A 112671-nucleotide genomic window follows, 5' to 3' on the forward strand; every position below is an offset into this window, starting at 1 on the left:
TCGCCAAAATGTGCGCCCTCGGCTCCCCAGTCCACGACCTGATCGTCCCCGGCGGCCACGACGCCCCAACCCCTGTCGCCGACCGCTGGCAGGCCTGGATCGGCGACCTATTCGCCGGTACCCCATTCCAATCCACCTGCGCGAGCTGATCGGTTTGTCGTCCTAGCGCCTTTTTTCGAGTTCACTCGTGACCAAATGACGCGCAGGCTCACCGTACGCCGCCTGGTCAGCCAGTTCGGCGAATAGCTTGCCGTACAGCGCGATCTCGCGAGGTTGGTTGATCGTCAGCTCCGCGCTCACCGTCTCCACCAGCACCAGCCGGTTGTCATACATCACGAATCCGTTGATAGCCGGACCGCCTAGAGCAAACCGCTCCGGCACGATCCCGATGACAAGGCGCGGCAAGGACATCACGGCGAGTAGATGCTCCAACTGCCCCGCCATCACCGAATCGTCTCCGACCGTGGTCCGTAGGGTCTGTTCGGCGATTATGAACGAAAACCTGCGGTTGCCTTGGTGGAGAATCTTCTGACGATCCAACCTGGCAGCTACACCCTCGTCCAAGTCATTCGGGATTCCATAGAACCGAATCATTCGACCCAGCACTTCCTCGACGTATGCAGGTGTCTGGAGCAGTCCAGGGACGACTATTGGCTGATACGAGCGCAATTGCGATGCGGCGCGCTCGGTCCGGCTCACAGCGTCTACGTAGATCTCATACTGTCTGCTGTTGGTAGGGCAGGAGTGCGAGATGTACGTGTGTCACGGCTACCCCCGCCACGCGGTGGCAGGGGTTTGACCGTGTCCCACACCGACGCTTGGGGTGCAGGAACAGGCTGTTTCGGGTTCACCCCCACCCGGGGTGTAGTCGCGATGCTGTGCCGGACCCGCCGATGGCGGGGCGGGCGGGACGGGGTCGGGCCAGTCTTGTCGCGGCACGCCCGCACGGGGGCGTGCAGGCTGGTGGCGATCGCGGGGAGCCGGTCGCGTCGACGCCGGATCGCCCCTCTGCCGAGTAGAGCGCGTTTGGCCAGGTTCACTCCGGCGATGTGGTCGCGGTTGCCGCCGATCGCGCAGGTCGAACACCAGGCATCGTGGTAGCCGCCGGGACGCGAGAGAGCTTGGTCGCAGCCCGGACATTGTGACGAGGAGCCGCGCGCGGGCACGGTGACCACGGTGACCCCGGCCTCGGCGGCGGTGTGCGCGAGCGCGGACACCGTCTTGTGGCGCGCGGATTGCGCGGCCCGATTGTTGTTGACGCGACCGTGCCCGCGGTGTTCGAGGGTGGTGAGGTCCTCGACCGCGACCAGACCCGCCCCCGCTGACACGGCGTAGTCGGTGACTTGTCGGGCGAAGTGGAAAGCCAACTCGCGGTTGATCCTTGCGCGTTTGGCTCCGACCGCGGCGCGGTGCGATTCCAGGACCGCGATCTTGGCTTCCAGGTGCGCGCGCACCACCGGGGTGGCGGTCGCGGCCAGGCGGGTGAGGCGGGCGGCTTTGCGGTGCAGCAGTTGTCCTTCGGTTTGCAGGCGCGCGAGTTTGACCCCGATCCCGCGATCGTCATACGTGAAGCCGCGATAGTCCGAGGTGAGCCCGGTGGGTTCTTCGGTGGTGATCGCGGCGGCACCCAGCGTCGCCGGTGACCAGTCCACCCCGACCGCGACGGTCGCCGCGCCTATATCGTTGGCCGGGACGAGTTCGGTTGCTGCGCATCGCCACAACGCGCCCCGACCGTCTAAAACCAAGGTCGGTAAATGCCAATCGGTGACCGTTCGAGCCGACAGGTGCGCCGGAATCGCCGCCATGAGGCGGACGTTGCGCCACTGTCCACGCCCGGTCGGGGTCGCGCTGGTGGGCAGCTTGACCGTCAACACCATTGCCCCGCCTGCCACGTGCAGGTGCGCGAGCTGGCGATCGGCGGCCGAAAGCCGCGCCTGCGCCGTGGTGCGGGGCGGGTCTTGCACCTCGGTGATCCGCACACCGGCGATGGAATAGTCACTGCCGGTGCGGCGATGATGCGCGGTGAGCTGACGTCGCACACCCCGCGCGAACCCGGCCGGAACACCATCGGCTGTGGTGCCGGGTGCGGTGAAAGTTCCTGTGGCCGGATCGAATCGCAGCGAGCACGCGGTGAGCGCGGTGTCGCGGAACGCCGACGTCCGCAAACACGCCATCGTCTGCGCCATCACCACCCGCGACACCCGCGACGGCACATACACACCCGCCGGATAGATCGGAGTCCAGCCCAGGCGTGCCGCGGCGACATGCCCCTGCACCGGTAGTTTGCGGCCGAGAGGATCGCGCCCGGCGGCGAGCGCATCGAAGGTGTCCGGCCGCCACAACCGTGACAGCAGTTCTGTTTCCGCGCCGGTCACCAGGTCCAGGAGCCAACCGATCCGCACATCGACGTCGTCGAGCCCGACCGGGTCACCGGTCGCGTCATCCACCGCCCGATACGGGCGGGTGGTGAACGAAAACTGGCGCGCCACACCCGTTCCCGAACCCGACACCTGCATCGGTGAACCCTTCACCGGCCACTCCCGACCCAGCCGAGCGGCGGCGTCACGTAATCGCTGGTGATTCCGTGTCGACCACCATCAACAGAACCGGCCCGACAACCAGGGCGGCAACGCCATGAAGCCAACTCCATCAGCTCCTCGACCATCGAGTTGGTGCGGTGTCGTATAGGGTTTCGACCGTAACAGCGACCTATGACAGGTCACCGTCGATCCACGCGACCGAACCGTCATTCGTGAACGCGGAGCATCGCACCGGTCGCGCTGTCCCGCAACATCTTTTCCCGATCGACCAGCGACGATGTTTGCCCTGCCGAACCCGGCACCCGGCGATACGACGCCTGCACCCATACCCCCGGCGCGCTCACCGCCGCCGCCCTACGCACCCCGACCACCACACCCCGGATACGCCGCCGCCTCACCAATCCCACTGACAAACAACATCAGGTAATGACAGGAAGTATCAGAAACTACGACAACAGTCGGGAGCCTTCTGCTTACGTCGGGTGCCGAGGCCAAGAGCCCTGCGCCACTCCATGTATGCGGATTCGATGTTCCTCAGCGTTGCAATCAGATCCGGCAGTTGATCATCGCTACCCGTGTGCTCACACCAGGTTCAGCCACCTGCCTGAGTAGGTCGTGAACACACGCTATTGCCGAATTCTGGGCCATCTTGGATGGCGGAAGTCCACTTCTGACACGGTCGATTTGTGTCATGGCGATTCGTGGCCAAGTATCACGTTATGCACGAAGGTGGAGAGCCTGCGGTCGATCTTGCTGCCGTCGCGGCCGATTTTGATTGGACCTGGTCAGAGACGGATGTCGGTCGATTCGCAGCGGTGATGGGATGGGACCTGGGGCCATGGTCCCCAGATTCGGGGTCCTCTATCCGTACCCACCTACCTGTTGCGTCTCCGCTCGCACGGCCGTTTGTGGACGGCAACCTCAAGTACGTCCACATTGGTGTCAGCGATAGATTCGACACTGAGGATCAAGCGGGCAAGGAAGCCCTGTATGAGCGTTTCAAGCAGTTGGGCCGAGGCATGAAGGACAGGCTCGGGGACGCGAGGATCGAAGTTCTGAGAAGAGGATTCGGACTTCGGTTCTGCTGGTCGAGACCTCTGGTTTTCGTTGAACTCGTGGGCTATTCGCGGCAGGGTATCCACTTGCGGCTGACGAATCCGGAGTACGAGGCATGGATGCAGATGGTCACTGCCGACGACGATGACGATGGATGGGTGTACGGCTACGAGCGCTAGCCCTGGCAACCGCCCAGCCTCGAATGTGCACCACGGGACCTCAGCTCGATCACCCGAATCATCTGAATGGCCGCTCATACCGCTGATCGCACTGTTTCGACTGGCAACGGCGGGCTGTGCCAGGTCTCGTCTCTCGGCGTGGTTTCGTAGCCGGGTGAGCCTACTTGTCCATACCTTCTTGCTCAGCGCTGACGGCAGCAGAGATGTCGTCGGTGAAGTGCTCGATACGCCGGATGGAGTCAGCGACTCCGCGGGCCCGGAACGCTGGCGCACCGAGGTGTGGGGGTCGCAAGGCATGCGCTCACTGGATGCCCAGTTCTTCCCGATCCTGGCCGATCGGAACAGGCCCCGTGGCGATCTCATCGTCATGCCTGACGAGATCCCCGGGCTCCTCCAGGAATGCCGTGTCGTCCGCGAGTATCTCTCTGAGCTCATACCGGCAGGCCTGGACGCAGCCGACGCCGCACGACTGAGATTGGGAATCCTGGACCGCTTGGCGAACATTGAGATCGCGGCTGGTCGAGCTCTGGGTGTGGGCGGCGGTGTGCTGATCTGGTAGTCCCCGGCGGCCACGACGCCCCAACCCCTGTCGCCGACCGATGGCTGGCCTGGATCGCCGACCTATTTGCCGCTGCCCCATTCCAATCCACCTGCGCGAGCTGAGATCGCGACGACTTCATCATCGAGGTCTGCCAGTTGGAGGGTTTCCACAAAAACTCGCCTGCAACTCCATGTCGGTTCCCATCGTCTGATGCCAGCCGACCTATATACCTTTGACGGCGGTAGGGAGTGAAAGGCACTGAACTGCAACATAGTTCAACGGAGGGTCTCCCGCCGACGTCACGATGGCATCAACGCAGGTCGCCGATCGCTGACGCGTCCTGCCTTCGGCCGACTGTTCATTCTGCTGAGAAAGGGTGGGCAATGGCTGCCACTGGAGTACCTCGTCAAGATTCCGGATCAGGACCTGACCGTCCTGCGAATGGTGGACTACGTGATTAATCCTTTCAGCGTGGATGGGGCTTTCCCTGCTGTCGTGGTCACGAGTCTGGCTGCGACAACGTCGATTTCAGGTGACGTCGACGCGACCTGGAAGGGTCTGCTGAACGGCGAGAGTGGGATCGATTTTCTGACCGACGATTTCATCGAGGACTACAGTCTCCCCGTTCGGATCGGCGGACACCTGAAGGTGTCACCGGATACGTTGTTGAGCCGGGTCGAGATTCGGCGCATGTCGTATGTCGAGCGGCTCGCCACCGTGCTCGGCCGTGAGGTGTGGAAGAACGCCGGTAGTCCGGAGGTCGATCCGCTGCGACTGGGTGTGGCCATCGGTACCGGTCTCGGTGGTGCGGATGCGCTTATCGACTCGAACGAGAAGATGAAGAACAGCGGCTACCGGAAGGTTTCGCCGTTGGCTGTTCAGATGATCATGCCGAATGGGCCCGCCGCCGTTGTCGGGCTCGAGCTTGGTGCGAGAGCTGGTGTGATTACGCCGGTTTCGGCCTGCTCCTCGGGTGCCGAGGCGATTGCCAATGCATGGCGGATGATCGTGATGGGTGACGCGGATATGGTTGTGACCGGAGGTGTCGAGGGCTATATCGATCCTCTTCCGATCGCGACGTTCTCGATGATGCGTGCCATGAGTACGCGTAACGATGATCCGAAGGCGGCGTCGCGACCGTTCGACAAGGACCGGGACGGTTTCGTGTTCGGAGAAGCGGGTGCGCTCATGGTCCTCGAGACCGAAGAGCATGCGAAGGCACGCGGAGCCACCATTCATGCTCGGCTGCTGGGCGCGGGGGTGACCTCCGACGGATTCCATCTCGTGGCCTCGGACCCGGAAGGCACCGGTATCGCCCGTGCCATGCAGCGTGCGATGCAGACCGCGGGACTATCCACGGGCGATATCACACATGTGAACGCGCACGCGACGGCCACTTCCATCGGTGATGTCTCGGAGGCGAAAGCGATTCATAAGGCTGGTGTTTCGCATGCTTCGGTGTATGCGCCCAAGTCCGCCCTGGGCCATTCGATCGGTGCGGTGGGTGCGCTCGAGTCGGTGCTCACGGTCCTCAGCATTCGAGATGGGATTGTCCCGCCCACCCTGAATCTGGAGAACCAGGATCCGGAGATAGATCTGGATGTCGTGCACGGCGAGGCACGCCAGCAGAGCATCGAGTACGCGATCAACAACTGCTTTGCCTTCGGCGGGCACAATGTCGCGCTCGTATTCGGCCGGTACTGACAGACCGTGTCGCGCAGTGCGTGTCAGGTGGGGGCGAGTATGACGTCGTCGACCAGGCGGAGGAATTCGCGGTCGATGGCGGCGGGGTCTTCGGCGGTGAAGTAGCGCATTACGAAGCCCTGGAGGGCGGTGAGGCCGACTATGGCTCGGGTGGCGGCGATTTCGGGGGGCATGCCTACGGCTCGGAGGCGGATTTCGAAGTTGTGGATCAGTTGGGTGAGGGTTTGGGCGGTGTAGGTGGCGTAGGGGCTGTTTTGGGCGCAGGCGGCGCCGAAGACTTGTTCGAGGATGCGGACGCTTACGCGGCGCTCGCCTCGGGTGATGGAGTGCCAGTCGGCCAGGATGTAGGCGCGGAGGTCGGCCATCGAGGAGGAGACTTCGGGGTCGGGGGTGAATTGGCGTTGTTCGTGGGCGAGGACTTCGAGGATGAGTTTCTCCTTGGAGCCGAAGTAGTAGATCAGCATTCTGGCGCTGGTGCCCATCTCCGCAGCTAGAGAACGTAGGGATGTTTCGACCACGCCTGTGCGGGAGAGGATCTCGCATGCTTGGCTCAAGAGCTCCTCGCGCCTTGGCGAGTCGGTCGGCCGACGTGTCACGGCTTGACTGTAACAAGTGTTTCAACTAGATGTTGCTTGGTGACCAGACATGGGTGGCGTCGAATTGCTTTGGTAGCCGGGTTGATCGGCGCTGTGCTGGCTGTGCTGGTGCCGTTTCTGCCTGTGCGCCAGGAACAGGCGTCGTTGTCGTGGCCACAGGCGGGGCAAACGGGCAGTGTCACAGCGCCATTGGTGTCGTATTCGCCGACCAAGGTGACGGTGTATGTCCCGTTGGCCGCTGTGTCGAGGCTTGGTGAGCATGGCGGGAATGTGGTGTCGACCGTGCCGCCGCAGTCCGGGCAGTCGTGGCATTACGGCCTGAATGCGGTGGTCACGCCGGAACAAAGCGGTAGCCGGTTGCAGGTGGTGCTGCGGGATCGGACGCTGCTCGATACTTCGACGGTGGGCCTGCCGCCGGACGGTCGGGTGGTGATCGTGTCCGACAGTGCCCGCACCAGCGTGGATATCGGTGTCAGTGAGCCTGTGACGGTGGAGGGGGATTTCCGCCCGCAGTTGGTGGGGCTATTCACCGATCTCGCGGACCCCGTGGCGGCGGGTGTGCGCGCCGAGGTGGTGATCGATTCGCGGTTCACGACCTCGCCCTCGGTGTGGAAGCTGTGCGCGATCGTCGGAGCCTTGCTCGCGACCGCGCTGGCATTGTGGGCGCTGCATCGGCTCGACGGTCTCGATGGCCGCCGCAATCGGCGGGTGCTGCCGCGGCGCTGGTGGAAGCCGCGGCTGGCAGATGGCGTGATCGTCGGGACCTTGATCGTGTGGTACTTCATCGGTGTGGGTACCGCCGACGATGGCTACATCCTCGGCATGGCCCGAACCGCTTGGCACGCGGGCTATCTGGCCAATTACTTCGCCTACTTCGGTGTGCCCGAGACACCGATCGGGATCCCGTACGACTACCTGTTCGGAATGCTGGCGGAAGTCTCCACGGCGAGCATTGTGGTGCGATTGCCGGAACTGATTCTCGCGATCGTGTGCTGGCTGCTGATCAGCCGGGAAGTGCTGCCGCGACTGGGGATCGCCGCGCGAACCGAGCGGGCCGCGATCTGGGCAGGCGGCCTGCTGTTCCTTGCCTTCTGGCTGCCCTACAACAACGGTCTACGTCCCGAACCCGCCGTCGCCGTGGGAGTCTTGCTCACTTGGGTATCGATGGAACGCGCATTGGCGACCCGGCGGCTGACACCGGCCGTGCTCGCGCTGCTGCCCGCCGCATTGGCGGTGGTCACCAACCCCTCCGGGCTGATCTGTTTCGCCGCGCTTTTGGCCGGTGCCCGCCCCTTGATGCAGATCGTCGTCGACCGTGCGCGCACCTACGGTTACGCAGCGGTGATCGCACCCGCGCTGGCGACTGGCCTGGTGGTCCTCACGATCGTGTTTGTGGGCCAACCGATTTCGGCGATCGCACCGATGCTCGAGGCGCACAAGATCGTCGGCCCGCAGATGCCATGGCAGGACGAATACCTCGTCTATCAGAATCTGTTCCAGGCGATCCCGGACGGCTCGCTGGCACGACGATTCGCGATGCTGACCTTGTTCTTGACCCTCGGCGTGGCCCTGCTGGCGCTCCTGCGGCGAGGCGGCCGAATCCCGGGTTTGGCTGCGGGACCGACACGGCGGATCGTGGGCACCACGATCGCCGCGATTCCGCTCATGACGTTCTCGCCCACGAAATTCACCCATCACCTGGGTGTATTCGCCGGGTTGGCCGGGGCGGTGGCCGTGGTCGCCGCCGTCGCGGCAGGCCCTCGGGTAATACGGTCACCGCGAAATCGTGCGCTGCTGGCCGCCGCGGTACTCGCGGTGCTGGCACTGTCGTTCGCCAGCTCCAATAGCTGGTGGTATGTCGCCAGCTACGGAATACCGTGGTGGGACAAGCCGATTTCGATTCACGGAATCTCCATCGGCACAGTCTTTCTCGCCTTCTCGTTCCTGGCTGTTGCGGTCACGGGGTGGCTGCATGTCCGCGAACCCTTCCGCCGCACCGAACCTCCGGCACGCAGACAACCTCCGATCCTTACCGCAGCGATAGCGCTGGTGGTGGTGTTCGAAGTGGCGTCGTTCGTGAAAGCCGCCATCACCCAGTACCCGGCGTACTCGATCGCGAAATCGAACCTGGCCGCGCTGGGTGGCAGCTCGTGTGGGCTGGCCGATGACGTACTCGTGGAATCGGACCCGAATGCCGGTGTACTCCAGCCCTTTTCCGGCGACCCCGCCACGGCGCTGGGCGCCGGGGCCGATGACGGCTTCACCGCCAATGGACTCAATCTCAACGACCTGACTCCCGATGCCTCGGATGCCGCCGCCGCATCGGTCGGTCAGTCACTGGGCAGCACGGGCACGACGACCAAGGCGGAGACCGACAGCACCAGCTCCGGCGATACCGTCCGGACCGGCATCAACGGCAGTAGCATCCCCCTGCCCTTCGGCCTGAATCCGGCGATGACACCAATGCTCGGCAGCTACGGAAGTCCCGGTGCGAAAAAGGATCTGATCTCGGGCTGGTACCGGCTGCCCGAGGCGCAAGCGGGGGGTGGCCGCGGCGAGATCATCGCGATCGCCGCCGCCGGGCGCGTCGCCTCGACCGATCTCGACAACCTGCCTGTGGCAGGGCAATCCGTCCAGGTCGAATACGGTGTCGCGGACGCCGGGGACGTACAAGCATTGGGCCGGATCACGCCCGAGGACGTGAATGTGCTCCAGCCATCCTGGAGAAACCTGCGAATTCCGTTGAAAGACCTACCGATTCAGGCGAACGCCGTCCGTATCGTCGCCGCCGTCGACAGCTCGGATCCGGAGCAGTGGGTGGCGGTGACCCCGCCACGCGTCCCGGCCTTGCAAACACTCGATTCACTGGTCGGGCATTCCACCCCGGTCTTGATGGATTGGCTTGTCGGCCTGCAATTCTCGTGCCAGCAACCCATGCGGCACCGCTACGGAGTGGCCGAAGTGCCGAAATACCGCATCACCCCGGAGTTCTCGGCCGCCATCATGACCACCAACTGGCAGAGCCACAACTCCGGCGGCCCCCTCGGCTACATCGATCTGCTTACCCGCGCCCAGGTCATGCCGTCCTACCTACGCGACGACTGGAAACGAAACTGGGGCGAGATCCACAAACTCATCCCCTACGACCCAGCGGCCACCGACGCATCGCTGAACACCGCGACCGTGCAGCGCACCGGGCTGTGGAATCCGGGACCGTTGAACTTCGAGATTCGGTAGAAGTCGGCCTGGAGCGGTCGGCCGCAGGGTCCGCGCAGTCAGTTGTCGTTGGCCGTGCCGTGGTCCCCGTCGCACCATTGGTCGGCGGGGACCACGGCACGGACCTCGGCGATGTGTTCGCCGCAGCCTGCCCAGGTGATCTTGGCGCAGGTTTCGCAGGGGACGGGCTGGCACATAGGGGATTCCTTCTTTAGAGGTGTGGGCTGACGCTTGCCGATTCGACGGCCTCGGCAAACTCGCAGAACGCATCATATGCGCGCCCTTGCGGACGGCTGCGAGGGCTCGCTCTCAGGCGTCGAAGTCGATTGGACGCCCGACAAGATGTCGCTCTTCGTGGAGGGTGCGGCTCGGGCCGCGAAAAGGCTGGGCGTTACCGCGCTTCCGCCGCTCACGGGGATCGGCGTTGCGGCCTTGGCGGAGCCCGACCTCCTGGTGGAGATCGAGGCAACCGCGATTCTGGATTGAGACGACCGGGATTCGAAGATGTGCTCAGGCGGCGAGGAAGTTGATGATGACTCGGTTTACTTCCTCGGGGCGCTCGATGTAGCCGTAGTGGCCGCAGTGCTCGATTTCGGTGTACTGCGCGCCGGGGATGGCTGTGGCGACCTCGCGGCCGAAGACCGGGGGGACCATGCGGTCATCGGCGAAACCGACGATCAGGCTGGGGACGGCGATTCGCTGGTAGGCGGTGAGACGGTCCTGGGAGCGGTCCATACGCAGTTGGGCGCGGACGCCCGGTGTGGGGGTGGCGGTGGCGGTGTACTCGAAGATGTCGAGCCATTCCTGGGCTCGGGCGGGGTCTTCGAGGGTGTGAGGGGAGAGGTTGAGCATGGCCTTGATGGCCGCGGCGTACTCGGCGGGGAGCTGGATGCCCTTGTCGGCCAGGGCCTGCTCGCCTCGATTGAGCATGGACGAGAGCGGGTGGGGGCGTCCGGTGGCAGCCATCATGATCGCCTTGCGGACCAGTTCCGGTCGTGAAAGGGCCAGTTCGGCAACGACTCTGGAGCCCAGCGAGGTGCCGACGACATGAGCCGGTCCGCCGCCGAGGTGCTCGATCAATCCGGCGGTATCGCCGACCAGATCGGCGATGCTCATGCCCGCGGCGCACTCATCCGAGGGCGCGATGCCGCGATTGTCCATGGTCACGACCCGGAATCCGGCCTTGACCAGCGCCGGTACCTGGTACGACTTCCACACCCGCCCGGGGCTGCCGGTGCCCATGACCAGCACCACGAGCGGACCGTCACCGGTGACCTCGTAGTTGAGCCGGATCCCATTGACGCTGACTACGGGCATGAGCCTTCTTTCGAGTGGCACGGGCGGACGGAACCGCGAGAACCGTATCCGATGGCGAACCTGGGCAAGACATCAAGCTGGCCCGGATCACCTGCCTGGCGGCGGGATGTGCGGCGGGGTCACCGGTTCGTGATATCGCCGTTCGATTCGATCCCGTTGAGGGCGTTGCCGAGGGCGGTGACCTGGGCGTCGAAGAATGCTTGGGAGACGGGTGTTTTGGGTTCGATGTAATCGAATCCGTGATAGGCGCGGGGGACGACCTCGAGGGTGCATGCGACACCCGCCTCTTGGAGCCGCCGCGCATAATCGACATCTTCATCGTGGAAGAGGTCATGGGTGCCGACGCCGATCCAGGCTGGCGGTAGGCCCGCCAAGTCGTTGTGGCGGGCCGGAACGGCGAGTTCGGGTGCGGTGTCGCCTGCCGGTGGCGTTCCGAGATAGCTGGCCCAGCTGAAGCTATTGCTGGACGGGCTCCAGATGCGGAGCGTGCGCGGGTCGATATCGGTGCGGGCGCAGGTGCGGTCGTCGAGCATCGGATACACCAGGAGTTGAAAGATCGGGTGGAACTCGCCCCGCTCGCGCGCGAGGAGGGCGAGCGCGGCGGCCAGGCCGCCCCCGGCACTCGGCCCACCGATGGCGATGCGCGCCGAGTCCACGTCGGATTGGGCTGCGAGCCAGCGCAATCCGGTGTAGCAGTCCTCGAGTGGGGTCGGATACGGGTGTTCCGGTGCGAGGCGGTAGTCGACGGAGACCACGACTATGCCGAGCCGGTCGGCGAATGCCCGGCATTGGGTGTCCTCCATGGCGGCCCTGCCGACGACCGTGCCGCCGCCGTGCATCCACAGCAGGCCGGGCATCGGGCCGCTGTGTCCGGCCGGTCGGAACACTCTGACCGGGACATGCGGACCAGACTGTGCGACAACAGCGTTCGCGCGTGGGTCCAGCGGCGTAAGGCCGATGAGCCGTCGGATCAACCGCAATCGGCGCGGTCCGACCACGGTCCGCGGTAGGTACCGCGCCATGCGCAGGTCGGGGTGAAAATCGGGTGCCGGCATTCGGGCTGACCTCTCCATCGGTCCGTGCTGTTCAACGGAGTCCTCGATCAGCATGCGGGTCACATCGCTTGTTCCGCTTGCCAATTCCCGCCGATCTGTCGGGATGGAGATGATGTGTGGGCCGCCTAGTCGGCGGCGTGTTTGCGAACCGCGTCGAGTTGGGTGGGCGTGCCGAGGACGATCAGAACGGTGTCGACGTGAAGCGGGCTGTCGTCGGCCGGGTTGGCAATGAAGTGACCGGCGGGGGTTCGCAGCGCTATGACGAGTGCGCCTGTGGTGCGGCGCAGGTCGGAATCGGTGAGGGAGCGGTCTATGAGGGGAGATCGGGGGCCGATGGTGATTTCCTCGATGCGGTATTCGAGGGTTTCATCGTGCATGACCACGTCGAGGAATTCGGCGACATTGGGTTGCAGGGCGAAGGCCGCCATGCGACGCCCGCCGATGAGTTGGGGATTGACCGCTCGATTCGCGCCCGCACGAAGGAGTTTGGATTTGGAGCCCTCGGTGCGTGCGCGGGCGATGATCACCAGATCCGTGCGCAGTGCCCGGCTCGACAGGGTCACGTAGACATTGTCGGCGTCGCTGTCGAGGGCCGCGATCAGGGCTCGGGCGTGGGTGATTCCGGCCGCTTCGAGAACGCTGTCATCGGTGACATCGCCGTGCACGCTCGGAAATTCGATGTCCTGCAAGCGTTGTGCGTTGCGGTCGACGACCACGATGGTCTTGCCGAGGCTGGCGAGGTATTGGGCGGTGGAGCGGCCGACTCTGCCCCAGCCGCACACGATGATGTGCCCGCGCATGCGGTCTATTCGGCGGTCCATTCGTCTGCGCTCCAAGTGGTTTCGTAGATGTCCCTCGATGAGGGCCTCGAGCAGGACGCCGAACATATAGAAGACGGTGCCCGCGCCGACCAGGATCAGCGCCATGGTGAACACCTGGCCCGTGGGACTGAGCGGATGCACCTCGCGGAATCCGACGGTCGTGATGGTCGTGACGGTCTGATAGAGCGCGTCGATGAGCGCGAATCCCAGGATCACGTAGCCGGTGGTGCCCACGAGCACCACCGAAAGGAACGCCAGCGCCACACGGGCGAGGCGTCGCAATGGGTTCACCTCAGGATTGTGGCACCGGCCCAGGCTCGCGCGGACGATCTTGCTTCATGGCGTGGCGGATGACCATGGTGATCTCCCACCGGTGCGAATCGGTTTGCGTGAACGGGTTGCGCCGGGTTGGCTGGGGGAGTGGCCCACATTGATATCGCGGACGTCGACTATTTCCTGCCCGATGGGCGGCAGTTGCTCAGTGGTGTCGGGTTCCGGATCGGGGAGGGCGTCAAGGCCGCGCTGATCGGGCCGAACGGGACCGGTAAGACGACCTTGCTGCGGATTATCGGTGGTGACACAACTGCTGATGAGGGGGCCGTGACGCGGTCGGGGTCGCTGGGGATCATGCGGCAGTTCGTGGGGCAGGTCCGCGATGAATCGACCGTGCGGGATCTCTTGCTGATGGTGTCCCCGGCGCAGGTCAGGGATGCGGCGCTGGCTCTGGAGGCCGCCGAGAACGCGCTCATCGAGAATGATGAGGAGCGGACCCAACTCGCGTATGCGCACGCGCTCTCGGATTGGGCGGACGCGGGCGGGTATGAGGCCGAGGCGTTTTGGGACATCGTGACCATGTCCGCCCTCGGCGTCGAGTTCGATCGGGCGAAATGGCGGGCCGCGAACACGCTGAGCGGAGGCGAACAGAAACGCCTGGTGCTGGAGGCCCTGTTCGCGGGACCGGATGAGGTGCTGCTGCTCGACGAGCCGGACAACTACCTGGATGTGCCCGGAAAGCAGTGGCTGGAACGGACCATCGCGGAATCCACCAAGTCGGTGCTGTTCGTCAGCCACGACCGGGAGCTGATCGCGAACGCGGCGACCCGCATCATCACGCTCGAGCCCGGCGTCAGCGGCGCGACCTCCTGGGTGCACGGCGGTGGCCTGAAGACGTATCAGCAAGCGCGAGAAGACCGCAACGCCCGATTGGACGAGCTGCGCAGGCGCTGGGAGGAAGAGCAGGTCAAACTGCGCGCGCTGGTGCTGCGATTGCGGGAGAAGGCGAAGTTCAATGACGGGATCGCCGCCCGCTATCAGGCCGCCCAGACGCGGCTGGCCAAGTTCGAGGAGGCCGGGCCGCCCGAGGCAATCCCCTTGCGGCAGAACGTATCCATGCGACTGCACGGCGGCCGCACCGGTAAGCGCGCGCTGGTGTGCACGGACCTGGGGCTCACCGGTCTGATGAAGCCGTTCGACGCCGAGATCTGGTACGGCGATCGGGTCGCGGTGCTCGGCTCCAATGGTTCGGGCAAGTCGCACTTCCTGCGATTGCTCGCGGCCGGTGGGACGGATCCGGATCGGGAGCATCTCCCGGTTCAGGCCCTGGACCTCGCTCCGGTTCCGCACACCGGCACCGCGGCCCTCGGGGCACGGGTCCGTCCCGGGTATTTCGCCCAAACCCACGGCCGTGCGGACCTGACCGGCCGCACGCTGCTCGAGATCCTGCACATGGGCGATGAGCATCGCAATGGCATGGGCCGCGAGGCCGCCACCCGCGTGCTCGACCGATACGGCCTCGCGCGCGCCGCCGAACAGCGCTATGACGAGCTCTCCGGCGGCCAGCAGGCGCGGATTCAGATCCTGCTGCTCGAACTCTCCGGCGCGACCATGCTGCTATTGGACGAGCCCACCGACAACCTCGATCTGCACTCGGCCGAGGCTCTCGAGCAGGGCATCGACGCATTCGAGGGAACGGTCATCGCCGTCACCCACGACCGTTGGTTCGCACGGGGATTCGATCGATTCCTGGTCTTCGGTTCGGACGGCGGCGTCTACGAATCCGATACCCCGGTGTGGGGCGAAACGCGGGTGCAGCGGGCTCGCTGATCGGTCGGCGGCGCTGACCGACGAGGCTCGCGGTTCAGCCGCGTCAGCCCCGCGGGTTCAGCCTCCGTGCGCGCCCAGCTTCTTGCGTGCGGCGGCGAACCAGGCCTGGGTGCCGACCAATCCGGCCTTGAGGTCCTTGGCGGCACCGTGGAATCCATACAGCTCCCCGGCGTACCGGGTCAGCACCGAGCCCTCGCGTTCGTCGAGTTCCTCCAGGAGTTCGACGTCCTCCAACAGGTAGGCGACCCCCGCCGTCTCACCATTCGTCCAGGTGGCGCGGTAATCCGCCCAGCCGTGCTCCCGGACCGCGCGGGCCCGCTCGACCAACTCCGTTTGCAGCGCGGCTCGATCGGCATCACTGGGCTCTCGCGGCGTGCGCTTGGCCCAGGCATTCGGTTTCGCATCCGGCATGTCCAACAGTCTGTCAGAGCGGGGCAGCCGGATTGCCCGGGCTACCTGGGCTGCGTCGGCTCTCCCGCGCGGTAGGCGCTGAGGATATGCCGGATCGAGGAGGTGACCGGCGGGTCGGTGTCGAGCGGAATCCATCGGTACCCGGCGTAATTGCTGAGCCGGATGGGTCCGGCAGCGGCCACCTCGACCGCGAAATGCTCACGGCGCACCGGCTTTCCGGCATTGTCCAGGTAGTCGAAATTGCCCAGGTGACGGACGATGTCGACCACCCTCAGACCGGTTTCCTCGAGCACCGCGCGCGCCACGGCGTCGGCGAGCGGTTCCCCCGGGCGCACCGTGGTGCCCGGTAAATTGAGCGGTCTGGGCCCCGCCGAATACTCCTCGCGCGCAAGCAGCAGCACCGCGCCGTCGTGTTCGAGCACGACGCCCACGCGCAAGGCCACTCCCTCCGCGGTGGCGCGCTGCTGTAAATCGGCCAATGCCTGTTCGCCGATGGATCGCCCCGGCGAAATCCCGTAATCCCACACGTCACACCACACATCCCGTACCGTCGGTCGCCCTCGACCGATAATGTCAACGCTACCGATTGAGAAGCACTGCGCGGCAGTGACATCCACAAGATTCGGCGCTTCTCCGCTGTACCACCGAGTACGCCGGAAAGTTTCGCGATCAGGCTCGTAGGCTCCCACAGAACTCGTTCCATGTAACTGTGCCGAACCGCGGTCGCGACCAACCCGTAACACAGCACACCGCCTGGGCGGCGCGACTGTGCGTGCGCAGGCCGGGCTGACCGTGCGTTCCACGAATTCTCCACAAATGCACCATGATTCGTTCGCATCGGTCGGTTACATGTGCGGCTGTGTCGAACAGTGCTGATCATGACGGCAGGCTGCGACGAGCTTTCGCTGTTCCGGGATCATGCGGAGGGCTGATCATGGCTGACGTCCGCGCACGGGCTCGGTGTGGCCAGTGCGGCAGTAAGCCTGCTGCTACCTAAGTCTCGATCGATTCGGGCCCCTGACCGGGCCGAATAGCCTCAAGCGCCGAGCATGAGTGGGCGGTGCGGATGCAAATGCACGACCGCGACCAGGTCACCGTAGGGAACCGCGCCGTTCGCCATGCGATGGGCCATGCGTGCCAATGCCCTTCGGGCACCGTATTTGATCCGCATGCCCTCTTTGGTCCGGTCGGCCAACTGACGGTCGTTGACGACGAACGCGGTGCCGTAATGCTGACGGGATCCCAGAGCGGGCCGACCGCGCCAATCGCCGGCCTGGATCACCACCCGGCCGTCCCACGCGAGCTGCTGCGCCTCGGCCCCGTGCGAGGAGAGCAGGAACGCGAGCCGGCCCTCTTCGAATGGCACCACCAGGTGTGGGGTGGTCGCGATGGAGCCCGGGGCGATGGCGCGGGTGACCACCACGGACTTGGCCTCCCACCACAGCGATCCTTCATGCCAGGTGCCGGAACCGCCGCGACCGCCGGGTGAGCCGGGCTGCGAGTGGAATGTAGCGTCAGGTGCGGTGCGGGTCATAGCTGGTCAATCTCCACAATCGTTGTCGTGCAATGCCTTTCGAAACGAGTCACGCTCCGCCGGGGGCATCGCAACTCGGCTCACCTTGCCGTGTCGGCCGAGTGCCGCGAACGCCCCAACTCGACGGTAGCGTCCTTTTCAAACCTGTGCCACGACCGCAGCCCGCGCGTCCACCTGCCGCCTGTGCTGTCTGTGTGCTCGTAATGATCAGTGCCGGAACGCTTCTGGCCTCGCACCGAGCTTGTCGGTATTGCGGCAGGTGACAGCGCGGGATGCCCTGAGCCGCAAGGTGTCTGGTGCGTAAGCCCCCTGGCGGCCATACTCCCTCGCGGTGATCTGCGTCACGGGCGGGTCAGAAGCGTTCGGTGAATTGGTACCAGGGGCCGTCGAGGTGTTCGTAGTGATAGTAGGGCGAAGGCGGTGGGGGATCGGTGGGGTAGTGGGCGAAGCCGATGGAGTTGATCCAGCCGCCGTCGGTGTACAGGAAGCAGGCGTTATTGCGTCTGCTGGTGGAGGTGATCGTGTAAACGCCGATTCGGCCGGTTCGGGTGCAGGTGGCGGCGGCGCTGTCGAGGCTCGATTTGGAAAGTTTCCACCCGACGGCGGCCGGTACGTCGGTGAGGTACAAGCCGAGGGTGATCAGGACTATCAGGGGAGTCAGGAAGACGAGAGGGAGCCGGGGGTTCCCGCCGCGCGCGCCGAGGACGATGGTGGTGATCAGCCACGCTATTCCGCAGATGGCCAGGCCCAGTCCGGCCAGGAAGAACAGTTCGAAGTCGCCCGCGGACATCGAGTACCAGAGCAGCACGCCGCACGGGAGCGTGGTCAGGACCGCGATGGCTGTGAGGATGCGGGAACCGGCGATCGGCCCGCGAGTGGGCGAACTTTCAGCTACCTCCATGCCTGTGATGATGCCCGAACGGGGGCTCGACACCCCGGCGAAGCGCAAATCAGAGGTACGAATGTCGGTGTGACGGTGGAACCTGTGAGCTGACTTCCGAGGTTGATCGCAACCGGGTGCGGCAATCGCGGCGGATACCTGGAATAGTTGGTGCGGCACGCACAGAGACCGAGGCGAAAGCGGGGATGTTGGTGACTTCGACTGAAGGTGTGAGCACGGTAAGCACGGTGAAGGAGCCGGCTCCGGCAACGAGCACCCTCGAGCGCGATGTCCAGACCCTGGAAAAGGCGATCTACGAAGTCAAACGGGTGATCGTCGGTCAGGATCGACTGGTCGAACGGTTGCTGGTGGGTGTGCTCGCGCGGGGCCATGTGTTGCTCGAGGGCGTGCCGGGTATCGCCAAGACGCTCGCGGTGGAGACGTTCGCAAAGGTGGTGGGCGGCAGCTTCTCCCGCGTCCAGTTCACCCCGGACCTGGTGCCCACCGACCTCGTCGGTACGCGCATCTACCGTCAGGGCCGCGAGGAATTCGATACCGAGCTGGGCCCGGTGGTCGCGAACTTCGTGCTGGCGGATGAGATCAACCGCGCCCCGGCGAAGGTGCAGTCGGCGCTGCTCGAGGTGATGGCCGAGCGGCATGTGTCGATCGGCGGCAAGACCTACCCGATGCCGAATCCGTTCCTGGTCATGGCGACTCAGAACCCGATCGAGAGCGAAGGCGTGTACCCGCTGCCCGAGGCGCAGCGCGACCGCTTCCTCTTCAAGGTGGTCGTGGACTACCCCTCGGTCGAGGAAGAGCGCGAGATCATCTACCGGATGGGTGTCACCCCGCCGGAGCCCAAGCCGATCCTGGATCCGGCCGAGGTGGTCCGCCTGCAGCAGGTGGCGGCTAATACCTTCGTGCACCACGCCCTGGTCGACTACGTCGTCCGCGTGATCGCCGCGACCCGTAAGCCCGCCGAGTTCGGCATGCACGATGTGGCCGGTTGGATTTCCTACGGCGCTTCGCCGCGTGCCAGCCTCGGCATCATCGCCGCGGCCCGCGCGGTGGCGCTCATCCGCGGTCGCGATTACGTGGTCCCGCAGGATGTCGTCGAGGTGATCCCGGACGTGCTGCGTCACCGCCTGGTGCTGTCCTATGACGCCCTGGCCGACGAGGTAAGCCCGGATGATGTCATCCGTCGCGTGCTTCAGACCGTCGGACTGCCGCAGGTGGCTCCGCAGGCGGTCGCTCCCGGTGCCGCCCCGGCCGCGCCGATGCCCGCTCCCGCCGCCGCACCGGCGATGGGTCCGCACGGCATCCCGCAGCCCCCGGCCGCGCCGCAGCCGCAGCCGCAGAGCATTCCGCAGCCGCCCAACGGCCAGATGCCCGGGGTGCCCGGCCAGCCGCAGCCGAAGTAGGGCGGGTCCTGGATTAGGTTGCGCCAGTGACGATGTCATTCCCCAGCGGTCCCACCCACGCCCCGCCGTCCTTCGACTCGGGGAACCTGAACGACCCCCGCTTGGCCGCGGCGTTGAAGACGCTCGAACTGACCGTGCGCCGCCGTCTCGACGGTGTACTGCACGGTGACCATATGGGTCTCATCCCCGGCCCGGGTTCCGAACCCGGTGATGCGCGCATGTATCAGCCGGGCGACGATGTGCGCCAGATGGATTGGTCGGTGACCGCCCGCACCACGCATGCGCATGTGCGGCAGATGGTCGCCGACCGCGAATTGGAGACCTGGCTGGTGGTGGACCTGTCCGCCAGCCTCGACTTCGGCACCGCCGACTGTCAGAAGCGCGACCTGGTGGTGGCGGCCGCGGCCGCGGTCACCCATTTGACCAGCGGCGGCGGTAACCGGATCGGCGCGGTGGTCGCCAATGGCGAACAGCTGATCCGGATTCCGGCCCGCAGTGGCCGGGTGCACGCGCAGACCATGCTGCGCAAGATCGCCACGACCCCGCACGCCCACGACGGTGTGCGCGGGGACCTGCGTGCCGCGGTGGAGGCCTTGCGGCGACCGCAGCGTAAACGCGGTCTGGCCGTGGTCATCTCGGATTTCCTCGGCGATATCGATTGGCAGCGCAGCCTGCGCGCCATTTCCGGCCGGCACGATCTGCTGGGGGTGGAGGTGCTCGATCCGCTGGATCTGGCGCTGCCCGATGTCGGTGACGTGGTCCTGCATGATCCGGAGACCGGGCGTACCCGCGAATTCAGCGTGACCCCGACTCTGCGTTCGGATTACGCGAAAGCCGCTCAGCAGCACCGGAATCAGGTCGAAGCGGCATTGCGCAGCTGCGGCGCCCCGGTGATGGAGCTGAGTACCGATCGGGATTGGATCACCGATGTGGTCCGATTCGTGTCCACCCGGCGCCACACTTTCGGCGCCTCGACGGCCGGGCGGGTGCCGCGACAGTGAGCATTTCGCATTTCACCTCGCAGATCTGGCTGGGTTTCCTGGCCATTATCGCGCTCATGGCGCTGATCTATGTGCTGGTGCAGCAGCGCCGGCGCAAGCATGTGCTGCGCTTCTCCAATATGCAGATGCTGGAGAAGGTCGCGCCGAATCGGCCCGGCGCGTTCCGGCATGTGCCGATCGCTTTGATGCTGGTCGGTTTGACGCTGTTGACCATTGCGGCCGCGGGTCCGACCGCGGCCAAGAAGGTGCCGCGCAACCGGGCCACGGTCATGCTGGTGATCGACGTGTCGCTGTCCATGGAGGCGACCGATGTGCCGCCGAGCCGAATTCAGGTGGCCAAGAAGGCGGCCAAGGAATTCGCCGATGGCCTGACCCCGGGTATCAATCTGGGTTTGGTGACCTTCGCGGGGACGGCGGCGGTGCAGATGTCGCCGACCACCAATCGTGAAGCGATCAAATCGGCCATCGACAATATGAAACTCGCCGAGCGCACCGCGACCGGTGAGGGAATTCTGACGGCGCTGCAATCCATCGACACCCTGGCCTCGGTGCTGGGTGGCGCGGAAACGCCTCCGCCCGCACGCATTGTGCTCATGTCCGACGGTAAGCAGACCGTTCCGGACGATAAGGATGTCGACAATCCCCGCCACGGCTTCACCGCCGCGCGTCTGGCGAAGGAGAAAGGCGTTCCGGTGTCGACGATTTCCTTCGGCACCACCTGGGGCACCGTGGAAATCCCGGACCAGGACGGTAAGGGCTCGCAACGGGTGCGGGTGCCGGTCGACGACGATTCGCTGCGTGAGATCGCGAAGCTGTCGGGCGGCGATTTCTACACCGCCTCCAGTCTCGAAGAGCTGAATGCCGTGTACGACACGCTCGAACAGCAAATCGGCTATGAGATGACGATGGGCGATGCCAGCCGGCCATGGCTGCTGCTCGGCCTGCTGGTGACCGCCTCGGGTGTGGTGACCGCGCTGCTCTATCGTCAACGCCTGCCGTAAATCGGTACCGCGCGCCGAGTCCCGAACACGAACAGATAGGTTTGCTTCTATGTCGAACATCACATCCCGGTCGGTACTGGTGACCGGTGGTAACCGCGGCATCGGCCTCGCGGTGGCCCAGCGCCTGCTCGCCGACGGACATAAGGTGGCCGTCACCCATCGCGGTTCCGGTGTGCCGGAGGGTCTCTTCGGCGTGAAATGCGATGTGACCGATTCGGAGTCGGTCGATCGGGCGTTCTCCGAGGTGGAGGCGCACCAGGGTCCGGTCGAGGTCGTCGTCGCGAATGCGGGCATTGTGGACAACACGCTGTTCATGCGCATGAGCGAGGAGTCGTTCACCAAGATCATCGACGCCAACCTCACCGGCGCGTGGCGAGTTGCCCAGCGCGCCAACCGCAATATGTTGAAGGGCCGTTGGGGCCGCGTCATCTTCCTCGGCTCGGTGGTCGGCCAGATCGGCGCGCCCGGCCAGGTCAACTACGCGGCGGCCAAGTCCGGTCTGATCGGTATGGCGCGCGCCATCACCCGTGAGGTCGGCAAGCGCAATATCACCGCGAATGTGGTGGCGCCGGGCCTGATCGACACCGATATGACTCGTGAGGAGATGACCGAGGAGAACCGCAAGGCCGCTCTCGACTTCATCCCGGCCGGCCGCATCGGTCAGCCCGAGGATGTCGCCGCGGCGATCAGCTTCCTCGCCTCGGACGACGCCTCCTACATCTCGGGTGCGATCATCCCCGTCGACGGCGGTATGGGCATGGGCCACTGAGCCTGTCGCTCAGTTAGTCTGTGCGCTCGAACTCCCCTGGCCATCAGCTTTTATCAACGAGGAGAACCGACCAACCCATGGGTGGATTGCTCGAAGGCAAGACCGTACTCATCACCGGAATCATCACCGATTCCTCCATCGCCTTCCACGCGGCCGCGGTCGCGCAGCAGCAGGGCGCGAAGGTGATCATCACCGGTATTCCGGAGCGGCTGCGGCTGATCGACCGGATCGCCAAGCGGTTGCCGCAGGAGGTTCCCCCGGCCATCGGCCTCGATGTCACCAATGAGGAGAACCTCGGCGAGCTGGCCGAGAAGGTTCGTGAGCTCGCGCCCGAGGGCGTCGACGGCGTACTGCACTCCATCGCGTTCGCGCCGCGCACCCTGATGGGTCCCGAGGCCATGCCGTTCCTGGACGGCCCGGGTCCGGACGCCGCCAAGGCATTCGAGATCTCGGCGTGGTCCTACGCCTCCCTCGCGCGCGCCGTGCTCCCCGTCATGAACGAGGGCGGCTCCATCGTGGGCATGGACTTCGATCCGCGCACCGCGATGCCGTACTACAACTGGATGGGTGTGGCCAAGGCCGCGCTCGAGTCGGTGAACCGGTATGTGGCGCGGGAGGTGGGCGAGGCCAAGCGGATTCGCTCCAACCTGATCGCCGCGGGTCCGATCAAGACCCTCGCCGCCAAGGCCATCGCGGGCACCGCCACCGATGACGCCAAGCAGCTGAACATGCTGAACACCTACTGGGACGGCGCATCCCCGATCGGCTGGGATGTCGACGACCCGACCGTGGTGGCCAAGTCCATCGTGGCCATGCTCTCGGATTGGCTGCCGGGCACCACCGGTTCGATCATCTACGTCGACGGCGGCGCCAGCCACAACACCTGGTTCCCCGCGGACGGTTTCCCCAACTGAGCCGAATTCGACTGAGCTGAAGGAGGAGTGGTGGCCGCGGAGCCCGCTCTGGACCCGGTGCTCGATACCGAGTCCGATTCGGATACAGCGGACGCGCTGCTACTGCTCTCGTTCGGTGGCCCCGAACGCCCCGAGGACGTGATGCCGTTCCTGGAGAACGTCACTCGGGGCAGGGGAGTACCTCCGGAACGCCTCGCCGAAGTCGCGGAGCACTACCTGCACTTCGGCGGGGTGTCGCCGATCAATGCGTTGAACCTCGACATCATCAAGGCGATCGAGGCCGAATTCGCCACGCGCGGAATCGATCTGCCGGTGTATTTCGGCAATCGCAATTGGCATCCGATGGTGGAGGACACCGTCGAGCGCATGCGCGATGACGGAATCCGTTCCGCCCTGGTGTTTCCCACCTCGGCGTGGGGTGGGTATTCGGGGTGCAAGCAGTATCACGAGGACATCGCCCGGGCGCGTGCGGCGGTGGACGATGCGCCCGAGATGGTCAAGCTGCGACAGTATTTCGATCATCCGCTGCTGATCGAGGCGTTCGCGGACGCCATACGCGCGGCCGTGGCCGAGCTACCCGGGGACCGCCGGGATCGTGCCCGGCTGGTCTTCACCGCGCATTCCATCCCGATCTCGGCCGACAATGCCTCCGGCCCGCCCGATGAGCTCAACCTCTACAGCCGTCAGGTCGCCGAGGCGGCCCGATTGTGTGCCGCCGCAACCGGTTTCGCGGACTACGACCTGGTCTGGCAGTCCCGTTCCGGTCCGCCGCAGGTGCCGTGGCTGGACCCGGACATTGTCGATCATCTCGACGCGCTCGCCGGGCAGGGCGTGGATTCGGTCGTGGTCTGCCCCGTGGGCTTCGTCTCCGATCACCTCGAGGTGATCTGGGATCTGGACAATGAGGCGCGCGAGCGTGCCGCCGAACTCGGCATGGCATTCGCCCGCGCGGCCACGCCCGGCACCGATCCGCGTTTCGCTCATCTGGTGGCCGATCTGGTCGAGGAACTCCGCACCGGCGCAAAGCCGTTGGCGCTGAGTTGTTTCCCGCGTCTGGGCTGCACCGCCAATGGTGAAGTGTGTGTGCCGGGATGTTGCGCCACACCATCTTCGGGTCGCCGTCCGGCGCGGTGAGCGGTCCGGTAACCTTCCGCCGGTGAACAGAGACAATAGGGCTCCGGTCCGGCGGGAGCAGGCCGGATATTCGGGTGGTTCGCGCAATGGCGCGGCGGCACGGCCGAAGCGGATGTTCGGTCGCCCGGACTGGTGGGTGTGGATTCCGATCCTCGGAATCCTGGAGGCCGCCTATGTGCTGGCGACACTGGCCGCCTCGACCTTGACGGCCGGTGTCCTGATCGCGATCGGCGTCGTCCTGGTGATCGCCGACTGCTGGTTCAATCGCTGAAAGCTGTTCCTATTTAAGAACATTCACTGCGCGGGCGATGACCAGGCTCACCGTGATCAGCGAGATCCCGGACTGCGCCATCATCGCCAGCTTGGCCCACCGCGACATGGGCATCACATCGGTGGGGCTGAACGCGGTGGCATTGGTGAACGACAGGTACAGGTAGTCGACGAAGGACGGCTCCCACTCCGGATCGGCCAGATCGGGATTCTGCATCTGCACGAACAGGAAATCGGGGAAGGGTTTGCGGCCGTGCGCCCGCGCCGCAGGCCCGCCTCGATCGAGCTCCCAATATCCGAGCGCGAACACCAGCACATTGGTCAGCCACACCTCGACCCCGGAGCTGAGCAGCCCGCGCGCATTGTCGCTGACAGTCCCGTCGATCAGCCCGAGCACCAAGTGGTACACCGACCAGCTCATGGCGAACGCCAGCAGCACCGTCAATGCCAGGCTGCACCGCCGTAGCCACGACTCCTCACGGTCGATCCGAATCGGATTCCCGATCCACAGAATCACCATGAGCACCACCCCCAATGCCGGAATCAGCCACGCCGGATGCGGCGTGAACTGATTCGGTAGCAGAAACTGAAACGCGATAATCCCCACCACCGCGCCCGTCGCCAGCCACCGCGATTCCCCGGTGGTCCGCCGCGCCCACGCCGGAACCTGATCATCATCCGTCGGGTCATTGCTGCTCAGCGCGTCGCTGCCCTGATTGTCGGAGCCGGTCACGCGGCCAGTATGCCTCGGCTTGCCGCCCCTGCCCGCCAGCGACGCAGTCCCATTCGGCGCCGATCGCCCGCAGGCCCGCGATGAATCTGCCTACGGTAGGGCGTCTGCATCGGTATCACTCGCACCGCAAGGAGGAACCATGCTTCCCGACCCCATCGAGGCCACTGACCTCAATATCTACGGCGATGCCGAACTCCCCTGGAAGGTCGCGCTCGAAGCCGCCTCCGCGGGCATCGGCCGCGCCGAAACCGCCGCATTCCTGGCGACGGCGGGAAGTGACGCCCGCCCCCACTCCACCGGAATCGGCGCGATAGCCCACGGCGGCACCCTGTACTTCACCAGCGGCCCCGGCACCCGCAAGTCCCGCAATCTTGCCGAAAACCCGGCCTGCGCCCTCTCCTTCCGCCTCCCGGAAGTCGACCTGGTCTTCGAAGGCGAGGCCCACCGCACCACCGACCCCGCCGAACTCGACGAGTTGGCCGCTGCCTTCCGCGAGGGCGGCTGGCCCGCCGAACGAGCCGACGACGCCCTCACGGCCCCCTACAGCGCCCAATCCGCAGGCCGCCCCCCGTGGTACCTCTACCGCTTCACCATCCACACCGCAGTAGGCCTAGGCCTGGTCGAACCCCACGGCGCAACCCGCTGGCGCTTCGCCTGACCACCCGCATGCACGTAGCCACCGAGGGACCTGTGGTGGTGGAAATTCGAAGCGATTTCCACCACCACAGCTCCCTGATCTTGATCCTCGCTTAGGTGAAGAGACCGGCACGGGCTGCGGTGATCGCCAGAGTGGCTGCCGCGTCGGCGGTTTCGTCGTTCACCGGCTCACGGGTGATCAGTACGCGGAGATAGATCGGTGCGACAAGGGTTTTGACGAGTTCGGCGGGGTCTGTGCCGGAGGGGATCTCACCGCGGGTGGCTGCGCGGGTCACGATCGGTAGGGCTCGGCGAATGCGGTCGCGGAAGACGTGACGGGTGGCGTCGGGTGGTGAGGGCAGGTCCGCGGCGGGGGACAGCATGACCGCGAGCACCGCCCGACCGGAGGGGCTGTTGATCCATGCGACCAGGCTGCGTGCGAGGGCACGCAGGTCGTCCTCGATCGAACCCGTATCGGGCATGGGGATTTCAGCGGCGACGCTGTCGGCCAACGCGTCGGTGATGAGGCTGTCGCGGTCGGGCCAACGGCGGTAGACGGTGGTCTTGTGCACCCCGGCGCGCTGGGCGACATTGTCGACGGTGAAGGCGGCGTATCCCCGTTCGCTCAGCTCATCCACGGTCGCGGCGAGCACCGCCGCGCGAACCTTCGGCCCTCGTCCGAGGGGTGCGGCGAACTCATTGCAACTCCTTGTTGCGATATCGGCGACGACTGGGCATGCTGACAATATCGCAACTCGGTGTTGCGATGCCGAGATGGGAGTCCCGATGCTGTCGAAATCCGTCCAAGGGGCGGCACTAGTGTTCCCTGGCCTGCTGGCCGGGGCGTTCGGATACGGCGCGGTGAACGTGCTGTACGCGTTTCGCGAAGTGCCCCTTGATGTTCGGTTCACGTTCCACACCGCGCTGATGCGAGTCAACGGCCCGGTAATGCAGTCCCTGATGGGCCTGGCCGTGCTGAGCACACTGCTTTTGGCGGTGAGTTCGACGTCGTGGCCCCGGTGGGTCGCGGCAACCGCCTCGGCACTGACCTTCATCTCATTCCTGGTGACCCGTTTCGGAAACGTGCCGATCAACCACCAGATCAAGCGCTGGGCGGTAGGAACGCCACCCGCCGACTACGCCGATATCCTGCGCCGCTGGGAGCTCTTCCATTTCACCCGAACCGGTTGCGCCCTGATCGCATTCATCCTGGTGATCACGGTCGTAGTCGGAAGGTCGAACCGGTGAAGACACTGTCCACCAAACACAAAGACGCCATCACCGCCCCAAAGCGCCGGCCCCGCGTCGAATCGTCCTGCGATTGTTGGGGAATAGGTCGATGTTCGAGGCGCGCCGATACTCCGGTGAACCTCGGGCGTGTCTTGCGGTGACCGACTTACCCTGTAATGCAGGGGGTTTCGGCGATCGGCTACCACTGAGGAGCTCGCGATGGCGAAACGATATGGCGTGACGGGCCTTGAGAATGTGACTAGTGAGACGCAGGCCAAGACGTTCCGAACCGAGCTCGAGGGGCAGGGTTGGAAGTTCATCGCGGCTGCGGAGCCGGGGTACACCATTTTCGAGGTGCCGGACTCCGTGTCCAATGCTCAGGCACGGGAAGCGTTCTCGGATGAGTCGGCGGTGGTGATCGGGGTGCCCGTCGACTACCCGAGGTAGATCAGTCGCTGGCCAAGGAACGGGCGATGACGAGGCGCTGGATTTGGTTGGTGCCCTCGAAGATCTGAGTGATCTTGGCTTCTCGCATGTAGCGCTCTACTGGGAAGTCTTGGGTGTAGCCGTAGCCGCCGAAGACTTGGACGGCGTCCGTGGTGACCTTCATGGCGGCGTCTGTGGCTATCAGTTTGGCGACGCTGGCTTGGCGGGAGTAGGCGAGGCCTGCGTCTCGGCGGCGGGCGGCGTCCAGGTAGGTGGCTCGGGCGGAGTCGACGGCTGCGGCCATATCGGCGAGCACGAAGCCCAGCCCCTGGTGGTCGATGATGGGGCGGCCGAAGGCTTCTCGGTCCTTGGCATAGGCGACGGCGTCGTCGAGGGCGCGCTGGGCGATGCCGGTCGCTACCGCCGCGATACCGAGGCGGCCGGAGTCGAGGGCGCTGAAGGCGATGGAAAGGCCCTGGCCCGGTTCGCCGATCAGGCGGTCGGCAGGCAAGTAAGCGTCGTCGTAGGCGGCTGTGGTGGTGGGGACGGCGCGGAGGCCCATCTTCTCTTCGGGCTTGCCGAAGGAGAGACCCTCGGTGTCGGCGGGGACGAGGAAGCAGGAGATGCCTCGGGAGCCTTCGCCGGTACGGGCGAAGAGGGTGTAGTAGTCGGCCTTGCCGCCGTTGGTGATCCAGGCCTTGGTGCCGGTGATGCGGTAGCCGTCGTCGGTTTCGGTGGCTCGGCAGCGCAGGGCCGCGGCATCGGAACCGGCGTGCGATTCGGAGAGGCTGTATGCGCCGATGAGGTTGCCGGACAGCATTTCTGGGAGCCATTGCTCGTGCTGGGCGTCGGTGCCGTAGGCGAACAGGGGGTGGCAGGACAGGCTGTGCACGCTGACCGCGACGGCCACCGCGGCCCAGCGGGCACCGAGCTCCTCGAGTACCTGGAGGTACACCTCGTAGGGCTGGCCTCCGCCGCCGAATTCCTCCGGGTACGGCAGGCTCAGCAGCCCGGCCGCGCCGAGTGCGCGGAATGCCTCCTCCGGGTAGCGCTGCTGCTTCTCGTATTCGACGACATTCGGTTCGAGGACTTTGTCGGCGATATCGCGGGTCAGCTCGATGAGGTCGCGAGCTTCGGGGGTGGGCAGCAGGCGGTCGACTGGCATGGCCGACACGTTACGACCTGCACCCAATTGCGTGCAAGGCAGCACGCAATTTTGATGGGCCGATAGACTGTCGCGGTGGTATCCGGCCTGCCCCCGAACAAGCATCAGGAGAAGAGTCTGCGCACGCGGGCGCTGCTCTTGGATGCCGCTATCGACAGCCTCGCGGAGGTGGGGTATGCGAGTGCGTCGATTGCCGATATCACGGCGCGGGCCGGGGTGACCCGGGGTGCGCAGTTGCATCACTTCCATACGCGGCAGGAGTTGTTCGCGCAGGCCATCGAGCATTTGACCGGGCGACAGCGGGAGGCGTTGCAGCGGCGGACACGGAGTCTGGCGGCGGGAGCGTCGGCGGGGGAGGTCTTGGTCGAATGTGTGACCGCGCCGTTCGCGGGGAAGCTGGGCAAGGCGGCGGTCGAGCTGTATGTCGGGATCGCCAATGATCGAGAGCTGCGGCGCAATATGTTGCGCGTGCAGCATGATCTGACGGTCGAGCTGCTCGATGCCTGCGCCGCGCGCATCGAGGCACCGCGCGAACGGGTGGAAGCGGCATTCTGGATGACCATCAATCTGGTGCGCGGAGCCACCCTCGACGAGATGGTGGGCCGGGATCGTCTGCGCCGCAAGCAGGTTCTCGCCGATTGGGCGCGACTGGCCGATGACATGCTCGCCTGAGCTGGACTCCCGCCCCCGTCTGCCCCGAGAATTGAGGGCACGTCCCGGCCGAAACGGCGTTGTCGCACAACGCGATACAAGTCTGTAGGAAGTTCTCGTCGATGCCCGGCCCACTCGCGGTGTGCCGGGCATCGTCGGTGCGAGATGGCGACTTGGCCTCGGGGCGGGGGTGCGGTAATGGCGATTACCCGGCGGAATATGCTGCGTGCGACCGGGCTGGGGGTGGGTGCGGCGGCTGTGGCCGCACTGTCGTCCGGATGTTTGCCCGCGGCGGGATCGGAAGTGGGACCGCCGGATTGGGAGGCATTGCGGAAGCGGCTGGCGGGCACGCTGACCTTGCCTTCCGACTCCGGTTACGCCACCGCGAAGCAGGCGTACAACCCCGACTTCGACTCACGGCAGCCCGCCGCGGTGCTGCGCTGCGCCAATGCCTCCGACATTCAGGCTGGGATCGAGGCGGCGCGGGGACGAGTGCCGATCGCCGCGCGCGGCGGCGGGCACAGTTACGCCGGGTACTCGACACCCGACGGCGGCCTGATCCTCGATACGGGAGATATGAAATCGGTGCAGGTCCGGGCCGATGGCACCGCCGTGATCGGCGCGGGAGCCCGGCTGATCGACGTCTACACGAGCCTGGCGCAGACCGGACGCTGTCTACCGGGCGGCTCCTGCCCGACGGTCGGCATTGCCGGGCTCACGCTCGGCGGCGGGGTCGGCGTGCTCGCGGGCAAGTACGGATTGACCTGTGACAACCTGATTTCCGCGCAGGTCGTCACGGCGGACGGCGTGCTGCGCACGGCATCCGCCAACTCCGAACCGGATCTGTATTGGGCGCTACGCGGCGGTGGCGGCGGAAACTTCGGAGTCGTCACCGAATTAACGTTCCGGACGGTCGCCGCCCCGCAATTGGGAGTGTTCCAGATGAAGCTCGGCGGTCCGGTTTCTGCGGTATTGAATGGCTGGCAATCGTTCACCCACACCGCGCCCGATGAATTCTGGTCCACGCTTGCCATTCCGGTCGGCCTCTACACCTGCCGGATCACCGGCTGCTACGTCGGCACCGAATCGAACATGAGGGCACAGATCGACAAACTCGTCGCCGCGATCGGCGTGCAGCCCAGTTCCAGCTACAAAGACAGCATGGAATACCTTCCGGCCATGCGCTATTTCGGTGGCTGCTCGAATTACACGGCCGAGCAATGTCGTCCGGAAGCGGAGGGTGGCGTGTTACCCCGCGAAACCTTCACCGCTACCTCCCGCGTCCTGACCAAGCCCATCGCGGACCCCGACCGCTTCAGTGAAGTGCTCGCCAATCGCAATGGCATGGACATTCTGCTGGATAGCCTCATGGGCGCACCGTCCCGAATCGGTGCGGCCGACACCGCATTCCCGCATCGGGGAGCCCTGGGCACTGCGCAGATCTATTACGGAAAGAGCGCACAGGATGCCCGGACAGCGGTCAGTGAGCTGCGCGATGGCCTGGGTGAGCTGACCGGCAATACCGGCTTCGTCAACTACATCGATCCGACCCTGAAGGACTGGGGGACCGCGTACTACGGCGGCAATGCGCAGCGTCTGCGCGGCATCGCCAAGCACTACGATCCCGATGGCGTTTTCAGCTTCGCGCAATCGGTCTCGAAGATGTGAGTCTCAGAACGAGACGGGCAGCCGGGTGTAGACGCCGGGATAGCCCGGCTGTGCGACACCGCGTCCCCATGAGGTGAGCCCGGCGAGCTTCCCGTCGACCAATAGCGGCCCGCCACTGTCGTATTCGCCGGTATCGGCGGTAGTGGATCCGGCGCACACCATTTCGGTGGCATTGAAGGCAGCGGGGTAGGCCCGCGCGCAGTCGTCATCGGACACCAGCGGCACGGTCGCGGTGTGCAGCCGGGTATTGGAGGTGTCGCCGTCCGAGGTTCCACCCCAGCCGAGGATGGTTGCGCTGCCGCCGTGTGCCGCGGCGATCTGCACGGTCGGCCGGGACTGCGCCTGCGCGAGCGTCAGCACGGCGACATCATTGTGATAGACGTCCACGCCGTCGACGGTCTCCTCCCGGAAGTCCGGATGCAGGCGCACCGCGGTGACGCCGACCTTGGTTCCGTCTTTGACGCTCAGATCGCTGCGATCGAAGGTGACCGTCAGCGCCTGCGGCACCAGCCCCGCCAGCGAAACGCAGTGCGCGGCGGTCAGCACCTGATCCGGTGCGATGAGCGCGCCGCCGCAGAACTGCCCCGAGGCCCGGGTCAAGAACAGCGGGCTGCCGACCGCGGCCAGCCACGGATAGTTCGCGGCCTGCACCTCGGTCCCGCCGACCACGGCGGTGGCGGGCGTCGCGGCGGGTACCGCGCATCCGATGAACACCGCACTGAGCGCGGCGATCCGGCGGGAGACAGTCACAGCACACCTTCGCAATCCGTCGATCGAATCCGCCCATTCAAACAGACTTCCGGCCGCTCGACCGCCTGAAACCGTCGTACCTCCGGAGTACCGTCGCGACCATGACTACGTGGACCGAATTCGCGAAAGGCGCACCACACATCTCGGATATCTTCATTCGTCGGCTCGCCGCCACCGGCAATCTGTGCATGCTCGCCACGCTGCGCGCGGACGGGTTCCCGCGCATCAGTCCCCTCGAACCACGCGTTTTCGAGGGTGAACTGGTGGTGGGTGGCATGCCCGGCACCACCAAGTTCGCCGACCTCGCCCGCGACCCGCGCTTCTGCCTGCACACCGCCACGGTCGATACACACGTCGGCGATGGCGACGTGAAACTGTTCGGCACCGTCCACAATGTGCGGGACGAGGCGCTACACCAGCGCTTCGCCGACGCACTGTTCGAGGAAACCGGTTTCGACCTGCGCGGGCAGAAGTTCGACCCGTACTACGCCGCCGACATCACCGGCGCGTCCTCGGTGGAGGTCATCGACGGCCATATGGACATCACCATCTGGAAGCCGGGTCGGCCGGAACGTGTGGTGCGCAAGCACTGATGGGCACCAGCACTGTCCGGCAGTCTTTGCATGGTTGCAGCGACTGCAACAATGCAATGGATGCATGCGTGCACGAACCGCCGAACAAGGCCCGTCCCAACGCCTTTCGCCCGCATACACCGGCCTCCAGTATGTCCGACACTGTGGAAATCCATCCGCCACAGGGATATCGGGAGCGTCCCGCGCAACTCGCAGGTGCCGTCCTATGGACTCGCGACCCCGCAGCCGACCTGATCACCCCGGTATTGCCCGACGGCTCCATGGACTTGCTCTGGATTGACGGCCGATTGTTCATCGCGGGCCCGGACACCCGTGCCTACCATCCGGCAGCCGGTCCATCATCCCGAATCGCAGGCATCCGCTTCTACCCCGGCACGGCCCCCGCCTTGCTCGACGTCCCCGCGCACGAGTTACGCGACCGCCGTGTGGAACTCGCCGATGTGTGGACTCGAGCAGACGCGCACCGCGCATCCGCCCTCATTACCGCAGCCCCCACCCCGGCCCAAGGTCTGGAGTCGATCGCACAGTGGCGAGCCTCCAGTTCCGGCCCCGCCGACCCGATCCTGTGCCACGTAGTGCGGGAACTCCGTTCCGGCGCTCAGGTATCCGCAGTCGCCGAAGCCCTCGAGCTGGCCCCGCGCCGCCTACACCGAATGTCACTCTCAGCCTTCGGCTACAGCCCCAAAACGCTGGCCCGAATCCTCCGCATGCAACGCGCCCTCGCCCTGGCCCGAGCCGGAACCCCCTTCGCCGACACCGCCGCCCGCACCGGCTACTCGGACCAAGCCCACCTCTCCAGGGAAATCCGAGCCCTGGCCGGAATGTCCTTGACCCAACTACTCCACACCTGACCCGTCCCGGCTGACTTCACTCACACTGGTGTCTCTTCACCCGCGTGTCACCGCACTGAAACACGGGTGAAGTGGCAGGAATGCCGGTGGAGTCGGAGAACCGCAGGCGCGCACCGCCATCAGCTGAGGGCCGCGTAGAGGTCCACACTGTTGCCGTCCGGATCATGCACGGTCGCATACCGCTGTCCCCAGAACGCGTCGAAGGGTTTCAGCGCGACGTGGCAGCCCGCCGCGGTCAGTTCGTCGAACTTGGCATCGACCTCGCCGGGGCTACCGCACTCGAATGCGATTCCAATCCGTCCAGGCCCAGCCTTGGTCACACCTTCGGGATGGAACGACCGAATGGTCTCCTCGGTATCGAACGTCAGCCTCATCCCGCCGCCCAGAGCCGCTTCGACATGCGGCTCACTCTCGGCCCCGGCCGCGAACTCGATCCCGAGCCGCCGATAGAACGCAATGGACGCAGCCATATCGGCCACGACAATCCCTAGAACATTCAATTGCACTGTCATACCCCGACCCTAGGCACCCCACCCCACCCCGGTCTTGAACGAATCGGACACTGCCGACGCCTGGACAGTCAACGTTCCAGCGATCTCCTTGCCCGCCGTCCACCAAAGGGCGAACCCCTGAATTCGCAGGCCTTCTCGACATCTGCATGGGTTGTAAGGCCTGCAACTGTCGAGAAGGCATGCAACTTTCGGAAGCGGTCGAGCGCCGTGTGGTCAGCGGGCGTGGACTGCGGCGAGGCGGGCTTCGCGGATGGCGTTCCAGAGGGGGCGGAGGAGGGATTCTTGGGCGGCTGCGGCGGTGGCGGAGCTGGGGGCGGAGGCGGGTTCTCGTTCGGCGACGGTGAGGATGGCGGCCACCTGGTCGGCGATATCGAGGATGCGGCGGGCGCGCAGGGGCATGGAGTCGGGGTATTGGTGGCGGGAGTGGGCCTCGAGTTCGTCTTCGACGAGGTCTCGGGGGGAGGGGCCGCCGGAGTCGAGGCGGGTGGTGTGGAGTTGTTGGAGGGCGTCGGCGGCATCGCGGACGGCCTCGCGCATGGTGAATTCGGCTTCGCCCAGGGGCATATCGGGGTGGGCGGCCGGGGGGATGGGGGTGGCGTAGACCCGCCATTGGAGGCTGTCGTCGTCGGTCCAGACGGGGACCAGTCCGGCTCCGTCTGCGCCGGGGCTGCCGACCAGCAGGCCTTCCCCGGCTTCGGTTGCGGCGGCGGCGAATTCGGTGCCGACCGGTATGCCGCGGACGTCGCCGGGGACCGGCAGCACCAGCCGGACCTGCGCGCCGGGGCCCACCAGTGCCTCACGGATGAGCTTGAGCAGCACCATGATTCCCGCGCCGGGCGCGGTCTCGGCGGTTTCGTCGGACGCCCACGGCAGTCCGGTATGCCCGCCCGTGACGGGGTCCCCGGCGGCGACCGACTGCTGGGGAGCCCAGGTGCGCAGCGCGTCCAGCACATCATCGGGAGCGCTGTGGCCGGCCAGCCACGAGCCGGCCCAGACCGTCAGCGTGGCACTCGGGGTACTCATGTAAGACAGGATAACTGGCGGGCTACTGCTGTTCGGTGACGAAATCGATCAACCGTTCGACCGCGCCGATGAGGGGGGTTTCGAGATCGCGGTAGGAGTCGACGGCGGTGTAGACGCGCCGCCACCCGTCTTGTGGTGTGCCCCAGCGCAGGCGGCGGCAGACGCCGGTCTTCCAGTCCTCGCCGCGCGGGACGTCGGGCCAGGCCGCGATGCCGACGGCGGAGGGCCGCACGGCCTGCCAGACGTCGATGTACGGATGCCCGGTGACCAGGACGTTGGGGCCGAGCCCTGTGGTCAGATTGGTTTCCTTGGACCCGGTGACGAGATGGTCCACGAGCACGCCGACGCGGCGGCCGGGTCCGGGCCGGAACTCGGTCAATCGGTCCGCGAGATGGTCCAGGCCTTCGAGCTGCTCGACCACCACGCCCTCGACTCGCAGATCATGACCCCACACCCGTTCCACGAGCGCGGCATCGTGCACGCCCTCCACCCAGATCCGGCTGGCCTTGGCCACCTGCGCCTTCAGCCCTGCAACCCGAGTGGATCCGGAGGCCGATCGAGTCGGCGCTTTCGCCGGGGCGGTGGTGGGCCGCACCAGCGTCACCGGCTGCCCGTCGATGAGGAATGCGGCCTCGCGCAGCGCGAACAGCCGGACCCGCCCCTTGCCGTCCTCGAGCTTCACGAATTCGCCGTCGTAGCTGCGGTCGAAACCGACTACCGCGCCGCAGAATCCGGTCGCGGCATCCTCGGCGACGAGGTCGCGCTCGGCGACCACCCGGGGGATCTGTCGCGGTTGTTTGCGCGTATGCCCGGAGAAGATGTCGCCGTACCCTTGGTGCCCGCTCACGGCGTCGAGGCTACCGGCGCTGTGCGGGAAACACTCTCTCGCCGCGCCCATTACGCGTTCTGCTGTGGGCCGAACCGCATTCGGCCGATGCGCGGCATGGCTGTCGGAGGTGCGTGGTGTGGACCGTCGTCGGCGCGCCGTGTGCCCTACCCGAGTACGACCGCATGGCTCGGCTGCGACCCGTGCGGCGTCACCGCGATGACCACCCGAGCGTGCCGCACAAGACGTGTCCGGAATGCCCGCCCGTCGGGTGCAAGATGATCACGAATGACGGCCTCGAGCCGCCGAGACGTCTACTGTTGATGGCGTGGCCGCAATCATTTGGCTGGTCGCGGGGATTCTCCTCGCGGCGGCGGAGATGCTCACCGGTGATCTCACGCTGCTCATGCTGGGCACGGCCGCACTCATTACCGCGGGAGTGGGCGGCCTGACCGGTGCGCCGATGGTCATCGATGCGGTCATCTTCGGTGTCAGTGCGATCGCCCTGTTGTTCTTGGTCCGTCCATTTCTCTTGCGGCGCTACGCGATTCCGCCGCCGCATCAATCCGGAGTAGACGCGCTGCCCGGTAAGACCGCCAAGGTGCTGGAGACGGTCGACGAGCAGGGTGGCCGGGTGAAGCTGGACGGCGAAGTCTGGAGTGCGCGTCCCTTCGATGCGGCGGATTCCTATCCCGTCGGCTCGACCGTGTACATCATGAAGATCGACGGCGCCCACGCCGTCGTCTGGAAAGGTCCATGATGGCCGTACTCATAGTTGCTGTTGTTCTCATCCTGTTGGTCGTGGTGGTGGTCTTCAAGTCGGTGGCCCTGGTGCCGCAGGCGGAGGCCGCCGTCATCGAACGATTAGGCCGGTATTCCCGCACCGTGTCCGGGCAGTTGACATTCCTGGTGCCCTTCGCGGACCGGGTGCGCGCGAAGGTGGATCTGCGCGAGCGGGTGGTGTCGTTCCCGCCGCAGCCGGTGATCACGCAGGACAACCTGACCGTGCAGATCGACTCGGTGGTGTATTTCCAGGTCACCAGTCCGCAGGCCGCGGTCTACGAGATCAGCAATTACATTGCCGCCGTTGAGCAATTGACCATCACCACGCTCCGCAATGTGGTCGGCGGCATGACCCTCGAAGAGACGCTGACCTCCCGAGACCAGATCAACCATCAGCTGCGTGGCGTGCTCGACGAGGCCACCGGCCGCTGGGGTCTGCGGGTGTCGCGCGTGGAGCTCAAGGCCATCGATCCGCCGCCGTCGATTCAGGAATCGATGGAGAAGCAGATGAAGGCCGACCGCGAGAAGCGGGCCATCATCCTCACCGCGGAAGGTCAGCGCGAAGCGGCGATCAAGACCGCCGAGGGCTCCAAGCAGGCGCAGATCCTCTCGGCGGAAGGCGCGAAACAGTCCGCCATCCTCTCGGCCGAGGGTGAACGGCAGGCCCGCATTCTGCGCGCGCAGGGTGAGCGGGCGGCCGCGTATCTGCAAGCTCAAGGCCAGGCCAAGGCCATCGAGAAGGTGTTCGCCGCCATCAAGAGTGGCAAGCCGACGCCCGAACTGCTGGCCTACCAGTACATGCAGACCCTGCCGCAGGTGGCCAAGGGCGATGCCAACAAGGTGTGGCTGGTACCGAGCGATTTCGGCAAGGCCTTGGAAGGTTTCGCCCGCAACTTCGCCGATAAGGGCGAGGACGGCGTCTTCCGCTACACGCCCGCCCCGGACGGTGATTCAGCCGAACGCCCCGAGGACGATTCCGACGAGGTCGCGAGCTGGTTCGACACCGCCACCGACCCGGCGGCCGAACGCGCGGTGCGTGCCGCCGAGGCCGATGCCCGCAACCCGATCGACCCGGCGGGGGCCTTGCCGCCGACCACCGGTATGCGCCCTCGCCAGGAGCCCCAGGCCCCGGCTCAGCAGCAGCCGCAGTACCGCCAGGAACCGCCCGGCGGGGACCGTTGGCAGCAGCCGCCACAGCCGCCTCGGCCACTGGGCCGCTAGCACCGAATGATGCGGGCTCCCGACCATGGTCGGGAGCCCGCATCATTCGGTGTGTGCCGATGTCAGGCGCTTGCGCCCCCGAACCGCTCGCCCTTGATGGATCGCGACGGCTCGCCGTCCACGCCGACCGGAATGTCACCCTCCAGCGTGGTGCGGTAGAGCACCCGCGTCACATCCAGGTGGTCGAGATCGCTCGGCGCGAGGTGCGCGGTCGCGCGATTGTCCCAGAACGCGAGACTGCCCTTCTCCCACCGGAATCGGACGGTGTAGGCCGGATCGGATACCTCGGCGTACAGCAGTTCCAGCAGCGCGTCGCTCTGCCGCGGGCTCAGTCCGACAATGCGGGTGGTGAATCCGGGATTGACGAACAACACCCGCTCACCGGTCACCGGATGCACCCGGACCACCGGATGTTCGGTCACCAGCGGGGCCTTGGCGACCTTCTTCGCGTAATCGCTGTCGGCATCCCATGCGGGCAGCCGCCCGCCGAACCGGTGCTCGGCCCGCAGCCCGTCGAGGAAGGACTTGAGCGAGTCCGGAAGCCCCGCATAGGCGGCGGCCAGATTCGTCCACTGGGTGTCGCCACCGCGTTCGGGCGCGATCTCGGCGCGCAGCAGCGACGCGGCGGGCGGGTTGATCAGTGGCGACACATCGGTGTGCCAATGATTGGTGTAACTGAATTTCCGGATCCCGAAACGCTTTTCGTACAGGCGGCTGTCCACCGCGAGAATTTCGGGGAATTCGGTGGGTGCGTCGTCATCGTAGGGATGCGACGGGGTCACCGTGCCGAAGCGACGCGAGAACTCGATCTGCTCGGCGTGACCGATCTCCTGATCGCGGAAGAACAGCACCTTGTATTCGTGCAGGGCCGCGGTGAGCGTGGCGATCTGCGCCTCGGTGAAATCATCGCGCAGGTCGATATCGGAGACCTCCGCGCCGATATGACCGGCGACCGGTGTGATTCGGAATGCGACGGTGCCGATTTCGGTGACGGCGGGTTCGGAGACAGTGGTCATGATCGTGCCTTTCGTGCGGAATTCGATTGCCGGATGGTGGTGCTCAGGCCGTGGCCTGAATATCGGAGTGCGCGAACTGGCTTTCCACGGAGTCGAGTCCGTAGTGCCCGCGCAGGGTGGTGGCGGTGTATTCGGTGCGGAACAGCCCGCGTTCCTGAAGGATCGGGACCACGCGGTCCACGAAGTCGTCCAGGCCGCCGGGCAGATACGGCGGCATGATGTTGAAGCCGTCCGCCGCGCCCGCCTCGAACCAGGTCTGGAGTTCGTCGGCGATCTGTTCCGGGGTGCCCGCGAAGGTGCGGTGCCCGCGTCCGCCGCCGAGCTTGCCGATCAGCTGGCGGACGGTCAGCTCCTCCTTTTCGGCGAGCTCCTTCACCAGCGTGAATCGGCTCTTGCCGCCCTCGATTTCGCTCTCGTCGGGCAGTGGCGGCAGCGGTGCGTCCAGGGCGTGCTCGGTGAGATCGACGCCCAGTAGCGCGGACAGTTGCCGCAGTGCGTAATCGGGGGAGATGAGATCGGTGAACTCCTGCTCCAGGGCCCGCGCCTCCGCTTCGGTGTCGGCGATGAACGGAACGAGTCCCGGCAGCACCTTCAATTCGTCGGCGGAGCGCCCGTACTTCGGCAGGCGGGACTTCAGATCCCGGTAGAACTGCTGCCCCTCCTCGACCGTGCGCTGTGCGGTGAAGACCGCTTCGGCGTAGCGGGCGGCGAATTCCTTTCCGCTCTCGGAGGATCCGGCCTGCACGAGCAGCGGACGGCCTTGCGGGCTGCGCGGAGAATTCAGCGGTCCGCGCACCCGGAATCGTTCACTGTTGTAGTCGATGGTGTGCACCTTGTCCGGATCGGCGAAGACGCCCTCCTCCGGATCGAGCACGATCGCGCCCGATTCCCAGCTGTCCCACAACTGCACCGCGACATCGACGAACTCCTGGGCCCGCTCATACCGCCGGGCATGCTCGGGGATGGCGTCGAACCCGAAGTTGAACGCCTCCTCCTCATTCCCGGAGGTGACGATGTTCCAGCCCGCCCGGCCGCCACTGATGTGGTCGAGCGAGGCGAACTTGCGGGCCAGGTTGAACGGCTCGTTATAGGTGGTCGAGGCGGTGGCGATGAGCCCGACGTGTTCGGTGGCGGTGGCGATGGCGGCGAGCAGGGTGACCGGTTCGAACACCGCGAGGGTATTGCGCTTGATCCGCGGCCCGACCGCGAGCCCATCGGCGAAGAACACCGAATCCAGCTTCCCGCGCTCAGCGATGCGGCCCAGCTCCTGGAAGTGCTTCACATCGAGCACGCGATGCTCTTCGGTGCGCGGATGCCGCCAGGCGGCCTCGTGGTGTCCGACGCCCATCAGGAAGGCGTTGAGGTGAAATGTCTTGCGGGGGTGCGACATAGGTATGTGCCTTTCGAAGGAGTTACTGCGCCGGTTGGGTACGCCACCGCGACAGGCGGCGCTCGACGGCGACGAGAATGCTGTTGAAGGTCAGCCCCACCAGGGAGATGGCGACAATGCCCGCGTACATGTCCGGAATCGCGAAGTTCTGCTGCGCCGCGGTGATCAGATAGCCGAGACCGGCACGCGCACCGAACATTTCGGCGGCAATGAGCACCAGGATCGAGGCCGAGGCCGCCATCCGCAGACCGGTGAAGATCGACGGTACGGCCGCCGGAAGAACGACCTTCCGGAACAACTGAAGCGGTGAGAATCCCAGGGAAACAGCCGATTTGATGAGCAGCGGATCAACGGTCCGGACGCCGGTGATGGTATTCAGCAGAATCGGGAAGAACCCCGCATACACCACCAAGGCGATCTTGGACGTCTCCCCGATCCCCAGAATCAGGATGAACACCGGCAGCAGCGCCAGCGCCGCCGTATTGCGGAACAACTCCAGGACGGGATTCAGGAACTCGGCGACGGGCCGATACCAGGCGATCGCCACGCCGACCGGCACCGCGACCACCAAGGCGATCGAGAATCCGATCAGAGACCGGGCCACACTGGTGGAAACGTGATCCCACATCTGCCCGTTCCGGATCAACTCCAGCCCGGCCTCGATCACCGCCGAGAACGGCGGCAGAAAGACCTCATCCACCAGCCCCAGCCGGGGCGCGCTCTCCCACAGCCCGAGGAAGAGCCCGATCACGAGCGACGGCTTGATGATTCGCCAGGTCAGCCGCCCTGTCGCCCGGCTCACCCGGGAAAGCAATGCAGCGGCTGGCACCTTTGGGGTGGCCGCAACATCCGGGGCAGCGGCGGATGTACCTCGAGCCGCACCGGGCGAACTTGAAGTGGCGAGCCCAGCCGGAGTGGCAGCGGAGGCAGTTCTGGGTGGTCCCGGAATGGTGATTTGCAGTGCGCTAGACACGGGTCGACCTCCTGTCGGTGGCGGCGAGCGCGGCTTGTTCGAGGCCCTGGGCTCGGGCGACTTCGCTTTGCAGCTGGGTCCAGATGTGATGGCGGAGTTCGCGGAAGCGTTCGCTCGAGCGGATGTCTGGGTCGCCTTCGCGGTCGAGGTCGATATCGACTACCGCTTTGATTCGGCCGGGGCGGGAGGTGAGAACCGCTACCCGCTGGCCGAGGTAGACGGCCTCGTCGATGCCGTGCGTGATGAACAGGATGGTTTTGCCGGTAGCGCGCCAGATGCGCAAGAGCTCGTCCTGCAACGATTCCCGGGTCTGGGCGTCGAGTGCGGCGAACGGCTCGTCCATGAGCAGCACCTCCGGATCGAAGGCGAGGCTGCGGGCAATGGCGACGCGCTGTTTCATGCCGCCGGACAGTTCGTGCGGGTAGCGGTCACCGAAGCCGCCCAGCCCGACCAGTTCCAGGTATTCGTCGGCGATCCGTTTGCGTTCACGCCGTCGAATTCCCTTGGCTTCCAATCCGAATTCGATATTGGTTCGGGCGGTGCGCCACGGCAGCAGGGCGTACTGCTGGAACACCACGCCGCGATCGAGTCCCGGTCCGGTGACGGGCGCGCCATCGAGGAGGATCTGCCCGGCGGTGGGTTTGCCGAGTCCGCCCAGCAGATCCAGCAGCGTCGACTTCCCGGAGCCGCTGGGCCCGACGAGCACGAGGAACTCCCCGTCCCGCACGTCCACGGTGATGTCTTCCAGCGCAGTGAACGCCGCCCGCTCGCCGCGTACCGCGAATTCCTTACGCACCCCGCTCAAGGCGAGTTTCACCGCGGCGCTCATTTCGCCACCGCCTCGCCGCTCGGGCCACTGTCGTTCGGGTAGGTGCCGTTCGAATACGGGTTGTCCTTATTTGTGAAAAGGTCCGTGGCCTTGAGCTTCCCGGCCGGTAGTTCACCATTGCGCACCAGCCAGTCGATCCAGATCTGCAATTCGCGTTCGGCGATCACTCCGCCCGGCACCGGAATTCCCGAAGTCTTGTAGTACTGCAAGAGATTGGTGTTCTCATTGCGTCCGCGCTTGGTGATGATGTCGGCGAACTTGGCCACCACCTGATCGCGCGGCGTCACCTGCAACCAGCGGGTGGCGCGGGCGGTGCCCTGTACGAAGTCCGCCACCGCCTCGCCGTGCTGCTTCAGGTAGTCATTGCGGAAAACGTAGGTGCCGTAATCGAATTGGCCGAAGAGATCCTTATCGGAATACAGCGTGTGCAGCCCGCCGCGCCCGATGGCGGTATCCCGGAACACCGAGCCCAGCGCCGCCACGTCGATCTGCCCATTGCGCAGGGCTTCCTCGGTATTGGCCGGTGGCAGCACGATCAACTGGACCTGCTTGATCTCGGCTTCGGTCAGGCCCTGCTGATGCAGCCATTCCCGGGTGATGAATTCGCCGTGCGCACCGAGGGTGTTCACCCCGACCTTCTTGCCGATCAGATCCCGGGCGGAGGTGATGCCGGAGTCATCGCGGACGAAATAGCCGGTGTAGTTGAGTTCGTCGGCCCCATAGGAGCTGAGTACCGCCGTGACCGGCGCGCCACCGGCGATCAGCTTGACTACCGCGCCATTGAACGCGCTGCCGAATTCGATCTGCTTGGTGGCGGCGGCCTGGATATTGGCGGGTCCGCTGGTGGTGTCACCCTCCCAATGCAGGTCGATCTTGGAGAAGTAGCCGAGTTCGGCGGCCAGTTCGTAGGGCTGGACGAGGCCGGTCGAACCCTGGTAGCGGACAACGGTTTTACCGTCGGCGGTGGTGCCCGCATCGGTTTTCGCGCAGGCCGTGAGCGTGACGAGCGCGGTGGAGACGACGAAGGCGGTGGCGAGCGCGCGCCGCCATCGCGGTGGTCGGGAGGCAGAGAACATGCGGGATTCTTTCGATGAGCGCGCTGATCGCACGGCGTGATACGGGCATGAGTCGACCGCAGGCGAGCCGATACGACTCCTTGAGCTGTGAGAAGCCGCCGCTGTGCCCGAATCGGGGAGTGGGCGCGGCGAAGAATCAAGCGCGACAGATGCCGGGCGGAACGCGCATCAGGTCGAGCGCGCGCCGCCGGGTGAGGACGGTGAAGGGGCTCATTCGAAGACCTTTGCGGGAGTGCCGAAGTGGCGGTGATTGGGTTGATCACATGGTGCGGTTACCGGGGTCTGCCCGGCAACCGCCATTTCACGATGTGGAAATCAGCGTGAGCGCAATTCACAGGATCGAATCCAGTGGCGCGGAATCGGTTTGGAAGAGCGGTCCGATCCGGCCCGCGGCGGTGCGCATGGCGGGCAGAATGCGCCGGATCAATTCATCGTTCAGCCTGGCCGAGCGCGCCTGTACCGCCAGCGCACCGCGCACCTGCCTGCCCGGCCCGACGATCGGCACGGCCACCGAGCGGATCGGATCCTCGGTGGGGATCAGCTCACTCGCGAATCCGGTGCGGCGCACCCGATCCAGATGTGTGTGCAGCCCGCCGGTCCGGACCGGCCGGGGATCGCGCTGGTCGGCGTGCTCCTCGACAATGGTCGTGGTGGGGGAGAAGGCCAGCAGCGCATGCCCGACCGCGCTCGCGCGCAGTGGTTGGCGGGCGCGCGGCACCTGATTGGGGCAGAACCACTCCGGCGGCCGGGCCTGGAACACGGTCACGGCATCGCGTTGTTCAACCACGCCGACGCTGACCGTGATCCGGATGCCCGCGGCCAGCGCATACAGGTGGGGTGCTGCCGAGTCCAAGCCCAGCCGGGTGAGCGCGGGCCGGGCCAGCGAGGCCAGCCCGTGCCCGATTCGGTAGCGATCATTGGCCGGGTCCTGCTCCAGCAATCGCCCGCGGACCAGGGCCTGGGCCAGTCGGTGCGTGGTGCTGACGGGCAGTGCGGCCAGCTGGGCGAGCTCGCTCAGCGACAGGGCCGGATCATCGCCCTCGAAGCAGTTCAGCACCTCGATCGCCCGATCCACTGCTCGAGCGCCGGAACGTGGTTCTTCTGTCATGAGGTCCTCCTGCGGGCACACCGAAACCTGTGGTCCGGGAACTATCGCGATTTGCCCACGTCACGGCAATGGTTCCGCGCACTGCGATCCGATAACGCCCGGTCACCGCATCGTTTTGTCATGACTTTGTATTACGCGATGGGAATCACGAATTTCCCGTGACCTCCGTCACTAAATGCGCTACAAATTCCAGAATTGTAATTCGCCCCGCTTCCGACGCGAACTGCGCTAATACGAGATTTCGAATGAATTCCCATTTGTCAACCAGCTGTGATTGCAACGTGATTAGACGTGATTGTTCCGTTACGTTGGCTCTCGGCTCGGATCAGACCGAGCTCGTACTCGAATCGCCGAACACCGGCAACTCCGTCCCGCGGTTCGAGAGCAACCGACATCCCTGGGGACGGGGACCCGGAGACGTCATCCCGGGCCGGACGGGCGCAGGCAGGGAATCCCATATGCATCGCAAGTTCAGCACCCGCATGCTCGTTGCCACCGCCATCACCGGCGCCATTGTCTCGGTCCCGTTCGCGCTGTCCACCGCGACCGCCTCGGCCGCCGGCAACTGGGACGCCGTCGCGCAGTGCGAGAGCGGCGGCAACTGGAACATCAACACCGGCAATGGCTACTACGGTGGCCTGCAGTTCACCCCGAGCACCTGGGCCGCCAACGGTGGCGAGGGCAGCCCCGCCAACGCCAGCCGCGAAGAGCAGATCCGCGTGGCCGAGAACGTCCTGGCCACCCAGGGCCCCGGCGCCTGGCCGGTCTGCGGCGCCAACCTCTGAGGCTGAGCCCCGCTCCAAGAACATAACGATGGCCCCGGCCCGCAATGATGCGGTCCGGGGCCATTGGCATATAAGGGAGAGCTCGGGCCGGGAGCCGGGCGTATAGGACGGTGAGTGGGCGTCCACGCCGCGGCAACGCTCACGGCGATTCGAACCGGTGACCACACCCGCCCCCGCGCCTACCGTCGATCGGGTGAGCGAACTCGATCATCTGGTGCTGGCCACGCCGCACCTCACCGAGACCGTCCGGACCGTCGCCGACCTCCTGGGCATCGAACCCGTCCCCGGCGGCCAGCACGTAGGCCGCGGCACCCGCAACTACCTCCTGGGCCTCGGCAATGGCGGCTACCTCGAGCTGATCGGCCCCGACCCGGACCAGCCCGACCCGGCCCAGCCACGCCCCTTCGGCCTGGACACTCTCGCCGAACCGCGCCTCATCACCTGGGCCGTCCAAACCACCGACATCGACGCCGCCATAGCCACCGCCCGAACCGCCGGTTACGACCCCGGCGATGCCTCGAACCTCTCCCGAGCCACTCCGGCGGGTGACCTTCTGAGCTGGCGCTTGACCTACCCGCGCGTCAACCTCGGCGAGGCCAGCCTGGTCCCCTTCCTCATCGACTGGGGCACCACCCGCCACCCCTCCCTCGACCTCCCACAGTCAAAACTCTTGTCCCTCACCGCGATTCATCCCGATCCGCACCCCACCCGAACCCACCTCGAAGCCCTGTCCGCCACCCTCGAGGTGCGCCCAGGCCTACGCCCCACCCTCATCGCCACCCTCGACGGCCCCCAAGGCCCCGTCACCCTCCTCTGATCCGCAATCGCCGCGACTCCACTCACGAAACCTGGTCCTCACCCACGCAATTGGATGGGTGAAGACCGGGAAACGTGGGGGAAGTGAGCGGTGGCAGACTGTTGTATGCGGTAGTGGCGATGGCCTGGTTGAGATCGGAGCGGGTTATGAAGGCAGTCCGGTTCAGTCGGTTCGGGGGGCCTGAAGTGCTCGAGATCGTGGATCTCCCGGATCCGCATCCGGGTCCCGGGCAGGTTCGGATTGCGGTGCGGGCGGCCGGGGTCAATGCGAGCGACTGGAAGAAACGCAAGGGCCTGATGGATCCGGAGCTGCCGCAGACCCTGGGGTATGAGGCGGCGGGCATTGTCGATGAGCTCGGCGAGGGTGTGGTGGACGCGGCCGTCGGGGATCGCGTGTTCGGCTTCTCTACCGAGGGTGCGGCTCAGGCCGAGCTGGCGGTGCTGTCCTACTTTGCGCCGATTCCGCCGTCGCTCGATTACCCCGGCGCTGCCGCGGTTCCGGCGGCCCTCGAGACGGCCACGCGCGCGCTCGACCAGCTCGGGGTTCCGGGCGGTGGGACGGTGCTCATCAATGGCGCTTCCGGAAGTGTTGGGAGCGCGGCGGTTCAGCTCGCCGTGGCGCGCGGTGCGCGGGTGATCGGCACCGCGAGTCTCGCCAACCATAAGTACCTGCACTCGCTCGGTGCCGAGCCTGTCAGTTACGGCGAGGGCCTCGTCGAGCGGGTTCGCGCGCTCGCACCCGAGGGTGTCGACGCCGCGCTGGATGTTGCCGGGAGCGGTGTCCTGCCCGAGCTGATAGAGCTCGCGGGTGGTCCGGAGCATGTTGTGACGATCGCCGATTTCGTTGGGGCGCAGGAGTATGGAGTGAGGTTCAGCCGCGGGGATTCCGGCCGCGCGGTCCACGCGATCGCCGAGGTCGGCGAGTTGATCGAGTCCGGGCGGTTTTCGCTCCCGGTTGCGCTGACCTTCCCGCTGGACGAGGTCGCGGAGGCACAGCGGATCAGCGAGGAAGGGCATGTGCGCGGGAAGTTGGTGTTGGTGGTTGGGCCTCTGGCGCTTTAGGTGTGGGCCTCGTAGATGGCTTGGGCCAGTTCGGATTTGATGGACTGGAATTCGGGGGTGGCGGTGACGGTGAGGGCGCGGACATGGTCGGGGTCGTCTCCGGGGAGATCGATGCGACGGTCGACGATCACGCGGCCGGGGCGGGCGCTCATGACCAGGACGCGGGTGGAGAGGAAGACCGCTTCTTCCACTGAATGTGTCACGAAGACAATGGTTTTCCCGGCCTGCCGCCATAGGCGCAGGAGTTCGACCTGGAGGCGTTCGCGGGTGAGTTGATCGAGGGCTCCGAACGGCTCGTCCATGAGGATGATGCGGGGATCGTTGGCCAGGACTCGCGCGATCTGGGCGCGCTGCTGCATGCCGCCGGACAATTCGTAGGGGCGCTGGTCGCCGACATCGCCCAGGCCGACCAGCTGAAGCAGCTGGTCGGCTTCTGCGCGGCGGGTTTTGCGGTCCACGCCACGGCATTTGGGGCCGAATTCGATATTGCCGCGGACCGTGAGCCAGGGGTAGAGGGTGGGGGATTGGAAGACCACACCCCGTTCCGGGCTCGGACCGGCGATGCGGTCGGGGCCGACCAATAGCGCGCCGGTGGTGGGTTCGAGGAAGCCGCCGAGGAGCTGCAGGAGGGTGGTCTTGCCGCAGCCGGAAGGTCCGACGATGCTGACGAATTCGCCGGGCTCGATGGTGAGATCGGTGGGGGAGAGCGCCACCGTGGGGCCGATGGCGCTGTCGTAGGTTTTCGAGACGTCGGTCAGCACGACGCGGTCGCGCAGATCGAGGGCCGAGGTCACTTGGCGCTCGCCTTGGCCGCGGCATCGGAGTAGACCGCAGTCGAATACTTCTCGGGAGCGGCCAGACCTTGAATCTCGCCCTGGCTCAACAGGAATTGCGCCGAACCGTTCAAATCCGCGCCCAGCTGCTTGCCGAGATACGGGGACCCCGCCTGGGTGGCGGCATCGAGGAATACATAGCCGCCGAGCTGCTTTCGCACCTCATCCACCGAAATGCCCAGCTGTGCGGCAATATGCGTGGCCGCACCCTGCGGATCGCTGGCGATCTGCTGTACGGCCCAGTTCTGTACGGCCGTCCACACCTCCAGGAATTTCGGATTGGCGGCGACGAAATCGGCGCGTGCGCCCTCGAGGTCGTAGGTCGGCTTGCCCGCCTTGGCCGTCTCGGCGGCGGTGGTGACCACATGCCCGTTCTTCAGTAGCTCTGACAGGGTCGGATCCCAGACGAAGGCCGCATCGACGCCGCTGTCACGCCAGGCCCCGAGAATGGCGTCGGGCTGGAGGTTCACCAGGGTGACGTCGCGCTCGATCCCGGCGGCGGACAGCGCCGCGAGCAGGCTGTAGTGCGAGGTGCTCGCGAACGGGACCGCGATCTTCTTGCCGCGCAGCCCGGCGACCGAGGTGATGGCCGCATCCTTGGCCACCAGCGATTCGGACGCACCGATCACATCGTGAATCCACACCGCCTTCATATCGATATTCAGCGGAGCCGAAACCGCCCGCGCCGCAGCGGCACTGCCGAGCAGGCCCAGGTCGAGGGAGTTGGATCCGAACGCCTGGATCACCGTCGCCCCCGAGGCGAACTTGGACCAGGTGATGGTCGCCTTGGGCAGGCAGGTCTGTAGGAGCCCGGTGTCCTTCACGATCAGGTCACCATTGGGAATGTCCTGATATCCGAGTCGCACTGTGCCGGTGACGGATTCGTCCACAGGTACCGGGCAGGCGACCTGGGCTTCCGTGCTGCGCGACTGATCGGTGCGATTGGATTCCACGCATCCCGACAGCGCCACGGTGAGTGTGCCTGCCAGTGCCAGTACCGCGAAACTGCGCTTCATGCCTTGCCTTTCCAAGGGGCGGCGAGCACGCCGATCCAAGTGATCACCGCGTCCAGAACGAGTGCGGTGAGACCGATTACGAGAATGCAGGCCATGGTCAGCGGCGTATCGAGCCGCTGCCCGGCCAGATAGGCGAGCCCGCCGATGCCGGGAATGCCATTGTTGAGTTCGGCGGCGACCACCGTGGTCCAGGCGAATCCGACCGCCACCCGAATACCGCCGATGACCTCGGGCAGGGTCGCGGGCAGCAATACCCGCGTGATCACCTGCCGTCGATTCGCGCCCAGCGATCGCGCCGCATTGATCCGATCGGCCGAAACACCTTGCACCCCGGCGACAGTCGCAATGACCATCGGCGGAAACGCGGCCAGGAACAGCAGCCAATCCTTGGAGGTGTCACCGATCCCGAACCACACGATCAGCAGTCCGATATACCCGAGCGGCGGCAGCATGCGCAGGAAATTCAGGTACGGCTGGACGATCGCGCTCACGGTCCGCGAGGTGCCGAGCACGAAACCCACCGGGGGACCGAGCAATACGGCCGCCCCCGCCCCGATCCCGATGCGTTGCAAACTCGCGACCAGGTGCTCCCACAGGAAATAGTTCTGCTCCCCGCGCACCTCCCGGGGCACCCCGGGCGCGAGCTGATGCCAGCTATTGGCGCGCACGAACGCCTCCCACACCGCGTGTGGTCCGGGCAGGAATTGCGCGTCGACCAGTTTCGCCGCGCTCACCGCCCACCACAGCGTCACGAATCCGATCAGCGACACCACTCGCACCGCGATCCCGCGCCACCGCACCGGGCCGAAGCCGAGTCGGCGTCGCGTGGTGCGTGCGGGCGTCGCGGTATCGCTGATGGTCGTGACCGCGGTCGATACTTGCGTCACGCGTGCGCGCTCCCGTCTCTGCCTCGAGGGTCCTGTGGTCCCGGGCCGGGACCATCCGGGAAGATCCTCGCGGCAGAATCAGCGCACGAACAGGGACGCGATCACCGTGATTCCAATGCCGTCAGGCAGGGGTGAGCCGCCACAGCGAGGTGACCTCCGCGCTACGCGCGGCATACAGGGGATCGCTCGCATCGCTGGCCTTGGGATGCTGTGGCGCGGTATCCAGCTTGCCGACCACTCGCAGGCCCGCCGCGGCGATCTGCTCCAGCAACTGTTCACGGCTGCGCAGGCCGAGATGCTCGGCGAGATCCGACAGCACGAGCCAGCCTTCGCCGCCGGGATTCAGATGCTCGATGAGGCCGTCCAGGAAGCGTTGCAGCATGTCCCCACCGGCGTCGTACACCCCGTACTCGAGCGTGGAGGTGGGCCGGGCCGGAATCCAAGGCGGATTGCAGACGATCAGATCGGCGCGACCCTCGGGATATAAAGCGGGGCCGAGGAATTGGGTCCGATCCGCGAAACCGAGGCGAGCGGCGTTGTCGCGCGCACAGTCCACCGCCCGCACGCTGATATCGGTACCGATGACACGCTCGAACCCCCGCGATGCGAGCACAGCGGCGAGCACACCGGTCCCCGTGCCGAGATCGAAGGCTATCCGCGTATCGGCCGGGAGGGGCGCGTTCGCCACCAGATCCACGTATTCACCGCGCACCGGCGAGAACACGCCGTAGTGCGGATGGATGCGGGCATGCAGGGCAGGAATCGGCACGCCTTCCACCCGCCAGCCGTGCGCCCCGATCACCCCGAGAAGTTCGGTGAGCGAAACAGCGACCGGCCGGTCCGGGCCATCGTGTGCCTCCATCCAGGCCTGCCGGACATCGGGGGCCCGGCGCAGTGTGAGGGCATGGGTCTCGTCCAGAACCACCACCAACCTGCTCAGCACCCGGGCCCGATGCCCGCGCAGCTTGCGCTGGGCGAGAAACGCATCACGCGGATCAGACTGCGGCGGTGGCGCTTTCCGATCGATGCGGCGTCCCATGGCCTGCAACAACTGCCGGGCATTGTGATAGTCGCCGCGCCACAGCAGCGTGGTTCCCTCACACGCCAGTCGATACGCGGTGTCGGCGCGGGTGCGGTCGTCGGCGAGCACGATCCGCTCGGGCGCGGGAGCGGAACTCTCGGAATACCAGTCGGCGGACAGCTCGGTATCGGCTTCGGTCCAATGAATGGTGGACACAGTGCTCTCCTGGGAGTCGAACGTGCGTTTGGCATTGCAGCGCTTCGACGAAGAACATGAGACGACCGGTGATCAGCACCGGCTCAGCCGAAGGATGAAGAGTTACTCCATCGAGCCTGGCATAGATCGCCATTGCCGGGCAAACTGCCTGAAATTTCGGACCCGGGCGAATACTCTGCCAGGCAGGGGAAGGGCGACGCCGCAGGACCGACGTCGCGGGAGGCGACCGAGTCGATGGTTACGCGCAGGGCGGCATTGCGGGCAGGAGTGATCCTGCCGCTGCTGGGAGCCTGCGCGCCGGATGTCCTGCTCGGTGATCGGAACAAGGTCCGAATCGCGGTGCCGTGGAGCGGATTCGAGCGCCAGGCCTTCGACGCGGTGGTGCATCGAACGCACGGTTCCTCGGAACTGAGTGAGGTACAGGTGATTCCGCTCGGCGACGATATCGACACCGCGTTCGCCGCGCGCGGCTCCTCCGCACCGGAGATCGTCATGCTGGCACCCGTGGGACGGATCCGCGAACTCCTCGATGACCGGTACCGGCTGCAAACCATGGACACGAGCCTCTGGCAGGACGCCGACGGGCAACGGTATTCCCCGCAATGGCCGAGCCTGGTGGGGCGCGGTAGCGCGCTCTACGGTGTGCCGTTCAAGCTCAGCCTGAAATCCCTGATCTGGTACGACAGGCAGACTTTCGACGAACGAGGATTACCGGATCCGAGTACCTGGCCGGTGTCGGAGTGGCCGCAGGGGATGGCCAAATTGGCTTCGACTTCGGTGCGGCTGCTGGCCTTCGGTGCGGCGGACGGGTTCGTGATCACCGACTTCTTCGAGAACGTCCTGCTGGCGGCATCCCCGGATGTGTACGCGGAGTTGGAGAACGCGACCGGCGACCGCAAGTGGGACCGGTCCGAAACCAAGACGACGCTGCATCAACTGGGGGAGTTGTGGGGGCATCCGGCCGCGTTCCCGGGTGGTGCCGCGGTGGCCATGACCCGGCAGTTCCCCGATGCCATCCGGGAGGTGTTCGAGCACCGGCGCGCCGCCATGGTGGTGGCCCCGGATTTCGCGGAATCAGTGGTTCGACGGTGTCTTTCGGATGCGCGCCGGGGTTCGGAAGTGGTCGGAATCGCCCGGTTCCCGCCGCTGTACCCGGGTGGTCCGCAATCGATGATCGCCGGTGCCGATGTCATGGTGCTGACCGAGCGTGCGGGAAAGGAAGCCCGGCAGTGGCTGGCCGCACTGGCGGCACCTCAAGCCCCTGAGGTGTGGATCGATGAGTACGGCGGGTTCCTGTCACCGAACCGGCACACTCTGCACCGGACGTCGAAGTTGCTGGAATCGTTTGCCTCCGACTTGGATTCGTGGTCGCGGTTCGATCTGTCGGACCGGATCAGCTGGGGCATCGGTCGTCTGGGCTTGCAGCGCACCCTCGCCGATTTCCTGGTCGATGTCGCGGGCGGAAAACAACTGGATGACGCGGTGGCTGACACGCTCACGAGCCTCATCGAACTGGAGCGGAGGCGGCCCCGGTGACAGCGTCCCGTTTCGATCCGCATGACCTGGAAGCCAACGGCCTCCGGCTCGAACTCACCACGCGCAGGCTGGCGGGTCCGCTGGTGCCCGGTCGGCCACCACAGCGCTGGTTCTGGTTCGCGCTGCGAGTCCCGGGCCTGCTGCTTGTTGCGATTCTGCTGGTGGCCCCGGTGTGCTGGACCATCTGGCAGGCCTGGACGGTGCGGCCGCTCTTGGTGTTCGGGTGCCTGCTCGCCTCGGGTTGCGCTGCGGTCGTGAAACTTCGGCCCGGAAGCCCTCGGGTGCTGGTGCTGGTGGCGGGCTGGGCCGGACTCGGTATCGGCCTGGCGCTGATCGTCCTCGAGGTGTGGGATACCGACTGGGTGGGCGGATATCTCCGAACCCTGGCATGGGTGGTTTTCAGCGCGGTGCTGAGCGGGCTCGCGCTGATCATCGCCTGGTGGGGCAAGGATTCACGCTGGCTGTGGTGGCCATTGCTGGTGCCCTTCGGGATATCGGCCTTCGTCTCCGGCATTGCCTTCCGGCTGATCTTCGAATGGATAGCGGACCGCATGCACTTGGGCGGCATCGTCGAATATCGGATCTGGTTCGCCGCCATGCTCGGTTCGGCGTTCCTGTGGACCTGGCTCGGTGTGCTGATCAGCCTGTGCCGCGCCGCGATTCTCGCCATCGACGCCGACTCCGTGCGGGCGGCTTCGGTGTATCGCGATGATCCCGAGCCGAATATGTGGCGGCACCTGCCACGCATGATTCCGCTGCTGCGCCCGACCCTGCTGATCTTCGGGCTGGTCGTCGGTGTCGCGGCGGCCCGGGTCTTCGACGTGGTGCTCGTCGGTGTGCCCGCCACCTTGCAAGCCTCGGCGGACAGCGCGACGGTGCACTGGTGGAATCTGGCCACCGGCAGCAGTTTCGACAACCCCGACGCCTCCGCGTATGCGCTGGTGCCGGCCGTGCTGATCGGCCTGCTGGCCTGGGCCCTGCAACCCGATATGCGGCGCTACCGCCGGCCGTGGCTGGAAGTGCGGGTGCCGCACCGAGATTCGGCGCGCACGCGATTCGGTCCGACGGTCGTACTCGGCACGGTCACGGTACTGACCTTCGTTCCGATCGGTGTGCTGGTGTGGGTCACGGTGCGTGCGCATCGCGGATTCGACGGGGAGGCGTGGCGCTGGTTGTGGGGGGACGAGGCGCTGAAGCGTTCGCTGGAGACGACGGCGTTGGTGGCGGCGCTGGCCACCATCGTGGTCGTGGCCGCCGCGGTGCCGGTGGCCTTCCGCTTGGCCGCGCTGGCCACCGATCGCCTGGAATCGGCTGTGGCGCTGCCGATTCTGGTGGTTATGACGGTCATGCCCGCGCAGCTGTACGCCGGTCCGATCCGTGCGGTCATGGATAGCGTCGGACTGTCAGGAACGCGGATTCCGCTGATCTTCGTGCACGCGGCGGCCGGTCTGCCCATGGCGATCCTGGTCCTGCGTGGGGCCCTGCTGGCTCCGCCGGACAGTCCCGCCGCCGATGCGCTGCACGGATTGACCAGTTCGGCGACGGCCGCGCGGCGTTTCATCGGCGTGGCCGGTCCGGCGCTCGGTGCGGTGGCGGTGCTGGAGTTCATCCAGGTGTGGAACGACTTCTTCATCGGGCTGCTGGTCAGTGGTGCGGGCGGTAGCCCGTGGTCGCTGCTCCTGTGGGGTGAGGCCCGCCAATTCCATGAGAATGCCGGGCATCTGGCCGCGGGTGCGCTGCTGTCGGCGGTCGTGCCGGTCGCCATCCTGCTCCTGACCTTTCGGCCCTGGCTGGTGCCGGGCTTGACCGGTGGACGCGCGCGATGACCGAGCCTGATCGCGAGGACGCCTCACTCATCGCCGCACCCAGATCCTCACTGTGGCGGGGCTTGCTGGGCACGGCATCGGCGGTCGCCACCGCGCTCATCTACGAACTTGCCCGCAATCTGATCGTGAATTCGCTGGGCGAGGACGCCCACGTGAAGGCGGTCGTCGAGACCGTGCTGTGGGCGCCGGTGGCGGTCCTCGGTGTAGTGGCGGCCGGATACGTGGTGTACCGCCTCGCCCATGGCTGGCGTGAACAGCGTTACGCCGCACGGGAATCCGACCTGATGTCGACGCTGGCCGAACCCGGCCCGCTCATCACCCCGGATACCGGTGTGCGAGTGGCGGTGTCGCAATCGGGTGCGCCGGGCCGAGTGGACGATGACACGCTGGTCGCGGCTACCGCCGTCATCGACGCCCTCCCCATCAGCGCGTACCGGACCGCCGCCCTGCTGTACATGCTGGCGGCCATGGTGGACGCCCCGCATCGGCGGCCGGATGTGGAAGATCCGCCGAACGACCGGGCCGGTCAGCTGCTGGCGGCCCTGCTGGGGGAGCGGATCACCCTGCTCACCGCCGACCGGTGTGAACGCCGCGATCCGCCCGCCGGTTCGACCCCGCCGGTGCTCGATGCTTCGGGCCCGATGTGGCCGGCCGCGCTACCGGCCCTGCTGCGCTATCACGCGGATCTGGCCGAGCGCTGGGCGCTGGCCCTGGGCCGTACTGCCGCGGCGGCCGCAGCCCGCCGCTGGTTCGCGGCCGAAGCGCCGTATCTGCATGGACTCGTCATCGACTGCGTGACAAGGCGATTGGAGCCGCCCATGCGCATGCTGCACCGCGCGATCATCCCGGATCTGGCCCGCCTCTGTGACGCCCTCGACGCCTGGTATGCGATCGTCGGCCGGGACGAGGACACAGCCCGCCCCGGCGACTCGATCGGTGTGGCGCAGGCGATGCGCATGCTGACTCAGCTGGGGGACAATATCTCCGACCCGTTGGACGCGACACCCACCGGAGCCTCGGAGCCGGGGCTGCGCCCCTACTGGCAGCTCGCCCGCATTCGTACCGGTGAGGCCGCGGTGGCACCGGGCGGTATTCGCCACCGGCGGTTACGGTTTCGTCGACAGCAACGCCAGCTCGAGACCAGCCTGCACGCTCGCGCGGTTCATCGCATGGCACTGCTGCGTTTCGCCGGGCTGCGTTCGGCCGACCCCGCGCCCATCCGCACCGCCGCCTTGACCAGCGTCGAGCAGGACCTGGAACGCGCCTGGCGGCGGCTGCCCCGCCCGGATATCACGGGTGAGGTATCGGCCCTGGTGAATCTCGCCGTCGTCCACCTCCATCAGGGCCGCCTCGACGCGGCCGCCGACCGCCTGGAACTTGCCGAAACCCTCACCCGCGCCGACCACGACCCCTACGGCCGCGCCCACACCCACGAAATCTCCGGCGCGGTGTGGTGGGCGCGCGGCGAACCCGCCCAAGCCATCCGCTGCTGGCAGTTCGCCCTTCGCGACTACCGGTCCCTGAACGACACTCTCGGCATCGCCCGCAATCTCCAGCACTTGGGCGCGGCCGCGGTCGTCGCTCCCGAATACGGTGGGCTGCTCCTTACCGACTCGTCACCCGCGACCACGGTCGAGGTCCTGAGGCAGGCCATCGGCTGGCTCGACAAGGCCATCACCCTCAGCACCTCCGCCAACGATCGGCATAGAGCAGAAGGTTCGACACCGGTAATTCGATACGCGCTCGAGTATCGCGAGAAGGCTCGGCAAGCCCTACACGGCGCACCCGGCCCACTGAATCCCCCAGGGGAACCCCAGGATTGGCCCCTCCCGGACGCGTGAACCTCAGGCCGAGAGATCGGCGGGTGGGGTGTTGACCAGCAGGGGATTGGGGTCGCGGGACATAGCGAGTAGGCCGCGGAGCGCTCGAATGACCAGGGGCCAGGTGCGGGGGTCGCGGAGGTTCAGGCCGCCGATGAGCTGCTTCAGCATCGAGAGTGTGTCGAAGTAGATTCGCTCGACGACCAGGTTCTCTTGCTCGTCGAAGACGAAGTACGCCGTCATTCGGGTGCGATGTCGGGATCCGGTGGGCGGGATGCTTCCTAGTGGCCCCAAATGCGTTCCCAGCAGCCAGAATTCGACGATGACAGCGTCGGCGCTGTGCCGCATGGCGATGATCTCGTGATCCTGGTCGGGGAACGCGATCCGGGTGTCGTGGTAATAGTCGCGCACCGCGGTATCGCCGTCGTGGACCGTGAGGGTCGGGATGATCTCGTAGTGCGGGTGCGGGAAGGTGGCCAGGACGTCGTCCCAGTCCTGGCGGACCTCATCGTGGAAGTGGTCGAGGACGAGTTTCTCGCGGGCCCGCAGCACCTCGATGGCCGGTATGGCGAAACGATCGGTCATGGAAGCACCTCGTGTCGTTGGTTCCACGCCGTATTAATTCCACGGCGTGGGAATAGCGTCAGGGTAAATCCACGCCGTGGAAATATGCAAGAGTGGTGGCCATGCAGGGAACCTCGCGCCGTGGGCGGCCTCCGAAGGCGGAAGCCCAGCTCTCCCGCGCGGCCATCCGGGAAGCGGCGCTCTCGGTCCTCGACGCCGAGGGCATCGCCGCGGTGAGCATGCGGTCGGTGAGCCGCGTGCTCGGCGTGGACGCGAAAAGTCTGTACCACCACGTCGACAGCAAGGACGACCTGCTCGACGCCATTGTGGAACACCTGCTCGGGCAGCTTCGCATGCCCGCGCCGACGGACTCACTCGACGCCGACGTGCGCGCGCTGGCCCACGAGTTTCGCCGAGTCACGCTCGCCCATCCGGAAGCGGCGACCCTGGTCCTGACCCGCCAACTCTCGTCCCTGTCCGGGCTGGCCCCGATCGAAGCGGTTCTCGCCGTTCTCCGCCGGACGGGCCGCGCCCCCGAGGAAGCCGTTCACCTGCTCCGCACCCTCCTGGCCACACTGATCGGCACCCTCCTGCGCGAGGTTTCGGCCGGACCCACCTTCGGTACCGATGATGCCGAGGGAATCGCCGACCGGCAGCGCACCCTCGAGGCCTCGGGCCTTGTGCAAGTCGCCCTCGCTGCACCGCATCTGGCCCGTTTCGACCGCGATCGCGAGTTCGATTACACCCTCGATCTGCTGGTTCACGTCGTTACCGCCCGGACCACCGAATCGAATGCGCACTAGGATGCCGCAGTGATGAACTCGAGTTGGCGCCGTGGGTTACCGGACGAACTCGAGGCGGCCCGGGAGCTGTTGTGGTCGCACGGGGAGGTGTGCACCGAACCGATAGCCGAGCCTGAGAGCGCGCAATACGGGGCATTCGCCTTCTCGGTTCAGGGGGAGCAGGTCCGATTCCGGATCGCGAAAACAACCCCCACCAAGCCCGGCCAATTCGTCACCGTCTGGCAGCGCTCGGAGGAGGGGCCGATCCGGCCCTTCGACCTCGCGGATGGGGTCCGGTACTTCATCATCAGCGTCGGCGATACCGAGACGCAGGGCTACTTCATCTTCCCACTCGAAGTTCTCCTGCTGCGAGACATCGTGTCGCGCAATGGAGTCGGCGGAAAGCGCGGTTTTCGAGTGTATCCGCCCTGGGTCTCGCCAACGAACCCCCAGGCCCGCCGCGCACAGTCCTGGCAGCTCGAGTTCTACAAGAGCGCCATTCGGTCATCACCCAAGGCACGCGCCGATGCGTGAGAACGTGATCCGTCCGGCCGCACCCGTCGGCGGCAGATCGGCTGAGCGGTTCAGTGCCTGATAGAGCCAGTAATGGGCCTGTCCCATCGTGGCGGGCGTGTGGGAGAGCTCGGCGGTGAGGGTCCAATAGCGATGGATACGCCGGTCGGTGTCGGTGGCGTCGCACAGTAGTTGTGCGCGGAATGCCGGGGAATCCTGTTCTCCCCGTGCGGCGGCGTGAGCACCGACGAATCGATCGAGTTCGCGTCCCGCGTGTGGTTGCGTGCCCTCCGCGAGGTGTGGCAGTACATCGACCAGTACCTCGCCTACGTGGAAGAACAGTTCTCGATGGTCGCGGATCAAATGCGGCTCGCTGCGCCAGAGTTGTTGTCCCACAGCGCCATGGAGTTCGGGATCGGTGACGAGCCCGGTCAACTCGGCATAGGAGACGACTTCTTCGATCGAGGGGTCGGCAGGTGGTTCCGGGATGGTCGCGTCCGCGAAGGTGTCGAAGTCGGATCGTGTTGTGCCGGTGAGCACTCGCCGCCAGAACCGCACCAGGCAGTCGTGAGCGGCGCGACCGTCCTGCACCGCGGCCAGGAGAGCGAGTCGCGGGGCTCGCTCGCTCGGTGACGCGGCATCGACCGCTCGCAACGAGGCCCGCCGCCATGCGAGGGCTTCGAATTCGATATCGAGGCGGGCACTTTCGGCGGCGATGGCCTCGCCGAGTGAGCGTTGTCCGCGCAGCACCTCGGTGATGGACGCAAGTCCGAGGCCGAGTGCGCGCAGCCGCCGTATCAGCAGCAGTCGTTCGGTGGCGCTGTGCGCGTCGAACATGCGATGCCCGCCCGCGCTGCGGTGTGACTCCAGAATGCCTTCGTCGCAGTAGAACCGGATCGTTCGCACCGAAAGACCGGTTGTGCGAGCCAATTTACCGATGCTCATCGACTCGGTCGGCTGTGTGTTGTCCGTCACAAGTTGTAGAACCTCCACCCCGGTGGAGCTCCTAGCGTAGTGCCAGCGTCGATTTGGGCGCATCCGAGCACAGAGAAGGAGACATGCGTGGCTACCTCGCAGGAGGAGATCGTTGCCGGTATCGCCGAGATCGTCGAGGAGGTGACCGGCATCGAGGCCTCGGAGGTGATGCTCGAGAAGTCCTTCGTCGAGGACTTGGATATCGACTCGCTCTCGCTGGTGGAGATCGCGGTGCAGCTCGAGGACAAGTATGGCGTGACGATTCCCGACGAGGACATGGCCGGGCTGCGGACCGTGGGCGATGCGGTGACCTATGTGCAAAAGATGGAGGCGAACCAGCCGGAGCTGGCCGCGGAATTGGAGGCGAAGCTCCGGGAGGGCGGCACCGGTGATCGCTGATTCGGCCCTAAATCCCGCCGCGGTGGAGCTCGGCGGGTTCTTCCGGCAAGCACCGCACACCATTTGGCGTGCGCTGACGGAGCCGGATCTGCTCGGACAATGGATGGTGCGTCCGACCGGATTCGCGGCATCGGTCGGAACGCGTTTCGTGTTCACCGTGCCCGATCAGCCGCGCGGTGAGATCGCGAGCGAAGTCCTGGTGGTCCGGCCGGTCGAGCAGTTGACCTACAGCTGGGTCTATGTGCGGCCGGAGTTCCCGATGCGGTGGATTGTCGAATGGACCCTGCGGCCACAGGGCCGCGGCACGCGACTTCTCTTGACGCAAACCGGGTTCGATATCGAACACCGGCGGCAGAAGATGGCCCGCAATGCCATGGAGCGTGGCTGGCGAACTACCTTGTCGCGGCTTCCCGGGGTACTCGACAGGAATGGACTGTGAGGCCGGAGCCTTCGATCACGGTGCGACGGGCTCGGGTTCGGCCTCGACGGCAGTCGGCACGGGCAGGCGGGCATCCACCACCAGTCCGATGACGCCCACCGCCAGACAGGCGGCCGTCACGATCAGTTGCGCGGGGGAGGTGCGGTTGGTGAGCGCGTCACCCAGCAGCACCGTGCCCACCGTCCCCGGCACGATGCCCACGAAGGTCGCGATCAGATACGGCGTCATCCGCACCGAAGACAATCCGGCGCAATAGTTCACGATCGCGAACGGCGCGAACGCGATGAGCCGCAACGACCCCACCGCCAGCCACCCGCGCCGCGCCAGCCGCTCGTCCACCGCCCGCACCGCCGGGTGCGTCAGCCGCGCCGACACCCGCTCCCGATCCAGCGCCCGCACCAGCAGCAAGGCCAGCACGGCACTCACCGTCGTCGCACCGAGCGCCAGGCTCAACCCCAGCACCGGCCCGAAAAGCATTCCCGCACTCAGCGTGAACACGGTCCGCGGAAACGGCACAATGCACACCAGCGTGTGCGCCACAAAGAACACCAGCGGCAACAGCGGCCCCACCGAATCGGCCCACACCCGAATCTGCTGTGGCCCCGGATGCGGCGCGAACACAGCCAGCGCCAGCAAGAGTCCGCACCCGACCACCACCGCGAGAACGCGCGGTTGCCGCAGGCGGCGGAGCTGCCCGATCAGGCGTTCGCGAGGTCCTTGCACGGTTGTCGGCACCGAGCCAGGGTACCGGCTCCCGCTGGCGACTTTGCTGGTCTGCCACCGCCTTACTCGCTTGTTGGCGGGATGCCAAGTTACCGGCCGGTAGTGGAGTCCTGGCGGATGTCATGGGGAAGTGCCCGCTAGCATCAGGGGAAAGACGATGAATGCTCGTTAACCGAAGTGGGCGCTGAGCTGTGCGTATGCACCGCAAATCGACCTTTCGGTCAGTGAGTGGGGAGAAGGAAACAGCAGCTATGCCGATTGCTTCCGACGCGGAAACGGGCCCGGTGCCCGAGTATGCCGCCTGGCGCAAGGGTGTCGCCGGGGTGCTGGCGAAGGCCCGCAGGGTGGACGCAACCGAACTGCCGGACGAGCCGGAGAAGCTGCTCGCGGTCTCGACCTACGACGGCCTCACCGTCAATCCCCTCTACACGCGCCGCGATGAGCTGCCCGAGCAGCCGCTGCCGGGTGAATTCCCGTTCGTGCGCGGTGGCGACGCCACTCGCGACGTGCATCGCGGGTGGTACGTGAGCCAGCGCTTCGGCGGCTCGGACGCCAAGGCGGTGAACCAGGACATCCTGCACGCGCTAGAGAACGGCGTCAGCGCGATCTGGCTCAGCGCCGGTGAGCGTGGCGTGCCGGTCACGGATCTGCCGACCGCACTGAAGGGTCTGCTCTTCGAGCTGGCTCCACTCACCCTGAACGCCGGTCCCGACACCGATCTGGCCGCGGCGCAGGTGTTCTCGGTGCTCGACGCCTATGCGACTGCGCAGGGTGCGGCCGTGAACCGCGAGGACATTCGAGTCAACCTCGGTGCGACCCCACTGACCAGTCTGTTCGGCGGCTCCACTGCCATCGACCTGGATGGCGCGGTCGAACTGGCCAAGCAGGCGGTGGCACGGCCGGAATCGGTGCGCGCGATCACCGTCTGCGGCGTGGCCTTCCACAATGCCGGTGCCTCCGACGCGCAGGAACTGGGTGCGGCCGTGGCCGCGGGCCTGGAATACCTGCGCGCCCTCACCGGTGCCGGTGCCGATATCGCGGATGCGCTGAGCCAGCTGGACTTCCGGCTCGCCGCCACCGACGACCAGTTCGAGACCATCGCGAAATTCCGTGCCGCACGCCGCCTCTGGGCGCGCGTGGCACAGGTGTGCGGTGCTCCCGCCTTCGGCAATGCGCCGCAGCAGGCCGTCACCTCCCCGGCCATGATGACCCAGCGTGACCCGTGGGTGAACATGCTGCGCACCACTCTGGCCGCCTTCGGCGCGGGTCTCGGCGGCGCGGATATCGTCACGGTGCTGCCGTTCGATGATGCCCTGCCCGCCGGGGAACTCGGTGTGTCCAAGGTGTTCTCGGACCGGATGGCCCGCAATACCCAGCTGCTGCTCCTCGAGGAGTCGCGCCTGGGTCACGTGCAGGACCCGGCCGCGGGCTCCTGGTTCGTCGAATCGCTCACCGATGAGCTCGCCGCCAAGGCGTGGGAGTTCATGCAGGAGATCGAGAAGGCGGGCGGCTACCTCGAGGCCTTGCAGGCCGGTCTGCTCGCCGAGCGGATTGCCGAGACCCGCGCCAAGCGCGATTCCGATGTGGCGCACCGCAAGACGGCCGTCACGGGCGTCAATGAATTCCCGAACCTGGGTGAGGAGCCGCTGTCCGAGGCGGCCCGCGTGCAGGGCCAGATCGCCCGCTACGGCGCGGCCTTCGAGGCACTGCGCAATCGCTCCGATGCCTTCCTGGCCGCGAACGGCGCGCGGCCGAAGGCGCTGCTGGTGCCGCTCGGCCCGGTTTCGGAGAACAATGTGCGTGTCACCTTCACCGCCAACCTGCTCGCCTCCGGTGGCATCGAGACGATCCACCCGGGCGCGCTGGAAGCCGCCGGAATCGGCGCTGCGGCAACGGCATCCGGTGCCACCGTCGCGGTGCTGTGCGGCTCCGACTCGCGCTACGGCACGGACGCCGCGGCCGCGGTGGATGCGCTGCGGGCGGCCGGTGTGACCACCGTGCTGCTCGCCGGTGCGGAGAAGGCGGTCGCGGACCTGACCGGCGCGCAGCGGCCGGACGGATTCCTGACGGCTCGGATGGATGCGGTGACTGGTCTGTCCGGCCTGCTGGAAAAGCTGGGAGCATAGCGATGAGCGATATCAAGCATCTGATCGGCAATTTCGCCGAGGTTCCACTGGGGGAGCCGGACACCGCTCCGGTCGAGGCCGGGCAGGTGGACGCCTTCGTCAAGGAAGCCGCCGCCGCGAATCACTATGCGCCGGAACAACTGACCTGGCAGACCCCCGAGGGCATCGACGTGCCGCCGGTGTTCACCAAGGCCGACCGGGACGCGATCGTCGCCGAGGGTTACCCCCTGGACAGCGTGCCGGGCCTGGCCCCGTTCGTGCGCGGCCCGTACCCGACCATGTACGTGAACCAGCCGTGGACGATTCGCCAGTACGCGGGCTTCTCCACCGCCGCGGACTCGAATGCCTTCTACCGCCGCAACTTGCAGTCCGGTCAGAAGGGCCTCTCGGTAGCCTTCGACCTGGCCACGCACCGTGGCTACGACTCCGACCACCCGCGCGTCACCGGCGACGTGGGCATGGCCGGTGTCGCCATCGACTCCATCCTGGATATGCGGGAACTGTTCGATCAGATTCCCCTGGACCAGGTTTCGGTGTCGATGACCATGAACGGCGCGGTGCTGCCGATTCTGGCTTTGTATGTCGTCGCCGCCGAGGAACAGGGCGTCAAGCCCGAGCAGCTGGCCGGAACCATTCAGAACGACATTCTGAAAGAGTTCATGGTCCGCAATACCTACATCTACCCGCCCAAGCCCTCCATGCGGATCATCTCCGACATCTTCGCGTTCACCTCGTCGAAGATGCCGAAGTTCAACTCGATCTCCATCTCCGGCTACCACATTCAGGAAGCCGGAGCCACGGCCGACCTGGAGCTGGCCTACACCCTGGCCGACGGCGTGGAGTACATCAAGGCCGGTATCGACGCGGGCATGGAGGTCGACAAGTTCGCGCCGCGACTGTCGTTCTTCTGGGCCATCGGCATGAACTTCTTCATGGAGGTCGCCAAACTCCGTGCGGGACGGCTGCTCTGGAGTGAGCTGGTCGCCAAGTTCGAGCCCAAGAGCGCGAAATCGCTTGCCCTGCGCACGCATTCGCAGACCTCGGGCTGGTCGCTGACCGCGCAGGACGTGTTCAACAATGTGGCCCGCACCTGTGTGGAGGCCATGGCCGCGACCCAGGGGCACACCCAGTCGCTGCACACCAACGCCCTGGACGAGGCGCTCGCGCTGCCGACGGACTTCTCCGCCCGCATCGCGCGAAACACTCAGCTGCTGATTCAGCAGGAGTCCAATACGACTCGCCCCGCCGACCCGTGGGGCGGCTCGTACTACCTGGAATGGCTGACCCACCAGCTGGCCGAGCGGGCCCGCGCCCACATCGCCGAGATCGAGGCGCACGGCGGTATGGCGCAGGCGATTTCGGAAGGCATCCCGAAGCTGCGCATCGAAGAGGCCGCGGCCCGCACGCAGGCGCGCATCGACACCGGTCAGCAGGCCGTGGTCGGCGTCAATAAGTATCGGGCCGAAGAGGACCAGGCGATCGAGGTCCTCAAGGTCGAGAACTCCCGCGTGCGCGCCGAACAGAACGAGAAGCTCGTGCGCCTGCGCGCCGAGCGCGACACCGCTGAGGTTGAACGCGCCCTCGCCGACTTGACCCGTGCCGCAGCCTCTTCCGAGGGCGGCATGGACAATAACCTGCTGGCCCTGGCGATTGTCGCCGCGCGCGCCAAGGCGACCGTCGGTGAGATCTCCGATGCTTTGGAGAAGGTGTACGGCCGCCATCAGGCCGAAATCCGCACGCTCTCCGGCGTGTACCGGGAGGAGGCCGGGAAGGTGTCCAACATCAGCAAGGCCATCGAACTGGTCGAGGAATTCGCCGAGGCGGAGGGCCGTCGCCCCCGCATCCTGATCTGCAAGATGGGGCAGGACGGCCACGACCGCGGCCAGAAGGTGATCGCCACGGCGTTCGCCGACCTCGGCATGGATGTCGATGTGGGCCCGCTGTTCCAGACTCCTGAAGAGGTGGCGCAGCAGGCGGCCGACAATGACGTGCACGTCGTCGGCGTGTCTTCGCTGGCCGCAGGCCACCTCACGCTGGTGCCCGCCCTGAAGCAGGCATTGGCCGATGTCGGTCGCCCCGACATCATGGTCACCGTCGGCGGCGTCATCCCGCCCGGCGACTACGACGAGCTGTACGCCGCCGGTGCCGCGGGCATCTTCGGGCCCGGCACCGTTATCGCCGACGCGGCCATCGATCTCATCAAGAAGCTGGGGGCCGAACTCGGCCACGAGATCGGCACCGGCGCAAGCGAATGACCGACGCCGGACGTGCGGCGGCCGAGGGTGGCAGTGACCACCCTCGGCTTGGCAGCACTGCAGGAGTGGCCATGTCCGGGAGTGCTCCGCGTCCCGCGGTGAAGGCCGCGCGGCGGGTGGTCGATGTTGATCAGCTGGCCGCGGACGTGCGGGCCGGGCAGCGTGCCGGGCTGGCACGCGCTATCACTCTGGTCGAATCCACCCGCACCGACCATCGGGAGCTGGCCCAGCAACTACTGCTGAAGCTCGCTCCCGAAGGCGAGCAAGTGGTTTCGAACCGAGTCGGCATCACCGGCGTCCCGGGCGTCGGCAAGTCGACCTTCATCGACGCGCTTGGCATGTATCTCATCGGGCAGGGACATCGCGTCGCGGTGCTGGCGGTGGACCCGTCGTCCACCCGTACCGGTGGTTCCATCCTCGGTGACAAAACCCGCATGGCCCGCCTGTCGGTGGAACCCGATGCGTTCATCCGCCCGTCGCCCACGGCGGGCACCCTCGGTGGCGTGGCGAAGGCGACCCGGGAGACCATCGTCCTGCTCGAAGCCGCGGGTTACGACGTGATCTTGGTTGAGACCGTAGGTGTCGGGCAGTCCGAAGTGACGGTCGCGAACATGGTCGACGTGTTCTGTTTCCTGACGTTGGCGCGCACCGGGGATCAGTTGCAGGGCATCAAAAAAGGTGTTCTGGAGTTGGCTGACCTGGTCGCGGTCAATAAGGCCGATGGTAAGCACGAGCTCGAGGCCAAGGGGGCGGCCCGTGAGCTGGCGGGTGCCATGCGGTTGATTCACCCGCGTGAGTCTCTGTGGCATCCACCGGTGCTCACGATGAGCGGGCTGAACGGTACTGGGTTGGACAAGTTTTGGGACACGGTGCTTATCCACCGTCGAACCTTGACCGAGGCAGGTGAATTCGGGGAGAAGCGGCGTCGTCAGCAGGTTGACTGGACGTGGACTATGGTGCACGACAGTCTGCTTCGGCGTCTTACGGAGAATCCGAGCGTGAAGTCTCTTCGCGCTGAGGTGGAGAAGCAGGTCCGGGATGGGTCTTTGACTCCGGCGCTGGCTGCTGAGGAGATTCTTCGGGCGTTCGACGGAAGTATGTAAGGACGGAAAGACAAGAGATACAAGATAAAAGACGCCTGGACGAGAAGAGAAGAAGACCCTTACGGCTCGCTTCGCTTCGCCGAAGGGGTCGAGTCCTCGGCCCGACGGGTGTGGCCGGGTTGCCTTCGTCGAGAGGGGACATGAGCCGGGGTTTTGTCCGTTTACCCCTGCCTAATGTCCCTACTGAACGTGTTTCAGTGTTGGGGGGCGCTAGTTGAGGGCGGCGGTGTCCATTAGGACGGTGAAGATTGCTGTGTCCCAGGGGGTTGGGTCGGCGCCGGTGAGGATTGCGTCCAGTAGGGGTGCGTAGGCCAGGCTGCCTGGGCCGTAGTGGCCGGAGGCACGGGCGCTGGCGATTACAGCTTGGATTACCGCCGCATAGATATGCGATCTAGGCGCCTTGATGGTGCGGCCCGAGGCCTCGAGTTGCTGTAGCAGGGACTCAACCGCGTCGATTACGTCGCAGAGGACTCGGATCTCGATGTCGCGTGTGCTGTCCATGTCAGCGCCTCATCCGCGTGGGTGGCTGGTCGGGAGGGTCTGCGATAAGCACATCACTCGCAACTGAGTGCATGAGTGGTATCCGAATATTCAGATTGGTTCGTCTGAAATGCCATGAGGCGATGCGGATTTGCGGAAGATAGGTAGGCGGATTCGTGTGGATGAGGGATTCACATTCGAGGAGCCAGCGATGCCTGAGGTGGATGAAGGTACGTCGCCGACGCTGATGCGTCGGCAATTGGGGCGCTTCCTGCGTGAGACTCGGGAGGGGCAGGGGCTGTCGATTGCCAATGCCGCCAAAGAGGTGCAGTTGAGCTTCAATGCGCTACAGCGGCTCGAGACCGGGCGGACGGTGAATCCACGTCGGCAGGATGTGCGCGAACTGTGCTCGCTGTACGAGGTCGATGCCGACCAAACCGAGAAGGCGGTCGGGCTGGCTTCTCGCGCGGCAGCGGCCAAGGACGAAGGCGGCATCACTTCGCTCGGTGGGTTGTTCTCCGATGCCTTCAATATGTACGTGAACATGGAACGTGCTGCGCGCACGCTCATCTCCTATCAGGAGTTGGTGCCCGGTCTGCTGCAAACCGCAGACTATGCGCGGGCGATGATCAGCGCGTTCTTCGCCGACGGCAGTCGAGACGACATCGAACGGCGGGTCCAGGTCCGGCTCGATCGACAGATCCTCGTCATGCGCAAGACAAGCCCGCTCGCGCTGGATGTCCTACTCCATGAATCGGCCCTGTACCGGGTGATCGGTAACCCGGAGGTGATGGCGACTCAGCTGCGGGAGCTCGCAGAGGTGAGCAAGCGGCCCAACATTTCGCTGCGCGTGCACCCCTTCTCCGCTGGGTCGGTTTGGGGTTTGCCCGCAGTCCCTTTCGTCCTGCTTGATTTCGGCAACGACAGCAAGGGGCGACCTATCGAGCCTCCGATCGTGTACCTCGACGGTGCCATGAGCAGCGATCTCTACATCGAGAAGAGTGATGTTGTACGGCGCTACCATGAGTTCGCTGAGGCCGTACGGTCCACTGCGCTGGACGAGGTGCGGTCGCGAGACCTGATACGGCAGGTAGCTAGGAGATTCAACAGTGAACGTTGACACGTCCGGAGCGCGTTGGTTCAAGAGCAGCTTCAGTGAGACAAGTGGCCAGTGCGTGGAGGTCGCGTTCCTCGAGGGTGGCTCGGTCGGCGTTCGGGACTCTAAGAATCCGCAAGGCGCAGTGCTGGTTTTCACCGCAGGGGAGTGGGATGTGTTTACCGTAGGTGTGCTGGGTGGAGAGTTCGGAGGTTAAACGTTGTGAGTGACGACCTACGGTTCGTTTCGACGGTGGAGGAACTGGATTCGCTGCCGCTGCTATCGGTGATCATGGCGGCGAAGCCGTCTCGGTCGGTGTTTCAGAAGTGGCTCGATCAGCAGGGCGGGGCGCCCAAGTGGGTTCGGACGTCCAGTGATGATCGGTATACCTCTGAGGAGATGGCTGTGGGGCCGTTTCCGTTGTCGGCCCCACAGCAGTTTTGGTTTGTGGTGTTGTATGACCCCTCTGTGCACGGGCATCCGAATGACTGGGCGACCGTGGGTGGGGGACAGGTCAGCGGGTGAGGGCTTTGTCGGCGGCTGCTAGGACTTTGCCGAATGCGTAAACCACGGTTGGTTTCATGAGCAGGCGGGTGAGGGGTGCGGCGGCGAACGGGATCGCCATTTCGCCGGTGGTCGTCCACGTGACGTGGGTGCCGCCCTCGACCTCGGTCAACTTCAGTTGGCCACCCTCGTGTCGGGATGGCGGGAAGCTGCGCTCGACCAGGTAATCGAAACTGTATGGCGGGTTGTAGGCGGTGATTCGCTCTCGGAACCAGCCGATCGTCCAGGTGAGCGCTCGTACCGCGCCGACCCCGTACGGTGCGGTCTCTCCCGGGTGGCTCAGCCGGGACCGCAGTACGACCGACGAGCTGGTGTAGTTGCTGGAGTCCGCCAGCCACTCGAAAACCGCCTTGGGCGGCGCGGCGATGAAGCGTTCGACCGTAATGGTCTCCATGATTGTTCTCCCCTCTACTACAATCGATAGTAGCACTGCTTCGCCGCTTGAATCATGAACCGGCACAACATATTGAGGCTCACCCGGCTATCAACTCACCCACGTGCTCGCCGCGCAGTGGCACCATGTCACCCCGCCGGTCTGTCCACGTTGCGGCTGCCGCGTCGCGCTACCGCACCGGCGGCCCGAGGCCCGGGTCAGTGGGTGAGGGCCTTATCGGCGGCTGCTAGGAGATTGCCGAATGCGTAAGTGAGGGTTGGTTTCAGGAGGAGGCGGGTGAGTGGGGCGGCGGCGACGGGGGACGCAATCTGGCCTGTGGTTGTCCACGTGACGTGGGTGCCGCCCTCGACCTCGGTGAACTTCAGTTGGCCACCCTCGTGCCGTATTGGCGGGAAGCTGCGTTCGATGAGGTAGGCGAAATCGTGGGGTGGGTTGTACGCGGTGATTCGCTCTTGGAACCAGCCGATCACCACGGTGAGGAGTCGGACTGCGCCTGCGCCGTAGGGGGCGGTTTCGCCCGGGTGGGTCAGGCGTGACCGCAGTACGAGGAAGGAGCGGGTGTAGTTGCCCGCGTCCGCGAGCCAGTCGAAAACTGCTTTGGGTGGGGCGGCGATGAAGCGTTCGACGGTGATGGTTTCCATGATTGTTCTCCCCTCTACTACAACCGATAGTAGCACCGCTCGATCACTTGAATCATGAACCGGCACAACATATCGAGGCCTGGACAGCGGGCTTCGGCGCGCGATACCGCGCTCCACCGCGGCTTCGTGAATAGCCGAAGATCAACATGCACTGGTGTAGGCATCGCCCGAGAAGCGCCTGCGCCAGTGCATGCTCGTGAACTTTGACCTCAGTTCAGGGGGCCGAAGAATTGTTGCAAGTCTTTGGCCAGTAGGGCCGGGGCCTCCATGGCCGGGAAGTGCTTGCCGCGTTCGAATTCCGTCCAGTGGCTGCCTTCGGGGACCGGGACCAGGCGGCGGACCGTCTCGTCCGCGCCGAATACCGCGAAGCCCTGCGACACCGATGCGGGGCCGCCCCACTCCGAGGAGTGCGACTGGTCGAACAGGGTGTGCGCGGCCGTCGCACCGGCTCCGTTGAACCAGTACAGGGACACCGTGGTGAGGAGCTGATCGCGGTCGATGGGCAGGTCCGTCCACTCTGTGAACTTCTCCGCGATCCATGCCAATTGCAGGATGGGGGAGTCGGTCAGTCCGTAGCCGATGGTTTGGGGGCGGCTGTTCTGGATGGCCAGATAGCCGGAACCGACCCGGCGGAACTCTTCCATTCGAGTCAGAATCAGCTTGTCCACCGGATCATTCGGATCGAGGCGGTCGGCCATCCCGGGCAGGAAGGTTGCCGTATTGGCGGCCGTCAGCGGATCGGTCACCACGTGGATGCCGAGCACATACTCGCCATCGAGGCTTCCGACCATCCCCGAGACCCCGGCCCCGATATCTCCGCCGTGCACGCCATAGCGCTCATATCCGAGACGCCGCATCAGTTCGACCCAGGCTCGCCCGGTCCGCCCCATCGACCATCCGGCCGCGCTGAGCGGAGTCGAGAACCCGTACCCGGGCAGTGACGGCACCACGACATGGAAGGCCTGGCCCTCGGCGGGATCGACCAAAAGGTCGAGGAGACCCATGAATTCGGCCACCGAGCTCGGGAATCCGTGCGTGATCAAGAGCGGTTTGGCCTCGGGATGGCTGGAGCGGACATGCAGGAAATGGATTTGCTGTCCGTCGATCTCGGTGGTGAATTGCGAATAGGCATTGAGCCGGGCTTCCATGGCGCGCCAGTCGTATTCGGTCCGCCAGTATTCGGCGAGTTCCTTCAGGTCTGCCAGGGCGATCCCGCGCTCCCAGCCGGTGCCGGGGACCTGGCCGCTCCAGCGGGCGTGGGCGAGACGGTCGTGCAGGTAGTCCAGTTCGGACTGCGGAATATCGATGCGGAAGGGCCGAATCTCGGTGCTCATCAAGGTAACTCCGTCCACTGAGGGCTAGTGCTTCATGGGCTCCTTCGAGCTCATATCCAAAACCTACGGAGCATTGCGGAAAGCTTCGTTCCGCATTCGCGAGATAGCCTCGAGAAATGTTGGAGACCTCGGCGCGCCTGCTGCGCCTACTGTCGCTCTTGCAGGCCCGGCGCGACTGGACGGGGCCGGAGTTGGCTGCCCGGCTCGATGTCACCACTCGCACGATCCGGAATGACATCGACCGGTTGCGTGAGCTCGGCTATCCGGTCGAGGCCCGTCCCGGGGCTGCCGGTGGCTATCGGCTCGGTGTGGGTGGGGCGCTGCCGCCGCTGCTGCTCGACGATGAGGAGGCCGTCGCGGTGGCGATTGGATTACGTACCGCCGCAATCGGTTCCATTGCGGGTATCGAGGAATCCGCACTGCGTGCGCTGACCAAGTTGCAGCAACTGCTGCCTTCCCGCATTCGGCATCGCGTGGATGCCTTCCAGCACGCCCTGCCGATTCCCTCGCGCGGCCCGCGCGTGGACCCGGAGGTGCTGACCATCATCGCGGGGGCCTGTCGTGACCATGAGCGACTGCGCTTCGACTATCGGGCGCATTCCGGTTCGGCCAGCCGTCGTTCGGTGGAGCCGCATCGCCTGGTGAATCACCGTCAGCTCTGGTACCTGCTGGCCTGGGATATCGATCGGTCGGATTGGCGTACCTTCCGGGCCGACCGTATTCAGCCGCGCACCCCCAATGGCCCACGCTTCACCCCGCGCGCCCTGCCTCCGGATGCCGAGATCGCCGCCCGTGTGGAACGCCGAATCGGTGAGGCCACTTGGCATTTCCGGGCGCGCGTCATCGTGCATGCCCCTGCCGCTCAGGTGCGGGACCGGCTGCCCATACCCGTGGACATCGAGGTGCTCGACGAGAATCGCTGCGCCTTCGAACCCGGCTCGGACAGTCCGGAGTTGCTGGCGCTCTACTTGGGCATGCTCGGTGCCGACTTCGAGGTCGTGGATTCACCGGAACTGGCTGTGGCCCTGGGTAATCTCATCGACCGGTACCAGCGTGCGATTTCTGGTCATCGCGCATCCGAGTGATCGAAACGAGAGTACCTATTGGTATTCAATACCTTTCGGTACTTGATTTACGAGACGTGCTCCGCCGATAGAATGTTCGCGGATTTCAGCCATGTCGGCAACTATTCGGAATTCTGCGCATTCGCCGTACGTGGGACGGCGCGCGTGTGTAGCGTCTGGTTCGCTCAAACTCTCAATTGATAAGTGGTGGAGCGGTGCTCGGAATTGACGGATGCCTCGAGCGCATCATGGAGATCCCCGGCGCGCGCAGCGTCACCCTGGTCGACGGCGCGAGCGGGCTGGCCATTGCCGCCGCCGGTCATCACGATCTGGTCGACGAGCATGAAGACGCCGCCACCACCACCGATGTGGTCCGCGCCGTGCTGGGCTGCCCCGCCTTGGCGACCGGCCGCCCGGGCGATGACATCACCGAGATCATTATCGGCGGCAATCGCGGCTATCACCTGTTGAATCTGGTGAACGGCGACTTCGACGGCCGCCTTTTCGTCCACGTCCTCTTCGATGACGACACCGGCAATCTGGCGATGGCACGATTCCGGCTGCGCGGAATTCTCGCTGAATTCGCCGAGGACGGTCATGAGCATTGAACTCGCAATCGCACTGCGGCGACTGGAAAACGAGAGGCGCACCGGGGTGCTGCGAGTGGGTGACGGCGCATTCCATTTCACCGATGGCGTGATCGCCTCGGCCGATTGCCGCCGCGCGACCACGCTGGACCGGCTCGCCGTGGAGGCGGGAGTGGCGACCGAGGAGGGATGGCAGCGCGCCGAGGCGGGGGATACCGGGCGGTTGCTGCACAAGCCGCAGCTGGAAACCCTTGCGGTGCTGTCGGTGTACGACGCCGCCTATTTCCTGCTGGCCTCGCCCGCCGTTCCCGAGTTTCGGCCCGCGCCCCCACACTGGCTGGCCCCGATCTGCCACATCACACCCCATGCGCTGCTCGAGGAGTGCGCCCGCCGGGGCGACCCGCAGGCCGGTCCGTGGCCCGTCGATCTCGTCGATCGCGCACCGGTCATTCCCGTGCGCCGCATTCATCGAAAACGCTTGTCGCTCACCGGCGGTCAGGTCGAGGTGCTCGCGGCCGCCGACACCCGCCGCAGCGTCACCGGCATCGCCCGCGACCTGGGCCGCACCACCTACGGCTGCCTGATCGCGGTCCGTGAACTGACCACAGCGGGCCTGATCGAACTACCGGTGGCGACCCCCGTCTCGATCAAGACGGCCGAACCCATGGTCATCGAACCGGTGACTCCCACTCCCGCGGCCGGTATCCCGCCACTGCGCCGCCGTGTCCGCGCGGCGGTGGCCGCCCCCGCCGCCGATCACTGGCAGCCGCTCGACCCCGATGTACTCGTCCGCGTGCGCGCCGCCTTGGAGGGGCTTGCGTGACGCCGCGGAAGAAAGGTCTCCGCGAACTGATGGGAAGGTTGACCAAGGTGCCGATGTCCGGTCCCGATCCGAATGCGGTGGTGCTGGCGGAACTACGGGCCTTGCGCGCCCGCGTCCCGCAGCTGACCGGTGCCCTGGTGGCCTCCACCGACGGCCTGCTCATCGCGAACGATCTCCCGGCACATATCGAACCGACCGGCATGGCCGCCCTCACCGCCTCACAGTTGTCCCTCTCGCACCGCCTCTCCATCACCGCGCACGACGGCGGCTTCCACGAGATCGTGGTGCGCGGCTCCGGCGGCCACGTGGTGATCTACGCGGCCGGCTGGACCGCCTCCCTCACCGTCCTCGCGGGCCCCGACGTGAATGTCGGCCGCCTGCACCTGGAGTCGCGCCCCGTCGCACGCACCATCGCCGACCACCTCACCGCTTCGCCCAATGACCTCCCGAGGAAAACAGAATGAAAGGATCGACATGTCCAATATGGATGTGGCACTGAAGGACATGATGGTGATCGACGGCGCGATAGGCGCGGCGGTCGTCGACTACAACAGCGGCATGGCCCTAGGCGTCCTCGGCAGCTCCAAGACCTTGGACCTCGGCATAGCCGCCGCGGGAAATACCGAAGTCGTCCGCGCCAAACTGCGCACCATCGACCAACTCGGCCTCAAAGAGGAAATCGAAGACATCCTCATCACCCTCTCCAACCAATACCACGTCATCCGCCCCATGACCGGCCGAAAATCCAAGGGCCTCTTCCTCTACCTCGCCCTCGACCGAGGCCGAGCCAACCTCGCCATGGCCCGCCACCGCCTCAAGAGCATCGAGGAGGACCTGGAGGTGTGATCGGCCGCCGTTACCCGGCAGTGCTCGGATGGTCGTGCAGAAACTTCGGTACGACCATCCGCCAGGCCTCGATCACGAACTCGCGCATCTCATCTGGATCTAGGGCGGATAGGCGGCAGTCGACCCAGTTGTAGCGGAGGTCGACCGTAGGCGGCATCAGGATCTTGGCGGGGTTCGAGGCGACCAGGGCGGCGCGTTCGGCCTTCGGGTAGGCGAAGCCCATGACGGTTTCGTCCGGAGTGAAGGCGATGTAGACGATTCGGCCGACCCGGAACTTGATGCGGTCTCGCACGATTGCCTCGTAGGAGCGGGGCAGGGTGAGTGCCAGTGCGCGCACATCCTCCACGGTGACCATGTGGGGATGGTGCCATTGGGCACCGACAAATTTCGAAGTGTGGCCTTTGAACGCCACACCGGGCTCGTTCGCGGAGGACCATGGAGGGGGACACAGCCCGAACGTGGGATTGGTTCGACGAATGAACTCTGATCGTCTGCGATCTGCCCCTGATGCCACACGGCTCGATGATGTGGTTGCCGATGCCCGATGGACGGTGCGGGAGCATCGATTACGGCATGCGGTATCCGACGCGGCGGTGTTCACGGTGGGGTCCGGCGGGTTCGCACAAGTGGGCGTGCCCGAGGAGGCCGGAATCGACTCGGCTCCGGGGGTATTGGTCGCGGGGGCTTATGTGGGCGAAGGCCCGCAGCAACATCTGCTGGAGGGGTCGCGCTGGACCTTGGTGAATGTGAACCCCGCGCCCGCGGAGGCGGAATGGTTCCTCGACCTGTATTCCGGTGTGCTGCACCGGCGGGAGGAGGACGGTGATTTCCGGAGCACCCGATTCGCCTGTGCCGAGCGGCCGGGTGTGATGGCGATCAGAGTCGAGGCAGCGGCCGGGCGGTGTACGCCCGGGCGGGCATTGGACCCGCCGCCTTCCGATCCGGCGGTCACTGTCACCGAGGTCGACACGCCCGGTCACGATAGCGCTGAAACATGCGGCGTCCGAGTCGAATCCGCGCAGGCCGCGATTGTCGCGCTGGCCGCACAACGGCAGGTCGCCGGTCGGCTCGATCGGATCGCCGTATTCGCCGCCGACGCCGCCGATCTCGGGGCGACGCGGGCGCGGCGCGAGCTGCGGCGCGCGTGGGACGACGGGTTCGACGGCCTGCTCAGCGCCCAGCGCCGGGTATGGGCGCGGCGCTGGGCCACCGCGGGCATCGACCTGCCCGATGATCCGGACACCGAACTGGCCGTGCGATTCGCGCTGTTCCAGCTGTGGTCCAATGCGGACGCGCACGGCGAGTCCGCGATCGGTGCGCGCGGCATCTCCGGCGCGGGCTACCTCGGTCATGTCTTCTGGGATATGGACGCATTCGTATTGCCCGCCATGGTGAGCCTCGATCCCGAGGCGGCCGAGGCGATGGTGGCCTACCGGCTGCGCCGCCTGAACGCGGCCCGGGAGCGGGCACGCGCCGAGGGCTACGCCGGAGCCCGGTTCCCGTGGGAGTCGGCGGCGGACGGCACGGATGTGACCCCGCGCAGCGGATTCCTCGGCGGCACAGAGGTTCCCATCCTGACCGGGACTCGCGAGGAACACATCACCGCGGATGTCGCCTGGGCGGCCGATCATTACGCGGAGTGGACCGGGCGACCGAAGTTTGCCACGACCACCGCGCGCGAACTACTCACCGCGACGGCCCGCTACTGGGCATCGCGAATGCGGGTCGATGCCCGTGGCCGCGCGCACCTGGAGCAGATCATCGGCCCCGACGAATACCACGAATCGGTCGACGACAACGCTTACACGAATGTGATGGCCCGCTGGAACCTGCGCCGCGCCGCCCGCCTCGAACCCCGGAACGCGGCCGAGGCCGACGAATTCGCCGCCTGGCGCGCGCTGGCCGACCAGATTGTCGACCAGCTCCACCCGGACGGCCGCTACGAGCAGTTCAGCGGATACTTCGGCCTGGAACCCCTGATGGCCGCCGAGGTCACCCGCCCACCCGTGGCCGCGGACGTGCTGCTCGGTCAGGCCCGGGTCGCCGGTTCTCAGCTGATCAAACAACCCGATGTGCTGATGCTGCACCACCTGATACCCGATGAGGTGGCACCCGGCTCCCTTGTGCCGAATCTCGACTTCTACGCCCCGCGCACCACCCACGGCTCCTCGCTGTCAACCGCGATCATGGCCGCGTTGCTGGCGCGCGCCGGACGTCCCGATGAGGCCGTCGAAACCCTGCGCCCCGCACTGCGATTGGACCTGGACGACCGCTCCGGTTCCACCGCCTCGGGCCTGCACATGGCCACGCTGGGCGGCGTCTGGCAGGCCATGCTCAATGGTTTCGGCGGCGTGCGAGTGCGTGACGGCGTGCTCGCCGTAGCGCCGGTGCTACCGGACCGCTGGCCCCGGCTGGGCCTCGCTTTCCGTTGCCTCGGCCGCAGTGTCCGCCTCGACATCGAGCGAGCGGGCGTGCGGATACGGGTCGACGGACCACTCCCGGTCGCGGTCGGTGATCGCCCGCCGCAGGTGTTCAGCGGTGAATCCTGGTGGCCCGCAACGAAGGAAGGAAAGCCGTGAACCATATTCTGGTCCGTTTCGCGGAACCGGCCGTCGAGGTCGCCACCGCCCTGGAGAAGGTGGTCGACGCGCAACTGCGGATCGTCCCCGCCGAGGTCTCCGATGACGAATTCGTCCACGGGCTGCACGAGCCCGAGGCGGTGATCGGCGTGCTCGCCCTGCGCGACGGCGCCTGGGACATTGTGCAACGCACCACGATTCCGCTGGTCCTGGTCCCGCTGGAGCCGCTCGCTCGGGAATCGCGCCCGTACGGGATCGAGCGGATCCTGGTGCCCCTGGACGGCACCGAGGAAGCGGCGCAGTCGGTGGCGGAGGCCGTAGGCCAGTTCTGTGCGGCGGGTATCGAGATCATGGTGCTGCACGTCTTCGACCGCGATACCGTTCCGGCGCACTGGGATCAGGCGGCGCACGCGCGCACCGCCTGGGAGAACGAATTCCTCGCCCGCTACTGCCACCCCTACTTTCCCGGCCAATGCCAGACGGTCACGGTGCGCAGCGGCGTGCCCGGCGAGAGCATCGTGGACGTGGCGGCCGAGGAGGCCGACCTGATCGTGCTCGGCTGGTCCAGGCAGTTGCTGCCCGGCCGGGCCCGGAGCGTCCGGCAGACGATCGGCGCGGCATCGGTCCCGATCTTGCTGATCCCGGTGGGTCCGGGAGACACATAGCCCCTTGAACGAGCCGACCGACCGGCTCACCCTGGAAGATGTGCGAGATACGAGAACGGCGGCCCCGCTCATCGATTCGCGGCGGCACGATGCGGTGATCTTCGATATGGACGGGGTGGTCACCGACAGCGCCTCCATCCACGCGGCGGCTTGGACCGAACTGTTCAACGATTTCCTGGCCCACCGACCGGCCGTCCCGGGGGAGGACCACTCGCCCTTCACCCCGGACGACTATCTACGTTGGGTCGACGGCAAACCGCGCACCCGTGGAACCGTGGATTTCCTTGCCGCCCGGGGTATCTCACTACCCCCGGGTGATCCCTCCGACGCCCCGGACGCCGACACGGTCTACGCCCTGAGCAGTCGCAAGGACCGCCTGTTCCTGGCCCGCATCGCCCGCGACGGCGTGCCGGTCTTCGATTCCACGGTCGCGCTGATCCACCGGCTACAGGCCGCAGGACTGGGCACCGCCATCTTCTCGGCCAGCCGCAACTGTGCCGAGGTACTGCGCGCGGCCGGTGTAGGCGATCTGTTCAAGGTGCGAGTGGACGGCGTCGTCGCCGAAGAACTGGGACTGGCAGGCAAACCGGATCCGGACATGCTGCTCGAGGCAGCACGCCGATTGGGCGCGAACCCGGACCGGACCGTGGTCGTCGAGGACGCGGAGGCGGGAGTGAGAGCCGGTCACGACGGTGGATTCGGCCTGGTGATCGGCGTGAACCGTGGCGGGCACGCCGAGCGCCTGCGCGAAAGCGGAGCCGATGTCGCGGTCGAGGATCTCGCGGAAGTCCAGCTGCACAGCGAACAGTGAACGCGCCGGAGCCACAGGAAATCTCGTTGCCGTAACCCTCCGCCGCACCCGCCCGCGGAGGATCATGAGTGCAGGATGCCTGGCAGTGGCGTCCGGTTCTGGCTCGAGGAGATGAACCCTGATGGTCTCCGATTTTCACCTGATGATGCACGCCGTGGTGGTCTGGTTGCTCGACGCGGGGTTCCTCTTACGCCTGACGTGAACTAGACCCGGTCGAGGCCGAATTCGCGGGCCGCATTGTCGTGGCAGACCTGGCGCAGCCAATCATCGCCGAGGTTCAGGCGTTCGAGCGCGTACAGGGCGTGTCCGTAGGAGTACGGGATATTCGGGAAGTCGCTGCCGAACAGAATGCGGTCGCCGAAGTAGCGCAGGCGGCCGCGCTCCCCGGCGGGGAAGGGATCCTGCGATTCGAAGAAGTCGGTGAAGGTCATGGTGGTGTCGAGCAGGACACCCTCGTGAGCCTGCACGATATCGAGGAATTCGGAGTACTCCGGCGCGCCCATATGCGCGATGATCAGCCGCAACCGGGGAAAGCGTTGCAGCAGTGCGGCGATCGGCTCCGGGCCGGTGAATTCCCGTCCGACCGGCGCGGATCCGCAATGAATGAGCACCGGAACCCCGGCCTCCTGGAGCATGCCCCAGACCTCGGTCAGCAGCGGATCACCAGGATGAAAACCGCCGACCTGCACATGCAACTTGAAGATTCGCGCACCGGCCTCGAGTGCTGCCTCCACATAGGCGGCCGCCCCGGGCTCGGGATAGAAGGTGGCGGTATGCAGGCAGTCGGGGGTGCGTGCGGCGAAGTCGGCGGACCATTCATTGAGCCAGGCCGCCATATCCGCCTTGTGCGGATACACCAGTGAGGTGAAGGCGCGAACCCCGAAGCCGCGCAGCGTCTTCAGCCGCACCTGCTCCTCGTCACGATAGGAGATCGGCCAGGTCCGCCCGAGCAGCGGCCCGGCGGATTCGAAGTACTCCCACACCTTCCGCATGACCTGCTCCGGCATGAAATGCGTATGGATATCGACGATCGCGGACAGCCCGAGCCGATCACGGAACTCGGTGACATAGTCGAGATCGGTCTCGCCCGTCACCGATCCGCCTCTCCCAGCTCCTGCGCCGGATACACCGACCGCGCGAAATCACCCACCCGGCTGATCATCCGATCGAAGAAGTCCTCCGGATCGGTACCGATCACAATGTCCGCATTGGGTTCGCGCCCCCACATACCCGCCCAGTCCGCGACGGTGGTGGCACGCGTGATCGTCCCCGCCAATTCCACATCCACGGTGGCCGGTTTGGTCACCGCCAGTCGCGGATCCAGCGCGACCGCCGCCGCGAACGGATCATGCATATGCGCCAGATACCCCTGGTCATACAGCTTGTGGAAGTCGAAGTAGAACCGCACCGCATCGGTGAAATGCCGAATGATCGGATTGCTGGCCGCCGAACGCATGTCCGGCCCGTCGGCCTCGGTCACCAGCTCCACCGGCAGGCTCCCGGCCCGTTCCGCCAGCAGCGCCACATGTTTGGGCCGCATCTCGATGGTCTCGGTGATATCGAGCGCGCAGACCAGCGGCCGCCGATCCGCCGGCGCGGCGGAGAAGGCGTCGAACACCTCCTTGGCGGCCTCCGGATCGACGTGCACATTCCACTCGTTCGTGGGCGTGGTGTTCCCCGGATGGTTGAACGCCCCGCCCATGATCACCAGCCGCCGAAGCAGCTGGGGGAGCCGCGGTTCCATCCGCACCGCCAGTGCGAGATTGGTGAGCGGCCCCGTGCACAATCCGACGATCTCGCCCGGATGCGCCCGGACCAGATCGACCCACATCTGCGCCGCCGACCGCTCCGAAAGCTGCCGCCCCGAAGCGGGCAATTCGGCATACCCGACCCCCTGCGGCCCATGCGTGTCCTCGGTGGTCCGCAGCGGAATCGCCAGCGGCTCCTCCGCTCCCAGCGCCACCTCGATCTCGGGCGCCCGGCACACATCCAGCCAGGCCAGATTATTCGCCGCCACTTGGGGCGCGGGCACATTCCCCGCGGTGGCGGCAATCCCGACGATCTCCGCCTCCGGCGAGGCGAGCAAATAAAGCAGAGCCAGCGAATCGTCGATGCCGGTATCGACGTCCATGATCATCATCTGCCGCACGCTTCGAGGGTAGTCGGTGGCGTTCAGTAGGTCGGCAGGACGTAGTCCTCGGTGCTGTCCAGCATCTTCATCATGATCGGGCGGAAGGGGCGGGTCGTCATGAGCTTGCCGACCTGCATGACCATCTTGAGGCCGAGCTTGGAGGTGGGCAGCATCATCTTGAGGCCGCCGCCGGGGAGCTCCTTGGCCTTGTCCAGGAACGGGGTGACCGCGGCCTCGTAGCGGGCCAGCGCGGCGGTGAGATCCTCGGGGGTCGAGGCGATTTCACCGGCCAGGATGTACGCGCCCACAATGGCCATGGCGGTGCCCATACCGGTCATGGGGGAGCCGCAGAAGCCGGAATCGCCCAGGAGCGTGACCCGTCCGGCGCTCAGGCTCGGCATATCGACGCGCTCGAGCTCGTCGAAGTAGAAGTCCGGGGTGTCCTCCATGGCCGCGAGCACCTCGGGAGCCAGCCAGCCCGCTTCCGACAGCATGTCGGCGATGAGCTTCTTCTGCGCGGCCACATCGCGGCGCAGCGCCGGATCCTTCTCGGCGCGCAGGGTGATGATCGCCTTGGAGGTGGCCGGGTCCCCATCGGGCCGGATGCCGACCGAGGCGCTCGGCACCGAGTGCAGGGTCATCCAGTGGGGCTTGACCGAGGCCGGGGTGTCGATGGTGAAGAAAGACATGTACCCGCCGAGGTAAGTGCCGAAGTCCTCCTCCGGTCCGAAGGCCATCCGCCGGGTGGCCGAATGCACCCCGTCCGCGCCGATCACCAGGTCGAAACGCTCCGTCGTGCCGGAGGCGAAAGTGACCTCCACGCCCGACTCGTCCTGCTTCAGCTCCTCGATCCACTCGCCATAGCGGTAGTCCAGATTGCCTGCGACAGTGGCGAGCTCGGTGAGCAGCACCTGATTCAGGTCACCGCGGGTGATCTCGATCTCGGCGATCGGGCCCTTGCCCTCGAACATATCGGCGGACATCCCGTAGATATCGCGGCCCTGGCGATCGACCAGCTTCATGCCCTCCTCCCGGAGCTGGTACTTCCGGATGCCCTCCATCAGACCCATGCGCTCGGCCACTTCCTTGCTGGCACTGCGCAAATCGACGGCCTGGCCGCCCGGTCGGGGAGTTTCGGCGCGCTCGACTACAGTCGTCGCGATCCCGGCCCGAAGCAACTGAAGCGCAACGGCATTACCGGCAATGCCGCCGCCGGCGACCAGGATGCGGAGGTTGGTGTTGCTCATGGTGGAACTCCCTGTTTGATGAAGCACGTTCGTCTGAGACATATGTCTAACACACACGTGCACCCATGTCTAGAACAGATGTCTAAGACGCTGCTACGGTGGGGGTTATGGGAAACCGAGAAGACCTTCTGACGGGCGCTCGCCAGGCGATACTCGATCGCGGTCTGGCCAAGGTGACCGCCCGCGACATCGCGACCGCGGCCGGAGTGAGCCTGGCCGCCATCGGCTATCACTTCGGCTCCAAGGACCTCCTCGTCATGGAGGCGCTGACCGACGGCGTGGGCACCGAGATCGGTGACGGCATCGACAAGGCCATCAAGGACGCGGGGGAGGGCCACTCACTCTGGGACTCCCTGGCCGCCACCTGGAACGGCCTCGTGGACGTCATTCAGGAGAACCAGCAGTCACTGCTCCTGAGCTTCGAGAACGGTGTTCAGATCGCCCGCAACCCCGAAGCGCAGATCTTCATGGCTGAGGCCACCGGCCGCGCACGCTCCGATATCGCCGCCGCCCTGCAGGGCGCACACCCGGACCTGACCGACAAACAGGCCACCGCGGTCGCGAGGCTGATCTTCGTCATGTTTCAGGGCATGGCCACACAATCGCTCATCGGCCCCACCGCCGACCTCATGGACGGCGATGATCTGGTCACCGCGATACGAGCCCTACGCGGCAAGTGACCGCCGAAACACCAGCGATCTCGCGGGCCTTCACCCGGCCGGGATGTGCCGCAGACGTGCCATGGCAATGAGCGCGATCACGAGTGCGGCTCCGGCCGCGATGGCGGAGGTGAGGTGCATACCCGCGAGGAAGGCGTGCTTGGCGGCATCGGCAACCGCATCGCCGAGCTTTCCGGGCAGGGAGTTCGCCACTTCCATTGCCGCACCGAGGGTGTCGCGGGCGCTGCGGGCATCGGGATCGCGCAGGCCATAGGGCATGCTGCTGCCCAGCTGGGTGCGATAGATGGCGATACTGATGCTGCCCAGAATGGAAATGCCGAGCGCGCCACCGAATTCCGCGCCGGTCTCGGACAGCCCCGAGGCCGCACCGGCCTGCTCCGGGGGAGCGGTGCCGACGATCAGCTCCGTGGTGATTCCGAACACGGGGGCCAGGCCGAATGAAACCAGCAGGGACGCACCTATCGTCAGCTCCACCCCGCCCGTCGCGGTGATCTGGGTCAGGAGCAGCAGCCCGGCCGACGCCATGGCCATCCCGCCGCCGATCATGTAGGCGGGCCGCACGAACCTCGCGATTCGCGGACCCAGCTGCGACCCGATCATGAAGCCCAAACCGGCTGGAATGGTGGCGATTCCGGCCCGCAGCGGCGACATGCCCAGCACCAGCTGGAAGTACTGCCCCACGAACAGGAAGTACCCGAACGCCACGAAGATGGCGACCATATTGATGGCCAGCGCCGTGCGGAAGCTACCGAGCCGGAAGAGCCGCAGATCCAGCATCGGCTCCGCCGCGGTGAGCTGGCGCCGCACGAACAGCACGCCGATCATCAGCCCGGCGGCCAGCGCGCCCAGCGCGAGCGTGCCCGGCCCGTCCTGCGCAACCTTTTTCATGCCGAACACCACCGTGAGCACCGCGCCCGTACACATGGCCGCGCTGATCAGATCCAACCGCCCCGCATCGGGATCGCGGAACTCCGGCAGCACCCGCGGCGCGAGAATCAGCAGCAGCACCATGACCGGCACGGCCAGCAGAAACACCGCGCCCCACCAGAAATGCTCCAGCATCAGTCCGCCTGCGAGCGGCCCGATGGACCCGCCGACGGAATAGGACCCCACCCACACCCCGACCGCCACCGACCGCTGGGCCGGATCGCGAAACATGGTGAATATCAAGGACAAAGTCGAGGGTGCGAGGGTTGCGCCCGCGATGCCGAGCATGGCCCGGCATCCGATCAGCACCGGGGCCGAGGGCGCGAACGCCGCGATGATCGACACCGCGGCGAAGGCCGCCGCCCCGGTCATCAGTAGTCGTCGTCTGCCGATGCGATCTCCGATGGTGCCCATGGTGAGCAGCAGCCCAGCCACCAGAAAACCGTAGACGTCGATGATCCACAGCAATTGGGAACTGGTGGGGCGCAGGACCGCACTGATCTCGGGGACCGCCAAGTGCAGGACGGTGAGGTCCATCGAATACACCAGGCATGCGAGGGCAAGAACGGCCAAGCCGAGCCACTCCCGTCTTCCCACCGTGACAGTGCCGCCGTCCTGGGCGGCAGAAAGCATGGGAGTAGGTGAGTCCACGGTGACGTCCTCCATCTACATGCCGGCAGAAGTGTTGGCAATAATGATGTCGGTTTCAGGATCTCAGATATTAACGGCTCAAAACCTCTTTGCCGAAACGTAATTCGCGATATTCGCCAATAATTTTGCGAGGGTGCGTGGATGCACTTACGGGTGTGCGTGCACTCGGATGTGAAGGCCCCTGCGGCTATTCCGAACCGTCCGGTCGGGGAGTCCAACCCGGTGCGTCCGCACCGTATGGCGGGGCGGGCCAGGGGTGGTCCGGGTAGTCCGAAAGTGTGGGCGCGGCGGTCGTCACCGCGTCGTGAGTAACCGCATAGGATGGTGAGGGAGCCTGTGCCGCAGGGTGATCCGCTGTTCGACCGGCCGCTCCGAGCAGCCACGACGCCGTGCGCGCCAAAGCGACCCGCACATCCCGGCCGAGGCCGTCGCGCCCGCGTGACCCGAGCGCGTCCAGCACGCCCGCGGCGAGCAGATACCCGCTCGCGTGATCGAGCGCCTGGGCGGGCAACGCCCCGACGGGCGCTTCGCCGCGGGAATTACGCTGTGCGCCTTCGATGAGAGAAATTCCTGAGGCGGCCTGCACGATGCTGTCGAAACCCCGCCGATCCCGCCACGGACCGCTCGTTCCCCACGCGGAAACTCGGCCGTGCACAATTCCCGGCCGAATTTCTCCGGGACGCACGCCGAGCCGTTCCAAAGCGCCCGGTCGGTAACCTGTGATGAGTATGTCCGCACTGCTGATCAATTCGCGAAAAACAGCGAGTTCGGTACGCAAATCGACTAGGGTGGACCGCTTCCCCTGACAGGTGTCCAGATACTGCCATCCGATCTCGGGCAGCCGCGGCGGATCGATCCGCAACACATCAGCGCCGAGCAATGCCAGGGCCCGGGTCGCCACCGGCCCGGCGATCACGCGCGTCAGATCCAGCACCCGTACTCCCCGCAAAGGCAGCATTTGGGTCGCGGTGGCCGCTGCGATCGGTGTTGTGCCGGTGAAAGATTTGTCCGCTACACCGTCCTCGCGCACTTTCACGGCAACCAACGGTCCCTGCGCACCGGCCTTGCCCTGCGGGCTGTCCGCCCACTCCCGCTCGGTCCGCACCCGCACCGCGATGGCGTCGAATTCGGCCGCGCGCTGCTCGATATCGGCGGCGGACAGCGTCGCGATTCGCGCGACCATGATCTCGCGGGTGGCGTCGGCGGGCAGTTCGAGGGCCGTCAGCAGGCGTTCGCGATGATGCGGATAGTTGGCGTGCGTACGCACCCAGGCGTCCGCACTCTGAAAGAACCCGGAAAGTTCCGCGAAGGCGTCAACCGGGCTTCCACCGAGACGGAACAGTTTCTCGCTCGCGAACGCGGCCGCCACTCGGCCCGGATCGATCGCGCTACGCAGTGGCTGCACTCCGCAGTCCACGCGCCGCCGATCCGCCGCTGCGGCGAAGGCCGCCACCGCCCCGCCCGCCAGCGGCCACACCGGTAGCGTCGCAGCCAGATTCGCGCCGGGTTCGACGGCGGGCATACTCGATCGAGTGACACCGACCCCGGACTCGTAGTCGCCGACCAGCGTCGCGTACGTATCCACGAGTTCGACACTAACGCCCGAAGGAGGCTCCGCCGTGGTGGCAAAACTCACCGGCACAATGTGGCTGCGCGAGTTGCGTTCCGATGCCGACCCCCGAACCGTGCTGGTGTGCTTCCCGCCCGGCGGCGGCTCGGTCACCGCGTATCGCGCGTTCGCGCAGCGGTTCGACTCGGGTACAGCGGTATTCGGCGTGCAGTACCCGGGCCGCCAGGATCGTATCGGCGAAGCGCCGGTCACCGAGCTCGGCCAACTGGTGGACCCGGCCGTACAGGATGTGTTGCGCTGGCCCGCCAGCGTGCCCGTGGCCATCTTCGGGCACAGCATGGGGGCCACGGTCGCCTACGAGGCCGCGCGCAGTCTGGAAGCCGCAGGGCGCTCCGTCTCCCACTTGTTCGTCTCCGGCCGTCCCGCACCGGGTTTCGACGAACCGGGCCGCCTGCACGAGGGCCCCGACGACGGTCTGATCGGGCAACTGGAACTCCTCGCCAACGATCCCGAGCCCGTCCGCATGCTGCGTGCGGAACCCGGCCTCGCCGAACTGGTGCTGCCCGCCGTGCGCGCCGACTACCAAGCGGTCGAGACCTATCGCCATCGACCCGGAGATCCCTTGCGCTGCCCGATCACCGCCATGGCGAGCACCGCCGATCCGACCATGTCGGAGGATCAGGTGGGGGAGTGGCGCGGCTACACCGTCGCCGAATTCGCCAGCGCCACCTTCCCGGGCGGCCACTTCTACCTCGACCTGGACGAAAATGTCTCGGCCGTGGCGCAATTGGTCGCCAGTCGGCTGGCGGGTACGTACTCGCGCAAGTGAAGCGGATTCAGCTCGCGACGGCCGATCTGGCCGCCCGCCGTCGGGACAGGTAGATCAGTCCGGCCCAGCTGATCAGCACGCAGAGCACCACCAGCACGCGAACCAGTTCGAGTGCGCTGCGCGGATACAGCACGCCGGTGATGTAGTGGTCGATGAAGCCGCTCGACGGCAAACCCGCCTCACCGGCCTTGTGCCGCGACCAGTTCTCCAGATCGGTGAGCGGGCATTCGAACCCGAACAGCACCGTGCTGAACCCCCACGCGAACGCCATCAGATGCAGCCAGATCGTTCGCCGCCATCGCCAGGCGATGAACCCGCCCACCACGACATAGGCCACGAAGACGAAATGCACGCTCGCGGTCACATCGGCCAGCAGCCGGTAGATCATGCCACCAGCATAGGAGCCGTCAGCCCAGGTACTCGGATTCCAGCACGAGATCCTTGAGCAGCGACTGATATTCGACGTGCGTGCTGTGCTCGACCGTGCGCCAGCTCGTGCCCTCCTGCTCCCGCATGTAGCGCAGGTAGTCGGGCGCGCCGGGCACCTTCACATTGTCCGCGACCACGACACTGCCGGGATGCAGCCAGCCCGCTTCCTTGATGATCCGCAGATCCGAGAGGTAGACGGACTTCTCGTGATCGATGAAGAGGAAATCGAGTGCCCCCGGCCCGAATCCGTGCTCCTTGCGGAGCTGCTCGACCGTCCCGCCGCCATCCCCGATGCTCCCGACCACCACGCTCACCCGATCCGACAACCCCGCCTGCGCGATGACCGTGCGAGCGATCTCCGCATTGTCGGCATTGAACTCGACCGACACCAGCTTCGCGTCATCCGGCATATCACGCCCGGCCCGCACCGCGCTATACCCGCAGTAAGCCCCGAGTTCGAGCAACAGCCGAGGCTTGGCCCGCCCGATCGCGGCATCCAGAATCAGCCCCTTCTCATCCCCGACATTCACCAACATCGTGTGATTGCGCGCGAAGTCATCGAACGCCGCCAGCACACTGTCCGGATCCCCAACCTTCGAATGCGCGATCACAAAGGCCCGAGCCGCCGCCTCCCGCCCATCCCCGATCTGCCCGGTCCGAATGAACCGCGGCAGCCCCACCGCGAACCGAATCCACGACCACCGCAAAAACGGCAACCGATCCCGCACAACCCCACCGATACCCTTGCCGCCCATAAGGTTCCCCCGCGCTAGAGGTGCTGGTCGGCTAGATTATGGCCCCCGCACAGCTGGTGGGGTAGGGGATTGGCGAGCTAGAACCATACATACACGCCGATATGCGCATCTATATATGTGAGCTTGAGTGCGTCAACGTGGCACAGCAGCGGGGGAGCGGCCATCGAGGCCGCAGTGTGGATCGCAGGCCGTCCGTGGGTTGGAGAACGAAATCCCTGGTCCAGGCGCCGAAGATCCGTCCGCCCAGTCAATGGCAAGGCATTACATATCTATACGTCAATATGCGCATCTCACTATGTGTCATCCTCCAACGAAACCTCACCAACCTTCGTGCCTTACGACCTCAAAAGACGCCAGTGACAAGACGGGGTTGACCCCTGCGTAAGGGTCAACCCCGGGGGGTCACCAGTTGGAGGGCTCGTAGTCCTTGAGGAAGCAGCCGTAGAGTTCGTCGCCGTCTTCGCCGCGCACGATGGGGTCGTAGACGCGGGCGGCGCCGTCGACCAGGTCGAGGGGGGCGTGGAAGCCTTCCTCGGCGAGGCGGATCTTGGTGTAGTGCGGGCGCTCGTCGGTGATCCAGCCGGTGTCGACGGCGGTCATGAGAATGCGGTCGGTGTCGTACATTTCGCGAGCGCTGGTGCGAGTCAACATGTTCAGGGCGGCCTTGGCCATATTGGTGTGCGGGTGGCCGGGGCCCTTGTAGCCGCGCGCGAAGACGCCTTCCATGGCGGAGACGTTCACGACGTACTTGCGGTCGGCGGCCGCGGCGGCCATGGCGGGGCGTAGTCGCGAGATGAGGATGAACGGCGCGACCGAATTGCACAGCTGCACTTCGAGAAGTTCGGTGGCGTCGACTTCGCCGACGGCCTGCACCCAACTATTGGTGTGTGCGAGGTCGGGGACGAGACCACCGGCGTCGATGGCGACGCCCTGCGAAATGCGTTCGGGCGTGGCCGAACCCGCAACGAGCGCGAGATCGGTGATATCAGCGGCGGTGAGGTTCGGGGTGAGCGAGGCGGTGAGCGCGGTCGGGTGCGCCTGCATGGTCTTGCCGAAGCTGATCACATCGGGCAGTTCGCCCGCGGGCAGCGGACCGTTCTCGGCTTCGACCAGTGCGCTGTAGGCACCGGCGGAGCGGCGCACGGTCTGCGCGGCATTGTTGATCAGGATGTCGAGCGGGCCTTGTGCGGCGATGTCGTCGGCGAGCGCAACCACCTGCGCGGGGTCACGCAAGTCGATGCCGACGATGCGCAGCCGGTGCAGCCAGTCGGCGCTGTCGTGCTGGGCGGCGAAACGCCGGATGGCGTCATTGGGGAATCGGGTGGTGATGGTGGTGTGCGCGCCGTCGCGCAGCAGCCGCAGCGCGATGTACATGCCGATCTTGGCGCGGCCGCCGGTGAGCAGGGCGCGGCGTCCGGTGAGATCGGTGCGGGCGTCGCGCTTGGCGTGGCTCTTGGCCGCGCAGTCGGGGCACAGCTGGTGGTAGAAGGCGTCGACGCGGGTGTAGCGCTGCTTGCAGATGTAGCAGGGCCGCGGCTTGAGCAGGGTGCCCGCGGTACCGGCCTCGACGTCGGTGGCCGAGCTGATCGGGATGCCCGCGGTCTCGTCGTCGATGCGATTGGGCGAGCCGGTGGCGGTGGCGGCGACGACCGCCTTGTCGGCGGTCGCCACCGCGTCGCGGGCTTCGATGCGCTTGCGCTGTTTGAACTTCTTGAACATGTGGCTGACGGCCCGTTGCACGGCCACCGAATCGGGATGGTCCTTGTCGAGTTCACCCGCTTGTTCCAGGACGCGCAGGCAGACTGCCAGCTCGTCGGGGGCGATGGCCGTGAGGTCGGGGGTTACCGGGGTCGTATGAGCGGCCATCGGGAAGCGGGGTGATCCTTCGTGTGCGGGGCGGTTGACCTGACCATTGTCGCATCGTGGAAGTGGGCGGCCGGTCGAGGGCTAGGACACGGGCCGGTTCAGGCCAGGACCGCACCGCCGTCGAGGGTGAGAATGGTGCCGGTCGCGTGCGGTTGGGTGAGCAGGTAGAGGTAGGCGTGGGCGATCTCGTCGACCTCGCCGATGCGGTGCAGGGGAGTGGCGGCGGCGGTGTCCCGGTAGAGCTGGTCGCGGATTTCCTCGGGGAAGGAATCCCATAGTGGTGTGCGCACGACGCCGGGCATGACCGCATTGACGCGAATCGGGGCGAGTTCGACCGCGAGCGCGCGGGTGAGGCTTTCGACCGCTCCGCACAGGCTCGAGGTGACGCTCGATCCGGGTATGGGCCGGGGTCCAGCTGTTCCGGTGGTGAGGGTGATCGAGCCGTCCGGTCGCAATCGTGGCAGGGCGGCTTGGATGACGGTGAGTGCGCTGAAGTACCGCAGCTGGAAGAACTTCTGGGTGTCAGCGATATCGAGTTCGGCCAGGGGGGAGAGCAGGAGCGCTTCTCCTGCGGTGTAGACGAGGTGGTCGAGGGGGCCGAGCTGTTCGAACAGTGCGTGGATCTGTGCGCTGTCGGTCAGGTCGGCGACGAATCCCTGTGCGCCGGAGGGCAATCCGTTGACCGCGTGGTCGACGCTTGTCTGGCGGCTGGAGACGACGGTGACTTTCGCGCCCTGTTCGGCGGTGGCTCGTGCGACGGCGAGCCCGATTCCGGAGGTGCCGCCGAGTACGACGATGTGCTGTCCTGCCAGGGTCATGACCGGTCCTATCTGTCGAAAACTGTCCCTCTCACCTTGGTTCCGAGCCCTGGCGTACGTCCAAGACCTATGTGCGCCGCTGTAATACCCTGAAGGCATCATGAACGATCTGGATCTCCGCAAGCTCCGCTATTTCGTTGCCGTGGCCGAGCACCTGCATTTCGGCCGGGCCGCGCAGAAGCTGTTCATCGCGCAGCCGGTCCTGTCGCGCCAGATCCGTGCGCTGGAAAACGAGTTGGGCGTACAGCTTTTCGTCCGAGACCGGCGCTCGACGGTCCTCACCCCCGCAGGCGAACAGCTCCTCGCCGATGCGGTCCCACTGCTGTCGGGAGCACAAGCCCTGCAACGCAGGGTGATTCGCGCAGCCCAGGACGCCGACACCTTCACAATCGGTTTCATGCCGGGCCTGATCGTGACCGCCCTGGTCCGTGCCCTGACCGACCGCCACCCCGAGCTGACCGTGAATCTGGTCCGCACCACGTGGGACGACCAGACAGCGGTCATCCATGACGGCCGAGTGGACGTGAGTTTCGTTCGCCTGCCGATCGATTCGGAGGGCTTGGAGGTCCGCCCTCTGCATACCGAACCGCGCGTCGTAGTACTCACGGCCGACCATGCCCTGGCAGGCCGGTCCGAAGTCGCCGTCGCCGACCTGGCCGACGAACATCTGCTCCAGCCACCGGATCTGGTCCCCGAATGGCGTGACATCGCCACCGAACTACGCTCACCCCGCCCCCGCGTCCCGGATTTCCACAGCGTCGAGGAGAAGCTCGAACACGTCGCCGCGGGCCATGGCATCGCCTTCCTGCCGCTCTCGGTAGCCACTTTTTACAGTCGCCCCGACCTCACCCATCTACTGGTCCGCGATATCGCTCCCAATCAGGTGAGCCTGGCCTGGAGTCCCGCCCGGCGCACCCCGATCCTGGACGAATTCATTGCTCTCGCTGTGAATCCGGGTCCATCGGAAAGATGACTGGGTTGCGTAAGTTGTCGGTCCGGTCGAGCGATGGGTGCGGCGGTGGTCGGTGCGGCTGGGTAGGCTCTGGCCGTTGTGACTCGGGGACTGCGCCGGGCCGCGCTTGGTAGGAGGTATGCGTGCCGCTGGTGCACGGGGATGTGTTGGCCGGGTACACCCTGGATCGGGTGATCGGTGTGGGCGGGATGGGGAAGGTATATCTGGCTCGGCACCCTAAGGTGGATCGAGATGTGGCGCTCAAGGCGTTGCACGAGGATTTCGCCGTGCGGCAGACGGCGCGGGCCTGGTTCGCGCTCGAGATCGCGTTGCTGGCGGGGCTGGAGCATCCGAATATCGTTGCGGTGTACGACCACAGCGCGGTCGGGGACGAACACCTGTGGTACGCCATGGAGTTCGTGTACGGCATCTCCGCGGCGCGGCTGGTGCGCGAGGGCGGGGCCTTGCCGGTGGCGCGCGCGGTCGACTGGGTGACCCAGGCCGCCCGGGGTGTGGACCATGCCCATGCGGCGGGGATGCTGCATCGCGATATCCGCCCGGCGAACCTGTTGGTGGAGATCGATGACGAGGACCGGGATCTGGTGCTGGTCACCGATTTCGGGATCGCGCGCTCCCTCGATGGCACCGCGACCGATGTGACGTCGTCCTTCGCGTATGCCGCGCCGGAACGGTTCTCCGGGATGATCGATCAGCGGGCGGACGTGTACTCCCTCGGTTGCACGCTGTACGAATTCCTCACCGGCCGACCGCCGTTCCCGCTCACCGATCCGGCGGCGGTACTGGCCGCGCACCGCGACGAGACGCCGCCCGCGCCGAGTTCGGTGCGACCCGGCCTGCCCCCGGTGTTCGACCGGGTGATCGCGACCGCGCTCGCCAAGGATCCGGCCGCGCGGTATGCGAGCTGTGGTGCGCTGGCCGAGGCCGCACAGCAGGCCCTGGCCTCTTTGAACAAGCCACTCGCGGCGTCGACCATCCCGATCACCGCGGGACTGGGAGGCCGTCGGTTCCCGAGGCCGTTGACGGTGGGTGCGGCGGCGGTCTGCGTCGGCACCGTCGCTTTGCTCGCGATCATGATGTTCAACGACTCGGACAGCTCGGACGACGCGGTGGCGGCGCGCCCGGCCGCGACCAGCACAGCTTTGCCCACCACCACAACGTCCACTTCGCTTGCGCCGCAGCCGCCATCCACGCCCCCGCCACCCCCGCCGCCATCGGCGGAGGACATCACGGCCGCGGCCCGCGCCCAATGCGGCGGGCGGCTGCAGATGGTGCAGGACTTGGGCGTGGATGGCGCGATCGGTGCGCTGGTGGAAGCACCGGAGTGGGCATTCACCTCGCCGCCCGATCAGGCGATCGCCATCGAGGCGATTCGACTCGCCGGTGCCGGGGAGTGCGGTTAACGACTCAGGACACGAGGCAGGCGGGACCGGTCTTGGTACCGGTCCCGGCAGTCGCGGTGACGGTGAAGGTGGCGTCGGAACCGAATTCCTGGCCGGTGATGGTGTGCAGGCCCTTCCAGCGCGGGTACCAGGTGGTGGTGCCCTTGCCGCTGGAGTCGGTGACCACGCCGATCGGATTGAACGAGAGCCAGTAGCCGTCTTCGGGCTTGTTGTCGGTGTTCACGTCCTTGAGCGACACCGAGGTCCCGGGTGCCGCGGTCACGGTGACCGTGTACGAGCAGCCGACTCCATAGGAGGTCGAGCTGCCGAAACTCAGGCCCGACGCGATATCGATACCGGTGATGGTCGCTCCGGCGGTCGGTGCCGCGAGGGCGAGCGCGGCGGCCGCGGCACCGAATACGGCCACCCTGCCGACGATCTTGTGTGCTTCGAACATGACCAATAGGCCTTTCTCACAACGGGGTTCCCGCGACAAGCGTCGCGGGCCGCAGGAGACGTTACGCGAAGGCAACGACCTCGCCGACTCGAACTTTGTGCGCGTCGGCGAGGTGATCGGCCGGGCTATGTGGTTGTCGCGCCGACGGGTTCGAGTTCCCCGGCATCACCGTCGCGCCCGAGTTCGCGGGCGCGTTCGGCGAGCAGTGCGAGCAGCCGCGCCGGAATTTCGGCGCGGACTTCGATCAGGGCCCGCCACACCACATCCGGGGTGTCCGGGCTGAGCGCGGCGAGGAATTCCTCGAGATCGTCCATGCCGTCGATGATTTCCAGCACCCGAGCGCGTCCCTGCGGATCCTGAGCCAGCGCGACATCCACCAGAGTGTGGATGGTGTCGCTGCGCGAGGCGGTGAGCACCGCGGTGAGCAGCTGCTCACGCGTCAGATCGCCGATGCACGACGCCAGCACGGGCTTGACCGAATCGGGCAAGGCATCCACCAGAGGCAATGCCTGCGACCACAATTCGTGCTCGGCGGTGCTGGCGATGACCGCGCGCAGCACCTCTGGCTCCTGCATGATCGGCAGCGCGGTCATGCGGCGGCGGTTCTCCTCGGTCATCGCCAGCGCCACCGGGATCAGCGCATCCCACAGCCCGGCCGTATCGGCCTCGCGAATGAGTTCGGCCAGACGCTCATCGGTCTTGTCGCCGACACGCGAGGCCACGAAGGCCAGCTGCGCCTCGGGCAGGTGCGCGGCCAGCGGCAGCAGGTTGAGCCACTGCCCGCCATCGAGCGCGGTATCCATGACCGCGGCCAGCACCTCTTGCGCATGCACGGCCGGGCGTTCGGCGAACAAGCGCAGGCTGTCGTGGCTCATGGCGCTGGTGATCGGCAGCAGCGTGGCCCAGGCATCGAGTTCGTGCACCGCGCCGATGAGCGCATCGAGGACCTCATCGCCCAATCCCGCAGTGATATCGCCGATCCAGGCCCGATTGTGCGGTGCGATGGAATCGAGCAGGTCGATGCCCTCGGCCCACATGTTCTGCACATAGGCCGCGCGGATCACCCCCGGCACCCGATCGGCCACGATGTGCAGCACCTTGTCGATGGCCGACTTGTCCTCGAGCAGGAATCCGATGCGCAGCAGATCCACATCGCTCATCACCGGTGCGGCCGCCCGCAGCGCGGGTTCGGGCACCACATGCACGAACCGGCCCATGGTGATGTGATCGCCGCGCGCGAGCAGCTCGCGCGCCACGTCCTCGACCATCTTGGGCGGCACCGCGGCAATGATGGCGGCGGTGCGGCGCGGATCGAGCTGCACCGAGCATTCGGCCAGGAACCGCGACGGCAGCGATTTGGCGATATCGATGGCCCGCCCGGGATCGACCGCGCTCGCGGTCGCCGCGCACAGCACCGGCCCGAACGCCCGCTCGGCCATCTTGGAACTGATCGCCACCGGCACCAGCTTGGAGGCGGCGGCAATCCCCTTGAGCCGCTTGGCATCACGATCGAAGAGCAGATCGGTGGCACGCTCACGGAATTCGCGAATCGCGGCGGGCGGCAGATCCACCAGGAAGTCGAGTTCGGTCGGATCCGAAATCCCCAGCAGGCGTGCGAGCTTGGTGGTTTCGGCAACGGCGACGAGATGTTCGCTCACAGACCCAGTGCTTTCTTGACGGCCGGGCGCATCAGGCGCGGCACGAAGTCGAGGGAGGTGCTGATGGCGGCGTCGAGGTTCTGCGCGCGCTGGGTCAGGGCGGTGTTCAGGAGGCGGTCGAGTTCGGCGAGGTCGGCCTCGGAGAGCCGGTCGAAGGCTTCGGGCAGGGGAGCTTGCAGGGTGGCGGCGAGCTGACGGGCTGCGTCTGACATCGGCCTCTTTCGGGTTCGGCGTCACGTATCGACTGGGTGATACCGCCGATACGCGCCGGAACACCCCCACCGTGCCCCGGTGCGTACCGGCAGTACGCAATCCGATACTGGCAGTACGTTTCGTACTAAATCAATCCCGGACGGTTGACCTAGACTGTGGCTTCGGTCACGTGACCGGCGGGTAACAAGCGGTTTCGGGGTGGATTGGGCAGGGGGAGTGGTGCGTACCGGCGGTACGTGTACGCTCCGATTCGTGGCTCGAAACAGCGCCGGAGCGGCCCCGCGGACGGTGACCCGCGACGACATCATCGATGCCGCGGTCCGGGTGATCGACCGGGACGGCCCGCGGCCCAGCATGGACGACATCGCCCGCGAGGCGAACATCACCAAACCGCGGCTGTATCGCCAATTTGCCGACAAGGGCGACCTTTTCACCGAGATCGCCGCGCGCATGTCCCGGCAGGCCTTCGCGGCCGCGGGCACCGATATGACGCTCATGCTGCAACCGCCGCGCACCTCCCTGCGCACCATGTTCACCCACTACGCGCAGGGAATCCTGGAGCACCCCAACGTCTTCCGGTTCCTGGGCCAGGCACCGGTGATCCAGCAGGCCGGAGCCGGTGTGCTGCAACTGGATCTGGGCCGCGACGCCGCCACGAGGCTGTCCAAGATGGCCCGCTCGGTGGCCGAGGCGGTGCCCCTGGACACCTCCGGGCTGGACTATCTCTCGCGCGCCCTGGTCGGGGCGGTCGTGGCCATCACCGATCTGTGGCTCACCGATTCCGATACCCCGACCCAGGCGCAGACCGCCGAGTTCATCGAGCAGGCGAGCGAGCTGGCCTGGGGTCTGATCGATGGATTCCTGCGCCGCCAGGGCATCGAGGCCGATCCCGACACGCCGATCTTCACCACCCTGGCCGAGGTGAACCAGTCTCGTTCCGCCGATTGACGCATTGTTGACACGCCGCCAATAGCCGTGCACCCTTGTCCTCGAGGCGCAACCGCGCGCCCGCACGCACAGCGAAGGAACATTCGATGGCACGCCCCGCATGGAGCGACGACGAGGTCGAGGCGGTACGAGAACTCGCGAGCACCTTCTTCGAGAAGGAGGTGGTGCCGCACGAGGAGAAGTTCATCGCCCAGGGGCATCCCGATCGCGCGCTGTACAACCGGGCCGGTGAACTGGGCCTGCTGTGCGCGGCCATCCCGGCCGAATACGGCGGCGGAGGCGGCACATTCGCCCACGAGGCCGCCATCATCGAGGCCCAATGCCATCTCGGCGACGGCGCCATGGGCATGCCCGTGCACTCCTCGATCATCGCGCCCTACATCAACGAGTTCGGCACCGACGAGCTCAAGGCGCGCGTGCTGCCCAAGGCGGCCAGCGGTGAGATGGTGCTCTCGATCGCCATGACCGAACCCGGCACCGGCTCGGATCTGCAGAACATCAAGACCCGCGCGGTCCGTGAGGGCGACGAATACGTCATCACCGGCTCGAAGATCTTCATCTCCAACGGCTGGCTCTGCGACGGCATCATCATCGCCGCCAAGACCGACCCGAGTCTGGGCGCGGCCGGTGTCTCGCTGATCTTCGCCGAGGTGGGCGATGACGTCCCCGGCTTCAAGCGCGGGCGCATCCTGTCCAAGATCGGCGGCAAGGGCCAGGACACCGCGGAGCTGTTCTTCGACGAACTGCGCGTGCCGGTGTCGAACCTGCTCGGCACGGCCGAGGGCCAGGGCTTCTACCAGATGATGCAGATGCTGGCCCAGGAACGACTGGTCACCGCGATCATGGCCGTCGCCATGACCGAGAAGGCCGTCGAGCTGACCATCGACTACACCAAGGGCCGTGAGGCCTTCGGCAAACCGCTGTTCGCCATGCAGAACACCCGCTTCGAACTCGCCGAATGCGCCACCATCGCCAAGGTCGGGCGCGTCTTCCTCGACGACTGCATCACCAAACACCTCACCGGTGACCTCGACATTCCCACCGCGGCCATGTCGAAATACTGGTTGACCGACCAACTGGGTAATGTGGTGGATCGCTGCCTGCAGTTCTTCGGCGGCTACGGGTATATGACCGAATACCCGATTGCCCAGCTGTACACCGGCGCCCGGGTTCTGCGGATCCTCGCGGGCGCCAACGAGGTGATGAAGGACCTCATTGCCCGCTCACTCTAACACCACGATCGAGCCGGCCCCGGCCGACGACCCCAGGTCGCGGCGGCGCCGGCTCGAACCGGACGAACGACGCGCGCAGATTCTGACGTGCGCCATCGACATGTTCGGAGAACGGCCGTACGCGGCCGTGTCCACCGCCGAGCTCGCCCAGCGCGCCGGCGTGGCACGCGGACTGATCAATCACTACTTCGGTAACAAGCGCGACCTCTACCTCGCGGTCGTGCGCCGAATGGTCACCCTGCCACGCCCGGAGGTACTCGGCGCGCCCGCCGGGACAACGCTGCGTGAACGCATCGACGCCAGCGTGGAATGGCTGCTCGACACCATCGGCGAGCACGGCACCACCTGGGTGAAGGTCACCGGTCTGGAAGGCATCGGCGACGACCCGGAGGTGCAGCGCATCCTCGACGAGGCCGACAGTGCCGCCGCCGACCGCGTCGTGCAGATGATGGGGTTGTCCGATTCACTGCACAGTGAGCAATTGCGGGCGCTGGTGCGGTGTTACGGGGGGCTGGTCAAGGCGGCCGGGCGGGAGTGGATCGTGCGCGGGTCGCTCGATCGTGCTCAAACCCACGCGCTGCTCGCCGACACGCTCACCACGCTGATCACCCAGTCGTTCCCGAAGGTCAACGGGACCAACTGAACCGACTATCCGAGTGAACTGCCTGCCGGGCCGCCGAAATATCGGCGGCCCGGCAGTGTCAGTTCTGTTCGACGGCCCAGCTCACCTCGCGGGTGGTGAGGTAATTCAGGAAATCGGTGGGGTCGAAGGCCTGCGCGGGGGTGAGTGCGCCGGGTTTGGCTGCGCCGGAGGCGAGTCGGCGGGCGGCCTCCACCGCGATGACCGCGGTCAGGCCATAGCCGTCGGGGCCGCTCACCCAGCCGCGCGCCCGGCTGCCGTCCGCACCCACCGCCTCGGCCAGCATGAGCCAGCGCGATGCGCGGCGCTCGGATTCGGTGAGTACCTCCGGAATCGACTCCACCACATCGGGAGTCAAGGCCTGGAACAGGTCGCCGACCACCGATCGGACCGCGCTGCGCACCCGGCGAGTGCGCACATGGCGGGGGATCGTGATGACGCCGGGCAGGGCGAAACCGTAGACGGGGACCGCAGAGTCCTCGCCCGGCGGGATAACCGGTGCGGGGTGCTCGCCATCGGATTCGTGCCAGTCTCCGTCGGTGTAGTGCAGCGGACCGTCCGCGAAGATGGCGGCCATGGAGCGGGCGGTGCCGCGCGAGGCCGCGCCCGGAAGTCGCAGGTCGGCGATGAGCATGTCCTCGAGGGGGGCGTTCACGCGGGCGGCGGTCACTGCGGCGATGAGATCGCCCGGACCCCCGTCATCGGCCATCGCCGGGACGAGCGTGACCCCGGCCTGCGCGGCCGGTTCGTCGAAGGTGTCCAAAATCGTTCGGATATAGCGCTGTTCACCGGTGGTGTCGACATAGTGGCAGGACGCGGCGATCGCCGCGCGCACGACCGGCTCACCCCAGAGGGTGAACGGACCGGCACAGTTGACCACGGCGGCGCAATCGTCGAATGCGGCGGTGAGTGCGTCGATATCGTCGAGTCCCGCGACTCGCACCTCGGCATCGGGGACACCGGCGGCCAGCGCCGCCGCACGCAATCGGGCCGGGTCACGCCCGACCAGGACAGGGACGAAACCACGGCGATGCACCTCGGCGACCGCGAGACCGCCGGTGAATCCGCTGGCTCCGTACACGGCAATTCTCATGGCAAACAACTCCATTGCAGGTTCGGACGAGCCGCGCATCGGGCTCGCAAACCACGCTAGGAACAACAAGTCGGACGATCCATGCGCGATGGTCCGGTCTAGATACTCAATCGTCCGGCCATATCGATTTCGCCGGTACGGTTGAGGCGTGGACATTCTCAGCGACGCGGTCGCCGCCATGCGCGTGGGCATCCCGCATTCCAACCGCACCGAGGTCCGCGCGCCGTGGCATCGCGAATTCCCGGCACAGGACGGCGCGGGATTCCATGTGGTGCTGCAGGGTTCGGTCTGGCTCACGCCCACCCAGGGTGAACCGATCCGATTGCAGGTCGGCGATGTCGTGTTCCTGCCGCGCGAACTCGGGCACGCCATCGGCGACACCCCGGGCATCGGTATAGACCGTCAGGCGACGACACAGCCGGGGGAGACGACCGTATTGCTGTGCGGGGCATACCGTCTGGACCAGTCCCGAGCGCATCCGCTGCTGTCCGAGCTGCCCGATATCATTCACCTGCCCGCCCGCATCGGACGTCATCCGGCCCTGCGCGGCGCGATCGATCTGCTCGGCTACGAACTCGACACCGACGCGGATTCCGGCGCCATCGGACCACTGCTCGCCGTACTGCTGCTGTATCTGCTGCGTGCCTGGTATGACGATCAGCCCACCGGGACGGGTTGGGGTGCGGCACTGCGTGATCCCGCCGTGCACGCAGCACTGCAAGCCATCCACCGCGATCCCGCCGCCCCCTGGACGGTGAAATCGCTCGGTATCGAAGCCGGATTGTCCCGCTCGGTCTTCGCACAGCGTTTCACCGCCACCGTCGGCACCGCCCCGCAGTCCTACCTCACCTGGTGGCGCATGACCCTGGCCGCCCGCATGCTCCGCGACACCGACGCCCTGCTGCGCGTCATCGCCGAAAAGTCCGGCTACACCTCCGAATACGCCTTCGCCGCGGCCTTCAAACGCGAATTCGGGGTAGCGCCCGGCCGCTACCGCAACACCGCCGTTCCCGAGGTCGCGTGAGCGGCCGCTCGCCCGCCGTCGGCACCCCCTCCGGCCGGATAGCCGCGGTGGCCGATCCGACCGGGGGGTGATTCAGCATCGGCGGCGATGGCCAGGGCTGAGCCGAATTCAGTTGGGCAGCAGCACGAGTCGTCCGCGCACCCCGCCCTTCTCGAAGCGGGCGTGCGCGGCGGCGGCTTCGGCGAGCGGATAGGTTTCGGCCACCCGCAGCGTGAGCCGCCCGGCCTCCACCAGTTCCACGAGTTCGGCCAACCGCCGTCCATCGGGGGCCTGCTGAACCGTGCTCACGGTGATATCGCGCTCCGATTCCGGGGCGACGGGCGGCAGCAGGGCGATGAACCGGCCGCCATCGCGCACCACGGTGATCAACGACGGGCCCAGCAGGGCAGCATCGATCACGGCGTCGATCCGAACCTCGCGCAGGCGTTCGGCCAGCGACTCGTCCCGGGCGATGAAATCCGTTGCGCCCAAGGACCGTACGAGATCCGCATCGCCCGCACCGGCCACCGCGATGACTCGCGCGCCGGACGCCGCGGCCAATTGCACCGCATACCCGCCGACGCCACCGGCGGCTCCCGTGACCAGGACGGTGTGCCCCGCCTGTGCGTCGGCGGCGCGCACCGCGGCGTCGGCGGTGATGCCGTTCAGCGGAAGTGTCGCCGCCGCAACGAGATCGACGCCGCGCGGCGCGGAAGCCAGGACATCGGCGGGCACCACGACGTAATCCGCGTAACTCCCGACCGGATCGGCGAGCCACGGAATCAGCCCGATCACCGGATCTCCGAGGGTCGAATCAGTGACCCCCGCGCCGAGTTCCGCGACCGTCCCGGCGAATTCGATTCCGGGCACATAGTATTCGCGCGGCGGCAGGAATGCCGCGAACGCACCCACCCGCGCCCCGATATCGATCGGATTGACCGGGCTGGCACCAACTTTCACCAGCACCTCACCCGCTCCGGGTGAGGGCACCGGCGTCTCGATCGACCGCAGTACCTCCGGCCCACCGAATTCTTGGATAACAACAGCACGCATTGGAATGCTCCCGAGTATGCGAAGGGTTGGAACATCCACCGGTGAATCACCTTCGGCCGGCTTCATGACCAGCGGCCGAGGGCGTGCACCCACCGTATGGCGGGCCGCTACCCCGCAGCCAGTAGGTACCGAAAAGTTCCTAGCTCACCCCCGGGAGCCCAGATGACCACCATGAATGCCGCCCAACGCCGCGACCAGCGCAAAGCCGAATACAACGCCTTCATCGCGCAATGCCCCACCAACCGCATGCTCGACACCATCAGCGACAAATGGACCTGCCTGGTCATGGCCGCCCTCGCCGACGGCCCTCACCGCTACGGCGAACTCGGCGACACCGTCGCCGCCATCAGCAACAAGATGCTCACCCAAACCCTGCGCACCCTCGAACGTGACGGCCTCGTGCACCGCCAGATGACCGCGCAGGTTCCGGTACGCGTCGACTACACCCTCACGCCCATGGGCCTGACCCTCATGCCGATCCTCACCCAGCTCAAGGAGTGGTCCGAATCCCATATGGACGAGGTGTTGTCCGCGCGTGCGGACTTCGACCGCTGATCCGGGAATGCGCGGCGATTCCGGCATGTTGGGCGCAGGTATGGCAACGCATGATCTAGGACGAATCGGTGTCTGGCAGGCATATCCGGTGGCGACTCCGGAAGGTGTGGCAGAGCTCGAACAGCTCGGTTACGGCACGCTCTGGCTCGGCGCGTCGCCCTCGCCGGACTGGGACGGCTTCGAAACACTGCTGGCCGCCACCGAACACATCACCATCGCCTCCAGCATCGTGAACGTGTGGGCATCCTCGGCCAAGACGGCCGCCGAGAACTTCCACCGCCTCGAGGCCCGCTACCCCGGTCGCTTCCTGCTCGGCATCGGCATCGGCCATCCCGAGCACGACAGCGCCTTCACCAAACCCTATGACGCCCTGGTGAATTACCTCGACGAACTCGACGAGGAAGGAGTCCCGAAGGAACGTCGCGCCCTCGCAGCGCTCGGCCCGAAGGTGGCCACACTCTCCCGCGATCGCACCGCCGCCGCCCTGCCGTACCTCACGGTCCCCGAGCACACCGCCAGCCTGCGTGCCCTCCTCGGCCCCGACGCCCTGATCGCCACCGAGCACAAGGCGCTCCTCGACGACGACCCCGACAGCGCCCGCGTCAAGGCCCGCACCACCGTCGGCTTCTACCTGGGCCTGAGCAACTACACGAACAACCTGCGCCGCTTCGGTTTCACCGACGAAGACCTCACCGCCCCGGGCAGCGATCGCGTCGTCGACGCCCTCGTAGCCCACGGCACCCCCGAATCCGTAGCCGATCAACTCACCGCCCACCTGCGCGCGGGTGCCGACCACGTCGCAGTCCAGGCCCTCGACCACGACCCCCTCCCCGCTCTGCGCACCCTCGCCCCGCTACTCACCGAGCGCGCCGGCTAGTCGAACAACCGACTTCACCCACTTTTCCACGTCTTCACCCCTGCAATTGCGTGGGCAAAGACGAGGAAAACTGGGTGAAGTCAACGACTTACAGGGAAACCTGCTCACCCTGTGCTGCTACTTGGGTGAGTAGTTCGACCGTGCGTCGAGCGGCGGGGTGCTGGGCCAGGGAGGCGCGGACCGCGAGGCCGATGTGGCGGATCGGGGTCGGGTCGGTCAGTGGGCGGGCAACCAGCCCTGGGGGGAGATCGAGGGTGGCCAGACGGGGGAGGACCGTGATGCCGATACCGGTCGCGACGAAGGACAGGGCCGTGCGGTAATCGGGGGTTTGGACTTGGAAGTTCGGGAGGATGCCTGCCTGAGAGCAGGCGTCGAGGAGGATACGGCGGCAAGGGCCGTCGGCGGGTTCATTGTCGATCCAGGGGCGGTCGGCGAGCGCGGACAGGGGTATCGCGGCGTGGTCGGCGAGCGGGTCGTCGCGGCCTAAGGCCACTACATAGGGGTCGGTGGCCAGGCGGTGTGTGCGCACGTCCGGCGGTGGTGGGGTGGTGGGGTCCTCGATGAAGATTTCGATATCGCGGCGGCCCGTCCCGACGTCGGAGATGCGCAATTCCAGTCGCAGGTCGGCGAATTCGGTGCGCAATGCCTCGACGATCGGGGGTAGCCAGGTGGCGCTGACCGAGGGCACGTAGCCGAGGGAGAGACTGCCGACTCGACCCGCACGCAGGTCGCCGACGACACCGTCGAGGCGGCCGAGCTCGTCGAACAGGCGCTCGGAGGCGGCGGCCAGCGCGCGCCCCGCCGCGGTCGGTTCGATGCCGCGGCCCGCACGCTCCACCAATTGCAGGCCGGTCTGGCGTTGCAGCGCGGCCAACTGCTGACTGGCCGCGGACGGCGTGTAGCCCAAGGCCGACGCGCTGGCCCGCAGGGAACCGGTGGCGATCACAGTGCGCAGCAACTGCAATCGGGTGATGTCGAGCATCCCCGGAGTGTACAGCTGAACTTAACAATCATGCTCGAACGTTCGCTTGTGCTGTCCTATGGTTGCCGGTGACGATGACCGGGTGAGCATCGAAGTCCGTCAAACCATCACGGCCCCCACGCGCGCCGCCACCGATCTGCCCAGTGCCGCTGCCGCTTCGGTCGCCGTCGTGCTGTGGGCCTCGGCTTTCGTCGCCATCCGCGATGCGGGATCGAGCCTTTCGCCCGCCCCGATGGCGTTGCTGCGCCTGGCAGTCGCGGCGGTAGCGCTGTCCGTGCCGATGCTCGCGCGCCGCGACAGCCTGCGCGCCATCCCACGTGCCCGCACACCCCTACTGCTGATCACCACCTATGCCGTCCTATGGCTGGCGGGCTACACCGTCGCCCTCAACACCGCCGAACGCCACATCGACGCAGGCACCGCAGCACTACTGGTGAACCTGGCACCCCTACTGGTCGCCTTCGGCGCGGCAATCCTGTTCAAAGAGCGCCTGACTCGCGGCCTGGTCCTCGGCGCACTGATCTCCCTGGCCGGTGTCGCCATCATCGCGGGCGGCAGCGGCAGCGGCCACCTCGACTTGGTCGGTGTCCTGCTGTGTGTCCTCGCCGCCGTGCTCTACGCCGCCGGAGTCCTGGTCCAAAAACCCGCCCTGCGCTACACCGACCCGCTCACCGCGATCTGGCTGGGCTGCGTCATCGGCACCATCGCGCTGCTCCCCTGGGCACCGCAACTGATCACCGAACTCTCCACCGCCCCCACCCACACCCTCGCCGACGCCCTCTATCTCGGATTGTTCCCCACCGCACTGGGTTTCACCGCCTGGTCCTACGCCCTACGCCGCACCGACGCCGCCCGCCTCACCGCCACCACCTACGCCGTCCCCGCCGTCTCCACCCTCCTGTCCTGGCTACTCCTCGCCGAAATCCCCACCCCCTGGGCTCTGCTCGGCGGTGCCGTCTGCCTACTCGGCGTAGCGATCTCGCGACGGAGGTGAGCTCCGGCATGCTAAGCCCGGCTTTTCGCGCCCGGTTGCCTTTCCCGGCGCGTGACCGGTTGGCGAGCACGAACTCCCGGTCAGCGGGAGGCGCGTCCGGAGCGTCTTCCGCACCGGTCCCGGGACTGCTAAGCAAGCCGTATGACTGAAGCACATATGACTAATCCGCATACTCCGACCAAGAAATGGAGCAAGGAGGAGATCGAGGACGCCCTCATCGATTTCATCGAAGACTCCACCACCACCTGGGTCTCCGGGGACATCGCCGCCTGGGCCGACTGGTACGCCGAGGACGCCGTCTTCCGCGATCTCGGCATGGGCTACGAATCGGGTGTGGAACTGCACGGCCGCACCGCAATCCGCGAGCAGTACATCAAGAACCGCGACCATTTCCCCGGCGGCCAGGTCCAGTACTACCCCTGCCCCTGGTACATCATCGACGAGGACCGCGGCCTGGTCCTCATGGAATGGCGCTGCCGCATGACCGACCCCGGTGACGGCTCCCTCCACGAAGAACCCTGCTACACCCGCCTCATCTACGGCGGCGACCGCCAATGGTCCTTCGAGGAAGACATCTACAACCCGGTCCGCATGGGCGAGATGATCGAACGCTGGCTGGCCATCTACGTCGAACACCACCCCGGCCCCCTCCCCGAGAAGTCCTCCCTCGCACTCTGATTCACCGCGGCGCCCCGGTTCGGCCGTGCCACGGCCGAACCGATCACTCGTCGGCGTCTTTTCGGGCGCGGCTGGGTTGGACGCGGGAGGGCTCGTTCGGCATTTTGGGGTATTGGGGTGGCCAGGGGGCGTCCATGAGGCCTGCGGCCATGTCTTTTTCGGACATTTGCAGTAGTGGTTCGAGGGATTGGGGGGCGCGGTCGGACCAGGGGTCGCCGAGGTCGGCCAGGCGAGCCGGGACTGTGGCGATGGTGAGGTCGTCGTTGGTGACCGAGGGGAGGGCGTCCCAGGAGATGGGGGTGGAGACTTGGGCGCCTACTTTGGGGCGGACGGACCAGGCGCCGAAAACTGTTTTGTGGGGGGCGTTTTGGTTGAAGTCGATGAAGACTCGGGAGCCTCGTTCTTCCTTCCACCATTGGGCGGTGATGTGGTCGGGGTGGCGGCGTTCCAATTCTCGGGCCAAAGCGACTGCGGCGGCGCGGACTTGGTAGCCGTCCCATTTGGGTTCGAGTAAGGCGTACAGGTGCAGGCCTCGGGAGCCGGAGGTTTTGATGCGGACGTCGATGCCCAGTTCGGTGCACAGGTCTCGGGTGAGGACCGCGGCGTTGCGGAGGTCGTCGAAACTGATTCCGGGGGAGGGGTCCAGGTCGATGCGGAGTTCGTCGGTGACGCCGGTGGGCGGGAGGACTGCTCCGGCGGCGTCGTACACCGGCGGTGCGGTGCTTTCGCGGTCGGCACCGGCGTGGGTGGGCCAGACGTGAAAACCCAAGCAGCCCAGGTTGACTGCCCACAGGATGTGGGCCATGTCGGCGGCGACCAACGCGTCGCTGGTGGTGCCGTTGGGGGTGGAGACCTCGGTGGTCTGCAGCCAGTCGGGCACGGATTTGGGGACACGTTTCTGGAACCAGGATTTGCCCGAAGCGCCATCGGGATAGCGTTCGAGCAGGAGCGGGCGGTCGCGGATCACGCCCATGAGTGGATCGGCAACGGCGAGATAGTAATTGACCAGATCGAGTTTGGTGTCGCCGCGTTTGGTGAAGTAGATCTTGCTCGGGTTGGAGATGGTGACGACGTGGCCGTCGACCTCGATGTCCGTGGATTCGCTCATGTGCGGGCCTCGTCGAAGATCGCGCCCAGTTCGGCCGGGGCGACCTCGTCGAGCTGGGCGTAGGTGCAGGATTCGGGGGTGCGGTCGGTGCGGAAGCGGACCAGGCGGCCGCCGTGGCGCAGGCGTCCGCCCATGACGTGCTCGTAGCGGACCTCGGCGACCAACTCGGTGCGCAGCGGCTCCCAGGACAGGTCCTTGCCGCCGGTCCAACGGCTCACCCCGCCCGGCATTTTGCCGTCGGCCTTGGCTTGGGCGGCGGCATCGGCCCAGTCCCGCCAGGGATGGTTTTCCAGCGCGTTCACCCGCAGCGGTTCGAGTTCGGTGACCAATTCCTTGCGCCGCGCGGCGGTGAAACTGCTGGCCACGCCGACGTGATTGAGCCTGCCGTCCTCGTCGAAGAGCCCGAGCAGCAGCGATCCGACGCCCTCACCGTCCTTGTGCCAGCGGAATCCGGCGATCACACAGTCGGCGGTGCGCTCATGCTTGATCTTGAGCATGACCCGCTTGTCCTGCAGATACGCCAGATCCGAGGCCTTGGCCATCACCCCGTCGAAGCCCGCGCCCTCGAACCGGGTGAACCAGTCGGTCGCGGTATCGGGATCATCGGTGATCGGCGTCAGATGCAGCCGCTCAATGCTGTCGTCGATCACCGTTTCCAGAATCCGGCGACGCTCACCGAACGGCTCCTGCGTCAGATCCCGGTCCCCGAGCGCGAGCAGATCGAAGCCGACGAAGCTCGCCGGTGTCTCCACCGCCAGCTTGTTCACCCGCGAGGCGGCCGGATGCAGCCGCTGTTGCAGCGTGTCGAAGTCCAGACCGTCCTCGGTGACGACCACGATCTCCCCGTCGATCACGCATTTCTCGGGCAGCGCCTTGCCCAGTAGTTCCACCAGTTCGGGGAAGTACCGGGTCAAGGGCCGATCATTGCGTGATCCGAGTTCGATCTCCGGCCCGTCACGGAAGACGATGCAGCGGAAGCCGTCCCATTTCGGCTCGTAGAGCATTCCTGGTTCGCGCGGCACTCCCGATACCGACTTGGCGAGCATCGGTTTGACCGGCGGCATGACGGGCAGATCCACCTGACCTCCTCGGTTCGAGCGGCGCTCTAGCAGCGCCGATCGAGGCTGACCCGAGATCGATCGTAATCCGAACTGGTCAGTTTTCGATCCATCCGTGCTGATCCGCGAATGCGGTCAGCCGGTCCCGGATGGTCAGTATCTCCCCGGCGGTCAGCGCCGGCGACGCGTCCAGGAGTAGTTCGGTGATGAGCCGTTTGTGCTCGGTCGCCGTCAACTGTCCCCCCGCGCCGCGTTCGCGATCCTTGGTCGTCTTGTGCCGGACCGGCGCGGGCTGCCCGGCGACCAACGCCAGGTTGATCGCCTTCGGACCCCGGTCACCTTCGGTCACATCGAATTCGAACACCCGCCCCTGTCGCAACTCATCTTCATCCAGCCCGATGTCGTTGACGTGCACGAACACATCCGGTCCGCCGTCCTCCGGACGGATGAACCCGAAACCCCGAGAGCTGTCGAACGACACCAATTTCCCGATGGACACCTAAACACCCGCTCCTCGTCGCCGCGTCCCTCTGGCGGCCACTTTAGCCCGCAGCTTGATCATTGTTGGAAGAAAGTGCCTTTTGCAACGAATTGAAGACGGTCAATCCCTGACCGACCATGCCGTTGAGCATCTCGCTGACGCCCTCCGGGCCATTGAGCACGGTCAGGTTGGCATTGGCCATGCCCAGCGACGCGCTCTTCACGATTTCCGGAAGCTGTTCGATGAGCAGCTGATCCAGGGCGATGCGGTTGTTGGAGGCGGCCGCCTCGGCCTGGATGCGCATGCGGTCGGCCTCGGCCTCGGCCAGGATGCGCACCCGTTCCGCTTCTGCCAGAGCGGGTTTCACGACCTCGGTCTGCAACTGCTGTTCGCGCAGTTCGGCCTGCTTGCGCGCCTGCGCGGCCTGCGCGGACAGCACCTCCTGCAGGGCGACGGCCTGGGCGAGCGGACCCGACTGTGCCGCTTCGGCATTGGCCTTGTCGATATCGCGCTGGTATTCCGCGCGCAGCACCGATGTCTGGCGCTGGTATTCGGCCTGCTTGCGCTGGGAGGCCTGCTCGGCCTCGGCGGCGGCCTGTGCGGCGGCGGCCTGCGCGATCTGGGCGTCACGCTTGACCGCGGCATTGTGCGGGGCGGCCAGGGCGGAGATATAGCCGAGATTGCCGTCGTCGATGGACTGGATCTGGAACGCGTCGACCCACAGGCCGATATTGCCCATCTCCACCTTGGAGGCCACCAGGACCTCATCGGCCAGCTTCTGGCGTTCGCGGATGATCTCCTCGACCGTCATGGAGCCGACGATGGAGCGCAGATGGCCGGAGAAGATGCGCCCGGTCAGCACCGACATCTCGCGTTCCTGTTCGGACAGGAATCGTTGTGCCGCATTGACGATGGACTGGGTGTCATTGGCGACCTTGAACGCGATCACCGCCCGCACATCGAGCTGGATGGCCTGTCGGGTGACGCAGCGTTCCTGGATTTCGGCCTCGAACATGGCCAGCGACAGGTACCGCACCTTGCGGAACAGCGGCATGACCCAGTTGCCGTGTCCGATCACGACTTTGAACGGTGCGTTGTCCTTGGTGCTGCCGCCGCTGACGAGCATGGCTTCGTCCGGATCGGGTACGTGGTAGCCCAGCATGAAATTGTCTCCCTCGATGATTGAATGAATTGTTCGACAGTCAATCGCCGGGTAGGGCTATCCACGCAACAACGTCGACGATTCGGCCCGGATGCGCGGCCACGACCAGCACGGTCGTCCCGGCGGCGAGTGCCTCCTCGGCGCGTGCGATGTACAGCTCAGTCCCCCCTCGAATGGCGATCAGCACCTCTCCGAGCGTTCCCCTGCCACGGATGGGCGTGGTCAGCGTACCCGTCAAGCCCACTACCGGGTCGGTCATCGCCGCGAACTCCTCGCTGTTCTGTTCCCAGCGTACGACTGTGGAAGGGGTTCGAACTATTGCCGAAGAATTGCTACCGGTCGGTATGCTTGGCGGCATTCGGAGTTTCGACGCAGGTTCCCTCTCGGAAAGGAACTGATTATGCGCGAAAGTGGCGCGCCGGAAGAATATTGCTGGTTCTCGGGCGATCGACCTGGCAGGCTGAAACGGTGACCACCCCTCCGGATACAAAGGCGGCCGATTCGGCCGACGACAAGCTGGACGCCCGGGTCTTCAAGATCGCGGGCGTCGTGGTGCTCGGCGCGATCATGTCGATTCTCGACGTCACCGTCGTGACCGTGGCAATCCCCAAGTTCCAGGCCGAATTCGAAACCACCACCGCCATTGCCGCGTGGTCCATGACGGGCTACACCCTCGCACTGGCCACCGTCATTCCGCTCACCGGATGGGCAGCGGACCGCTTCGGCACCAAACGCCTCTACATGGCCGCGCTGGTGTTCTTCGTGCTCGGCTCCGTGCTGTGCTCGCAGGCCTGGAATATCAACTCGCTCATCGCGTTCCGAGTCGTGCAGGGCCTCGGCGGCGGCATGCTCATGCCCCTCGGTATGACGATCATGACCCACGCCGCGGGGCCCACCCGCATCGGACGCGTCATGGCGGTGCTCGGCGTGCCCATGCTGCTGGGTCCCATCGCCGGACCCATCCTCGGCGGCTGGCTGATCGACAGCTACAGCTGGCCCTGGATCTTCCTGATCAACCTGCCGATCGGCATCATCGCGCTGATCCTGGCCTGGGTCGTGTTCGACCGCGACAACCCGCAACCCTCGGAGTCCTTCGACTTCGTCGGCATGCTCCTGGCCTCACCGGGTTTGGCGGCCTTCCTCTTCGGTGTGTCCTCGATTCCGGGGGAGGGCACCGTCGCTTCGGCCAAGGTACTGATCCCCGCGATCGCCGGTCTGGCGCTGCTGGTCGCGTTCGTCTTCCACGCCCTGCGCACCGAGCACCCGCTGCTGGATCTGCGCCTGCTGCAGAACAAGTCCCTGCGCTACGCGGTGCTGACCATGACACTGTTCGCCGCGGCGTTCTTCGGCTCGGGTCTGTTGCTGCCGAGTTATTTGCAGCAGGTACGCGGAGAATCCACCCTCGTCGCAGGTCTGCTCATCGCCCCGCAGGGCCTGGGCGCGATGCTGACCATGCCGATCGCGGGACGCCTGGTCGACAAGATCGGGCCCGGCAAGATCGTGCTCACCGGCATCTCCGTCATGGTGGTCGGGATGGCGTTCCTGACCCAGGTCACAGCGTCTACTCCGTATCCGCTGTTGTGTGCGGCGCTGTTCGTCATGGGCCTGGGCATGGGCTGCACCATGATGCCGACCATGACCGCCGCCATCCAAACCCTGACCCACGGCCAGGTCGCGCGCGGTTCGACACTGATGAACATCGTGAACCAAACAGCCGGATCAATCGGTGTAGCAACGATTTCGGTAGTCCTGACCACCCTGCTCAACCACCGCGAATTCGCCCAAGCGGCCATCGGCTCGCACTACGACCCGCGAATCGCCCAGCAGCTGGGCCCGGACAACCTCAACGCAGGACTGGATCAAGCCGCCTCGGCCTTCGCCCACACGTTCATCGTGGCCCTGGTCCTACTGGCCATCACCCTGATCCCGGCCTACTTCCTGCCCCGCACCAAACCGAAGAACCCGGAGGCGGCCGCCGAAGCGGTCATCGCCGCGCACTGACGGTTCGCTCACCGAAATCGCCCGTCCCGGTCACCTCGGGGCGGGCGATTTCGTCTGTGCGGCTTACCACTTGGTGTGCGGCTGCCTGAGGCAACGTGTTCGGGCAAGCGGACTATCGGACTCGCTGGGTAAGGCCGAACAGGGCGCCGGTGGGATCGCGCATGACCACGTCTGCGTCGGCGTTCTGGCGAACATCGGTCGCACCGAGCTGTCGGGCCCGCTCGGCGTCGGCGGCGGGACTGTTGCTGGCGAAACCGACCAGCCAGAGTGATTGCTGCGCTGTTGGTTTCCCTGGCGGCTTGCCGGTGGCGGCGAGGGAGTTGTCCGGCAGGCGGAACTCGGTGTGCTGGGGGTTGGCATTCCAGTGCAGTGCTGGTCGGTAGAAGGCGGCGGCCTCCGCGGAGTGGTCGGTGAGAAGGCTGATGCGGGCGAAGGTCCCCGGTTCGTGGTTCAACTGCATGCCGTCATGGGTTCCGGGCTGCCAGAGTGAGAGTGGTGCGCCGACGGGGTCCATCGTGACGGCGGCGTGGCCGAGCGTCCCGACTTGTGTTGGTGCCACGACGATTTGGGCGCCCAGGCTCGTGAAGCGGGTGGCGGTGGCTTGAATGTCCGACACGGTGACATTGGTCGTCCAGTAGGGTGCGCCCGTGTCCTCGGCCGGTCCCAGAGCGGCGACGAGATGCCCGCGCAGCGTGCAGAGCCGGTAGCCGTTGGCGTCCGGTTCGGCGACGTTCCAGCCGAACAGTGCGGTGTAGAACGCCGTGGTGGTCCCCATGTCGGGGGTGCCGAGGTCGATCCAGCTCACGGTGTTCTCGGGGTGCCGGGTGATGTTCATCGGGTGTAGTAGGGCGAGTTCAGGTCGATACTGGCGTCTTTGACGATGTCGCCGTCGAACAGTCGTGTCGTTGCCGGAGCTCCGGTCCGGCGGGCTTCTTCGGCGAAGGGGCCCTGCGCGAAGGCCAGGGCGTTCTCGGCGCTGTCGAACTCGTAGAAGCCGCCGACGGTGTGCGTTCCGATGCCGGACAGCCACGTCTTGCGAATCAGGCCCGGCGCGGTCTTCAGTGACGCATTGATCGGGTGCCAGTCGAACTGATCGAACGGCACTGCCGCCTGGATCTCGGTGTAGAGAAACGTCTTACCCATCACGAACCTCCGGCTTCGGGGCCTGTCCAGCCCACCCACTAGTACGCGCGTACTAGTGAGGTGAGCATGGACTAGGATGGCCGTACTAGTCAAGGGGGTAGCAATGGCCGCGGACACGAAGTCCCGCATGATCAGCGCAGCGATCGGACTGCTGCAACGCCACGGCCTGGCCGCGATGTCCTTCACCGACGTCCTGGCCGAGAGTGGTGCCGCCCGCGGAGCGATCTATCACCATTTCCCCGGCGGCAAACAGCAACTCGCACTCGAAGCCGCCCGCCGCAACGCAGAAGACGTCCGCACCCACCTGCGCGAACTACCGGCCCGCACCCCCCGCGAAGTCGCCGAAGCGTTCCTCGCCAGCGTCCGTCCCGTGGTGCAAGCGTCTGCCGAGGGCGGCGGCTGCGCAATCGCGGCGGTCACCCTCGACGGCGGCGCAGCCATCACCGACCAAAACGGTCTCCGCACCGTCGCAGCCGAAGCATTCACCAGCTGGGTCGACGAACTCGCCGAAAAACTCACCCACACCGGAATGGCCGCCCCCCAAGCCGCCGCCCTATCCACCCTCATGATCGCCACCCTCGAAGGCGCCCACATCCTCTGCCGCGCCGCAGCCACCATCACCCCTTTCGACAAAGCCGCCGCGGCCCTACTCTCCGGCCTCCCGAACTCGGGCTGAATCTCCACCCGCTACCGACTCGCCGTGGAAGTGGTCGTGGAGATGGCCCTGGTTGCGGACATGGCGATGGTCCTGGGAATTCAAAGTGGTAGTCGGAGTACCGGATACAAAGCACCGGCCTGAGTAACGGCCGCCTACAACGTCACTCGAATGTGCCACTCCGTGCCCTCCGAACGGAGCGCTCAGTGGCAGGAGCCGATGTTCTTCGAGTTCGGACGTAGGGTGAGCGCTTGTGGAGTCAGACAACAAGCTGGAGGGCCTACGGTCAGCGCTCTCGTGCGTATTCGAGAAGCTCGGGGCCGAGAGCCTTACCGAGCCCGACCGGGTCGAGTTGGTGGCGCGCGCCGAGGTGGTTCAGGACCAGATCGACGCGATCCAGGACGTCGGCGGCATGAGCGACCACTTGTTTCAGCTGTAGCCAGCTTGGGATAGTAGATGGGTGCGGCCAGCACCCGTTGAGATTCTTCGATGGTGTCCCGCGCGGGGTCGGGGCAATCGGACGAGCGGAGATCGTCATGGGGGCGGAGAGCCGAGTGCGGCCGACGTGGCTGCCGCAGGAGCTGTACCCGTTCGGTGATCATTATGCCGAGATCGACGGCGCGAGAGTGCATTACGTGGATGAGGGTAGCGGGCCACCGTTGCTGTTGCTGCACGGCAATCCCACCTGGTCGTTCCTGTACCGCGACATTATCTCCGGGCTACGGGACCGGTACCGGTGCATTGCGCCGGACTACCCCGGCTTCGGGCTGTCCACCGCACCGTCCGGCTACGGCTTCACCCCCGCCGAGCACGCGGAGGTAATCGAGAAACTGTTGCTGCGCCTGGACCTCACCAACGTGACGCTGATGGTCCAGGACTGGGGCGGGCCGATCGGCTTCGCCGTCGCCACCCGCCACCCGG

General features: G+C 66.1%; 120 protein-coding genes (2 of these 120 only partly in view). 62 read left to right on the plus strand and 58 right to left on the minus strand.

The features are described from left to right. On the plus strand, positions 1-149 hold the 3' end of the coding sequence (locus AB0N05_RS12455) for a lipase family protein (protein ID WP_364691552.1). Its footprint begins 919 nt before the window's first position; 149 of the gene's 1068 nt are visible here — the last part of the coding sequence; its start codon lies off the left edge, out of view; it ends in the stop codon at positions 147-149. Between the two features lie 13 nt (positions 150-162). On the opposite strand, the gene AB0N05_RS12460 is transcribed toward AB0N05_RS12455, so the two are convergent. Both AB0N05_RS12460 and AB0N05_RS12465 read right to left on the minus strand, forming a co-directional pair. Beyond that, complete coding sequence (locus tag AB0N05_RS12460; RefSeq protein ID WP_364691555.1) at positions 163-699, minus strand: DUF5753 domain-containing protein; 537 nt, start codon at positions 697-699, stop codon at positions 163-165. A 5-nt stretch (positions 700-704) separates the two neighbouring features. Continuing rightward, on the minus strand, positions 705-2516 hold the full coding sequence (locus tag AB0N05_RS12465) for a zinc ribbon domain-containing protein (protein WP_364692329.1): 1812 nt from the start codon (positions 2514-2516) through the stop codon (positions 705-707). A gap of 725 nt (positions 2517-3241) precedes the next feature. On the opposite strand from AB0N05_RS12465, the gene AB0N05_RS12470 reads away from it, so the two are divergent. The 3 genes from AB0N05_RS12470 (at position 3242) to AB0N05_RS12480 (ending at position 6020) form a co-directional block, all read left to right on the plus strand. Further along, positions 3242-3775 (plus strand): DUF6301 family protein, encoded by a 534-nt coding sequence (locus AB0N05_RS12470; protein WP_364691558.1) that lies wholly within the window; start codon positions 3242-3244, stop codon positions 3773-3775. Positions 3776-3929: 154 nt separating this feature from the next. Then, entirely contained in the window at positions 3930-4334 is a 405-nt protein-coding gene (locus AB0N05_RS12475; RefSeq protein WP_364691561.1) for a hypothetical protein, read from the plus strand. 423 nt (positions 4335-4757) lie between these two features. Continuing rightward, entirely contained in the window at positions 4758-6020 is a 1263-nt protein-coding gene (locus tag AB0N05_RS12480) for a KasA/KasB family beta-ketoacyl-ACP synthase (RefSeq protein ID WP_364691564.1), read from the plus strand. 23 nt (positions 6021-6043) lie between these two features. On the opposite strand, the gene AB0N05_RS12485 is transcribed toward AB0N05_RS12480, so the two are convergent. Further along, complete coding sequence (locus AB0N05_RS12485; protein WP_364691567.1) at positions 6044-6616, minus strand: TetR/AcrR family transcriptional regulator; 573 nt, start codon at positions 6614-6616, stop codon at positions 6044-6046. 3 nt (positions 6617-6619) lie between these two features. Between AB0N05_RS12485 and AB0N05_RS12490 the strand changes: the two genes are divergently transcribed. Continuing rightward, positions 6620-9853 (plus strand): arabinosyltransferase domain-containing protein, encoded by a 3234-nt coding sequence (locus tag AB0N05_RS12490; protein ID WP_364691570.1) that lies wholly within the window; start codon positions 6620-6622, stop codon positions 9851-9853. A 38-nt stretch (positions 9854-9891) separates the two neighbouring features. Here the strand turns inward: AB0N05_RS12490 and AB0N05_RS12495 are convergent, their stop codons facing one another. Next, positions 9892-10029, minus strand: a complete 138-nt coding sequence (locus tag AB0N05_RS12495; RefSeq protein ID WP_364691574.1) for a hypothetical protein — start codon at positions 10027-10029, stop codon at positions 9892-9894. A 76-nt stretch (positions 10030-10105) separates the two neighbouring features. Between AB0N05_RS12495 and AB0N05_RS12500 the strand changes: the two genes are divergently transcribed. Next, entirely contained in the window at positions 10106-10318 is a 213-nt protein-coding gene (locus AB0N05_RS12500; protein ID WP_364691577.1) for a hypothetical protein, read from the plus strand. Positions 10319-10342: 24 nt separating this feature from the next. Here the strand turns inward: AB0N05_RS12500 and AB0N05_RS12505 are convergent, their stop codons facing one another. The 3 genes from AB0N05_RS12505 to AB0N05_RS12515 all read right to left on the minus strand — a co-directional run bounded on the left by AB0N05_RS12505 (position 10343) and on the right by AB0N05_RS12515 (position 13316). Next, positions 10343-11149 (minus strand): alpha/beta fold hydrolase, encoded by an 807-nt coding sequence (locus AB0N05_RS12505; protein ID WP_364691580.1) that lies wholly within the window; start codon positions 11147-11149, stop codon positions 10343-10345. A 119-nt stretch (positions 11150-11268) separates the two neighbouring features. Then, positions 11269-12204, minus strand: a complete 936-nt coding sequence (locus tag AB0N05_RS12510) for an alpha/beta hydrolase (protein WP_364691583.1) — start codon at positions 12202-12204, stop codon at positions 11269-11271. A gap of 125 nt (positions 12205-12329) precedes the next feature. Further along, entirely contained in the window at positions 12330-13316 is a 987-nt protein-coding gene (locus AB0N05_RS12515) for a potassium channel protein (RefSeq protein WP_364691586.1), read from the minus strand. 129 nt (positions 13317-13445) lie between these two features. Between AB0N05_RS12515 and AB0N05_RS12520 the strand changes: the two genes are divergently transcribed. Beyond that, positions 13446-15128 carry an ATP-binding cassette domain-containing protein gene (locus tag AB0N05_RS12520; protein WP_364691589.1) on the plus strand — a complete coding sequence of 561 codons (1683 nt, stop codon included), beginning with the start codon at positions 13446-13448 and terminating at the stop codon, positions 15126-15128. Between the two features lie 57 nt (positions 15129-15185). On the opposite strand, the gene AB0N05_RS12525 is transcribed toward AB0N05_RS12520, so the two are convergent. From AB0N05_RS12525 to AB0N05_RS12540, 4 genes are all read right to left on the minus strand, one after another. Beyond that, positions 15186-15539, minus strand: a complete 354-nt coding sequence (locus tag AB0N05_RS12525) for a hypothetical protein (RefSeq protein WP_364691592.1) — start codon at positions 15537-15539, stop codon at positions 15186-15188. Positions 15540-15580: 41 nt separating this feature from the next. Further along, a complete protein-coding gene (locus tag AB0N05_RS12530) occupies positions 15581-16078 on the minus strand; it encodes an NUDIX domain-containing protein (protein WP_364691595.1) in 498 nt (165 codons plus the stop codon). A 497-nt stretch (positions 16079-16575) separates the two neighbouring features. After that, positions 16576-17073: a hypothetical protein gene (locus AB0N05_RS12535; RefSeq protein ID WP_364691597.1), complete on the minus strand. Its 498-nt coding sequence runs from the start codon at positions 17071-17073 to the stop codon at positions 16576-16578. 352 nt (positions 17074-17425) lie between these two features. Further along, complete coding sequence (locus AB0N05_RS12540) at positions 17426-17974, minus strand: hypothetical protein (protein ID WP_364691600.1); 549 nt, start codon at positions 17972-17974, stop codon at positions 17426-17428. 185 nt (positions 17975-18159) lie between these two features. On the opposite strand from AB0N05_RS12540, the gene AB0N05_RS12545 reads away from it, so the two are divergent. The 7 genes from AB0N05_RS12545 to AB0N05_RS12575 all read left to right on the plus strand — a co-directional run bounded on the left by AB0N05_RS12545 (position 18160) and on the right by AB0N05_RS12575 (position 24464). Further along, positions 18160-19374, plus strand: a complete 1215-nt coding sequence (locus AB0N05_RS12545) for a MoxR family ATPase (RefSeq protein ID WP_364691603.1) — start codon at positions 18160-18162, stop codon at positions 19372-19374. Between the two features lie 32 nt (positions 19375-19406). After that, positions 19407-20375, plus strand: a complete 969-nt coding sequence (locus tag AB0N05_RS12550) for a DUF58 domain-containing protein (RefSeq protein WP_364692332.1) — start codon at positions 19407-19409, stop codon at positions 20373-20375. After that, positions 20372-21376, plus strand: a complete 1005-nt coding sequence (locus tag AB0N05_RS12555) for a VWA domain-containing protein (RefSeq protein WP_364691606.1) — start codon at positions 20372-20374, stop codon at positions 21374-21376. Before AB0N05_RS12550 ends, AB0N05_RS12555 begins: the two co-directional genes overlap by 4 nt. Positions 21377-21425: 49 nt before the next feature. Next, positions 21426-22145, plus strand: coding sequence for a 3-oxoacyl-ACP reductase FabG1 (fabG1, locus tag AB0N05_RS12560; RefSeq protein ID WP_364691608.1), 720 nt, complete (start codon positions 21426-21428; stop codon positions 22143-22145). A 77-nt stretch (positions 22146-22222) separates the two neighbouring features. Further along, positions 22223-23059, plus strand: a complete 837-nt coding sequence (inhA, locus tag AB0N05_RS12565) for an NADH-dependent enoyl-ACP reductase InhA (protein ID WP_364691611.1) — start codon at positions 22223-22225, stop codon at positions 23057-23059. A 30-nt stretch (positions 23060-23089) separates the two neighbouring features. Beyond that, positions 23090-24193, plus strand: coding sequence for a ferrochelatase (locus tag AB0N05_RS12570; protein WP_364691614.1), 1104 nt, complete (start codon positions 23090-23092; stop codon positions 24191-24193). Between the two features lie 22 nt (positions 24194-24215). Beyond that, positions 24216-24464, plus strand: a complete 249-nt coding sequence (locus AB0N05_RS12575; RefSeq protein ID WP_364691616.1) for a hypothetical protein — start codon at positions 24216-24218, stop codon at positions 24462-24464. A gap of 9 nt (positions 24465-24473) precedes the next feature. Here AB0N05_RS12575 and AB0N05_RS12580 read toward each other — a convergent pair whose 3' ends face one another. Beyond that, on the minus strand, positions 24474-25196 hold the full coding sequence (locus AB0N05_RS12580; RefSeq protein WP_364691619.1) for a hypothetical protein: 723 nt from the start codon (positions 25194-25196) through the stop codon (positions 24474-24476). 139 nt (positions 25197-25335) lie between these two features. Here AB0N05_RS12580 and AB0N05_RS12585 point away from each other — a divergent pair, with 139 nt between their 5' ends. Next, positions 25336-25854: a pyridoxamine 5'-phosphate oxidase family protein gene (locus AB0N05_RS12585; RefSeq protein WP_364691622.1), complete on the plus strand. Its 519-nt coding sequence runs from the start codon at positions 25336-25338 to the stop codon at positions 25852-25854. Between the two features lie 91 nt (positions 25855-25945). Here AB0N05_RS12585 and AB0N05_RS12590 read toward each other — a convergent pair whose 3' ends face one another. After that, entirely contained in the window at positions 25946-26485 is a 540-nt protein-coding gene (locus AB0N05_RS12590) for a TetR/AcrR family transcriptional regulator (RefSeq protein WP_364691625.1), read from the minus strand. A 133-nt stretch (positions 26486-26618) separates the two neighbouring features. Here AB0N05_RS12590 and AB0N05_RS12595 point away from each other — a divergent pair, with 133 nt between their 5' ends. Continuing rightward, on the plus strand, positions 26619-27080 hold the full coding sequence (locus AB0N05_RS12595; RefSeq protein ID WP_364691628.1) for a DUF1772 domain-containing protein: 462 nt from the start codon (positions 26619-26621) through the stop codon (positions 27078-27080). A gap of 201 nt (positions 27081-27281) precedes the next feature. Next, positions 27282-27509 carry a hypothetical protein gene (locus tag AB0N05_RS12600; RefSeq protein ID WP_364691630.1) on the plus strand — a complete coding sequence of 76 codons (228 nt, stop codon included), beginning with the start codon at positions 27282-27284 and terminating at the stop codon, positions 27507-27509. 1 nt (position 27510) lies between these two features. Here the strand turns inward: AB0N05_RS12600 and AB0N05_RS12605 are convergent, their stop codons facing one another. After that, positions 27511-28653, minus strand: a complete 1143-nt coding sequence (locus tag AB0N05_RS12605; RefSeq protein ID WP_364691632.1) for an acyl-CoA dehydrogenase family protein — start codon at positions 28651-28653, stop codon at positions 27511-27513. 75 nt (positions 28654-28728) lie between these two features. On the opposite strand from AB0N05_RS12605, the gene AB0N05_RS12610 reads away from it, so the two are divergent. Continuing rightward, entirely contained in the window at positions 28729-29325 is a 597-nt protein-coding gene (locus tag AB0N05_RS12610) for a TetR family transcriptional regulator (RefSeq protein WP_364691634.1), read from the plus strand. 177 nt (positions 29326-29502) lie between these two features. Further along, positions 29503-30972 carry an FAD-dependent oxidoreductase gene (locus AB0N05_RS12615; RefSeq protein WP_364691637.1) on the plus strand — a complete coding sequence of 490 codons (1470 nt, stop codon included), beginning with the start codon at positions 29503-29505 and terminating at the stop codon, positions 30970-30972. Between the two features lie 3 nt (positions 30973-30975). Here the strand turns inward: AB0N05_RS12615 and AB0N05_RS12620 are convergent, their stop codons facing one another. Beyond that, complete coding sequence (locus AB0N05_RS12620) at positions 30976-31722, minus strand: serine protease (RefSeq protein WP_364691640.1); 747 nt, start codon at positions 31720-31722, stop codon at positions 30976-30978. Between the two features lie 101 nt (positions 31723-31823). On the opposite strand from AB0N05_RS12620, the gene AB0N05_RS12625 reads away from it, so the two are divergent. Both AB0N05_RS12625 and AB0N05_RS12630 read left to right on the plus strand, forming a co-directional pair. Next, positions 31824-32315, plus strand: a complete 492-nt coding sequence (locus AB0N05_RS12625; RefSeq protein ID WP_364691643.1) for a pyridoxamine 5'-phosphate oxidase family protein — start codon at positions 31824-31826, stop codon at positions 32313-32315. Positions 32316-32446: 131 nt separating this feature from the next. Next, complete coding sequence (locus AB0N05_RS12630) at positions 32447-33166, plus strand: helix-turn-helix transcriptional regulator (protein WP_364691646.1); 720 nt, start codon at positions 32447-32449, stop codon at positions 33164-33166. Positions 33167-33285: 119 nt separating this feature from the next. Here AB0N05_RS12630 and AB0N05_RS12635 read toward each other — a convergent pair whose 3' ends face one another. The 3 genes from AB0N05_RS12635 to AB0N05_RS12645 all read right to left on the minus strand — a co-directional run bounded on the left by AB0N05_RS12635 (position 33286) and on the right by AB0N05_RS12645 (position 35548). Continuing rightward, on the minus strand, positions 33286-33678 hold the full coding sequence (locus tag AB0N05_RS12635; protein ID WP_364691649.1) for a VOC family protein: 393 nt from the start codon (positions 33676-33678) through the stop codon (positions 33286-33288). 213 nt (positions 33679-33891) lie between these two features. Continuing rightward, the gene (locus AB0N05_RS12640) at positions 33892-34701 is read right to left on the minus strand and encodes a hypothetical protein (protein WP_364691652.1); all 810 of its coding nucleotides are present in this window, start codon (positions 34699-34701) and stop codon (positions 33892-33894) included. A gap of 22 nt (positions 34702-34723) precedes the next feature. Beyond that, positions 34724-35548, minus strand: a complete 825-nt coding sequence (locus AB0N05_RS12645) for a DUF3097 domain-containing protein (RefSeq protein WP_364691655.1) — start codon at positions 35546-35548, stop codon at positions 34724-34726. Between the two features lie 307 nt (positions 35549-35855). Here AB0N05_RS12645 and AB0N05_RS12650 point away from each other — a divergent pair, with 307 nt between their 5' ends. Together AB0N05_RS12650 and AB0N05_RS12655 are read left to right on the plus strand one after the other, a co-directional pair. Then, entirely contained in the window at positions 35856-36287 is a 432-nt protein-coding gene (locus AB0N05_RS12650; protein WP_364691658.1) for an NfeD family protein, read from the plus strand. After that, the gene (locus AB0N05_RS12655; protein WP_364692335.1) at positions 36287-37531 is read left to right on the plus strand and encodes an SPFH domain-containing protein; all 1245 of its coding nucleotides are present in this window, start codon (positions 36287-36289) and stop codon (positions 37529-37531) included. Before AB0N05_RS12650 ends, AB0N05_RS12655 begins: the two co-directional genes overlap by 1 nt. A gap of 62 nt (positions 37532-37593) precedes the next feature. Here the strand turns inward: AB0N05_RS12655 and AB0N05_RS12660 are convergent, their stop codons facing one another. The 6 genes from AB0N05_RS12660 to AB0N05_RS12685 form a co-directional block, all read right to left on the minus strand. Next, positions 37594-38547 (minus strand): TauD/TfdA family dioxygenase, encoded by a 954-nt coding sequence (locus tag AB0N05_RS12660; RefSeq protein ID WP_364691661.1) that lies wholly within the window; start codon positions 38545-38547, stop codon positions 37594-37596. A 43-nt stretch (positions 38548-38590) separates the two neighbouring features. Further along, positions 38591-39937, minus strand: coding sequence for an LLM class flavin-dependent oxidoreductase (locus tag AB0N05_RS12665; protein WP_364691664.1), 1347 nt, complete (start codon positions 39935-39937; stop codon positions 38591-38593). Between the two features lie 22 nt (positions 39938-39959). Then, the gene (locus AB0N05_RS12670; protein ID WP_364691667.1) at positions 39960-40739 is read right to left on the minus strand and encodes an ABC transporter permease; all 780 of its coding nucleotides are present in this window, start codon (positions 40737-40739) and stop codon (positions 39960-39962) included. A 163-nt stretch (positions 40740-40902) separates the two neighbouring features. Then, positions 40903-41739: an ABC transporter ATP-binding protein gene (locus tag AB0N05_RS12675; RefSeq protein ID WP_364691670.1), complete on the minus strand. Its 837-nt coding sequence runs from the start codon at positions 41737-41739 to the stop codon at positions 40903-40905. Next, complete coding sequence (locus AB0N05_RS12680; protein WP_364691674.1) at positions 41736-42815, minus strand: ABC transporter substrate-binding protein; 1080 nt, start codon at positions 42813-42815, stop codon at positions 41736-41738. The genes AB0N05_RS12675 and AB0N05_RS12680 overlap by 4 nt, the downstream gene beginning before the upstream one ends. A 331-nt stretch (positions 42816-43146) precedes the next feature. Then, positions 43147-43923: an IclR family transcriptional regulator gene (locus tag AB0N05_RS12685; protein WP_364691678.1), complete on the minus strand. Its 777-nt coding sequence runs from the start codon at positions 43921-43923 to the stop codon at positions 43147-43149. 458 nt (positions 43924-44381) lie between these two features. Here AB0N05_RS12685 and AB0N05_RS12690 point away from each other — a divergent pair, with 458 nt between their 5' ends. The 3 genes from AB0N05_RS12690 (at position 44382) to AB0N05_RS12700 (ending at position 46586) form a co-directional block, all read left to right on the plus strand. Further along, positions 44382-44708, plus strand: coding sequence for a transglycosylase family protein (locus tag AB0N05_RS12690; RefSeq protein ID WP_364691681.1), 327 nt, complete (start codon positions 44382-44384; stop codon positions 44706-44708). A 193-nt stretch (positions 44709-44901) separates the two neighbouring features. Then, positions 44902-45525: a VOC family protein gene (locus AB0N05_RS12695; RefSeq protein ID WP_364691684.1), complete on the plus strand. Its 624-nt coding sequence runs from the start codon at positions 44902-44904 to the stop codon at positions 45523-45525. A 146-nt stretch (positions 45526-45671) separates the two neighbouring features. After that, entirely contained in the window at positions 45672-46586 is a 915-nt protein-coding gene (locus AB0N05_RS12700) for an NADP-dependent oxidoreductase (protein WP_364691686.1), read from the plus strand. Here AB0N05_RS12700 and AB0N05_RS12705 read toward each other — a convergent pair. From AB0N05_RS12705 to AB0N05_RS12720, 4 genes are all read right to left on the minus strand, one after another. Continuing rightward, a complete protein-coding gene (locus AB0N05_RS12705) occupies positions 46583-47380 on the minus strand; it encodes an ABC transporter ATP-binding protein (RefSeq protein ID WP_364691689.1) in 798 nt (265 codons plus the stop codon). The two genes, AB0N05_RS12700 and AB0N05_RS12705, sit on opposite strands and share 4 nt — an antisense overlap. Continuing rightward, positions 47377-48435 (minus strand): ABC transporter substrate-binding protein, encoded by a 1059-nt coding sequence (locus AB0N05_RS12710; RefSeq protein WP_364691692.1) that lies wholly within the window; start codon positions 48433-48435, stop codon positions 47377-47379. The genes AB0N05_RS12705 and AB0N05_RS12710 overlap by 4 nt, the downstream gene beginning before the upstream one ends. Beyond that, positions 48432-49235 carry an ABC transporter permease gene (locus tag AB0N05_RS12715; protein ID WP_364692338.1) on the minus strand — a complete coding sequence of 268 codons (804 nt, stop codon included), beginning with the start codon at positions 49233-49235 and terminating at the stop codon, positions 48432-48434. Before AB0N05_RS12715 ends, AB0N05_RS12710 begins: the two co-directional genes overlap by 4 nt. 208 nt (positions 49236-49443) lie before the next feature. Continuing rightward, complete coding sequence (locus AB0N05_RS12720; protein ID WP_364691696.1) at positions 49444-50559, minus strand: class I SAM-dependent methyltransferase; 1116 nt, start codon at positions 50557-50559, stop codon at positions 49444-49446. A gap of 234 nt (positions 50560-50793) precedes the next feature. Here AB0N05_RS12720 and AB0N05_RS12725 point away from each other — a divergent pair, with 234 nt between their 5' ends. Genes AB0N05_RS12725 through AB0N05_RS12735 form a run of 3 tightly spaced genes read left to right on the plus strand, consistent with a single transcriptional unit; the run spans position 50794 to position 55762 of the window. Then, positions 50794-52095: an ABC transporter substrate-binding protein gene (locus AB0N05_RS12725; protein ID WP_364691699.1), complete on the plus strand. Its 1302-nt coding sequence runs from the start codon at positions 50794-50796 to the stop codon at positions 52093-52095. After that, complete coding sequence (locus AB0N05_RS12730; RefSeq protein WP_364691702.1) at positions 52092-53921, plus strand: hypothetical protein; 1830 nt, start codon at positions 52092-52094, stop codon at positions 53919-53921. The genes AB0N05_RS12725 and AB0N05_RS12730 overlap by 4 nt, the downstream gene beginning before the upstream one ends. Next, entirely contained in the window at positions 53918-55762 is a 1845-nt protein-coding gene (locus AB0N05_RS12735; RefSeq protein ID WP_364691705.1) for a hypothetical protein, read from the plus strand. Before AB0N05_RS12730 ends, AB0N05_RS12735 begins: the two co-directional genes overlap by 4 nt. A gap of 3 nt (positions 55763-55765) precedes the next feature. On the opposite strand, the gene AB0N05_RS12740 is transcribed toward AB0N05_RS12735, so the two are convergent. Continuing rightward, positions 55766-56326: an ester cyclase gene (locus AB0N05_RS12740; protein ID WP_364691708.1), complete on the minus strand. Its 561-nt coding sequence runs from the start codon at positions 56324-56326 to the stop codon at positions 55766-55768. Positions 56327-56427: 101 nt separating this feature from the next. On the opposite strand from AB0N05_RS12740, the gene AB0N05_RS12745 reads away from it, so the two are divergent. Both AB0N05_RS12745 and AB0N05_RS12750 read left to right on the plus strand, forming a co-directional pair. Then, positions 56428-57108 (plus strand): TetR/AcrR family transcriptional regulator C-terminal domain-containing protein, encoded by a 681-nt coding sequence (locus AB0N05_RS12745; protein WP_364691711.1) that lies wholly within the window; start codon positions 56428-56430, stop codon positions 57106-57108. Positions 57109-57120: 12 nt separating this feature from the next. Beyond that, positions 57121-57621 (plus strand): MepB family protein, encoded by a 501-nt coding sequence (locus AB0N05_RS12750; RefSeq protein ID WP_364691714.1) that lies wholly within the window; start codon positions 57121-57123, stop codon positions 57619-57621. Here AB0N05_RS12750 and AB0N05_RS12755 read toward each other — a convergent pair. Next, positions 57595-58575: a MerR family transcriptional regulator gene (locus AB0N05_RS12755; protein ID WP_364691718.1), complete on the minus strand. Its 981-nt coding sequence runs from the start codon at positions 58573-58575 to the stop codon at positions 57595-57597. The two genes, AB0N05_RS12750 and AB0N05_RS12755, sit on opposite strands and share 27 nt — an antisense overlap. Positions 58576-58662: 87 nt before the next feature. Between AB0N05_RS12755 and acpM the strand changes: the two genes are divergently transcribed. Further along, complete coding sequence (gene acpM, locus AB0N05_RS12760) at positions 58663-58974, plus strand: meromycolate extension acyl carrier protein AcpM (protein WP_364691721.1); 312 nt, start codon at positions 58663-58665, stop codon at positions 58972-58974. Further along, entirely contained in the window at positions 58964-59413 is a 450-nt protein-coding gene (locus AB0N05_RS12765; protein WP_364691724.1) for an SRPBCC domain-containing protein, read from the plus strand. Before acpM ends, AB0N05_RS12765 begins: the two co-directional genes overlap by 11 nt. A 15-nt stretch (positions 59414-59428) precedes the next feature. Here AB0N05_RS12765 and AB0N05_RS12770 read toward each other — a convergent pair whose 3' ends face one another. Beyond that, positions 59429-60067, minus strand: a complete 639-nt coding sequence (locus tag AB0N05_RS12770) for a TVP38/TMEM64 family protein (RefSeq protein ID WP_364692341.1) — start codon at positions 60065-60067, stop codon at positions 59429-59431. 320 nt (positions 60068-60387) lie between these two features. Between AB0N05_RS12770 and AB0N05_RS12775 the strand changes: the two genes are divergently transcribed. From AB0N05_RS12775 to meaB, 3 genes are all read left to right on the plus strand, one after another. After that, entirely contained in the window at positions 60388-62262 is a 1875-nt protein-coding gene (locus AB0N05_RS12775) for a methylmalonyl-CoA mutase family protein (protein ID WP_364691727.1), read from the plus strand. Further along, a complete protein-coding gene (gene scpA / locus AB0N05_RS12780; RefSeq protein ID WP_364692344.1) occupies positions 62259-64517 on the plus strand; it encodes a methylmalonyl-CoA mutase in 2259 nt (752 codons plus the stop codon). Before AB0N05_RS12775 ends, scpA begins: the two co-directional genes overlap by 4 nt. 71 nt (positions 64518-64588) lie before the next feature. Continuing rightward, entirely contained in the window at positions 64589-65620 is a 1032-nt protein-coding gene (gene meaB / locus AB0N05_RS12785; protein WP_364691730.1) for a methylmalonyl Co-A mutase-associated GTPase MeaB, read from the plus strand. A gap of 210 nt (positions 65621-65830) precedes the next feature. Here the strand turns inward: meaB and AB0N05_RS12790 are convergent, their stop codons facing one another. Beyond that, a complete protein-coding gene (locus tag AB0N05_RS12790; protein ID WP_364691733.1) occupies positions 65831-66121 on the minus strand; it encodes a hypothetical protein in 291 nt (96 codons plus the stop codon). A 157-nt stretch (positions 66122-66278) separates the two neighbouring features. On the opposite strand from AB0N05_RS12790, the gene AB0N05_RS12795 reads away from it, so the two are divergent. Both AB0N05_RS12795 and AB0N05_RS12800 read left to right on the plus strand, forming a co-directional pair. Further along, positions 66279-67220 carry a helix-turn-helix transcriptional regulator gene (locus AB0N05_RS12795; protein ID WP_364691735.1) on the plus strand — a complete coding sequence of 314 codons (942 nt, stop codon included), beginning with the start codon at positions 66279-66281 and terminating at the stop codon, positions 67218-67220. Next, positions 67210-67413 carry a DUF397 domain-containing protein gene (locus AB0N05_RS12800; protein ID WP_364691738.1) on the plus strand — a complete coding sequence of 68 codons (204 nt, stop codon included), beginning with the start codon at positions 67210-67212 and terminating at the stop codon, positions 67411-67413. The genes AB0N05_RS12795 and AB0N05_RS12800 overlap by 11 nt, the downstream gene beginning before the upstream one ends. A 297-nt stretch (positions 67414-67710) precedes the next feature. Here the strand turns inward: AB0N05_RS12800 and AB0N05_RS12805 are convergent, their stop codons facing one another. From AB0N05_RS12805 to AB0N05_RS12815, 3 genes are all read right to left on the minus strand, one after another. Beyond that, on the minus strand, positions 67711-68154 hold the full coding sequence (locus AB0N05_RS12805; protein ID WP_364691741.1) for an SRPBCC family protein: 444 nt from the start codon (positions 68152-68154) through the stop codon (positions 67711-67713). Between the two features lie 197 nt (positions 68155-68351). Then, entirely contained in the window at positions 68352-68795 is a 444-nt protein-coding gene (locus tag AB0N05_RS12810) for an SRPBCC family protein (protein WP_364691744.1), read from the minus strand. Positions 68796-69004: 209 nt separating this feature from the next. Then, positions 69005-70129, minus strand: coding sequence for an epoxide hydrolase family protein (locus tag AB0N05_RS12815; RefSeq protein WP_364691747.1), 1125 nt, complete (start codon positions 70127-70129; stop codon positions 69005-69007). A 116-nt stretch (positions 70130-70245) separates the two neighbouring features. On the opposite strand from AB0N05_RS12815, the gene AB0N05_RS12820 reads away from it, so the two are divergent. The 5 genes from AB0N05_RS12820 to AB0N05_RS12840 all read left to right on the plus strand — a co-directional run bounded on the left by AB0N05_RS12820 (position 70246) and on the right by AB0N05_RS12840 (position 73449). After that, entirely contained in the window at positions 70246-71214 is a 969-nt protein-coding gene (locus AB0N05_RS12820; RefSeq protein ID WP_364691750.1) for a YafY family protein, read from the plus strand. A gap of 194 nt (positions 71215-71408) precedes the next feature. Then, positions 71409-71801 (plus strand): hypothetical protein, encoded by a 393-nt coding sequence (locus AB0N05_RS12825; RefSeq protein WP_364691753.1) that lies wholly within the window; start codon positions 71409-71411, stop codon positions 71799-71801. Further along, the gene (locus AB0N05_RS12830; protein WP_364691756.1) at positions 71791-72603 is read left to right on the plus strand and encodes a hypothetical protein; all 813 of its coding nucleotides are present in this window, start codon (positions 71791-71793) and stop codon (positions 72601-72603) included. The genes AB0N05_RS12825 and AB0N05_RS12830 overlap by 11 nt, the downstream gene beginning before the upstream one ends. A 29-nt stretch (positions 72604-72632) precedes the next feature. After that, positions 72633-73067, plus strand: coding sequence for a roadblock/LC7 domain-containing protein (locus AB0N05_RS12835; RefSeq protein ID WP_364691758.1), 435 nt, complete (start codon positions 72633-72635; stop codon positions 73065-73067). Positions 73068-73077: 10 nt separating this feature from the next. After that, positions 73078-73449, plus strand: a complete 372-nt coding sequence (locus AB0N05_RS12840; protein WP_364691761.1) for a hypothetical protein — start codon at positions 73078-73080, stop codon at positions 73447-73449. A gap of 10 nt (positions 73450-73459) precedes the next feature. On the opposite strand, the gene AB0N05_RS12845 is transcribed toward AB0N05_RS12840, so the two are convergent. After that, positions 73460-73804, minus strand: a complete 345-nt coding sequence (locus tag AB0N05_RS12845; RefSeq protein WP_364691764.1) for a hypothetical protein — start codon at positions 73802-73804, stop codon at positions 73460-73462. Between the two features lie 121 nt (positions 73805-73925). On the opposite strand from AB0N05_RS12845, the gene AB0N05_RS12850 reads away from it, so the two are divergent. Genes AB0N05_RS12850 through AB0N05_RS12860 form a run of 3 tightly spaced genes read left to right on the plus strand, consistent with a single transcriptional unit; the run spans position 73926 to position 77504 of the window. Continuing rightward, complete coding sequence (locus tag AB0N05_RS12850) at positions 73926-76028, plus strand: glycosyl hydrolase family 65 protein (RefSeq protein ID WP_364691767.1); 2103 nt, start codon at positions 73926-73928, stop codon at positions 76026-76028. Next, entirely contained in the window at positions 76025-76693 is a 669-nt protein-coding gene (locus AB0N05_RS12855; protein WP_364691770.1) for a universal stress protein, read from the plus strand. The genes AB0N05_RS12850 and AB0N05_RS12855 overlap by 4 nt, the downstream gene beginning before the upstream one ends. A gap of 4 nt (positions 76694-76697) precedes the next feature. Continuing rightward, positions 76698-77504, plus strand: a complete 807-nt coding sequence (locus AB0N05_RS12860) for an HAD-IA family hydrolase (RefSeq protein WP_364691773.1) — start codon at positions 76698-76700, stop codon at positions 77502-77504. A gap of 203 nt (positions 77505-77707) precedes the next feature. On the opposite strand, the gene AB0N05_RS12865 is transcribed toward AB0N05_RS12860, so the two are convergent. From AB0N05_RS12865 to AB0N05_RS12875, 3 genes are read right to left on the minus strand one after another with little or no spacing between them, the layout of a single operon-like run. Then, on the minus strand, positions 77708-78598 hold the full coding sequence (locus tag AB0N05_RS12865) for an amidohydrolase family protein (RefSeq protein ID WP_364691776.1): 891 nt from the start codon (positions 78596-78598) through the stop codon (positions 77708-77710). Beyond that, on the minus strand, positions 78595-79644 hold the full coding sequence (locus AB0N05_RS12870; RefSeq protein ID WP_364692347.1) for a nucleoside hydrolase: 1050 nt from the start codon (positions 79642-79644) through the stop codon (positions 78595-78597). The genes AB0N05_RS12865 and AB0N05_RS12870 overlap by 4 nt, the downstream gene beginning before the upstream one ends. 32 nt (positions 79645-79676) lie before the next feature. Continuing rightward, positions 79677-80882: an FAD-dependent monooxygenase gene (locus AB0N05_RS12875; protein WP_364691779.1), complete on the minus strand. Its 1206-nt coding sequence runs from the start codon at positions 80880-80882 to the stop codon at positions 79677-79679. 107 nt (positions 80883-80989) lie between these two features. On the opposite strand from AB0N05_RS12875, the gene AB0N05_RS12880 reads away from it, so the two are divergent. After that, complete coding sequence (locus AB0N05_RS12880) at positions 80990-81562, plus strand: TetR/AcrR family transcriptional regulator (protein WP_364691782.1); 573 nt, start codon at positions 80990-80992, stop codon at positions 81560-81562. 30 nt (positions 81563-81592) lie between these two features. On the opposite strand, the gene AB0N05_RS12885 is transcribed toward AB0N05_RS12880, so the two are convergent. After that, entirely contained in the window at positions 81593-83122 is a 1530-nt protein-coding gene (locus AB0N05_RS12885; RefSeq protein ID WP_364691784.1) for an MFS transporter, read from the minus strand. Between the two features lie 205 nt (positions 83123-83327). Beyond that, on the minus strand, positions 83328-84725 hold the full coding sequence (locus AB0N05_RS12890; protein WP_364691787.1) for a CoA transferase: 1398 nt from the start codon (positions 84723-84725) through the stop codon (positions 83328-83330). A 34-nt stretch (positions 84726-84759) separates the two neighbouring features. On the opposite strand from AB0N05_RS12890, the gene AB0N05_RS12895 reads away from it, so the two are divergent. Beyond that, positions 84760-85539, plus strand: coding sequence for an alpha/beta fold hydrolase (locus tag AB0N05_RS12895; protein WP_364691790.1), 780 nt, complete (start codon positions 84760-84762; stop codon positions 85537-85539). A 7-nt stretch (positions 85540-85546) separates the two neighbouring features. Here AB0N05_RS12895 and AB0N05_RS12900 read toward each other — a convergent pair whose 3' ends face one another. From AB0N05_RS12900 to AB0N05_RS12915, 4 genes are all read right to left on the minus strand, one after another. Continuing rightward, positions 85547-85927 (minus strand): DUF2784 domain-containing protein, encoded by a 381-nt coding sequence (locus tag AB0N05_RS12900; RefSeq protein WP_364691793.1) that lies wholly within the window; start codon positions 85925-85927, stop codon positions 85547-85549. 19 nt (positions 85928-85946) lie between these two features. Next, entirely contained in the window at positions 85947-86723 is a 777-nt protein-coding gene (locus AB0N05_RS12905; protein ID WP_364691796.1) for a class I SAM-dependent methyltransferase, read from the minus strand. Between the two features lie 402 nt (positions 86724-87125). After that, positions 87126-88589, minus strand: coding sequence for an SDR family NAD(P)-dependent oxidoreductase (locus tag AB0N05_RS12910; RefSeq protein WP_364691799.1), 1464 nt, complete (start codon positions 88587-88589; stop codon positions 87126-87128). A 98-nt stretch (positions 88590-88687) separates the two neighbouring features. Beyond that, positions 88688-89407: an SDR family oxidoreductase gene (locus AB0N05_RS12915; protein WP_364691802.1), complete on the minus strand. Its 720-nt coding sequence runs from the start codon at positions 89405-89407 to the stop codon at positions 88688-88690. 100 nt (positions 89408-89507) lie between these two features. Between AB0N05_RS12915 and AB0N05_RS12920 the strand changes: the two genes are divergently transcribed. Together AB0N05_RS12920 and AB0N05_RS12925 are read left to right on the plus strand one after the other, a co-directional pair. Continuing rightward, positions 89508-90380: a LysR substrate-binding domain-containing protein gene (locus tag AB0N05_RS12920; protein ID WP_364691805.1), complete on the plus strand. Its 873-nt coding sequence runs from the start codon at positions 89508-89510 to the stop codon at positions 90378-90380. A gap of 122 nt (positions 90381-90502) precedes the next feature. Further along, complete coding sequence (locus tag AB0N05_RS12925; RefSeq protein ID WP_364691808.1) at positions 90503-91780, plus strand: serine/threonine-protein kinase; 1278 nt, start codon at positions 90503-90505, stop codon at positions 91778-91780. 4 nt (positions 91781-91784) lie between these two features. On the opposite strand, the gene AB0N05_RS12930 is transcribed toward AB0N05_RS12925, so the two are convergent. The 3 genes from AB0N05_RS12930 to AB0N05_RS12940 all read right to left on the minus strand — a co-directional run bounded on the left by AB0N05_RS12930 (position 91785) and on the right by AB0N05_RS12940 (position 94086). Further along, entirely contained in the window at positions 91785-92216 is a 432-nt protein-coding gene (locus tag AB0N05_RS12930) for a hypothetical protein (RefSeq protein WP_364691811.1), read from the minus strand. Positions 92217-92341: 125 nt separating this feature from the next. After that, a complete protein-coding gene (locus AB0N05_RS12935; RefSeq protein ID WP_364691814.1) occupies positions 92342-93874 on the minus strand; it encodes a hypothetical protein in 1533 nt (510 codons plus the stop codon). Then, positions 93871-94086, minus strand: coding sequence for a hypothetical protein (locus AB0N05_RS12940; protein ID WP_364691817.1), 216 nt, complete (start codon positions 94084-94086; stop codon positions 93871-93873). Before AB0N05_RS12940 ends, AB0N05_RS12935 begins: the two co-directional genes overlap by 4 nt. A gap of 253 nt (positions 94087-94339) precedes the next feature. Here AB0N05_RS12940 and AB0N05_RS12945 point away from each other — a divergent pair, with 253 nt between their 5' ends. The 3 genes from AB0N05_RS12945 to AB0N05_RS12955 all read left to right on the plus strand — a co-directional run bounded on the left by AB0N05_RS12945 (position 94340) and on the right by AB0N05_RS12955 (position 96910). Next, the gene (locus AB0N05_RS12945; RefSeq protein ID WP_364691820.1) at positions 94340-95035 is read left to right on the plus strand and encodes a TetR/AcrR family transcriptional regulator; all 696 of its coding nucleotides are present in this window, start codon (positions 94340-94342) and stop codon (positions 95033-95035) included. 86 nt (positions 95036-95121) lie between these two features. Beyond that, positions 95122-96267 carry an acyl-CoA dehydrogenase family protein gene (locus AB0N05_RS12950; protein ID WP_364691822.1) on the plus strand — a complete coding sequence of 382 codons (1146 nt, stop codon included), beginning with the start codon at positions 95122-95124 and terminating at the stop codon, positions 96265-96267. Further along, complete coding sequence (locus AB0N05_RS12955) at positions 96251-96910, plus strand: TetR/AcrR family transcriptional regulator (protein WP_364691825.1); 660 nt, start codon at positions 96251-96253, stop codon at positions 96908-96910. Before AB0N05_RS12950 ends, AB0N05_RS12955 begins: the two co-directional genes overlap by 17 nt. A 58-nt stretch (positions 96911-96968) precedes the next feature. On the opposite strand, the gene AB0N05_RS12960 is transcribed toward AB0N05_RS12955, so the two are convergent. Then, a complete protein-coding gene (locus tag AB0N05_RS12960) occupies positions 96969-98000 on the minus strand; it encodes a saccharopine dehydrogenase NADP-binding domain-containing protein (protein WP_364691828.1) in 1032 nt (343 codons plus the stop codon). A gap of 148 nt (positions 98001-98148) precedes the next feature. On the opposite strand from AB0N05_RS12960, the gene AB0N05_RS12965 reads away from it, so the two are divergent. Further along, the gene (locus tag AB0N05_RS12965; protein WP_364691831.1) at positions 98149-99024 is read left to right on the plus strand and encodes an AraC family transcriptional regulator; all 876 of its coding nucleotides are present in this window, start codon (positions 98149-98151) and stop codon (positions 99022-99024) included. 108 nt (positions 99025-99132) lie between these two features. On the opposite strand, the gene AB0N05_RS12970 is transcribed toward AB0N05_RS12965, so the two are convergent. Next, positions 99133-100056: an NADP-dependent oxidoreductase gene (locus AB0N05_RS12970; RefSeq protein WP_364691834.1), complete on the minus strand. Its 924-nt coding sequence runs from the start codon at positions 100054-100056 to the stop codon at positions 99133-99135. Positions 100057-100218: 162 nt separating this feature from the next. Here AB0N05_RS12970 and AB0N05_RS12975 point away from each other — a divergent pair, with 162 nt between their 5' ends. Next, positions 100219-100611, plus strand: a complete 393-nt coding sequence (locus AB0N05_RS12975) for a helix-turn-helix domain-containing protein (protein ID WP_364691837.1) — start codon at positions 100219-100221, stop codon at positions 100609-100611. Next, positions 100592-101488, plus strand: a complete 897-nt coding sequence (locus AB0N05_RS12980) for an LLM class F420-dependent oxidoreductase (RefSeq protein ID WP_364691840.1) — start codon at positions 100592-100594, stop codon at positions 101486-101488. Before AB0N05_RS12975 ends, AB0N05_RS12980 begins: the two co-directional genes overlap by 20 nt. Positions 101489-101576: 88 nt before the next feature. On the opposite strand, the gene AB0N05_RS12985 is transcribed toward AB0N05_RS12980, so the two are convergent. Continuing rightward, positions 101577-102470: a LysR family transcriptional regulator gene (locus AB0N05_RS12985; protein WP_364691843.1), complete on the minus strand. Its 894-nt coding sequence runs from the start codon at positions 102468-102470 to the stop codon at positions 101577-101579. Between the two features lie 82 nt (positions 102471-102552). On the opposite strand from AB0N05_RS12985, the gene AB0N05_RS12990 reads away from it, so the two are divergent. After that, positions 102553-103464: a DMT family transporter gene (locus AB0N05_RS12990; protein ID WP_364691846.1), complete on the plus strand. Its 912-nt coding sequence runs from the start codon at positions 102553-102555 to the stop codon at positions 103462-103464. Between the two features lie 141 nt (positions 103465-103605). Beyond that, entirely contained in the window at positions 103606-104142 is a 537-nt protein-coding gene (locus AB0N05_RS12995) for a nuclear transport factor 2 family protein (protein ID WP_364691848.1), read from the plus strand. A 43-nt stretch (positions 104143-104185) separates the two neighbouring features. On the opposite strand, the gene AB0N05_RS13000 is transcribed toward AB0N05_RS12995, so the two are convergent. The 5 genes from AB0N05_RS13000 to AB0N05_RS13020 form a co-directional block, all read right to left on the minus strand. Further along, positions 104186-105250 carry an ATP-dependent DNA ligase gene (locus AB0N05_RS13000; protein WP_364691851.1) on the minus strand — a complete coding sequence of 355 codons (1065 nt, stop codon included), beginning with the start codon at positions 105248-105250 and terminating at the stop codon, positions 104186-104188. Further along, positions 105247-106329 (minus strand): ATP-dependent DNA ligase, encoded by a 1083-nt coding sequence (locus AB0N05_RS13005; RefSeq protein WP_364691854.1) that lies wholly within the window; start codon positions 106327-106329, stop codon positions 105247-105249. The genes AB0N05_RS13000 and AB0N05_RS13005 overlap by 4 nt, the downstream gene beginning before the upstream one ends. Before the next feature lie 76 nt (positions 106330-106405). Next, on the minus strand, positions 106406-106807 hold the full coding sequence (locus tag AB0N05_RS13010; RefSeq protein ID WP_364691857.1) for a cold shock domain-containing protein: 402 nt from the start codon (positions 106805-106807) through the stop codon (positions 106406-106408). 43 nt (positions 106808-106850) lie between these two features. Next, positions 106851-107951, minus strand: coding sequence for an SPFH domain-containing protein (locus AB0N05_RS13015; protein ID WP_364691860.1), 1101 nt, complete (start codon positions 107949-107951; stop codon positions 106851-106853). 40 nt (positions 107952-107991) lie between these two features. Then, the gene (locus AB0N05_RS13020; RefSeq protein WP_364691863.1) at positions 107992-108210 is read right to left on the minus strand and encodes a hypothetical protein; all 219 of its coding nucleotides are present in this window, start codon (positions 108208-108210) and stop codon (positions 107992-107994) included. A gap of 209 nt (positions 108211-108419) precedes the next feature. Here AB0N05_RS13020 and AB0N05_RS13025 point away from each other — a divergent pair, with 209 nt between their 5' ends. Then, complete coding sequence (locus AB0N05_RS13025; protein ID WP_364691866.1) at positions 108420-109952, plus strand: DHA2 family efflux MFS transporter permease subunit; 1533 nt, start codon at positions 108420-108422, stop codon at positions 109950-109952. Positions 109953-110064: 112 nt separating this feature from the next. Here AB0N05_RS13025 and AB0N05_RS13030 read toward each other — a convergent pair whose 3' ends face one another. Together AB0N05_RS13030 and AB0N05_RS13035 are read right to left on the minus strand one after the other, a co-directional pair. Next, positions 110065-110787 carry a VOC family protein gene (locus AB0N05_RS13030; RefSeq protein WP_364691869.1) on the minus strand — a complete coding sequence of 241 codons (723 nt, stop codon included), beginning with the start codon at positions 110785-110787 and terminating at the stop codon, positions 110065-110067. Next, a complete protein-coding gene (locus tag AB0N05_RS13035; protein WP_364691872.1) occupies positions 110784-111095 on the minus strand; it encodes a hypothetical protein in 312 nt (103 codons plus the stop codon). Before AB0N05_RS13035 ends, AB0N05_RS13030 begins: the two co-directional genes overlap by 4 nt. A gap of 103 nt (positions 111096-111198) precedes the next feature. Here AB0N05_RS13035 and AB0N05_RS13040 point away from each other — a divergent pair, with 103 nt between their 5' ends. The 3 genes from AB0N05_RS13040 to AB0N05_RS13050 form a co-directional block, all read left to right on the plus strand. After that, positions 111199-111771, plus strand: coding sequence for a TetR/AcrR family transcriptional regulator (locus tag AB0N05_RS13040; protein ID WP_364691875.1), 573 nt, complete (start codon positions 111199-111201; stop codon positions 111769-111771). Positions 111772-112003: 232 nt separating this feature from the next. After that, entirely contained in the window at positions 112004-112189 is a 186-nt protein-coding gene (locus tag AB0N05_RS13045; protein WP_364691878.1) for a hypothetical protein, read from the plus strand. A 97-nt stretch (positions 112190-112286) separates the two neighbouring features. Continuing rightward, positions 112287-112671 carry the start of an alpha/beta fold hydrolase gene (locus tag AB0N05_RS13050; protein WP_364691881.1) on the plus strand. It continues 539 nt past the right edge of the window, so 385 of the gene's 924 nt are visible here — the first part of the coding sequence; the start codon lies at positions 112287-112289; its stop codon lies off the right edge, out of view.

Source organism: Nocardia sp. NPDC051030 (genome assembly GCF_040683015.1).
Classification (GTDB): domain Bacteria; phylum Actinomycetota; class Actinomycetes; order Mycobacteriales; family Mycobacteriaceae; genus Nocardia.

Coding starts and splice junctions, on each gene's coding strand:
- AB0N05_RS12820 (WP_364691750.1), top strand. CDS start 70,246: ATGTTGGAGACCTCGGCGCGCCTGCTGCGCCTACTGTCGCTCTTGCAG.
- AB0N05_RS13000 (WP_364691851.1), bottom strand. CDS start 105,250: ATGAGCGAATCCACGGACATCGAGGTCGACGGCCACGTCGTCACCATC.
- AB0N05_RS12665 (WP_364691664.1), bottom strand. CDS start 39,937: ATGTCGCACCCCCGCAAGACATTTCACCTCAACGCCTTCCTGATGGGC.
- AB0N05_RS12930 (WP_364691811.1), bottom strand. CDS start 92,216: ATGTTCGAAGCACACAAGATCGTCGGCAGGGTGGCCGTATTCGGTGCC.
- AB0N05_RS12480 (WP_364691564.1), top strand. CDS start 4,758: ATGGTGGACTACGTGATTAATCCTTTCAGCGTGGATGGGGCTTTCCCT.
- AB0N05_RS12710 (WP_364691692.1), bottom strand. CDS start 48,435: ATGAAGCGCAGTTTCGCGGTACTGGCACTGGCAGGCACACTCACCGTG.
- AB0N05_RS12500 (WP_364691577.1), top strand. CDS start 10,106: ATGCGCGCCCTTGCGGACGGCTGCGAGGGCTCGCTCTCAGGCGTCGAA.
- AB0N05_RS12660 (WP_364691661.1), bottom strand. CDS start 38,547: ATGACCACTGTCTCCGAACCCGCCGTCACCGAAATCGGCACCGTCGCA.
- AB0N05_RS12505 (WP_364691580.1), bottom strand. CDS start 11,149: ATGCCCGTAGTCAGCGTCAATGGGATCCGGCTCAACTACGAGGTCACC.
- AB0N05_RS12995 (WP_364691848.1), top strand. CDS start 103,606: ATGACTGAAGCACATATGACTAATCCGCATACTCCGACCAAGAAATGG.
- AB0N05_RS12690 (WP_364691681.1), top strand. CDS start 44,382: ATGCATCGCAAGTTCAGCACCCGCATGCTCGTTGCCACCGCCATCACC.
- AB0N05_RS12915 (WP_364691802.1), bottom strand. CDS start 89,407: ATGACCCTGGCAGGACAGCACATCGTCGTACTCGGCGGCACCTCCGGA.
- AB0N05_RS12700 (WP_364691686.1), top strand. CDS start 45,672: ATGAAGGCAGTCCGGTTCAGTCGGTTCGGGGGGCCTGAAGTGCTCGAG.
- AB0N05_RS12845 (WP_364691764.1), bottom strand. CDS start 73,804: ATGGTCACCGTGGAGGATGTGCGCGCACTGGCACTCACCCTGCCCCGC.
- AB0N05_RS12595 (WP_364691628.1), top strand. CDS start 26,619: ATGCTGTCGAAATCCGTCCAAGGGGCGGCACTAGTGTTCCCTGGCCTG.
- AB0N05_RS12810 (WP_364691744.1), bottom strand. CDS start 68,795: ATGGAAACCATCACCGTCGAACGCTTCATCGCCGCCCCACCCAAAGCA.
- AB0N05_RS12750 (WP_364691714.1), top strand. CDS start 57,121: ATGAACTCGAGTTGGCGCCGTGGGTTACCGGACGAACTCGAGGCGGCC.
- inhA (WP_364691611.1), top strand. CDS start 22,223: ATGGGTGGATTGCTCGAAGGCAAGACCGTACTCATCACCGGAATCATC.
- AB0N05_RS13030 (WP_364691869.1), bottom strand. CDS start 110,787: ATGAACATCACCCGGCACCCCGAGAACACCGTGAGCTGGATCGACCTC.
- AB0N05_RS13015 (WP_364691860.1), bottom strand. CDS start 107,951: ATGCTGGGCTACCACGTACCCGATCCGGACGAAGCCATGCTCGTCAGC.
- AB0N05_RS12635 (WP_364691649.1), bottom strand. CDS start 33,678: ATGACAGTGCAATTGAATGTTCTAGGGATTGTCGTGGCCGATATGGCT.
- AB0N05_RS12740 (WP_364691708.1), bottom strand. CDS start 56,326: ATGACCGATCGTTTCGCCATACCGGCCATCGAGGTGCTGCGGGCCCGC.
- AB0N05_RS12920 (WP_364691805.1), top strand. CDS start 89,508: ATGAACGATCTGGATCTCCGCAAGCTCCGCTATTTCGTTGCCGTGGCC.
- AB0N05_RS13020 (WP_364691863.1), bottom strand. CDS start 108,210: ATGACCGACCCGGTAGTGGGCTTGACGGGTACGCTGACCACGCCCATC.
- AB0N05_RS12525 (WP_364691592.1), bottom strand. CDS start 15,539: ATGCCGGATGCGAAACCGAATGCCTGGGCCAAGCGCACGCCGCGAGAG.
- AB0N05_RS12655 (WP_364692335.1), top strand. CDS start 36,287: ATGGCCGTACTCATAGTTGCTGTTGTTCTCATCCTGTTGGTCGTGGTG.
- AB0N05_RS12675 (WP_364691670.1), bottom strand. CDS start 41,739: ATGAGCGCCGCGGTGAAACTCGCCTTGAGCGGGGTGCGTAAGGAATTC.
- AB0N05_RS12910 (WP_364691799.1), bottom strand. CDS start 88,589: ATGGCCGCTCATACGACCCCGGTAACCCCCGACCTCACGGCCATCGCC.
- AB0N05_RS13040 (WP_364691875.1), top strand. CDS start 111,199: ATGGCCGCGGACACGAAGTCCCGCATGATCAGCGCAGCGATCGGACTG.
- AB0N05_RS12685 (WP_364691678.1), bottom strand. CDS start 43,923: ATGACAGAAGAACCACGTTCCGGCGCTCGAGCAGTGGATCGGGCGATC.
- AB0N05_RS12745 (WP_364691711.1), top strand. CDS start 56,428: ATGCAGGGAACCTCGCGCCGTGGGCGGCCTCCGAAGGCGGAAGCCCAG.
- AB0N05_RS12775 (WP_364691727.1), top strand. CDS start 60,388: ATGCCGATTGCTTCCGACGCGGAAACGGGCCCGGTGCCCGAGTATGCC.
- AB0N05_RS12970 (WP_364691834.1), bottom strand. CDS start 100,056: ATGCGTGCTGTTGTTATCCAAGAATTCGGTGGGCCGGAGGTACTGCGG.
- AB0N05_RS12630 (WP_364691646.1), top strand. CDS start 32,447: ATGTCCGACACTGTGGAAATCCATCCGCCACAGGGATATCGGGAGCGT.
- AB0N05_RS13035 (WP_364691872.1), bottom strand. CDS start 111,095: ATGGGTAAGACGTTTCTCTACACCGAGATCCAGGCGGCAGTGCCGTTC.
- AB0N05_RS12585 (WP_364691622.1), top strand. CDS start 25,336: ATGCTTCCCGACCCCATCGAGGCCACTGACCTCAATATCTACGGCGAT.
- AB0N05_RS12830 (WP_364691756.1), top strand. CDS start 71,791: ATGAGCATTGAACTCGCAATCGCACTGCGGCGACTGGAAAACGAGAGG.
- AB0N05_RS12735 (WP_364691705.1), top strand. CDS start 53,918: ATGACCGAGCCTGATCGCGAGGACGCCTCACTCATCGCCGCACCCAGA.
- AB0N05_RS12950 (WP_364691822.1), top strand. CDS start 95,122: ATGGCACGCCCCGCATGGAGCGACGACGAGGTCGAGGCGGTACGAGAA.
- AB0N05_RS12465 (WP_364692329.1), bottom strand. CDS start 2,516: ATGCAGGTGTCGGGTTCGGGAACGGGTGTGGCGCGCCAGTTTTCGTTC.
- AB0N05_RS12885 (WP_364691784.1), bottom strand. CDS start 83,122: ATGCTTTCTGCCGCCCAGGACGGCGGCACTGTCACGGTGGGAAGACGG.
- AB0N05_RS12875 (WP_364691779.1), bottom strand. CDS start 80,882: ATGAGCAACACCAACCTCCGCATCCTGGTCGCCGGCGGCGGCATTGCC.
- AB0N05_RS12550 (WP_364692332.1), top strand. CDS start 19,407: ATGTCATTCCCCAGCGGTCCCACCCACGCCCCGCCGTCCTTCGACTCG.
- AB0N05_RS12880 (WP_364691782.1), top strand. CDS start 80,990: ATGGGAAACCGAGAAGACCTTCTGACGGGCGCTCGCCAGGCGATACTC.
- AB0N05_RS12625 (WP_364691643.1), top strand. CDS start 31,824: ATGACTACGTGGACCGAATTCGCGAAAGGCGCACCACACATCTCGGAT.
- AB0N05_RS12960 (WP_364691828.1), bottom strand. CDS start 98,000: ATGAGAATTGCCGTGTACGGAGCCAGCGGATTCACCGGCGGTCTCGCG.
- AB0N05_RS12815 (WP_364691747.1), bottom strand. CDS start 70,129: ATGAGCACCGAGATTCGGCCCTTCCGCATCGATATTCCGCAGTCCGAA.
- AB0N05_RS12985 (WP_364691843.1), bottom strand. CDS start 102,470: ATGCTCGACATCACCCGATTGCAGTTGCTGCGCACTGTGATCGCCACC.
- AB0N05_RS12495 (WP_364691574.1), bottom strand. CDS start 10,029: ATGTGCCAGCCCGTCCCCTGCGAAACCTGCGCCAAGATCACCTGGGCA.
- AB0N05_RS12870 (WP_364692347.1), bottom strand. CDS start 79,644: ATGATGATCATGGACGTCGATACCGGCATCGACGATTCGCTGGCTCTG.
- AB0N05_RS12840 (WP_364691761.1), top strand. CDS start 73,078: ATGTCCAATATGGATGTGGCACTGAAGGACATGATGGTGATCGACGGC.
- AB0N05_RS12680 (WP_364691674.1), bottom strand. CDS start 42,815: ATGTTCTCTGCCTCCCGACCACCGCGATGGCGGCGCGCGCTCGCCACC.
- AB0N05_RS12540 (WP_364691600.1), bottom strand. CDS start 17,974: ATGGAGGTAGCTGAAAGTTCGCCCACTCGCGGGCCGATCGCCGGTTCC.
- AB0N05_RS12615 (WP_364691637.1), top strand. CDS start 29,503: ATGGCGATTACCCGGCGGAATATGCTGCGTGCGACCGGGCTGGGGGTG.
- meaB (WP_364691730.1), top strand. CDS start 64,589: ATGTCCGGGAGTGCTCCGCGTCCCGCGGTGAAGGCCGCGCGGCGGGTG.
- AB0N05_RS12605 (WP_364691632.1), bottom strand. CDS start 28,653: ATGCCAGTCGACCGCCTGCTGCCCACCCCCGAAGCTCGCGACCTCATC.
- AB0N05_RS12545 (WP_364691603.1), top strand. CDS start 18,160: ATGTTGGTGACTTCGACTGAAGGTGTGAGCACGGTAAGCACGGTGAAG.
- AB0N05_RS12640 (WP_364691652.1), bottom strand. CDS start 34,701: ATGAGTACCCCGAGTGCCACGCTGACGGTCTGGGCCGGCTCGTGGCTG.
- AB0N05_RS12905 (WP_364691796.1), bottom strand. CDS start 86,723: ATGGGCGGCAAGGGTATCGGTGGGGTTGTGCGGGATCGGTTGCCGTTT.
- AB0N05_RS12975 (WP_364691837.1), top strand. CDS start 100,219: ATGACCACCATGAATGCCGCCCAACGCCGCGACCAGCGCAAAGCCGAA.
- AB0N05_RS12725 (WP_364691699.1), top strand. CDS start 50,794: ATGGTTACGCGCAGGGCGGCATTGCGGGCAGGAGTGATCCTGCCGCTG.
- AB0N05_RS12790 (WP_364691733.1), bottom strand. CDS start 66,121: ATGGACAGCACACGCGACATCGAGATCCGAGTCCTCTGCGACGTAATC.
- AB0N05_RS12850 (WP_364691767.1), top strand. CDS start 73,926: ATGAACTCTGATCGTCTGCGATCTGCCCCTGATGCCACACGGCTCGAT.
- AB0N05_RS12900 (WP_364691793.1), bottom strand. CDS start 85,927: ATGATCTACCGGCTGCTGGCCGATGTGACCGCGAGCGTGCATTTCGTC.
- fabG1 (WP_364691608.1), top strand. CDS start 21,426: ATGTCGAACATCACATCCCGGTCGGTACTGGTGACCGGTGGTAACCGC.
- AB0N05_RS12805 (WP_364691741.1), bottom strand. CDS start 68,154: ATGGAGACCATTACGGTCGAACGCTTCATCGCCGCGCCGCCCAAGGCG.
- AB0N05_RS12835 (WP_364691758.1), top strand. CDS start 72,633: ATGGGAAGGTTGACCAAGGTGCCGATGTCCGGTCCCGATCCGAATGCG.
- AB0N05_RS12535 (WP_364691597.1), bottom strand. CDS start 17,073: ATGACCCGCACCGCACCTGACGCTACATTCCACTCGCAGCCCGGCTCA.
- AB0N05_RS12510 (WP_364691583.1), bottom strand. CDS start 12,204: ATGCCGGCACCCGATTTTCACCCCGACCTGCGCATGGCGCGGTACCTA.
- AB0N05_RS12940 (WP_364691817.1), bottom strand. CDS start 94,086: ATGTCAGACGCAGCCCGTCAGCTCGCCGCCACCCTGCAAGCTCCCCTG.
- AB0N05_RS12600 (WP_364691630.1), top strand. CDS start 27,282: ATGGCGAAACGATATGGCGTGACGGGCCTTGAGAATGTGACTAGTGAG.